The 115343-nt window shown below is 59.4% G+C and carries 97 protein-coding genes and 5 pseudogenes (1 of these 102 running past the window's edge); 58 read left to right on the forward strand and 44 right to left on the reverse strand.

Features of this window, described 5'->3' with window-relative positions; all coding sequences use genetic code 11:
- Both HP062_RS07820 and HP062_RS07825 read right to left on the reverse strand, forming a co-directional pair.
- Nucleotides 1–1300, reverse strand: a pseudogene (locus tag HP062_RS07820) (aldehyde dehydrogenase (NADP(+))); it reaches 283 nt to the left of the window's first position.
- A gap of 165 nt (nucleotides 1301–1465) precedes the next feature.
- Nucleotides 1466–2404 carry a cyclase family protein gene (locus HP062_RS07825; protein WP_102595064.1) on the reverse strand — a complete coding sequence of 313 codons (939 nt, stop codon included), beginning with the start codon at nucleotides 2402–2404 and terminating at the stop codon, nucleotides 1466–1468.
- Nucleotides 2405–2988: 584 nt separating this feature from the next.
- Between HP062_RS07825 and HP062_RS07830 the strand changes: the two genes are divergently transcribed.
- The 6 genes from HP062_RS07830 to HP062_RS07855 all read left to right on the forward strand — a co-directional run bounded on the left by HP062_RS07830 (nucleotide 2989) and on the right by HP062_RS07855 (nucleotide 9683).
- Nucleotides 2989–3264: a hypothetical protein gene (locus HP062_RS07830; RefSeq protein WP_145308363.1), complete on the forward strand. Its 276-nt coding sequence runs from the start codon at nucleotides 2989–2991 to the stop codon at nucleotides 3262–3264.
- Nucleotides 3265–3550: 286 nt separating this feature from the next.
- On the forward strand, nucleotides 3551–6271 hold the full coding sequence (mgtA, locus tag HP062_RS07835; protein ID WP_172791196.1) for a magnesium-translocating P-type ATPase: 2721 nt from the start codon (nucleotides 3551–3553) through the stop codon (nucleotides 6269–6271).
- A 186-nt stretch (nucleotides 6272–6457) separates the two neighbouring features.
- Entirely contained in the window at nucleotides 6458–8113 is a 1656-nt protein-coding gene (locus tag HP062_RS07840; protein WP_172791197.1) for a Na/Pi cotransporter family protein, read from the forward strand.
- Complete coding sequence (locus HP062_RS07845; RefSeq protein WP_010455279.1) at nucleotides 8101–8475, forward strand: DUF2493 domain-containing protein; 375 nt, start codon at nucleotides 8101–8103, stop codon at nucleotides 8473–8475. Before HP062_RS07840 ends, HP062_RS07845 begins: the two co-directional genes overlap by 13 nt.
- A gap of 16 nt (nucleotides 8476–8491) precedes the next feature.
- The gene (locus HP062_RS07850; protein WP_154913512.1) at nucleotides 8492–9259 is read left to right on the forward strand and encodes a hypothetical protein; all 768 of its coding nucleotides are present in this window, start codon (nucleotides 8492–8494) and stop codon (nucleotides 9257–9259) included.
- Nucleotides 9260–9365: 106 nt separating this feature from the next.
- Nucleotides 9366–9683: a DUF2388 domain-containing protein gene (locus HP062_RS07855; RefSeq protein ID WP_010455283.1), complete on the forward strand. Its 318-nt coding sequence runs from the start codon at nucleotides 9366–9368 to the stop codon at nucleotides 9681–9683.
- 63 nt (nucleotides 9684–9746) lie between these two features.
- On the opposite strand, the gene HP062_RS07860 is transcribed toward HP062_RS07855, so the two are convergent.
- Entirely contained in the window at nucleotides 9747–10667 is a 921-nt protein-coding gene (locus tag HP062_RS07860; RefSeq protein WP_172791198.1) for a pyridoxal-phosphate dependent enzyme, read from the reverse strand.
- A 100-nt stretch (nucleotides 10668–10767) separates the two neighbouring features.
- Nucleotides 10768–11559 (reverse strand): SDR family oxidoreductase, encoded by a 792-nt coding sequence (locus HP062_RS07865; RefSeq protein ID WP_154501150.1) that lies wholly within the window; start codon nucleotides 11557–11559, stop codon nucleotides 10768–10770.
- Between the two features lie 124 nt (nucleotides 11560–11683).
- On the opposite strand from HP062_RS07865, the gene HP062_RS07870 reads away from it, so the two are divergent.
- Entirely contained in the window at nucleotides 11684–12631 is a 948-nt protein-coding gene (locus HP062_RS07870; protein WP_010455289.1) for a GlxA family transcriptional regulator, read from the forward strand.
- Between the two features lie 3 nt (nucleotides 12632–12634).
- On the opposite strand, the gene HP062_RS31010 is transcribed toward HP062_RS07870, so the two are convergent.
- The gene (locus HP062_RS31010; protein ID WP_256666123.1) at nucleotides 12635–12769 is read right to left on the reverse strand and encodes a hypothetical protein; all 135 of its coding nucleotides are present in this window, start codon (nucleotides 12767–12769) and stop codon (nucleotides 12635–12637) included.
- A gap of 211 nt (nucleotides 12770–12980) precedes the next feature.
- On the opposite strand from HP062_RS31010, the pseudogene HP062_RS07875 reads away from it, so the two are divergent.
- Nucleotides 12981–13639, forward strand: a pseudogene (locus HP062_RS07875) (isoprenylcysteine carboxylmethyltransferase family protein).
- Between the two features lie 104 nt (nucleotides 13640–13743).
- Here HP062_RS07875 and HP062_RS07880 read toward each other — a convergent pair.
- The 7 genes from HP062_RS07880 to HP062_RS07910 all read right to left on the reverse strand — a co-directional run bounded on the left by HP062_RS07880 (nucleotide 13744) and on the right by HP062_RS07910 (nucleotide 21763).
- Nucleotides 13744–14412 (reverse strand): HAD-IA family hydrolase, encoded by a 669-nt coding sequence (locus tag HP062_RS07880; RefSeq protein ID WP_172791199.1) that lies wholly within the window; start codon nucleotides 14410–14412, stop codon nucleotides 13744–13746.
- 53 nt (nucleotides 14413–14465) lie between these two features.
- Entirely contained in the window at nucleotides 14466–14867 is a 402-nt protein-coding gene (locus HP062_RS07885) for a response regulator (protein WP_010455297.1), read from the reverse strand.
- A gap of 111 nt (nucleotides 14868–14978) precedes the next feature.
- Entirely contained in the window at nucleotides 14979–16586 is a 1608-nt protein-coding gene (locus HP062_RS07890; protein ID WP_172791200.1) for a GMC family oxidoreductase, read from the reverse strand.
- A 59-nt stretch (nucleotides 16587–16645) separates the two neighbouring features.
- Nucleotides 16646–17863, reverse strand: coding sequence for a mandelate racemase/muconate lactonizing enzyme family protein (locus tag HP062_RS07895; RefSeq protein WP_083376477.1), 1218 nt, complete (start codon nucleotides 17861–17863; stop codon nucleotides 16646–16648).
- A 1-nt stretch (nucleotide 17864) separates the two neighbouring features.
- Nucleotides 17865–19184 (reverse strand): nitrate/nitrite transporter, encoded by a 1320-nt coding sequence (locus HP062_RS07900; protein WP_010455304.1) that lies wholly within the window; start codon nucleotides 19182–19184, stop codon nucleotides 17865–17867.
- A gap of 84 nt (nucleotides 19185–19268) precedes the next feature.
- Nucleotides 19269–20693: an aldehyde dehydrogenase gene (aldA, locus tag HP062_RS07905; RefSeq protein WP_083377296.1), complete on the reverse strand. Its 1425-nt coding sequence runs from the start codon at nucleotides 20691–20693 to the stop codon at nucleotides 19269–19271.
- 137 nt (nucleotides 20694–20830) lie between these two features.
- Nucleotides 20831–21763 (reverse strand): LysR substrate-binding domain-containing protein, encoded by a 933-nt coding sequence (locus HP062_RS07910; protein ID WP_010455308.1) that lies wholly within the window; start codon nucleotides 21761–21763, stop codon nucleotides 20831–20833.
- Nucleotides 21764–21948: 185 nt separating this feature from the next.
- Here HP062_RS07910 and HP062_RS07915 point away from each other — a divergent pair, with 185 nt between their 5' ends.
- Nucleotides 21949–23127 (forward strand): hypothetical protein, encoded by a 1179-nt coding sequence (locus HP062_RS07915; protein ID WP_172791201.1) that lies wholly within the window; start codon nucleotides 21949–21951, stop codon nucleotides 23125–23127.
- A gap of 213 nt (nucleotides 23128–23340) precedes the next feature.
- Nucleotides 23341–24216, forward strand: a complete 876-nt coding sequence (locus tag HP062_RS07920) for a LysR substrate-binding domain-containing protein (RefSeq protein ID WP_010455311.1) — start codon at nucleotides 23341–23343, stop codon at nucleotides 24214–24216.
- Nucleotides 24217–24279: 63 nt separating this feature from the next.
- On the opposite strand, the gene HP062_RS07925 is transcribed toward HP062_RS07920, so the two are convergent.
- The 4 genes from HP062_RS07925 to fae form a co-directional block, all read right to left on the reverse strand.
- Nucleotides 24280–25644, reverse strand: coding sequence for an MFS transporter (locus HP062_RS07925; RefSeq protein WP_010455313.1), 1365 nt, complete (start codon nucleotides 25642–25644; stop codon nucleotides 24280–24282).
- Nucleotides 25645–25734: 90 nt separating this feature from the next.
- Nucleotides 25735–27168: an NAD-dependent succinate-semialdehyde dehydrogenase gene (locus tag HP062_RS07930; RefSeq protein ID WP_010455316.1), complete on the reverse strand. Its 1434-nt coding sequence runs from the start codon at nucleotides 27166–27168 to the stop codon at nucleotides 25735–25737.
- The gene (locus HP062_RS07935; RefSeq protein ID WP_083376475.1) at nucleotides 27165–28199 is read right to left on the reverse strand and encodes an aldo/keto reductase; all 1035 of its coding nucleotides are present in this window, start codon (nucleotides 28197–28199) and stop codon (nucleotides 27165–27167) included. The genes HP062_RS07930 and HP062_RS07935 overlap by 4 nt, the downstream gene beginning before the upstream one ends.
- Before the next feature lie 10 nt (nucleotides 28200–28209).
- Complete coding sequence (gene fae / locus HP062_RS07940; RefSeq protein ID WP_010455319.1) at nucleotides 28210–28722, reverse strand: formaldehyde-activating enzyme; 513 nt, start codon at nucleotides 28720–28722, stop codon at nucleotides 28210–28212.
- Between the two features lie 291 nt (nucleotides 28723–29013).
- Here fae and HP062_RS07945 point away from each other — a divergent pair.
- Nucleotides 29014–29954 (forward strand): annotated as a pseudogene (locus HP062_RS07945) (class I SAM-dependent methyltransferase).
- Between the two features lie 136 nt (nucleotides 29955–30090).
- On the opposite strand, the gene HP062_RS07950 reads toward HP062_RS07945, so the two are convergent.
- Nucleotides 30091–30864 (reverse strand): helix-turn-helix transcriptional regulator, encoded by a 774-nt coding sequence (locus HP062_RS07950; protein ID WP_172791202.1) that lies wholly within the window; start codon nucleotides 30862–30864, stop codon nucleotides 30091–30093.
- 111 nt (nucleotides 30865–30975) lie between these two features.
- On the opposite strand from HP062_RS07950, the gene HP062_RS07955 reads away from it, so the two are divergent.
- Together HP062_RS07955 and HP062_RS07960 are read left to right on the forward strand one after the other, a co-directional pair.
- Nucleotides 30976–32079, forward strand: coding sequence for an extracellular solute-binding protein (locus HP062_RS07955; RefSeq protein WP_172791203.1), 1104 nt, complete (start codon nucleotides 30976–30978; stop codon nucleotides 32077–32079).
- 65 nt (nucleotides 32080–32144) lie between these two features.
- A pseudogene (locus HP062_RS07960) lies at nucleotides 32145–33271 on the forward strand (P1 family peptidase).
- A gap of 48 nt (nucleotides 33272–33319) precedes the next feature.
- Here the strand turns inward: HP062_RS07960 and HP062_RS07965 are convergent.
- Nucleotides 33320–33772 carry a cupin domain-containing protein gene (locus HP062_RS07965; RefSeq protein ID WP_010455330.1) on the reverse strand — a complete coding sequence of 151 codons (453 nt, stop codon included), beginning with the start codon at nucleotides 33770–33772 and terminating at the stop codon, nucleotides 33320–33322.
- A 145-nt stretch (nucleotides 33773–33917) separates the two neighbouring features.
- Nucleotides 33918–34367 (reverse strand): helix-turn-helix domain-containing protein, encoded by a 450-nt coding sequence (locus tag HP062_RS07970; protein ID WP_010455332.1) that lies wholly within the window; start codon nucleotides 34365–34367, stop codon nucleotides 33918–33920.
- A 207-nt stretch (nucleotides 34368–34574) separates the two neighbouring features.
- Between HP062_RS07970 and HP062_RS07975 the strand changes: the two genes are divergently transcribed.
- From HP062_RS07975 to msrA, 5 genes are all read left to right on the forward strand, one after another.
- Entirely contained in the window at nucleotides 34575–35357 is a 783-nt protein-coding gene (locus HP062_RS07975) for an SDR family NAD(P)-dependent oxidoreductase (protein WP_145308343.1), read from the forward strand.
- 171 nt (nucleotides 35358–35528) lie between these two features.
- Nucleotides 35529–35948: an organic hydroperoxide resistance protein gene (locus HP062_RS07980; protein WP_010455335.1), complete on the forward strand. Its 420-nt coding sequence runs from the start codon at nucleotides 35529–35531 to the stop codon at nucleotides 35946–35948.
- A 548-nt stretch (nucleotides 35949–36496) separates the two neighbouring features.
- A complete protein-coding gene (locus tag HP062_RS07985) occupies nucleotides 36497–36949 on the forward strand; it encodes an Ohr family peroxiredoxin (protein ID WP_172791204.1) in 453 nt (150 codons plus the stop codon).
- A 109-nt stretch (nucleotides 36950–37058) separates the two neighbouring features.
- A complete protein-coding gene (locus tag HP062_RS07990) occupies nucleotides 37059–37511 on the forward strand; it encodes an Ohr family peroxiredoxin (protein ID WP_010455338.1) in 453 nt (150 codons plus the stop codon).
- A 170-nt stretch (nucleotides 37512–37681) separates the two neighbouring features.
- A complete protein-coding gene (gene msrA / locus HP062_RS07995) occupies nucleotides 37682–38188 on the forward strand; it encodes a peptide-methionine (S)-S-oxide reductase MsrA (RefSeq protein WP_010455339.1) in 507 nt (168 codons plus the stop codon).
- A 152-nt stretch (nucleotides 38189–38340) separates the two neighbouring features.
- Here msrA and HP062_RS08000 read toward each other — a convergent pair whose 3' ends face one another.
- The gene (locus HP062_RS08000) at nucleotides 38341–39219 is read right to left on the reverse strand and encodes a LysR family transcriptional regulator (RefSeq protein WP_010455340.1); all 879 of its coding nucleotides are present in this window, start codon (nucleotides 39217–39219) and stop codon (nucleotides 38341–38343) included.
- 101 nt (nucleotides 39220–39320) lie between these two features.
- On the opposite strand from HP062_RS08000, the gene HP062_RS08005 reads away from it, so the two are divergent.
- Nucleotides 39321–40712 (forward strand): aldehyde dehydrogenase family protein, encoded by a 1392-nt coding sequence (locus tag HP062_RS08005; protein ID WP_172791205.1) that lies wholly within the window; start codon nucleotides 39321–39323, stop codon nucleotides 40710–40712.
- A 75-nt stretch (nucleotides 40713–40787) separates the two neighbouring features.
- Here HP062_RS08005 and HP062_RS08010 read toward each other — a convergent pair whose 3' ends face one another.
- Entirely contained in the window at nucleotides 40788–41732 is a 945-nt protein-coding gene (locus HP062_RS08010) for an aldo/keto reductase (protein WP_083376467.1), read from the reverse strand.
- Entirely contained in the window at nucleotides 41719–43005 is a 1287-nt protein-coding gene (locus HP062_RS08015) for an NTP/NDP exchange transporter (protein ID WP_077749458.1), read from the reverse strand. Before HP062_RS08015 ends, HP062_RS08010 begins: the two co-directional genes overlap by 14 nt.
- Nucleotides 43006–43105: 100 nt before the next feature.
- Between HP062_RS08015 and HP062_RS08020 the strand changes: the two genes are divergently transcribed.
- Nucleotides 43106–43894, forward strand: a complete 789-nt coding sequence (locus HP062_RS08020; RefSeq protein ID WP_172791206.1) for an alpha/beta hydrolase — start codon at nucleotides 43106–43108, stop codon at nucleotides 43892–43894.
- A gap of 82 nt (nucleotides 43895–43976) precedes the next feature.
- Here HP062_RS08020 and HP062_RS08025 read toward each other — a convergent pair whose 3' ends face one another.
- Nucleotides 43977–44954: an NAD-dependent epimerase gene (locus HP062_RS08025; protein WP_172791207.1), complete on the reverse strand. Its 978-nt coding sequence runs from the start codon at nucleotides 44952–44954 to the stop codon at nucleotides 43977–43979.
- 611 nt (nucleotides 44955–45565) lie between these two features.
- On the opposite strand from HP062_RS08025, the gene rfaH reads away from it, so the two are divergent.
- The 15 genes from rfaH to HP062_RS08100 all read left to right on the forward strand — a co-directional run bounded on the left by rfaH (nucleotide 45566) and on the right by HP062_RS08100 (nucleotide 63856).
- Nucleotides 45566–46102 (forward strand): transcription/translation regulatory transformer protein RfaH, encoded by a 537-nt coding sequence (gene rfaH, locus HP062_RS08030; protein WP_077749461.1) that lies wholly within the window; start codon nucleotides 45566–45568, stop codon nucleotides 46100–46102.
- Nucleotides 46103–46129: 27 nt separating this feature from the next.
- The gene (locus HP062_RS08035) at nucleotides 46130–47290 is read left to right on the forward strand and encodes an outer membrane beta-barrel protein (RefSeq protein WP_172791208.1); all 1161 of its coding nucleotides are present in this window, start codon (nucleotides 46130–46132) and stop codon (nucleotides 47288–47290) included.
- 12 nt (nucleotides 47291–47302) lie between these two features.
- Nucleotides 47303–47836, forward strand: coding sequence for a polysaccharide biosynthesis/export family protein (locus HP062_RS08040; protein WP_172791209.1), 534 nt, complete (start codon nucleotides 47303–47305; stop codon nucleotides 47834–47836).
- A 2-nt stretch (nucleotides 47837–47838) separates the two neighbouring features.
- Nucleotides 47839–50154, forward strand: coding sequence for a Wzz/FepE/Etk N-terminal domain-containing protein (locus HP062_RS08045; RefSeq protein ID WP_172791210.1), 2316 nt, complete (start codon nucleotides 47839–47841; stop codon nucleotides 50152–50154).
- Between the two features lie 168 nt (nucleotides 50155–50322).
- A complete protein-coding gene (locus HP062_RS08050; protein ID WP_256666129.1) occupies nucleotides 50323–51714 on the forward strand; it encodes an undecaprenyl-phosphate glucose phosphotransferase in 1392 nt (463 codons plus the stop codon).
- A gap of 47 nt (nucleotides 51715–51761) precedes the next feature.
- The gene (locus HP062_RS08055; protein ID WP_172791211.1) at nucleotides 51762–53102 is read left to right on the forward strand and encodes a UDP-glucose/GDP-mannose dehydrogenase family protein; all 1341 of its coding nucleotides are present in this window, start codon (nucleotides 51762–51764) and stop codon (nucleotides 53100–53102) included.
- A 13-nt stretch (nucleotides 53103–53115) separates the two neighbouring features.
- Nucleotides 53116–53820 (forward strand): WecB/TagA/CpsF family glycosyltransferase, encoded by a 705-nt coding sequence (locus HP062_RS08060; RefSeq protein ID WP_077749467.1) that lies wholly within the window; start codon nucleotides 53116–53118, stop codon nucleotides 53818–53820.
- 2 nt (nucleotides 53821–53822) lie between these two features.
- Nucleotides 53823–54905: a glycosyltransferase gene (locus HP062_RS08065; RefSeq protein ID WP_172791212.1), complete on the forward strand. Its 1083-nt coding sequence runs from the start codon at nucleotides 53823–53825 to the stop codon at nucleotides 54903–54905.
- Nucleotides 54902–56014 (forward strand): glycosyltransferase, encoded by a 1113-nt coding sequence (locus HP062_RS08070; protein ID WP_172791213.1) that lies wholly within the window; start codon nucleotides 54902–54904, stop codon nucleotides 56012–56014. Before HP062_RS08065 ends, HP062_RS08070 begins: the two co-directional genes overlap by 4 nt.
- Nucleotides 56011–57324, forward strand: a complete 1314-nt coding sequence (locus HP062_RS08075) for an O-antigen ligase (RefSeq protein ID WP_172791214.1) — start codon at nucleotides 56011–56013, stop codon at nucleotides 57322–57324. Before HP062_RS08070 ends, HP062_RS08075 begins: the two co-directional genes overlap by 4 nt.
- Nucleotides 57325–57341: 17 nt before the next feature.
- Entirely contained in the window at nucleotides 57342–58295 is a 954-nt protein-coding gene (locus HP062_RS08080; RefSeq protein ID WP_077749471.1) for a glycosyltransferase family 2 protein, read from the forward strand.
- A gap of 15 nt (nucleotides 58296–58310) precedes the next feature.
- Entirely contained in the window at nucleotides 58311–59729 is a 1419-nt protein-coding gene (locus HP062_RS08085) for an oligosaccharide flippase family protein (RefSeq protein WP_077749472.1), read from the forward strand.
- 30 nt (nucleotides 59730–59759) lie between these two features.
- Complete coding sequence (galE, locus tag HP062_RS08090; RefSeq protein ID WP_077749473.1) at nucleotides 59760–60815, forward strand: UDP-glucose 4-epimerase GalE; 1056 nt, start codon at nucleotides 59760–59762, stop codon at nucleotides 60813–60815.
- A 5-nt stretch (nucleotides 60816–60820) separates the two neighbouring features.
- A complete protein-coding gene (locus HP062_RS08095; protein WP_172791215.1) occupies nucleotides 60821–62293 on the forward strand; it encodes a family 16 glycosylhydrolase in 1473 nt (490 codons plus the stop codon).
- Between the two features lie 513 nt (nucleotides 62294–62806).
- Nucleotides 62807–63856, forward strand: a complete 1050-nt coding sequence (locus tag HP062_RS08100; protein WP_172791216.1) for an acyltransferase — start codon at nucleotides 62807–62809, stop codon at nucleotides 63854–63856.
- Between the two features lie 27 nt (nucleotides 63857–63883).
- On the opposite strand, the gene treS is transcribed toward HP062_RS08100, so the two are convergent.
- From treS to HP062_RS08115, 3 genes are all read right to left on the reverse strand, one after another.
- Nucleotides 63884–65950: a maltose alpha-D-glucosyltransferase gene (gene treS, locus HP062_RS08105; RefSeq protein WP_172791217.1), complete on the reverse strand. Its 2067-nt coding sequence runs from the start codon at nucleotides 65948–65950 to the stop codon at nucleotides 63884–63886.
- Between the two features lie 287 nt (nucleotides 65951–66237).
- Nucleotides 66238–66600: a hypothetical protein gene (locus HP062_RS08110; protein ID WP_172791218.1), complete on the reverse strand. Its 363-nt coding sequence runs from the start codon at nucleotides 66598–66600 to the stop codon at nucleotides 66238–66240.
- 148 nt (nucleotides 66601–66748) lie between these two features.
- Entirely contained in the window at nucleotides 66749–68152 is a 1404-nt protein-coding gene (locus tag HP062_RS08115) for an MFS transporter (protein ID WP_172791219.1), read from the reverse strand.
- Nucleotides 68153–68281: 129 nt separating this feature from the next.
- Here HP062_RS08115 and HP062_RS08120 point away from each other — a divergent pair, with 129 nt between their 5' ends.
- The gene (locus HP062_RS08120) at nucleotides 68282–69181 is read left to right on the forward strand and encodes a LysR family transcriptional regulator (RefSeq protein WP_172791220.1); all 900 of its coding nucleotides are present in this window, start codon (nucleotides 68282–68284) and stop codon (nucleotides 69179–69181) included.
- 91 nt (nucleotides 69182–69272) lie between these two features.
- Nucleotides 69273–70955, forward strand: coding sequence for a dihydroxy-acid dehydratase (ilvD, locus tag HP062_RS08125; RefSeq protein ID WP_010455353.1), 1683 nt, complete (start codon nucleotides 69273–69275; stop codon nucleotides 70953–70955).
- Nucleotides 70956–71125: 170 nt separating this feature from the next.
- Here the strand turns inward: ilvD and HP062_RS08130 are convergent, their stop codons facing one another.
- The gene (locus HP062_RS08130) at nucleotides 71126–72739 is read right to left on the reverse strand and encodes a methyl-accepting chemotaxis protein (protein ID WP_077749481.1); all 1614 of its coding nucleotides are present in this window, start codon (nucleotides 72737–72739) and stop codon (nucleotides 71126–71128) included.
- Between the two features lie 227 nt (nucleotides 72740–72966).
- Here HP062_RS08130 and HP062_RS08135 point away from each other — a divergent pair, with 227 nt between their 5' ends.
- Nucleotides 72967–73827, forward strand: coding sequence for a CAP domain-containing protein (locus tag HP062_RS08135; RefSeq protein WP_172791221.1), 861 nt, complete (start codon nucleotides 72967–72969; stop codon nucleotides 73825–73827).
- Between the two features lie 99 nt (nucleotides 73828–73926).
- Nucleotides 73927–74319 (forward strand): GFA family protein, encoded by a 393-nt coding sequence (locus tag HP062_RS08140; RefSeq protein ID WP_172791222.1) that lies wholly within the window; start codon nucleotides 73927–73929, stop codon nucleotides 74317–74319.
- On the opposite strand, the gene HP062_RS08145 is transcribed toward HP062_RS08140, so the two are convergent.
- From HP062_RS08145 to HP062_RS08160, 4 genes are all read right to left on the reverse strand, one after another.
- Complete coding sequence (locus HP062_RS08145; protein WP_145308337.1) at nucleotides 74316–74675, reverse strand: hypothetical protein; 360 nt, start codon at nucleotides 74673–74675, stop codon at nucleotides 74316–74318. The two genes, HP062_RS08140 and HP062_RS08145, sit on opposite strands and share 4 nt — an antisense overlap.
- A gap of 390 nt (nucleotides 74676–75065) precedes the next feature.
- Complete coding sequence (locus tag HP062_RS08150) at nucleotides 75066–75566, reverse strand: CinA family protein (protein ID WP_077749509.1); 501 nt, start codon at nucleotides 75564–75566, stop codon at nucleotides 75066–75068.
- A 71-nt stretch (nucleotides 75567–75637) separates the two neighbouring features.
- Nucleotides 75638–75910, reverse strand: coding sequence for a hypothetical protein (locus tag HP062_RS08155; protein WP_010455365.1), 273 nt, complete (start codon nucleotides 75908–75910; stop codon nucleotides 75638–75640).
- A 125-nt stretch (nucleotides 75911–76035) separates the two neighbouring features.
- Nucleotides 76036–76758: a cysteine hydrolase family protein gene (locus tag HP062_RS08160; RefSeq protein WP_010455367.1), complete on the reverse strand. Its 723-nt coding sequence runs from the start codon at nucleotides 76756–76758 to the stop codon at nucleotides 76036–76038.
- Nucleotides 76759–76910: 152 nt separating this feature from the next.
- Between HP062_RS08160 and HP062_RS08165 the strand changes: the two genes are divergently transcribed.
- The 6 genes and pseudogenes from HP062_RS08165 (at nucleotide 76911) to katG (ending at nucleotide 85524) form a co-directional block, all read left to right on the forward strand.
- Nucleotides 76911–77804 carry an AraC family transcriptional regulator gene (locus tag HP062_RS08165; RefSeq protein ID WP_172791223.1) on the forward strand — a complete coding sequence of 298 codons (894 nt, stop codon included), beginning with the start codon at nucleotides 76911–76913 and terminating at the stop codon, nucleotides 77802–77804.
- A gap of 135 nt (nucleotides 77805–77939) precedes the next feature.
- Nucleotides 77940–78512, forward strand: coding sequence for a hypothetical protein (locus tag HP062_RS08170; protein ID WP_172791224.1), 573 nt, complete (start codon nucleotides 77940–77942; stop codon nucleotides 78510–78512).
- Nucleotides 78513–78901: 389 nt separating this feature from the next.
- Nucleotides 78902–80200, forward strand: a complete 1299-nt coding sequence (locus tag HP062_RS08175) for an exo-alpha-sialidase (protein ID WP_154501160.1) — start codon at nucleotides 78902–78904, stop codon at nucleotides 80198–80200.
- Nucleotides 80197–80811: a hypothetical protein gene (locus tag HP062_RS08180; protein WP_172791225.1), complete on the forward strand. Its 615-nt coding sequence runs from the start codon at nucleotides 80197–80199 to the stop codon at nucleotides 80809–80811. The genes HP062_RS08175 and HP062_RS08180 overlap by 4 nt, the downstream gene beginning before the upstream one ends.
- 28 nt (nucleotides 80812–80839) lie before the next feature.
- Nucleotides 80840–82875, forward strand: a pseudogene (locus tag HP062_RS08185) (LTA synthase family protein).
- Between the two features lie 390 nt (nucleotides 82876–83265).
- Nucleotides 83266–85524, forward strand: a complete 2259-nt coding sequence (gene katG, locus HP062_RS08190; protein WP_172791226.1) for a catalase/peroxidase HPI — start codon at nucleotides 83266–83268, stop codon at nucleotides 85522–85524.
- A 121-nt stretch (nucleotides 85525–85645) separates the two neighbouring features.
- Here katG and HP062_RS08195 read toward each other — a convergent pair whose 3' ends face one another.
- A complete protein-coding gene (locus HP062_RS08195) occupies nucleotides 85646–86395 on the reverse strand; it encodes a glucose 1-dehydrogenase (RefSeq protein ID WP_077749510.1) in 750 nt (249 codons plus the stop codon).
- Between the two features lie 197 nt (nucleotides 86396–86592).
- Between HP062_RS08195 and HP062_RS08200 the strand changes: the two genes are divergently transcribed.
- The 3 genes from HP062_RS08200 to HP062_RS08210 all read left to right on the forward strand — a co-directional run bounded on the left by HP062_RS08200 (nucleotide 86593) and on the right by HP062_RS08210 (nucleotide 88936).
- Entirely contained in the window at nucleotides 86593–87516 is a 924-nt protein-coding gene (locus HP062_RS08200) for an AraC family transcriptional regulator (RefSeq protein ID WP_172792554.1), read from the forward strand.
- A 97-nt stretch (nucleotides 87517–87613) separates the two neighbouring features.
- The gene (locus HP062_RS08205; RefSeq protein ID WP_077749492.1) at nucleotides 87614–88429 is read left to right on the forward strand and encodes a DUF1206 domain-containing protein; all 816 of its coding nucleotides are present in this window, start codon (nucleotides 87614–87616) and stop codon (nucleotides 88427–88429) included.
- A gap of 63 nt (nucleotides 88430–88492) precedes the next feature.
- Nucleotides 88493–88936, forward strand: coding sequence for a TspO/MBR family protein (locus HP062_RS08210; protein WP_083377295.1), 444 nt, complete (start codon nucleotides 88493–88495; stop codon nucleotides 88934–88936).
- A gap of 34 nt (nucleotides 88937–88970) precedes the next feature.
- On the opposite strand, the gene HP062_RS08215 is transcribed toward HP062_RS08210, so the two are convergent.
- Nucleotides 88971–89429 carry a helix-turn-helix domain-containing protein gene (locus HP062_RS08215; protein ID WP_172792555.1) on the reverse strand — a complete coding sequence of 153 codons (459 nt, stop codon included), beginning with the start codon at nucleotides 89427–89429 and terminating at the stop codon, nucleotides 88971–88973.
- A 125-nt stretch (nucleotides 89430–89554) separates the two neighbouring features.
- Between HP062_RS08215 and HP062_RS08220 the strand changes: the two genes are divergently transcribed.
- From HP062_RS08220 to ycaC, 4 genes are all read left to right on the forward strand, one after another.
- Nucleotides 89555–90838, forward strand: coding sequence for an MFS transporter (locus HP062_RS08220; protein ID WP_172791227.1), 1284 nt, complete (start codon nucleotides 89555–89557; stop codon nucleotides 90836–90838).
- Entirely contained in the window at nucleotides 90835–91794 is a 960-nt protein-coding gene (locus HP062_RS08225) for an EamA family transporter (RefSeq protein WP_077749495.1), read from the forward strand. The genes HP062_RS08220 and HP062_RS08225 overlap by 4 nt, the downstream gene beginning before the upstream one ends.
- Before the next feature lie 51 nt (nucleotides 91795–91845).
- The gene (locus HP062_RS08230; RefSeq protein WP_010455390.1) at nucleotides 91846–92301 is read left to right on the forward strand and encodes a VOC family protein; all 456 of its coding nucleotides are present in this window, start codon (nucleotides 91846–91848) and stop codon (nucleotides 92299–92301) included.
- A gap of 162 nt (nucleotides 92302–92463) precedes the next feature.
- Nucleotides 92464–93096: an isochorismate family cysteine hydrolase YcaC gene (gene ycaC / locus HP062_RS08235; protein ID WP_077749496.1), complete on the forward strand. Its 633-nt coding sequence runs from the start codon at nucleotides 92464–92466 to the stop codon at nucleotides 93094–93096.
- Between the two features lie 200 nt (nucleotides 93097–93296).
- Here the strand turns inward: ycaC and HP062_RS08240 are convergent, their stop codons facing one another.
- Complete coding sequence (locus HP062_RS08240) at nucleotides 93297–94205, reverse strand: glycine betaine ABC transporter substrate-binding protein (RefSeq protein WP_010455394.1); 909 nt, start codon at nucleotides 94203–94205, stop codon at nucleotides 93297–93299.
- 318 nt (nucleotides 94206–94523) lie between these two features.
- Here HP062_RS08240 and HP062_RS08245 point away from each other — a divergent pair, with 318 nt between their 5' ends.
- Entirely contained in the window at nucleotides 94524–96560 is a 2037-nt protein-coding gene (locus HP062_RS08245) for an NADH:flavin oxidoreductase (RefSeq protein ID WP_172791228.1), read from the forward strand.
- Between the two features lie 68 nt (nucleotides 96561–96628).
- Here the strand turns inward: HP062_RS08245 and HP062_RS08250 are convergent, their stop codons facing one another.
- Nucleotides 96629–97405 (reverse strand): pyrroline-5-carboxylate reductase, encoded by a 777-nt coding sequence (locus tag HP062_RS08250; protein ID WP_172791229.1) that lies wholly within the window; start codon nucleotides 97403–97405, stop codon nucleotides 96629–96631.
- The gene (locus HP062_RS08255; RefSeq protein WP_010455399.1) at nucleotides 97395–98102 is read right to left on the reverse strand and encodes a TetR/AcrR family transcriptional regulator; all 708 of its coding nucleotides are present in this window, start codon (nucleotides 98100–98102) and stop codon (nucleotides 97395–97397) included. Before HP062_RS08255 ends, HP062_RS08250 begins: the two co-directional genes overlap by 11 nt.
- Nucleotides 98103–98828: 726 nt before the next feature.
- Here HP062_RS08255 and HP062_RS08260 point away from each other — a divergent pair.
- Nucleotides 98829–99122: a fructose-bisphosphate aldolase gene (locus HP062_RS08260; RefSeq protein ID WP_172791230.1), complete on the forward strand. Its 294-nt coding sequence runs from the start codon at nucleotides 98829–98831 to the stop codon at nucleotides 99120–99122.
- Between the two features lie 53 nt (nucleotides 99123–99175).
- On the opposite strand, the gene HP062_RS08265 is transcribed toward HP062_RS08260, so the two are convergent.
- Nucleotides 99176–99598 carry a hypothetical protein gene (locus tag HP062_RS08265; RefSeq protein WP_172791231.1) on the reverse strand — a complete coding sequence of 141 codons (423 nt, stop codon included), beginning with the start codon at nucleotides 99596–99598 and terminating at the stop codon, nucleotides 99176–99178.
- 129 nt (nucleotides 99599–99727) lie between these two features.
- Here HP062_RS08265 and HP062_RS08270 point away from each other — a divergent pair, with 129 nt between their 5' ends.
- Nucleotides 99728–101200, forward strand: coding sequence for a hypothetical protein (locus HP062_RS08270; protein WP_172791232.1), 1473 nt, complete (start codon nucleotides 99728–99730; stop codon nucleotides 101198–101200).
- Nucleotides 101201–101714: 514 nt separating this feature from the next.
- Here HP062_RS08270 and HP062_RS08275 read toward each other — a convergent pair.
- From HP062_RS08275 to HP062_RS08295, 5 genes are all read right to left on the reverse strand, one after another.
- The gene (locus HP062_RS08275) at nucleotides 101715–103034 is read right to left on the reverse strand and encodes an outer membrane protein transport protein (RefSeq protein WP_172791233.1); all 1320 of its coding nucleotides are present in this window, start codon (nucleotides 103032–103034) and stop codon (nucleotides 101715–101717) included.
- A 166-nt stretch (nucleotides 103035–103200) separates the two neighbouring features.
- Nucleotides 103201–105099, reverse strand: a complete 1899-nt coding sequence (locus HP062_RS08280) for an acyl-CoA synthetase (protein WP_172791234.1) — start codon at nucleotides 105097–105099, stop codon at nucleotides 103201–103203.
- A complete protein-coding gene (locus HP062_RS08285) occupies nucleotides 105099–106055 on the reverse strand; it encodes a fumarylacetoacetate hydrolase family protein (protein ID WP_172791235.1) in 957 nt (318 codons plus the stop codon). Before HP062_RS08285 ends, HP062_RS08280 begins: the two co-directional genes overlap by 1 nt.
- Nucleotides 106056–106230: 175 nt before the next feature.
- Complete coding sequence (locus HP062_RS08290) at nucleotides 106231–107322, reverse strand: VOC family protein (RefSeq protein WP_172791236.1); 1092 nt, start codon at nucleotides 107320–107322, stop codon at nucleotides 106231–106233.
- Nucleotides 107323–107404: 82 nt separating this feature from the next.
- On the reverse strand, nucleotides 107405–108019 hold the full coding sequence (locus tag HP062_RS08295; protein ID WP_172791237.1) for a TetR/AcrR family transcriptional regulator: 615 nt from the start codon (nucleotides 108017–108019) through the stop codon (nucleotides 107405–107407).
- 226 nt (nucleotides 108020–108245) lie between these two features.
- On the opposite strand from HP062_RS08295, the gene HP062_RS08300 reads away from it, so the two are divergent.
- Entirely contained in the window at nucleotides 108246–109484 is a 1239-nt protein-coding gene (locus HP062_RS08300; RefSeq protein WP_172791238.1) for an NADH:flavin oxidoreductase/NADH oxidase family protein, read from the forward strand.
- A 4-nt stretch (nucleotides 109485–109488) separates the two neighbouring features.
- Here HP062_RS08300 and HP062_RS08305 read toward each other — a convergent pair whose 3' ends face one another.
- Both HP062_RS08305 and HP062_RS08310 read right to left on the reverse strand, forming a co-directional pair.
- Nucleotides 109489–110136 (reverse strand): TetR/AcrR family transcriptional regulator, encoded by a 648-nt coding sequence (locus HP062_RS08305; protein WP_172791239.1) that lies wholly within the window; start codon nucleotides 110134–110136, stop codon nucleotides 109489–109491.
- 2 nt (nucleotides 110137–110138) lie between these two features.
- Nucleotides 110139–111797: a bifunctional 3-(3-hydroxy-phenyl)propionate/3-hydroxycinnamic acid hydroxylase gene (locus tag HP062_RS08310; protein ID WP_172791240.1), complete on the reverse strand. Its 1659-nt coding sequence runs from the start codon at nucleotides 111795–111797 to the stop codon at nucleotides 110139–110141.
- Nucleotides 111798–112104: 307 nt separating this feature from the next.
- Here HP062_RS08310 and HP062_RS08315 point away from each other — a divergent pair, with 307 nt between their 5' ends.
- Nucleotides 112105–115002, forward strand: coding sequence for an AAA family ATPase (locus HP062_RS08315; RefSeq protein WP_172791241.1), 2898 nt, complete (start codon nucleotides 112105–112107; stop codon nucleotides 115000–115002).
- Between the two features lie 121 nt (nucleotides 115003–115123).
- The gene (locus HP062_RS08320; protein WP_172792556.1) at nucleotides 115124–115339 is read left to right on the forward strand and encodes a hypothetical protein; all 216 of its coding nucleotides are present in this window, start codon (nucleotides 115124–115126) and stop codon (nucleotides 115337–115339) included.
- The last annotated feature ends 4 nt before the right edge of the window (nucleotides 115340–115343 follow it).

The raw sequence follows: 115343 nt of genomic DNA on the forward strand, positions 1-115343 counted from the left end.
CCGAAGCGATCCAGGTCCGCCGGATCGGCAATCAGCGTGGCGGTCAGTTGACCGTGCAAACTGCCGAGCACGGCGCGCAGTTGGTGCCGGTCTGCGACCTCCACCACCACCGTGGCCGGGCCGAAGATCTCTTCCTGCAGCAACGGATCGCCGTCGAGCAACAACTGTACGTCGGCCTTGAACAGCTGCGGTTGCGCCTTGGATTTGCCCTGCGGCTGACCGGCGAGGTGATCGACCCGTTCGTGGGCCACGATGTGTTGAAGACCTGCGCGATAGCTGTTCAGGGCGCCAGCGTTGAGCATGGTCTGGGCCGGTTGGCTGCCCATGTTTTGCGCGAATACGTCCAGGAACTCGCTGAACTGCGGCGAGTGCAGGCCGATGATCAGTCCGGGGCTGGTACAGAACTGGCCGCAGCCCAGGTTGATCGACGCGGTCAGTTCCTCGGCGACTTGGCTGCCACGGGTGTTCAGCGCCTCAGGCAGCAGGATCACCGGGTTGATGCTCGACATCTCGGCGAACACCGGGATCGGTTGCGGGCGCGCGGCGGCCAGGTCGGACAAGGCTCGACCGCCCTTCAATGAACCGGTGAAACCGACGGCCTTGATGCCATCGGCCTTGACCAACCCCTGGCCGACACCCGCGCCGTAAATCATGTTGAACACGCCCGAAGGCATGCCGGTGCGCTGTGCCGCGCGCACGATGGCGCTGGCCACGCGGTCCGCGGTCGCCATGTGCCCGCTGTGGGCCTTGAACACCACCGGGCAACCGGCGGCCAGCGCAGAAGCGGTATCGCCACCGGCGGTGGAAAACGCCAGTGGGAAATTGCTCGCTCCAAACACGGCGACCGGGCCGACGCCGATGCGGTACTGACGGATGTCCTGTCGCGGCAACGGTGTGCGTTCGGGTTGAGCCTGATCGATCCGCGCACCGAGAAAATCCCCCGGAGCAACACCTGCGCAAACAAGCGTAACTGGCCCGTGGTGCGATTGCGCTCACCGCGAATCCGCCCTTCGGGCAAGGCGGTTTCCTGGCACACCAAGGCGATAAAATCGTCACCCAGCGCATCGATTTCATCAGCTATTGCGCCAAGAAACTCCGCACGTCGTAACGGCAACAGCTGACGAAACGGGGCAAAAGCTCGCGAGGCGGCCGTCACTGCCAGCGCGACTTCCTGATCATTGGCCTGATGAAAAACATAGGGCAGTGCTTGCCCGGTGCTGGCGTCGAAACTCTGCAACGCTTCGCCGCCCAGAGCGCTGCGCTGCCCGTCGATAAACTGCTGGCCCAAAATAGCGGACATCAAAAACTCCCTCGCCGGCGTTCGGCAGGCGATCATTCGAATTGAAGGGGTACGCCTATGGCGCACGCTTCACTCTATTGGCCGGGCTGATGGGCAACAAATGACAACAACGGGCCAGGGGATGAGTATTCGTCATCCCCCGCCCGTCATCGGTGGTACCAGGTGTCAGTGAATCGCGACCGGGTTGATGTTGACCTGGGTCGAGCCCTTGTACAGCGGCTGTCCGAGGACAAACATGAACTCCCAGGCCTTGTCCTTCACCAGCGCGCGGCTGTCGATCAATTCAAGGTTGTAGATGCCGTTCTTGGCCAGCATGAACTGGTTGACCGGGAACTCCTGGCCGTCTTTCGCCGGGTAGATCTCCGAGGCCCAGGTGTCGCCGCCGAACGCGACGATCTGCTTGTCCGCCAGCCATTTGGCCGCCGCCATGCCGATGCCCGGCTCCACGGCGAGGAATTTCTCGTTGTCCTTGCCCAGCAGTTCCAGCCAACCGGTGTTGAACAGCACCACATCGCCCTTCTGGATGCTGATGCCTTGCAGGTCCAGTGCCTTCTGGATGTCGGCAACGCTGAACTCGGTTTTCTCCGGCACGATGGCGCTGCCGTACACGGCGGTCATGTCCAGCACCACGCCACGGGTGACGATGGGCGGGACTTTTTCGATGCCGAGTTTTTTCACGCCTTCGACGGTGACGAAGTCCGCCGCACGGTTGCCGTTGTAGTAGACATTGTCGATGCCGATATGGCCGATGCCGTTGAGTTGGGTGCCGACACCGGTCCAGCCGACCACCAGTTCATCGTTGAAGGTGAACTTGTTAGGCCCCATGGTGGTGCCACCCGCCTCGCCCGGCTGGATGTTGGTCAGGTGAAAACTGCGGTGACGGAAGGCTGGCAGAGTCTTGTCGATGGGCACGGCCAGCGGATAGGTTTTGCCGCTCTTGATCAATTTGGAGGCGTTGATCACCGACTCCGCGTTTAGCAGATTCAGCGCGCCGATTTCATCGTTGGCGCCGTATTTCGAGGGGTACCATTTTTCGGCATCCGCCGCGTGAGCTGCATGGAGGGTGAACAACAGGGCAAACGGCAGTACCAATCGGGTCAGCATGAGCGGGTCCTTGTGAGGTTGCAGTGGACCCAAGGTACGCAGCCCGTCTGTGGGGAAACAGACAGGGATGGGCAATACAATTGTTCTGGATTATCACGAGTGACATCAGTTGGGGGTGAGCCTGCTCGCGACAGCGGCGGGTCAGCCAGCATCGACGTCGGCTGACAGACCGCTGTCGCGAGCAGGTCCACTCCTACAGGGAATGTTGTAAGCCGGAGGGCCATTAGGGGGCTGGCAGCCATTTCGTATGCAACTAACTGTCAATTAGCTGAACCAGTTCTAACTTCAATATCAAGTTTCGATGTTTTCCCCATTCATCTTGGTATTTGGCGGGTATTGGCAGTTGACTTCACCCACCTCCCTGAGTAAATTGCCCGGGCCTTCGACGAAGGCCTTTTTTCAACTCACAAAAGAATCCAATGGACACAGTATCTAGTCGCTGTCGGGTCGCTGCGAATTCGCGGAACCTGGCACATAACCCAGTAAATGACGGGACTCGACTTTTCGGTCGGGTGAGCTGCGCTAGAGCTTGATGCTCCACCGTAACTTGCCTCACCGGCGTCCGTCCGGTCCAGAGGCATGTTATGAACTTCAAAACCACCGTAATGCCGGGCGTGCGCGCCTTTGCATCGACCATGCGGGTCAAGCTGTGCCGTGAGCGTCTGTTGACGACTCGGGTCAGCGCCCCGTTTTCCAGCCCTTCCGCCCCTGCCAAGGCACACCCTCGTGCCAACTGGCGCGTCTGCCCGATGACGGGTCGGCTTCAGCAACGCTGGAGCTTCGACGACAGCCAGGAACCACCGAGTCGGCGCATCGCGCGGATGCTCGGTCTTACCTTCGAGACCCGCGCATTCAGTTGACCTGAAGGCACTTTAACGTTCTTCCCCCAGCGTTTTCCTTGATAGGGAATTCGGCAACTTCTTATTGCCTGTTAAAACACAAAGTTATCGGAGTTAATTATGGACGAAGCCAGTAGACGGTTCGCTGCGCATCAACTTTTCATTGATACGCAGCGAACGTTAAAACACAAGAAAACAACACTTTCGAAATTGATCGCCTGTTTGCGACTCGACATACATTCGCTCGCCTATGAATAGTTGAGCGAGCCGTGTGTCGTGCCGCAAGACGGCGGCAGGAGCACACACAATGACGACTGTAAAAACGTCGAATACTCGCGCCAAAGGCGCCAGCAGCGATAACGCCAAACTGTCGATGCGCGCCGCCCGGGAAGCGCAAAACGGCCTGGCCGTGACCCTCGCCAATCTCAACGCCACCCCTGACGGTTTGACTGAACTCGAGGCCGAAGGCCGGCTGGCCCGCGCAGGCTATAACGAGGTCGCCCACGACAAGCCGCCTCACGCCATCGTCCAACTGCTCAAGGCCCTGAACAATCCCTTCATCTATGTCCTGCTGACCCTGGCAGGCATCAGTTTCTTCACCGATTACTGGCTGCCGATCAGCCAGGGCGAAGGCGACGAGGCGGACCTGACCAAAGTCATCATTATCATGACCATGGTTGCCCTGAGCAGCCTGCTGCGGTTCTGGCAGGAATACCGCTCGGCCAAATCCGCCGAAGCCCTCAAAGCCATGGTGCGCAGCACCGCAACCGTGCTGCGACGCGGACAAAACGGCAACACCCCGGTGCTGCGCGAAGTGCCGATGCGCGAACTGGTGGCCGGCGACATCGTTCAGCTCAGCGCCGGGGACATGATCCCGGCGGACATCCGCCTGATCGAATCCCGCGACCTGTTCATCAGCCAGGCGGTGCTGACCGGCGAAGCCTTGCCCGTCGAGAAGTACGACACCCTGGGCGACGTCGCACAGAAGTCGGCGACCCGCAGCGCTGCCGATCAATCCAACCTGCTGGACCTGCCGAACATTTGCTTCATGGGCACCAACGTGGTCAGCGGCACGGCCAAAGCGGTGGTGGTCGCAACCGGCCCGCGTACCTACTTCGGCTCGCTGGCCAAAGCGATTGTCGGTTCGCGGGTGCAAACGGCCTTCGACCGCGGTGTGAACAGCGTCAGTTGGTTGTTGATCCGCTTCATGCTGGTCATGGTGCCGATCGTGTTCCTGCTCAACGGCTTCTCCAAGGGCGACTGGAGTGACGCGTTCCTGTTTGCGCTGGCAGTCGCGGTCGGCCTGACCCCGGAAATGCTGCCGATGATTGTCAGCGCCAACCTGGCCAAAGGCGCGATGGCCATGGCCAAGCGCAAAGTGGTGGTCAAGCGCCTCAATGCGATCCAGAACTTCGGCTCGATGGACGTGCTGTGCACCGACAAGACCGGCACCCTGACCCAGGACAAGATCATCCTTGAGCACCACGTCGACAGCAACGGCCGGCGCGACGACACGCTCCTCGAACTGGCGTGGCTCAACAGCCATCACCAGAGCGGTCTGAAAAACCTGATGGACCAGGCGGTGGTGCAGTTCGCCAACGCCAATCCAAAATTCAGGGTGCCGTTTGCCTACAGCAAGGTCGATGAGTTGCCGTTCGACTTCGTCCGTCGGCGCCTGTCGATCATCGTCAAGGACAGCCGCGACGATCACCTGATGGTGTGCAAAGGCGCGGTCGAGGAAATGCTGAGCATCGCCAGCCACATTCACGAAAACGGCACGGTCGTGGCGCTCGATGCACAGCGCCGCAAAGACCTGCTGGCCCTGGCCAACGAGTACAACGAGGACGGTTTCCGGGTGCTGCTGGTCGCCACCCGCGAGATCCCGAAAGCGCAAAGCAAAAACCAGTACAACACCGCGGATGAGCGCGAGCTGGTGATTCGCGGCTTCCTGACCTTTCTCGATCCACCGAAGGAAACCGCGGGCCCGGCGATTGCCGCGCTGCGCGACATGGGCGTGACCGTCAAGGTGCTGACCGGCGACAACGCCGTGGTGACTTGCAAGATCTGCCGCGAAGTCGGGCTGGAACCCGGTACGCCGCTGCTCGGGCCAGACATCGAGAACATGGACGACACCACCCTCAAGCTGCGGGTCGATGAACGCACGGTGTTCGCCAAGCTGACGCCGCTGCAAAAGTCCCGGGTGCTCAAGGCGTTGCAGGCCAACGGTCACACCGTGGGTTTCCTCGGCGACGGCATCAACGACGCCCCTGCCCTGCGCGATGCCGATGTCGGCATTTCGGTGGACAGCGGCACCGACATCGCCAAGGAATCGGCCGACATCATTCTGCTGGAGAAGAGCCTGATGGTGCTGGAGGAAGGCGTGCTCAAGGGCCGCGAGACCTTCGGCAATATCATGAAGTACCTGAACATGACCGCCAGCTCCAACTTCGGCAACGTGTTCTCGGTGCTGGTGGCCAGTGCGTTCATTCCGTTCCTGCCGATGCTGTCGATCCATCTGCTGCTGCAAAACCTCATGTACGACATCTCTCAGTTGTCGCTGCCGTGGGACAAGATGGACAAGGAGTTCCTGCGCAAACCACGCAAGTGGGACGCGAAAAACATTGGCCGTTTCATGCTGTGGATCGGGCCGACCTCATCGGTCTTCGACATCACCACTTTCGCCCTGATGTGGTACGTGTTCGCCGCCAACAGCGTGGAAATGCAGGGCCTTTTCCAGTCCGGCTGGTTCATCGAGGGGCTGCTGTCGCAGACGCTGGTAGTGCATATGTTGCGCACGCAGAAGATTCCGTTCTTCCAGAGCACGGCGGCGTTGCCGGTGATCCTGATGACCGGGTTGGTGATGGCGCTGGGTATTTACATTCCGTTCTCGCCACTGGGTACTTTGGTCGGCCTGCAACCGCTGCCGTGGGCGTACTTCCCTTGGCTGGTGGGCACCCTGCTCAGCTACTGCGTGTTCGCGCAGATCATGAAGACGATCTATATCCGCCGCTTCAAGCAGTGGTTCTGATGGCCTGAGCCCCCGGAGTACGGGGGCAAACCCAAATCACCTGAACACCACACTCCCCTGTAGGAGCGAGCCGGCTCGCGAGGCGGTGGATCACTCAACATTGATGTTGGCTGACAGTCCGCTATCGCGAGCAGGCTCACTCCTACAGGGGAATGCGCTTAACCCTATCGAAAAGGGAGAGTCCTGATGTCGGGAACGACTCTACTGATCAACCTCGCAGGCTCCATCGCACTCTTGCTGTGGGGCACTCACATGATTTCTTCAGCGTTGTTGCGCGGCTTCGGCACGCCGCTGCGCCAGTGGCTGGGCCACAACTTGAACAACCGCTGGATGGCGCTGCTGTCGGGTATCGGCATCACCGGCATCCTGCAAAGCAGCACCGCCGTCAGCCTGATGGCGACGTCGTTCACGGCCGCCGGGACCCTGGGCCTGGCGCCGGCGCTGGCGGTAATGCTCGGCGCCAATATCGGTTCGACCCTGGTGGTGCAACTGCTCAGCGTCGACGTTTCAATCCTCACCCCCATCGTGTTGCTCGCGGGTTTGATGGTGTTCCGGCTGCGCGATGACTCACGCTACGAAAGCGTCGGCTGTGCGCTGATCGGCCTGGGGCTGATGTTCTTGGCCCTGCGCATGCTCGGCTCAACCCTGGCGGACGTCGAAGGCACGCCGGTCTTCCAGCTGATCATGCAGAGCCTGGACGGCGATCTGCTGATTGCGTTGCTGGTGGCGCTGATCCTCACCTGGCTGTGCCATTCCAGCGTGGCGGTGGTGTTGCTGATCGTCTCGCTGGCCGCCACCGGCCTGCTGTCGGGAACCACCCTCGTCGCGCTGGTGCTCGGGGTGAACATTGGCGGTGCGCTGCCTTCGGTGATCAATGCCGGTTCGAGCGTCGGCCGGCGCTTGCCGCTGGGTAATCTGCTGGTGCGTGCGGTCGGTGCCCTGGTGGTGTTGCCGTTTGCCGGGCTGCTGGCCGAGCTGAAGCTGGAGCCGTCGGTGTTGGTGGTGTCGCTGCACAGCGGTTTCAATCTGCTGCTGGCGCTGGTGTTTATCGGCCTGACCGATGTGCTCGCCAAAGGGCTGACCCATCTGCTGCCGGCCCCCGAGCGGGATGTCGACCCGGGCATGCCGCACTACCTCGACGAAGCGGGTCTGGAAGTGGCCAACATCGGCCTGTCCAACGCCGCCCGGGAAGCGTTGCGCATGGCCGACATGCTCTCGGCAATGCTCGGCCGCCTGGTGCAGCTGTTCCACACCTCGGTGCCCGCCTGTGCCGATGAAGTGCGACGCGTCGATCAGTCTCTGGACCTGCTGGGCGCGGCCATTCGGGCTTACCTGGCGGACATCGGCAAGGAAGGCATCAGTGACAGCGATGCCGATCGTTCCCAGGAAATCCTGCTGTTCGTGATCAACCTCGAACATGCCGCGGACATTCTTTCCAGCAGCCTGACGCAGCTGGCCATGCGCCGCTTGCGCCGTGGCGAACAGTTCTCGGCGTTCGAGCTGGGCAACATCGCGCCGCTGCACGACGCACTGCTGGAAAGCCTGAGCCTGGCGATCACCGTGTTTCTGCGTGAAGACATTCCCACCGCGCACCACTTGATCCATCGCAAGGAGACGGTCAGAAGGCTCGAAGCGCACGCCAGCCGCGAGCACTTTCGCAAGTTGCAGGAAGACAAGAACACCTGGGCGGAGTCCGGCGACATCTTCCAGCGGGTCCTGCGCGATTACCGCCGCGTGCATCACCACATCGCCGCTCTGGGCTATCCGCTGCTGGAGCGTGCCGGCGAGCAACCGGTCGAGAGCACCGACCTGACCAAGGAGAATTCCTCATGCGCCTCTTGATCTGTGCGGGCCGCTATTACGCCGACAGCCGTCTGTGCCGACGGGTCCTCGACGCCTTCCAGCGCCTGCACCCCGTGCGTGTGCTGATCCATGGTGGCAATCAATACCTGGGCGGTGACATCGAAGAGTGGGCCCGGGAACACGGCGCCGACATCGTGCGCTACCCGCCCAACTGGCAGCGCCACGGCAAGTTGGCTGAACGCCTGCGCAACCATTTCATGTTGCTCGACAGCCGACCTGACGTGGTGATCGCCCTGCCCGGCGGCGAAGACACCGAAGAGTTGGTCGCCCGGGCCCGGACGGCCGGCTTGCAAACCCTATCGGTAGAGGATCGGGGGCTGACCGCCGCCGCCATCAAATAACTTCGAGATAAACTTCATGCAAAACCCCACTCGTCTATTCGCGTCCTTCGTGCGCAGCCTGCCAGCCGCTCAAGGCCGGCGCCTGCGCCGCAATCTGTTGTTCGTCAGCCTCACTCTGAGCCTGATTGCGGTGCTCAGCATCATCTCCAAAGCCAACGCTGCCGGCGGTGCATATACGGTGGATGACGCCGGAATCAATGCGCCCGGCGAATGCAACATCGACGCCTGGTATCAAAACGGTCGGCACGGCTCATCCAGCAGCGTGGTGTCACAGGACTGCACGCTCAAAGGCCTGCCCAACGTGCAACTCGGTGCCGCCGTGCAGCACGACCGCGACGACGGGGACTCGGAAACCCGGTTGAGCCCGCAATTCAAGGCGCAGATTTTCTCCCGGGAAGACCTTGGCCTTGAGTTGGCGCTGGCGGGGTCGACTCACTTTGCCTTCAATCGGGCCCACGCCTTCGATGGCGTCGACCTGAACCTGCCCTTCACCTACCAACCTTTCGAAACCCTGCGCCTGAACCTCAATGCCGGCTGGACCCATGCCTATGACGATGGCGAGCAAAACCATCGCTGGACCTGGGGCACCGGCGTCGAATACGACCTGGCCCGTTCCCTGACGCTGATTGCTGAACGCTACGGCCAGCAAGGCGGCGAACAGGCATGGCAGGCCGGGCCAAGGTTGCATGTCGGTGAGCGCATCGACGTCGATCTGGTGGTGGGCCGCAACCTGACGGGGGAACGGGATCAGTGGCTGACCACCGGGGCAACGCTGCGGTTTTGAACGATTAGGTGCGGATAACGCATCCACAGGGAACTCCTGACGTTCGCCAGGCATCCTAAATGATGAAGTACTCCTTTTTTTGCTTCACGCTTCAGAGGACATTGCTATGCGCCGTCTGATTATCATCTCCTCATTCATGTTGTGTTTGCCCTTCGGTTCGGCCTTCGCCAAAGTGGACGCCGGCGATGTCGCCACCTCTGCGGGGGTTTCCGCATCACTGTACTCGACGTTCAAGGACCACAAACTGGCGATTCCCGCCCGTGATGACGCCTCCAGCTTCGTTGCCAGTGGCGGTACGATTCGCGGTGTGTACCTGGAGTCGGTGTTGAATCAGATTCGCCAGGAAAATCCCGGACTCAAAGCCAGCGACGAAGAGCTGGCAAGAGCCATCCTCATCCACGAAGGCGTTGCTGCTGGCCAATGAAGGATGAAAAGGTAACGGTGGGGCTCGCGACAGCCGGATAGTCTCCAGCCCTGCCCCTTTGCTTCACCCCGCGGACAAGCGCGCCCACCCGGCCACCAGCTGCGCGCTGATGCTGACGCCGCCACACACCACAATCACCACGTCATGGGCTTCGGCGATCGCCGGATGGTCCAGGTATGCCACCGCCAATGAAACGCCGCACGCCGGTTCGACCAACTGGCGCAGGTCGTTGGCGTAACGCACCACGCCCATTATTGCCTCGTCATCACTGAGCACCACGCATTCGTGAGGAAAGTCGAGGATGTGCTGCACCGGCCACGCGGCCACTTTCGCAGCGCCCAACGATGTCGCGACGGTGTCGATACGCGGCAGCCTGACGGGATGTCCGGCCTCGATGGCGGCGGCAAAGGAGGCCGCGCCTCGGGTTTCGCAGGTGATGATCCGGCAGTCCATGCGATGGTGCCGGATCAAACCTGTCAGCAACCCCGCCAGTAATCCGCCGCCCCCGACCGACGTCACCAGCGCATCGACTTGAGGGCAATCCTCGAGGACTTCATCAATCAGGGTGCTGTGCCCTTCCCACAGCACGGGATGATCGAAGGCGGGCACGTACTCGGTATCCGCATCCTGTGAAAGCGCTTTGGCCCGTTGGTTGGCCTCGTCCCAGACCTTACCGTGAACGATGACCTCGGCGCCGGTTTTCCTGATCCTGGCACGGGTGGTTTCCGGGGTGGTGTGCGGCACAATAATGCAGGCTTTCAGCCCGAGGGCAGCGGCGGCCATGGCGGTGGCAAAACCGGCGTTGCCGCCGGAAGGACAGACGACTTTGCTTTTGCCTTGGTCCTTTGCCTGACTGCACAGAAGGCCCATGCCGCGTAATTTGAACGAGCCGCTGGGTTGCAGGTTTTCCAGCTTGAGCCAGATGCGCCGGGTCGGCGTTGACAAGCCAGGGTGCAGAATCAAAGGCGTTCTGATGTGAAGCATTGTGTGCTCCCTTGGCAGCACCGGCCTGTCGAGGTTTCGGCGAGCCGGTGATGAACGATCCTTCTCCAAGCTTAGTTCACCCTGCCCCAGGGCTATCGGTTTACCGGTAGCGCGGTGCCGCCGATGAGTGGCCGAACGAGCCTGACAGCACTTGGCGCTGGGCTTCGTAAGCGTCCCATTTATCAGCCTCGTGCAGGCCCGGGATGGTCACCACTTCACCCTTCGCCAGGCCGACCAGCGCCGCATCGACCATGTCCTCGGCGGACATCACGATCTCTTGTGGCAGGTTTTCCACCGGGTTGCCGGCCTCGCTCCAGAAATCGGTGGCAGTTGCGCCGGGCAACACCGCCTGAACGCGTATGCCCTTGTCGGCCAGTTCGTGGTGCATCGATTGGCTCAAGCCCAGCACGAAAGCCTTGGTCCCGCCGTAAACGCCGTTGAGGATTTCTGGAGCGATTGCGACGATGGAGGAAATGTTGATCACGGTGCCGGTGCCCCGTGCGACGAAGCCGGGCACCACGGCATAGGACAGACGCATCAGCGCGGTGACGTTGAGGCTGATCATGGCGTCCATGTCGTCCACCGGGCTGCCCAGCAACGGCATCACGCCACCAACACCGGCATTGTTGACCAGCAAGGTGATGCTCGCGTCGTTGCGCAGAATGCTTTCAACCCGCAGCAGACCGGCCTTGTCTTTGAGGTCGGCAGCAACCACTTCCACGGCGCGGCCGGTTTCGTTGCTCAGATGATTGGCCAAAGCGTTGAGTTTGCCCTGGCTGCGGGCGACCAGAATCAGGTCGTAACCCTGCCGGGCGAGACGGTCGGCGTAGACCGCGCCAATGCCCGAAGAAGCGCCAGTGATCAGTGCAGTGCCTTTGGATGAAAGAGCCATGTTCAATTTCCTTCACAGTGAGGCGATAAGGTCGCCGGGTGTGAACTGTTATAAATTGACTGACGCTCGTCTCAAATGACGTTTAAAGTACGTTTTTCGGACATTGGCTTTTGAGGGCACCATCATGACTTCCGTGGCGTTCGTGGTTTTCGAGGGGTTCCAGTCCATGGCGTTGGCGGCGATGCCGGTGTTCGAATACGCCAACTTCAGCGCTGGCGAAGCGCTTTACGAAGTCAGCGTGATCTCTGAGGAGGGTCGCTCCCTGCGGGCTTCCGGCGGCTTGAGTGTCGGCACCCAGGCGTTTGATGAGCGGGTGTTCGACACGGTCATCGTGGTCGGCGGCGATTCGATTCTCGAGCAGGCGCCCGAGGGTGTGTTGGCGTACCTGCGCGACAGCGTGAAAACCGCCCGGCGCACGGCGTCGATCTGCTCGGGGGCATTCGTGCTGGCCCAGGCCGGCCTGCTCGACGGACGGCGGGCCACCACGCATTGGGCCTATGCGCGGGACCTGCAAGCGCGGTTTCCCTCGATCAAAGTGGAAGATGACCGTATTTACGTGGTCGACGGTTCCATCTGGACTTCCGCCGGCATGACCGCGGGCATCGACCTGGCGCTGGCGATGGTTGAAAAGGATCATGGCGCTGACCTGGCCCGTTCGGTGGCGCAGAAACTGGTGATGTACCAGCGCCGCGCGGGTGGTCAGTCGCAGCATTCGGCCTTGCTGGAACTGGAGCCCAAATCCGACCGCATTCAGACCGTCCTCGGCTACGCCCGGGAACACCTGACATCGGCGTTATCGGTGGAGCAACTGGCGGAAGTGGCACGCCTCAGCCCACGGCAATTCAGCCGCACCTTCCGCGCCGAGACCGGGCAGTCCCCGGCCAAGGCCATCGAAAATCTGCGCCTGGAGGCGGCGCGGCAAATGCTCGAACGCGGACGGCTGACCCTCGACCAGATCGCCGCCGAGGCCGGCTTCACCGACCGCCGCCGCATGCGCGAAGCCTTCCTCCGGGCGTTCGGCCAACCGCCGCAGGTCATTCGGCGTAATGCCAGGTTGCAGATGACGGCGTGAGCGTCAGCGCGGGGAAAGCGCTGCTCGCAGGTCGACCGTTTTATACAGCGGCATTAATCGCAGGGCCACGCCATCGGCCTGGGCCAGCGGCATCAACCTTTGCATCGCCACCTCGAAGGGGTCCATCCACGCAGGCATCGGGGGCGACCCCTCGTCGAGCGGCTCGAAAAATCATCCCAGTGAATCGGAATCACCAGCCCCTTCCAGGGTTTTCTCGCAGACCCGATTCAAACGGTCCATGCACCTCTGCTTTTGCCTGACCGAAACGTTTCCTGACGCCAGCCCAAACCGGCGAATCGGCATGAACATCTACACTGAAGACATCGGTGCAAAGCGGGAATGGGTGCCCATGAAAATCTCGGCCAGGCTGGCGTTTTTCGCCATCGTCTCCACCCTCGCCTACCTCGGTCTCGCGGTGTGGGGGTTGGGCGGGTTCGCGGCGTTCTTCAACCATGCGCCGCTGGTGGTCGTTGTTATCGCCACCTTGGTAATGGTCGTTGCCTCGTTGTTCACCGAGGTTAATCTGAGCTCAGGGGAACGTGAGGACCGGGCCAACCGCTGGGTGCTGCCGGCATTCGGCGTCATAGGACTGTTGAGCGGGTACCTGCCGGCCTACACCGACCGCATCGACTTCTGGACCTTCGGCGGTGAAGGCGTGCGCTGGGTGGGGGCATTACTGTTCATTCTCGGCGGCGCGCTACGGCTGTGGCCGGTGTTTGTGCTGGGCAAGCGGTTTAGCGGGTTGGTGGCGATTCAGCCGGGGCACAGTCTGGTGACCGAAGGGATTTACCGCCGCTTGCGCAACCCCAGTTACCTGGGGATGTTGGTCATCGCCGTGGGCTGGGCGCTGGCGTTTCGCTCGGGGTCGGGCTGTTGCTTGCGGCGCTGACGGTAATTCCGCTGATTGCGCGGATTCATTCGGAAGAGGCGTTATTGAAGGCGCAGTTCGGGAATGAATATGAGGCTTATTGCGCCCGGAGTTGGCGGTTGATCCCCGGGATTTATTGACCCTGCACAGCCCAATGTGGGAGCGAGCCTGCTCGCGATAGCGTCGGCACATCCAGCATCTGTTTGACTGAAAGACCGCTATCGCGAGCAGGCTCACTCCCACATTAGAGTGGGTGCAGGCGGATATGGTTGTCGGGAGCCACTTGCGCCGCAACGGAGTCATAGCCGGCCAATGTCGCATGCACCGTCTGAATCGGATGATCATGAGTCGAGGTAATGATCACAAGGTCCGCCCCTGCCGCCTCCGCCGCAAGTATCCCCACGGCGGCATCTTCAAAGATCAGGCAGTCAGTCACCTCGACTTCCAGCCGTTGAGCCGCCAGTCGGTAGCCCGCAGGATCCGGTTTTCCGGCACTGACATCTTCGGCCGTGATCATGACACCAGGCTCAGGAATCCCGGCTGCCGCCATCCGCCGCAACGCCAGCGCCTTCGGTGCAGAGGTGACGATCGCCCATTGCCTGGCTGGCAAAGACCTGAGGAAGTTCGCCGCGCCGGACACCTCGACAATTCCTTCCACGTCTTCGATTTCCGCTTGGGTAATCCAGTTGGCTTCTGCCTCGGCATCCACCCCAGGCAACGCCAGACGGTTGATGGTGTCGATGGCGCGAGCGCCGTGAATGGTCGGCAGGAAGGACTCGACATCCACGCCGTGGCGCAGGGCCCAGGTGGTCCAGATCCGCTCGGCGGCGGCGATGGAGTTGAGGACAGTGCCGTCCATATCGAACAGGAGCGCGCGATACGGGGTATTGAAAACGGAGTTGTGGGCAGACAAGGATAAGCTTCCTTCGTGTGTCAGGCAGGTCCGTTAATGTACACGAGCGACACTTACTGTCGCGACTTGAAGGCCGCCTCGACACAATCCAGCAGTTGTCCCAACGCCCAGGGTTTCTTGATGAACGACACCTTATGCCGGACCCCGGAGGATTTGGGGGTTTCAAAACCGGACATGATCATGATCGGCTTGCCGGGCCAGCGATCGCCGAACTCATTGGCCAGATCCGCGCCGTTCCGCTTTCCGGGCATGGTGATGTCCGTCAACAACAGACCGACCTCGTTGGCATGTTTTTTCAGGTATTCCGATGCGGCATCCGCGCTGACTTGCGGTTCAACCATGAAACCTTCTTCCTGAAGAATTTCGCAGAGAAACTCAAGAATAAGCGGGTCATCTTCAACCACCAGAATCAACCTGCCAGGAAGCTGCTCGCCCGCCGTCGGTGTTGGACACATGACTTTGCCACTCCCTGATTACCTAATGAATTCGCAGGCTCAAAACCGCTGCCTACAGGTATGAGCAGCGGATCTGCAGGAAATTCATTTTTGATACACCGAGGCGATAAATCAGGCGTCCTGCAGAATCAGATCGGCCCCCTTCTCTGCCACCATCAACACGGCCGCATGGGTATTGCCGGACGTCACGTTAGGAAAAATGGACGCATCGACAATGCGCAAGTTGTCTAATCCATGAACTTTAAGGCGTTTGTCGACCACCGACCGCTGCTCGTCCGTGCCCATCGCACAGGAGCCGCACAGGTGATAAATCGAACCGCTGTTTTCTCGAAAATACTGCAGCATCTGTTCGTCACTTTCGATGGCGGGCCCCGGCAATACTTCCTCGACCGTGATGCCTTTGAGTGCGGGGGCCTGCATGATTTTGCGCATCAAGCGGCTGCCCTGAATCACTTCATCGATGTCCTTTTGCGTGCTCAGGTAATTCGGATCGATCAGCGCCGCGTCCCGAGGATTTTTTGAAGCAATCTCGATGTGGCCCCGACTGGTCGGACGGCAGGGGTTAAAGCACAACAGGAAGCCGGAGTAGGGTTCGGGCTTGAGGCTGGCTTTGTTGTTTTTCGGAATCTGGTACGAAAGCGGGTTGAAGTACAGCTGCAAGTTCGGGTTGGCCTGCTGTTCATTGCCACGAAAGAACCCACCCGCCTGATTGACGCTCATTGCCAATGCGCCCTTACGGGTGAACAGGTATTTCAAACCCAGCTTGAACTGGCCGAACAACGAACTCAGTTGATCATTGAGCGTTGGGATATTGGCTTTGTAGTAATAACTGGCGCACAGGTGGTCTTGCAGGTTTTGTCCTACCGCTGGCAAGTGCTTGATCAACGGAATGTTGTGCCTGGCCAGCAGCGCCTGATCGGCAACACCGGACAATTGCAGAATCTTCGGAGTGTCCACGGCGCCGGCACAGAGGATGACTTCCTTGTTCGCGGTAAAGGTCCGCACCACGCCATGCTGGCTAATGGAAATCCCTGTCGCACGGGCGTTATCGAACAGCACTCGATCGACCAACGCATAATGCTCGACCGTCAAGTTCGGTCGACTCAATGCCGGATGCAGGTGCGCAAAACTGCTGGAGCAACGCTGGCCGTTGCGGGTATTGACGTCGTAGATCCCCGAGCCTTCGAACCTCGGCCCGTTGAAATCATCGCTGTGCGGGTAGCCGAGTTCGTCGCAACCTTTGAGGAACACATCGCAAATGGGATGAGTCTGGCCCTTCATCGGCGTAATGCTGATCGGACCGCTGCCGCCGTGATACTCCGTGTCGCCCAGCGGATGGTTTTCCAGTTTGCGGAAGTACGGCAACACGTCCTTGAAGCCCCAGCCTTCATTGCCGTTGGCCGCCCAGTCGTCGAAGTCATGGGCCTGGCCACGGACATAGATCATCGCGTTGATCGAGCCCGAGCCGCCCTGGACTTTTCCGCGAGGCGCATAGATTTCACGGTTGTTCAGCTGTTTTTGCGGCTGGCTGTAGTACATCCAGTTGAAGGTCGGGTTGTAATACATTTTGGCGAAGCCAACCGGGATCTTGAACCACAGGGAACTGTCCTTGCCGCCGGCCTCCAGCAACAGTACCGAGTGTTTGCCCGAAGCCGAGAGCCGATTGGCGAGGATGCAGCCTGCGGCGCCAGCGCCAGCGATGATGTAGTCGTAAGTCATGCACGGTTACCGCGTAAGTCGTTTTACAAAAAGCCGCCCGTCATGGGCGGCAAATCCCGTCAGCCGCGGGCTGGCGATATGTCTTTGACGTCAGCCGGCATCGGCGCCATTTGCAGGTGCAGGCGCTCACCGGTGTAGGGCGAATGCTTGCGCACCACGTCCATGTTCAACTCCACGCCCAGGCCTGGTTCGGTGGACGGAATGATGTAGCCGTCCTCCCATTGCAGCGGCTTGGTCAAGACCTCGGCGTGGAAACCGCCCCAGGTCATGATGCTTTCCTGAATCAGGAAATTCGGCGTACAGGTCGCCAACTGGAAACTGGCGGCGGCACCGATCGGTCCGTTGTAGAGGTGTGGAGCGATTTGGGCGTAATAAGCCTCGGCCATGCTGGCGATTTTTTTTGCTTCCAGCAGACCGCCGCAACGGGCGACGTTCATCTGCAGGATCGAGGCGCCCCCGGCCTGCAGCAGCTTGAAGAATTCGTACTTGGTGGTCAGGCGTTCGCCAGTGGCAATCGGGATGCTGGTCTTGGCCGCGACTTGTGCCATGGCGGCTTCCTGACCTGGCGGCACCGGTTCTTCGAACCACAGCGGATCGTATTTTTCCAGACGTTTGGCCAGGCGAATCGCCGAGGACGGCACCATTTGTCCGTGGGTGCCAAACAGCAGGTCGCACTTGTCGCCCACCGCTTCGCGGATCTTGCGGCAGAAGGTTTCGCAGCGTTCCAGCACTTCCAGGGAAATCTGGTGCCCGGAGTACGCGGTGTAGGGCCCGGCGGGGTCAAACTTCACGGCGGTGAAGCCTTTGTTCATGTTCTCGATGGCGCACTCGGCGGCCAGGTCCGGGTCGTCGTAGTCGTACTCACCTTGGCTGTTGACCGGGTACAAGTAGGTGTAGGAACGCAGGCGTTCGTTGACCTTGCCGCCGAGCAATTCATACACCGGCTTGTTGGCGGCTTTACCGATGATGTCCCAGCACGCCATCTCCAGGCCGCTGACCACGCCCATCATGGTCAGGTCCGGTCGCTGGGTGAAACCACTCGAGTACGCCTGGCGGAAAAAGCGTTCGATGTGATGCGGGTCGTGGTTGAGCAGGTAGCGTTCGAACACGTCTTCGATGATCGGCAGCATGGCTTTGGGGCCGAAGGTCGCGGCGTAGATTTCACCGACGCCTTCGATGCCGCAATCAGTCTTGAGCTTGACGAACAACCAGTACATGCCGCCGACGTGCGGTGGTGGTACGGCAACGATATGAGTTTCAAGGGCGACGATTTTCATCTCAGGCACCTGTCTTGATTGAAGATTTACGGTTAATACGAGCGCGCAAGGTCAGGGCCGCCAGGGTCCCGAGCAGGCCGACGAAAGCGATGTAGCCGAAATACAGCTTGTAACCAAAGGCGCCGGGGTAATGCTCGGTGAGGTAGCCGTTGATCAAGGGAATGAAGGCGTCGGGCAAGTACCCGACCACCGAGACAATGCCAATGGCCAGGCCGGTGATACGCAGCGGAACGTTGCAGGTGTCGAGAATCGCCCAGTACAGACCACGAATGGCGTAGGTCATCAGGCCGATGAAGATCACAGTGCCGACCAGCAGCCCCATGCTGTTGAGCGCCGGGAATACGATCAGACCGACCATCGCCAGCGTCGCGAGAAACAGCGCCACGATCAGTACCGAAATGTTCGAGAACCTGTCACCCAGCCAGCCTCCGCCGATGCCGCCGATAGGCCGCATCCACAGTTTGATGGTGGTGATGGTGCCGGCCATCACCGCGGTCATGCCGCCGCCTTGCAGGTAATCGGAGAAGCTGTAGGTCGCCCAGAAGATGTGATAGCCGCAGAACACGATGGCGGTGACCAGCCACAGCTCAGGAATTTTCACCAGGGTGGTCAGGTCGCTGAGCAGGTTGTACTTGCCCTTCTCCACCGCCGCCGTGTCTTCCATGGACTTTGGGTCCTTGATCAGTACCAGCACACAGCCGATGGCAATACAGGTGAAGGCATACAGATAAACCACGTGCTTGAAGCCCTCGGCAGCTGACTCGCCACGGGTTTCGGTGGCGAAGGCAAACAGCCCGAGTGCGATGGTTGCCAGCAAGGCTTCGACCAGCCCGCGACCGCCATCGAGGATGCCGAAGAACCGGCCCTGTTCAGTGTGATGAGCGATCATCTTCACGCGCTTGAGCACCGAGGCCCAGAAGGTCAGGCCGGTGGTCAGGCCCCAGCATCCGAAAATGATCATCAAGCCTGTCATCGACGGCGCAGTGGAATACCAAAGGCCTAATACACCGGTGGCGACCAACGAGAAGAAAATCAGAAAACGTGGTGCGATTCGGTCGGCCAGCCAACCACTGGGCAAATAACTGAGGAGAAAGATCGTGCCCAGCATCGAATACAGATAACCCAGCTCGCTGTGGTTGATCTGGAACACGTCGAGCATGGTGGTCTGGTAGACCTGGCGCAGATACAGAATGGGATAGATCGCGCCGGCGGCCAGCACCAGGAGCATCAGTTGGACGTAACGACTTGCCTTGTCGCTGTGACTTTTTGAACCCGCGTTCGAACCCTGAACAGCGGCAGCAGTGGATGCATGCTTGGACATCTGGAAGACCTCGGGCAGCCCGGTGGTCCGGACGCCCCTGATAATTGTTTTTATAGGTGATGCGTGAGGCGTGTTGCAGGTGGATCAGTACTTCATGACCACAAGACGGGTCTGAGTGAATTCGAGCATGCCGTGCTTGCCGTCATCGCCGCCCAGACCGGAGCATTTCCAGCCGGCGTGGAAGCCCTGGTAAGGATCGGCCGGCGTGCGATTGACGTACAACTCGCCGGCTTCAATGGCGTTGGCGACTTTCATCGTGGTGCGGTAATTCTCGGTGTACAGCACCGAAGACAGGCCGAACTGATGGTCGTTGGCCATGGCCAGCGCTTCGTCGATGTCGCGGTACTTGAGGACCGGCAACACCGGGCCGAAGATTTCCTCTTGAACGATTTCCATGTCCTGGCGGCAGCCGCTGAGCAGCGTCGCCGGATAAAAATGACCGCTGCCTTGCGGGATAAAACCGCCTGTTTCCAGTACAGCACCGTCGGCGATGGCACGTTCGACCATCTGGTGGATGTTCTGCTGCGCACTGGCGCTGACCAATGGCCCCATCAAGCTGGCATCGGTCGCGCGATTGCCGGATTTCACCGCGCCCATTTTGGCTTTGAGCAGTACGAGGAATTCGTCATAAACGCTTTCCTGTACGTAAACTCGCTCTACGGCCGTGCATAACTGGCCACAGTGGGTGGTCTTGGAGGCGACGATTGCAGAAGCGGCGGCTTCCAGGTCGGCGTCGGCCTCAATGATCGCCGGCGTCTTGCCGCCCAGTTCCAGCGACGGCTTGGCAATGTTGGCCTTGCAGTAATCGAGCACGATGCGCCCGGCGTTGACGCTACCGGTCAGGGTGATCAGACCGACAACCTTGTGGGTGCATAAGACAGCGGCCGTGGCGTGATCCATGGTCAGGATATTCACCACACCGTCCGGCAGGCCGGATTGCTGCACCGCCTTGGCGATCTCGAATGCCGAGGTCGGGGTGTTGTTGCTCGGGCGCACGACCACGGTGTTGCCGGCAATCAGCGCCGGGGCGATTTTGCGCAGCAAGGTGTAGACCGGGTAGTTGAACGGAATCAGGCACGCGACCACGCCAATCGGTTCACGGTGCAGGAACAGGTTTTCGTTCGGGCTGTCGCTGGGAATGATCTCGCCTTCGATCCGGCGCGCCCACTCAGCGTGGTAACGGGTGATCTGTGCGGCATAACGGGCTTCATTACTGGCGTCGGCGACACTCTTGCCGGATTCGGCAGCCAGGGCTTCACCGATGTGGTCGGCGCAGGCGTCAAGGGCGTCGGCCAACGAACGCAAGTGTTCGGCGCGCTCAATGCTGGTGAGTTTCCCCCAGGATTTCTGCGCGGCGGCGGCCGCGTTGACCGCAGCCGTGGTTTCATCGGCCGTGGCCGCCGAGACGTGCCCCACCAAGGCTTCGGTCGCCGGGTTGTACACCGCGATCAGCGCCTCGCTGGCAGGTTCGACAAAGTGACCGTTAACAAAATTTCGCTCGATTCGCATGTGCATCGCCCATCGTTGTTTTTATCCAGTGCTTGCAGTCTTGGCATCTGAATGGCGTTGAACAAACGATTTATTGAGCGATGTAACATGCTAAAAATGCAGGTTACTCCATAGACGAGTGAGTTTCCCTGCGGGAATCAGCTGGCGGCGGTCGACGGCTCGAGCTGCCTGTGCGCCAACCAGATCTCTTCCTGGAGCCACTGACTGAACACTTGTAATTGCGGCATCAGTGTTTGCTCCGGCCGAGTGACGAGCCAGTAGGATTGATGGCCGTCGACATGCACGTTGAGTACCTGGGTCAACTGCCCGCTGGCCAATTCCGAAGCAACCATGTGCCAGTCGGCGATGGTGATTCCCAGGCCGTCGATCGCCGCGCGGATCGCCAGGTCCAGCAGGTCGAATTCGTACCCGCCCTGGGTGTCGACACCGGTGATACGCGCGGCGTCCAGCCAATGTTTCCAGGTCAGGTAGCGTTGGTCTTCCCGGGCCAGTACATGCAGCAAGGTCAGGCGATTGAGGTCGATGCCCTGCCCGCTCCACTCCCGCGCATACAAGGACGGAGCACACACCGCGATATGGCGCTCCTGGATCAGCAGCGAACTGTCCAGGCCATCCCATTCGCCATCGCCGAACCGGATCGCGCAGTCCAGTGTGCTGGTCTCGGCCAGGCTGTCCTGCAAACGCGTGGTGATGCTTAATTCCAGTTCCGGATGCTTCTCGCGCAGACGCCCCAGACGCGGCATCAGCCAGCGATTGGTGAAGGTGGGAGGCGCGTTGATGTGCAGGCGATTGGAATGGGTTTTCTGCTGGATGCTGCGCACCGTCAGTTCGATTTTGTCGAAGGATTGATGCAGCGCCCGCAGCAAGATCCGACCGGCACTGGTCAGTTCGAGGTGATGGTGTCGCCGCTCCAGCAAACTCTCGTCGAGCTGTTCCTCCAGCTGACGCACCTGGCGGCTGACAGCGCTCTGGGTCACGTTCAACAGCTCGGCGGCGCGGGTGAAGCTGCCCGTGCTGCCGGCCACTTCAAAGGCTTTAAGCGCGTTGAGGCCGGGCATTTTGCGTTTCATGGAAAGGCACTCAATTAGGGTGACAAGACGCAAAGCATCCCATGCCCGCCGCGCATTGTCCTACAGGATTTTCTCAGTAACATGCATTTGGCGAAGGTTCTCTCACATTTTTTATCGTTTGTTCAACGCATCGCTCATCGCAAGACTGGCCGGCATCTCTAATAAAAATAACCGAGAGTGGCCCCATGCATTTCCCTGCTTCCCTGCGCCTTAGTCCGTCTTTCCTTGCTTTGCTCTGCTCCTTTGCCGCCCCTGCCATGGCGGTACAGGTCACTGACAACCTCGACCTGGGCGGCGCGATTCGCGCCCGGTGGGATTACGACCCGGATCGCGACATTCAGAAGTTCGGCCTGGACACCGTGTTCCTCAGCGCCAAGTACAACTCCGACACCTGGATCGGCGAGGCTCAATACCGTTTCTACGGGCGCTCCTATCCCTATCAGTACACTAAAGACTATGGCGATATCCAATTCGCCAAACTTGCGTGGGTCGGCTACAAGTTCAACCCCGAGCAGCAAGTGCACGTGGGGCTGGACACCGTGCCATTCGGCTTGCAGCCGTACTTCGGCAGTACCTTCTACGAAACCCTGGGCAACGTTATCGGCCTGGAAGATGTGCAACAGATCGGCGCCAGGTACATTCAGCAAAGCGGTGACTGGAACCTGCAGGCTGGCTACTACTTGCGCCCGGCATGGCAAGGCAAAGGCACCAGCAAAGGCGTGACATTCTCCAGCGTAGTGTCCGAGGCAGACAGCTACGTCGCCGACGGCAGCGATAACCAGGAACGCAACACCGTCGTGCTGCGAGTCGCCAAGGCACTGGACCTGGGGCCATGGAAATCCGAAGTCGGGCTCTCCGGTCTGACCTCGTCCCTGGAGAACAAGGACACTCACAATGACGGGCGCCGCAACGCAGTGGCCGTGCATTACCTGGGCAAGAACGGCCCCTGGGGCGTGCAGCTGCAAGCAGCGCGACAGCAGATGTCACCGCGCAATCCGGGGACCGATGAAGTGGTGACGCTGGGTGGTTATGACGGCACCTACAACGTTGCCAGTCGCGGCAATCTGTACGTGGCAGATGTGAGTTATGACGTGGCCGGCAAATACCTGTTCGATCAGGTCAGCGGCGTGAAGCTGTACGTCAACTACAGTGCCTTCGATAAATCCGCCGACGATTTCAAGACCTCGCAACGGGTGATCCTCGGAACTTCGTTCTCACTGAGCAAACTGTGGGTCGCGACGGAGTGGATCTACGGCAAGAACGACCCCTACATCGGAGGCAGCAGCTACACCCAGAGCCTGGGGGCGGGTGGTAGCGACCAGTGGGAAAACCAGCTGTATATGAACATCGGCTATTACTTCTGATCAGGCGTTTTCGGGCGTCTGAGGGCACCCTCGCCAGCCAGCTCGCGCCCACAAGGATCACCGAACCTGTGGGTGCGGGCTCGCCCGCGAAGACGCCCGTCCAGACAACACTTGCATCAGCCCCCTCCTGATAGTCAGATAGGCCGCTCAAACAATCCAAAAATAATAAACCGGCCCGACGTGACACCCGAGGCAGGTGCGGAGCCATCTCCCATGCGACAACTGCCCTCGCTCAACATGCTGCGCGTCTTCGAAGAGGTTGCGCGGCATCGCAGCTTCAGCCAGGCCGCGCTGGGGCTGAACGTCACCCAGGGTGCCGTCAGCCGCCAAATCAAACAACTCGAAGACTACCTCGGCGTAGCGCTCTTTATCCGCACGCCCCAGGGTTTGTCATTGACCGAAGCCGGCATCGCCCTCTCCCCCCACCTGACGGAAGCCTTCGATCATATCGAACGGGCCTTGCAAGCCGTGCGTGTACCCAACCTGCGCCAGCGTCTGCGCATTCTTGCCCCACCCACCTGGGCGACACGCTGGTTGTCGGCGCATCTGCGCGAATTCTGCCAGCGTTATCCGGACATCAGCCTGAGCGTGACCAATCAGACCGGCCACGACAACCTCGCGGACATCGATTGCCACATCCGCTTCGGCCTCGACACCGCCAGTCATTGCAGCAGTCAGTTACTGGTGATGGAACGGCACATCGCGGTGGCCAGCCCGGAGCTCTTCAGCGACGGGCAACCGCCGGACCTGCGCCAATTTCCATTGCTGCACATTTTGCACGATGGCAAGCGATTGAAGGTCTGGGAGAACTGGTTGGCGGCGATGGGACGGGACGATGTGGATGCCGCTCAGGGGCTGGAATTCAGCACCTTGGACCAGGTGATTCACACGGCATTGGCTGGCGGCGGGTTGGCGGTGATTGACCGGCAAATGATCGAGAAGGAACTGGCCCATGGCAGTTTGTTGCCGATCACCCCGGTGGAAGTGGTCGGGCCGTATGGGTATTGGCTGGATGTGGCGAACGACAAGCAAGGATTGTCGAAAGTACGGTTGTTCAGGCAGTGGCTGGAACGGGTCAGTAATCCCTGAGGCCATCGACGTTCCTTGTGGGAGCGAGCTTGCTCGTTCCCACATTGGGACTTTGACCGTCTGTTAAACCGGGGCAACTGCCTTCACTGCCACCGTTGCCCCACCCTCTACCGGACTCTGCGCCTTGCACGCCTGGCTCAGCGTCAACGATTTAGTCTCCGGCGCCCAAGCCCAGGACAGCAACGCACCCAGCGCCAGAATCGCCGCCAGAATGCCCATCGTCGGGCTTAGGCCAATCCCCGCTACGCTCACCGGCAACAGGAACGTACTCACTGCCGAGCCCAAACGGCTGACCGCGGTCGCCAGGCCAATCCCGCTGGCCCGCACTTCGGTGGGAAAGCTCTCGGCCGGGAACACGCCCACCAGGTTGCTGACCGCCGACAACACCAGGGTAAACAAGCCAAACACCAACACCATCAAGAACGCAGCGCTACTCGGCAACACCGCCAACCCGAACAACGCAACGGCCAGGATAATGAACGAGTTGATCAGGAACCCCCGGCGGGAGAATTTGATCGTGCACCAGATCCCGATCAGCGCACCGAGGATCAGCAGCATGTTCAGCATCAGTTCGGTGCCAAAACCTTCGGCCAGGCCCATTTTCTGCAGAATCGACGGCAGAAAGGTGTAAATGGCGAAGTACGGCATCACGATGCAGACGAAGAACAGGCAATTGAACGCGGTGCGTTTGCGGTATTCACGGCTGAACAGCACGGCGTAGCCGGAACGGGTTTCGGTGGATCGTGTTTCGTCGAGTTCAATGTTGTCGCCCAAGTGCTTCTTGACGATCGCTCGTGCCTCGGCGATTCGGCCCTGATTCACCAACCAGCGCGGCGACTCTGGCGTGCCAATGCGGGCAATCAGGATTAACGCTGCCGGAATGGCCGACGAAGCCAGCATCCAGCGCCAGGCATCGTCGCCCAGGCTGAGCATGGCGGTGCCGACGAATGTCGCAGCGACGTATCCGAAGGTCCAGATCACGCTGAATGATCCCAGCAGCACACCGCGATGTTTCTTCGGTGCAAACTCGGCCAACATGGCGTGACCGACGCTGAAATCACCGCCCAACCCGATGCCGATCAACACTCGGCAGAGAAATAACCCCATCGCCGTTTCCGCATAGAACTGCATCAAAGAAGCGAGGGTGATCAGCACGAAGCTGACCAGGAAGATTTTCTGCCGCCCCACTTTGTCGGAAATCCAGCCGAAAAACAGACTGCCGAGAAACAGCCCGATCAAGGCCGAAGCACCGATCAACCCTTGCCAGAACGCATCAAGCTGCATCTGTGGACTGAGCAATGTGAATGCAATACCGATCAGGCCAAGGATGTAGCCATCGGTAAAGTGCGCGCCGAAGGTCAGGCCGGCGATTTTCAGGTGAAAGCGCCCGATGGGCAGGTCGTCGATTTTTGTTGGTTGAACGGACATGTGCGTCTCCCATTGTTGTTATTGACGGAGAAATGAAACCGTTAACTTGTGTGGGCGCGAGCCCGCTCGCGCCCACAGGAGTTTGAGAACTTAAAGGCCACCCATCAGCAGGTATTTGATTTCCAGGTAGTCATCCAGACCGTACTTCGAACCCTCACGCCCCAGGCCCGATTCCTTGATGCCACCGAACGGCGCCACTTCCGTGGAAATGATCCCTTCGTTGATTCCGACCATGCCGGCTTCCAGGCCTTCGGCCATGCGCCAGACGCGGCCGATATCGCGGCTGTAGAAATAAGCCGACAAGCCGTAGGGCGTGTCGTTGGCCTTTTGCAGCACTTCGGCTTCGTCCTTGAAGCGGAAGCACGCCGCCACCGGCCCGAAGGTCTCGTCCTGGGCGATGAGCATGTCGCTGTTGGCTTCGGCGAGGATGGTCGGCTCATAAAATGTGCCGCCGAGCGCGTGGCGACGGCCACCGCACAACAGCTGGGCGCCCTTCTCCAAGGCATCGCCGACATGCAGTTCGACCTTCGCCAGCGCCGCAGCGTTGATCAACGGACCTTGTTCGGTTTCACCATCCAGTGCGCTGCCAACGCGCATGGCCGCCACGGCTTCGGCGAGTTTGCCGGTGAAGGCTTCGTACACGCCGTCCTGAATGAAGAAGCGGTTCACGCAGACGCAGGTTTGCCCGGTGTTGCGAAATTTCGAGGCCATGGCGCCTTTCACGGCCGCGTCCAGGTCGGCGTCGTCGAAGACAATGAACGGCGCGTTGCCACCCAGTTCCAGAGAGACTTTTTTCAGGGTGTCGGCGGCCTGGCGCATCAGCAGTTTGCCGGTGCGGGTGGAGCCGGTGAAGGACAGCTTGCGCACAATGCCGGAGGCTTGCAGTGCCCCGCCAATCGCGACCGCGTCACCAGAAACAACGTTAAACACACCGGCCGGTATGCCCGCTTGCTCGGCCAATACGGCCAGGGCAAACGCCGACAAAGGCGTTTCTTCCGAGGGCTTGAGAATCATCGTGCAACCCGCCGCCAATGCCGGGCCGACTTTGCGGGTGACCATGGCCAGCGGGAAATTCCACGGGGTGATTGCCGCGACCACGCCAATGGCTTCCTTGACCACGATGATCCGCGCGTCTGCCTTGTGGCTCGGTATAACGTCGCCATAGGCGCGCTTGGCTTCTTCAGCGAACCACTCCAGAAAGCTTGCGGCGTAGACGACTTCGCCCATGGCTTCAGCCAGCGGTTTGCCCTGTTCGCGACTGAGCAACGTGGCCAGGTCCTTCTGGTTGCTCAACATCAACTCGCTCCAGCGCTTGAGCTTCTGGCTGCGCTCCTTGGCGGTCAATTTGCGCCAGGCTGGCAAGGCACGATTGGCGGCGTCGATGGCCAGGCAGGTTTCCTCTGCTCCGGCTTTTTGTACGTCGGTGATTAACTCCCCGTTCGCCGGGTTGAAAACCGGGTAAGTCGGACCATCGCTGGACCACTGGCCGTCGATGTAATTGCCGTTACGGATCAGTGCGCTCATGCCACAGCCTCGGTCAGATTGAAGCGTTCCAGACCTGGACGGGCCGAACGCAAGATGCGCTTGCCGGCGGTGTAATCGTTGATCACGTCGCACGGGGTGTAGTTGCGTTCCAGTTCCTGCAGTTCTTCGGCGTCAAGCCTGGTCTCCAACGCCGCCAGGGCACTGTCGAACTGTTCAGTGGTGTCGGCGCCCACGAGCATGCAATCCACGCCCGGATGGTTGGCGACCCAGGCCTGCGCGATCTGGGCGTTGGATACACCACGAGCACGGGCCACACGTTGTACCGAATGCGCGATCTGGAACGAGGCTTCGTCGCTGTACATCTGTTGGGTAAAGAAGTCGGTCTGGTTGCGGGTCGATTGCACATCACCGGTCAACAACCCGCGAGCCAAAGGACTGAACACCGAGACGCCCAGGCCCTGATCGCGGCAGAACGGAATCATCTCGCGCTCTTCTTCGCGGTAAGCGCAATTGAGCTGCAGCTGCATGTTGATCGGCTTGACCCAACCATTGCGTTCGCAAGCCATGAGGATCTTTGCCAGTTGCCCGGTAAGCATGGTCGACACGCCGATGTAGCGGGCCTTGCCGGAACGCACGATGTCGTTCATGGCGCTCATGGTTTCTTCGACCGGGGTGTTCACATCGAAGTAATGCAGCATGAACACATCGACGTAATCCATGTTCAGACGCTTCAACGAGGCATCGATACTGTCCATGATGTGCTTGCGCGAATGACCGCTGGCGTTGATCCCGGTGCGGGTGCCGTAACCGACTTTGGTGGTGATCACCAGGTCTTCGCGACGGGCCAGACGCTTGACGATACGCCCGACCACTTCCTCGCCGACACCGGCGGAATAGAAGTCGGCGAGGTCAATGAAATTCACGCCGTTGTCCAGCGCGTGCGCAACGATCGGCTCGCTTTTCTTCTCATCGAAGATCCACGGTTTCCAATCCGGGGTGCCCATGTTCATGGTGCCCAGGCACAGGCGGGAGACTTGCAGGCCAGAGTGGCCCAGACGAATGTATTGCATGGCGCGGACCTCAGGCTTTTGGCGTGTAGAAAGGGTTGCTGATGTGATTGACCACGTCCGCCAGTTGCGCGGTTTCCGGCTTGCCGGTCAGCGCGGCACGGATCGCCGTGCGGCAGGCGTTATAGTTGTTCAGGTAGACCGCATCCAGGTCATCACAGGCCGGGTTGACCCAGTTCGCGGTGACGATCGCCCACTCGTTTTCGGCCTCCGGTGGCAAGGTGCCGTCGAGCAGTGCTTCCAATACGGCCTTGGCAATCCCGGCCTGCGATGCACCCCATGTGGCGTTACCGTGCAAGTCGCTGTTGATCGCGGCTTTGTTGACGTAGAGGGTCATCGGTTTGACCGGAATATTGGGCTGCGCGATGACCATGAAGGGGCAATGTCCCTGGCTTGGCGACGCCAGGCTGTTGGCAAACGCCTGCCCCGCCGGCCCGTTGCGCGGACCGATCAGAATGTTGATGTGCGCGGCGTTGACGCCCGGACCTTCGAAACCTTCACCGATGTACAGATCGAGTTCTTTCATGGGGTTATTTACTCTTCAGAGATAGAGGTTGAGCACAGATGCACGCCGACCGTCGTGGCCGCGTGACAACAGGCGGGAATTGAAGAGCGCAGGACGTGACAATGAGGATGAGTCATGGGGCAAACGCTCTTTTTGTTGTTGATGAGCTGTGTTTGCGATTTTTTAACACTGGCAGGTTGAGCGGCCGTAACCATTAAAAGTCATGAGGGCATGAGGTTTGGTAATACCCGGCAGAACTGCGGCGCAATTGTGTTTAAAATGCCGCCCCCACCCATTGCTGGCCCCTGCCCGATGAACGCTGACGCTCTCTCCACCCTTCACGACCATTTGCTGACCGCCCTGGCCGATGCCCCGCGGAAACCCGCCGGCTGTTCCATGGCCGGGGCCGGTGCTGGCCCGGGCTGGAGCAATTGACCGTCGACTGGCTGCAGGGGGTGGTGCTGGTGTCGCTGTTCAAGGAGCCTGAAGCGGCGCAGCTGGAAGCATTGAAGCGGTTGCTGATGACGATCACTGAATCGGCGCAGTGGCAACAATCAGGGGCGCACACCCTGTTGCTGCAACACCGCTACCTGCTGCAAAGCACCACCGAATGGCTGCTTGGGGAAGCGATCGAGGAATTGATCAACACCGAGGGTGGCCTGCGTTATCGGGTGGACCTGGGCCGCAAGCAGAACACCGGTTTGTTCCTCGACATGCGCTACGGCCGCGACTGGGTACGGGCCAATGCCGCAGGCAAGCGCGTGTTGAATCTGTTCGCCTACACCTGCGGCTTTTCGGTCGCCGCCATCGAGGGAGGCGCCGAACACGTGGTCAACCTGGACATGTCGAGCCCGGCCCTGAACCGTGGTCGCGACAACCATCGGCTCAATGGCCATGACATGAGCAAGGTGAGTTTTCTCGGCCACGACTTGTTCAAGTCCTGGGGCAAGGTGATCGGCAAGGGCCCTTACGACCTGGTCATCATCGATCCACCGTCCTTTCAGAAAGGCAGTTTCCTGCTGACCAAGGATTACCAGCGCGTGCTGCGTCGGCTGCCGGAGTTACTCAGCCCCGAAGGGACGGTGCTGGCGTGCATGAACGATCCGGCGTTCGGCGCGGACTTCCTGATCGATGGCGTGATGCGTGAAGCGCCGGGTTTGCGGTTCGAGCGGCGGCTGGAGAATCCGCCGGAGTTTCCGGATGCTGATGTTGAATGCGGGTTGAAGGCGCTGGTGTTCACACTGAAGGACTGAGTGCTGCTGACTGTGGGAGCGACGATTCGACTTGCTCGCGATGGCGGTGGGTCAGTCGATATCTGTGTTGAATAATAAATCGCTATCGCGAGCAGGCTCGCTCCACAGGGGGGCTGGTGTGAGGCTACTGCTTGGGTCAACGCGGCTGCAACACCAGCGCAAACAGCTCGCCGTGACCGTTCACTTTGAGCTTGTGATAGAGGTTGCGTCGATGCACTTTCACCGTCTCCGGCGAGATGCCCATTTGCTGGGCAATGGCTTTGCTGGAGAAGCCTTGGAGAATCAGTCGAGCCGTTTCGACTTCGCGTACTGACAATCGCGCATCGAAGCGATCCAGCAAGGTGGCCAGATCGCCGGCCACGGCCTCGGCAGTCGTACCTTGCGGCGGCATCAATTGCTGGTGCCGGCGCATGGCGGACAGCACCCAATCGCGCACGCACAGCAACCGCCCTTGCTCTTCAAGCGTGAACCGCGTCGAGCGACCCAGCGATAAGCCGAGCACGGCGCCGTCGATGTTGACCATGAACTGCAACTCGTCACCGCCGACCACCGAGCGGAAGTAGCTCAGGTAATACTCGCTCTGCTGAAACTGGTCGGGAGCCACCGAGTCGAGGCTGTGCAGGCCATCGGCAATGCCCGCGCAAGCCGCTTGGTAAAACGGATCGAGCAGGTACATGCCGGCGCTGTAGTCCGCCAGTTCTTCGTGTTCGGTGGCACCACCTTTTGAGTCGAAGTCGATCAGCAAGCGGGGCACTCGCCCCTCCCGCATCACCGCCACCAGTGCGTTGTCCAGCGGCACCAGCAGCCGCAGCGTGTCGACCAGCGCGCGCCAGAAACCGTCCTGACCCAACGCGTCAAATACCCGCGCCAGCCCTTGGTGCACCGGCAACTCTTTCAACAACGCGTCCACGCACTACCCCTTTCGAGTAACCCATGATGGGAATGGGTGTGTACCCCGCCTGCCGATACGCTGCAAGCACCTGTTCATCACCGGCCTGCAGCAGGCCAGGAGTGCCGCATCATGAGTCGTCGCCGTCAACAGATCAATCTTGGACTGAGCGCCTGTATGTGCGTTTCGCTGTCGGCGGTCGCTGCCGAGGCACCCACGGTTCATGTCTACAACTGGTATGACTACATCGGCCCCACCACCCTGCACGACTTCAAGCGCGACACCGGAATCGAGCCGGTTTACGACACCTTTGACAGTGCCGAAGTGCTGGAAGGCAAACTGCTCACCAGCCGCAGCGGGTACGACGTGGTGGTGGCGAGTAACTTCAGCCTGCCGACCCTGATCAAGGCCGGCGCCCTGGCACCACTGCCTCGCGCACAGATGCCGGATTTCAAGAACATGGACACCGAGCTGCTGGCGAAACTGGCCAACAACGATCCGGGCAACCAGTACGCCGTGCCGTACCTGTGGGGCACCAACGGCATCGGCTACAACATCGACAAGGTCCGTGCCGCACTGGGTGACAAGGCGTCGGTGGATTCCTGGGACCTGGTGTTCAACGAAGAGAACCTGGCCAAGCTCGGCCAGTGCGGGGTGGCGATGCTCGACTCGCCGTCGGAGATGTTGCCGGTCGCCCTGCACTACCTGGGCTTGCCGCCGAACAGCACCAGCCCCGAGGACTACAAAAAGGCCGAAGCACTGCTGCTCAAGTTGCGTCCGCACATCGCCTACTTCAACTCGTCGAAGTTCATCAGCGACCTGGCCAACGGCAACATTTGTGTGGCGGTGGGCTGGTCCGGCGCGATGCTCGAAGCCAAGACCAACGCCGAGCAGGCCAAGAATGGCGTGAAGATCGCTTATAGCCTGCCGAAGGAAGGTGCGCCGGTCTGGTTCGACACGCTGGTGTTGCTCAAGGACGCACCGCATCCAGAGCAAGGCCTGGCCTTCATCGACTACCTCATGCGCCCCGAAATCATCGCCCCGGTCAGCGATCACCTGTCCTACCCCAACGGCAACCGCAGCGCGACACCGCTGGTGGCTGAATCGACCCGCAACAACCCCGCTGTTTATCCGTCGGCCGAAGCACTGGCGACGTTATTCACCCTTCAACCGTTGCCGCCGGCCATCGAGCGGGTGCGCACACGGATCTGGAGCAAGGTGAAGAACGGGCAGTAATTCAGGCTGCTACAGGGATCGCATCAGCCACGCATTTTTTGAATAAATTGAAGATGAGAGAACCGATGAAACCACGTGCCCGCGACTTGAACATCCAGTTCGGCCAACTGCAACCCGGCCCCCTCAATGCCATCACCGATGTGCCCGGCGTGCGCGTCGGCCACAGCGATGTCCGCGGACGGACCGCCAATGGCCGCGACATCTGCACCGGCGTGACCCTGATCGAACCGCGTGCCGGGTCCACCAATCAGCAACCGTGTTTTGCCGGCGTCCATGTGCTCAACGGCAACGGTGACGCCACGGGTCTTGAGTGGATTCGTGAAGCCGGCTTGCTGACCAGCCCGATCGCCTTCACCAACACCCACAGCCTGGGCGTGGTGCGCGATGCGCTGATTGCCCTGGATCGTCAGGCTCAGCCCGATGACGGACGACTTTACTGGAACATGCCGGTGGTGCTGGAGACCTTCGACGGCCTGCTCAGCGACATCAACGGTTTTCATGTGAAGCCTGAACATGTGGCCGAGGCCCAGCGCAATGCCGTCGGCGGGCCGGTGACGGAAGGCGCGGTGGGCGGTGGCAGCGGGATGATCTGTCACGAATTCAAGGGGGCATCGGCACGTCTTCGCGCCAATTGAGCAAGGCGCAGGGAGGCTGGACCGTCGGTGCGATCGTCCAGGCCAACCATGGCATTCGCAATGAACTGCGCGTCGACGGTTACCCGGTCGGTCGCTATATGGAACAGGCTGACTCACCGTTCCTCAGGGCATCGCTGCCTTATCCGGGCATGGGCTCGATCGTCGTTTGCCTGGCCACCGATGCACCGCTGCTGCCGCATCAATGCACGCGCCTCGCACAGCGCGCCAGCCTCGGGCTTGCCCGTACTGGCGGCGGCAACGAAGACCACAGCGGCGACATATTCATCGCCTTTGCCACCGGCAACCAACACGTACCACCGGCCGCTTATGAAGGCAAAGGTGCACCCACCTGCAACAACCTGAGCATGGTCAACAACGACCACATCAGTGAGTTGTTTTTGGCCGCGACTGAAGCGGTGGAGGAAGCGATCATCAACGCCGTGCTGGCGGCTGAAACGACGGAAGGTAACGGCCACACCGTACCGGGGCTGGACGCGAAAACACTGCTCAAGGCCTTGCGTCAGGCGGGTTGGCCGGGGGAAACAGTCGGGATCTGAATACGCTTTAACGAAGACGCCCGATGCAGTGCATCGGGCGGCTATCGCTTATTTTTCCAGGATCAACAGCGGCGTGTCTTTTTTCACCAGGTACGTCGCCAGCTCCGAAGCTTTGCCGTCACCGACGTTCTTCGCGACATGCGCAGTGCCTGCGGGGATGTACAAGGAGTCACCGGCCTTGAGCGTGACGGGCGCCCGCCCTTCGAGTTGATACTCAAACGTGCCCGAGATGACGTAGGCGACCTCCACCCCAGGATGAGAATGCTTGGGGGAAGTGACGCCCGGGTCGAAATCGACACGCACCTGAATCACCTCACCCTTGGAAATATCGAGGTCCTGGCGCACCAGGTCCGTGCGGTGCAGGCCTGTCTGCCAGCTTTTTGCCGGAGTGGCTTGCGCCGGCGCTTTGGCTTCTTCAGCCGCGAAAGCGTTGAGTGATACGGCGGCAGCCAGGGCGATGCCGAGCAGGCCTGCGGTGTGACGGGAGTTGATACGGGACATCGCAATTCTCCAATGAATGCCGCGGTTGCGGTGGCTTCATTACGAGGTCGCGGTGTATCGCACAAGTGTCGAGAACAGCATGGTTTTGTATGCCCAGGTAACTACCGGCGCCGGGGATACGTTCGGATACAACCGCAGATGCGCATCAGTGCGCAACGCCGAATCTGGTCACGATGTCTTCTGGCTTGAGCTGTCGCCCGTCCATTGAAACCAACTGCAATTTCTGGATTGGCTGACGATCCTGTGCGTCGACCATGACGGATCCCGCTTCGCCGGGTTCGTACAAAAACTCGTTGCCCCACTGCGACAAGGCAATCAGGACGGTTTGCAAAGCCCTGCCCTTTTCAGTCAGCACGTACTCCTTGTAGATGCTTCCATCAGCCGCCGGCTCCATCCGCATCACACCTTCTGCCACCAGGCCTTTGAGGCGGGTGCTCAGAATGTTTTTCGCGACATTCAGGCTTTTCTGAAAATCGCTGAAGCGTTTTGTGCCTGAGAGCGCATCACGAATGATCAGCAAGGACCACCAATCGCCGATAAGGTCCAGGGATCGAGCGACCGGACACGGACTGCCCTGCAAGCTTTTGCGCTTCACGTAAACGAACCTCCACCAAAAGGGTGCCAACGCTGACGATAATTCGGTCAGATGGCAGGTGGTTGCATAATACAACCCATGCTGGTAAAAATCACTTCCATTGGTTTCATAATGAAACCGACAACCCGATTTCGAGTGATTCCCTGTGCCAGACGCACAGTGATTTCGCCCTCAATGGTTGCATGATAAAACCGTAGGAGATTCCCAATGAAACTGGCTGGAAAAATTGCATTTATCACCGGCGGCAACAGCGGCCTGGGCCTGGCCACCGCCAGACTGTTTATCGCTGAAGGCGCAAAAGTGGCGATCACCGGTCGCAGTCAAAAAACCCTGGATGAAGCCCGGGAGGCGTTGGGGCCAAACCTGCTGGCGATCCAGGCGGACCTGACCGACGTGAAAGAGATCGAGCGCGCCGTATCAGAAGCCGTCGCAGCATTCGGCAAGCTGGACATCGTGTTCGCCAATGCCGGTATCGCCGGACAGACCCCGGTTGGCGGCACTTCGCTGGAAACCTTCCAGACCATCATCCAGACCAACCTCACCGGCACGTTTTTCACCGTGCAGGCAGCCGAACCGCACCTCAATCCGGGGGCTTCGATCATTTTGAACGGGTCGGTGCACGCTGTGATGGGATGGCCGGGTTACAGCGCCTACGCAGCAAGCAAGGGCGCCGTTCGTTCCATGACACGGGTGATGGCCGCAGAATTTGCGCCGCGCGGCATTCGCGTCAACCAGATTACCCCCGGAGCTGCACGCACACCGGTCTGGAACCCCCACACGGTGAAAGTGGGAATGGATGCGCTGGAGGAGAAACTGAACACCACAATCCCGCTCGGTCGCATTGGCGAAGCGGAAGAAGTGGCCACCGTCGCCTTGTTCCTCGCCTCCAGCGACTCTTCGAATGTCGTCGGTGCGGAGATTGTTGTCGACGGCGGTGCAACCAGTTCGCCATTGGGCGCACCGGCTCACCGAAAAAACTGGCAGGCGTAACGGGTTTGTATCGGCGTGTATGTTCGCTGACGATCTTACACAGCGATACACAACCAGCGGATCAGGACACATAGGCACTACATAAAGGTGGAAAAGTGGGGGCTTCTCCCGTTCGTCCGTAACGCGGCGACATAAACGGTGAGGCCCCCAACCCTTTAGCAGGAACCCGTCATGATCAATGAAATCGACACCGTGCTGTATACCGGAAAGACCCACACCACTGGCGGCCGCGACGGCGAATCGAAGAGTTCGGATGGACGTCTGGACATCAAGCTTTCCCCGCCAGGCTCTTCAGGGGCTGGGACCAATCCCGAACAGCTATTGGCTGCAGGCTGGTCGGCCTGTTTCATCGGCGCGATCGGTAAAGCGGCTGCCGCGCTGAAGGTGACCTTGCCGAGCGGCGTCGCCGTTGATGCCGAAGTGGATCTGGGCAAGACCGACAACGCCTTTTTCCTCCAGGCACGCCTCAATGTCAGCCTTCCTGGTCTCGATCCTGTTGTCGCACGGGCGTTAGTCGATGCCGCCCATCAAACCTGCCCGTACTCCAAAGCGACCCGTGGCAACATCGACGTCACGCTTAATCTGGTTTAAACCGGGCCCATAATGCGGCCTGCCATCCCGGCAGGCTGTACCGAGTTTTTCCCCATAGCATTTATCCATCCTGCCGCCGTTGATCAAGGACGAAATCGGTCTAAAAAGTCCGGTTTGCGTTTCGCAGCCTTTGCTATTCTAAAACCTGTAGGTGAAGACGCAGACTGATGCGCAAGAGGATAGCGAGGAAGCGTGGGGCGCGCTCCTAAGGGTACACGGTTAGAAAGATTCTCCGAGTTGAGATCCAGCCCTTATGCCGTGTGAAGCAGGACAGCACAAAACTGTTCTGTCAGAAGCCTGATAAACCTTGTAAGCCAGAGACCAGCGCTGGCCACCTACTCTATTTCGAAGCCCGCCTTGTGCGGGCTTTTTCGTTGTGTGCAGGACCGGCAGCCAATGCCACCCCCCTCAATCCAACCGTTCGTCGCCAAGCAGGCCTTTCCCCTATTGACTTAAATTGGCGACTGCGCGAATATTATTTACATCGCATACGATACAAACGTATACGCCATACAAACAAACCTAGTACACCTTTGAGGATTCATCCCATGAGCAAGATCGAAAAAGTCCTGGCCTCCGGCAAAACCCACACCACCATGAGCAGCACCGGTACCACTTCGCGCGGCCATAACGGCAGCCTCGACATCGTGCTTTCGTCACCTGGCAGCGACAAGCCCGCTCATGAATTCAAAGGCACCCAGCCACACCCGAAAGCCGAGCAACTGTTTGCCGGTGCCTGGTCGGCCTGCTACATCGCCGCCGTCGGTCTGGCTGCCAAACAGCGCAACGTCGAGCTTCCCTCCGATGTGTCCGTCGATATCGAAGTCGACCTTGGCCAGACCGGCGACGCTTACTTCCTCCAGGCACGCCTGACGCTGCGCGCTCCAGGTCTGGATCAGGCCGTCGCGACAGAAATCGCCCACGCCGCAGACCAGATCTGCCCGTACTCCAAAGCAACACGCGGCAACATTGACGTGGCCCTGAACGTAGTCACGGCTTGATACACAGCGACGCTTTGACATCATTTGGCTTTCAAGAAATCTCATATATATCGCATGCGATCAAAGCGCACACGAAAACAAACTCATTAAAACATTCAGGTAATCATCCATGAGCAAGATCGAAAAAGTACTGGCCACCGGCAAAACCCACACCACCGCCAGCAGCACCGGTAACACCTCGCGCGGCCATAACGGCAGCCTCGACATCGCCCTCTCGTCGCCCGGCAGCACCCAGCCTGCGCACGTGTTCGCCGCCACCCAGCCGCACCCGGCCGCCGAGCAATTGTTCGCCGGCGCATGGTCGGCCTGCTACACCGCCGCTGTCGGGCTGGTGGCCAATGACCTGAACGTTGTGCTGCCGGCGGACATGTCTGTCGACATCGAAGTCGACGTCGGCCAGACCGGTGCGGATTACTTCCTTCAAGCTCGATTGACCCTGCGCGTGCCCGGCCTGGCGGACGACGTTGCAAAGACCCTGGCACACACCGCCGACCAGATCTGCCCGTACTCGAAGGCGACCCGTGGCAACATCGACGTGGACTTGAAAGTCCTCACGGCGTGATGCACCGCACGGCGGGTTCGACGTTACCCTGCACGTCGACCCGCCGGGAGGCAGCAACGAATTTCTCGGACGCGACCTGTCTGATGCAGAATGAGTTCACGCCACTGCAGACCTCCATCGAGCGCCTGCGCAACAACCTGATCACATCAATGAACACTGAGGAGTAAGCGATGACCACGCACACTGAAACCGCAATCCTGGCCGGCGGCTGCTTCTGGGGCATGCAGGATCTGATAAGGAAACAGAAAGGCGTGCTGTCGACTCGAGTCGGCTACTCCGGCGGCGACGTGCCCAATGCAACGTATCGCAACCACGGCACCCATGCCGAAGCAATCGAGATCGAGTTTGACCCGGCCATTACCAGCTACCGCCAGATCCTTGAGTTTTTCTTCCAGATTCACGATCCGTCGACCGCCAATCGTCAGGGTAACGACATCGGTCTCAGCTACCGTTCGGCGATTTTCTATTTGAATGAAGAACAGAAGGCAGTGGCCGAGGACACCGTGGCCGATGTGAATGCATCTGGTCTCTGGCCCGGCAAGGCGGTCACCGAAATCGCCCCCGCCGGCCCGTTCTGGGAGGCAGAGCCGGAGCATCAGGACTACCTCGAACGGCTGCCGACCGGTTACACCTGCCATTTCATTCGGCCGAACTGGAAACTGCCCAAGCGCGCATGACGCGGTACACCCTGGGTTCCGGCAGCGGCGTCCAGGCACCGTGGCATCAGGTATTGGCCTCGCAGGGCAGGCTAAACAGCACGCCGACCGACGTCAGTCTCAATACCCTTGTGGGAGCGAGCTTGCTCCCGCAGGGTTTGCGTTTAAAGGATTCAGGCGTCTTGCTGCACCACGCCGCGTTCTTCCAGCAAGCGCACAAACATGGTCAGGCTTTGCGACACCGTCCCTCTGCGCCACACCAGCCAGGTGCGCAAAAACCGGAAGGCTGGCGACAACGGCCAGACACTCACCGTGGTGCAGCCCGGCATGCTTTCGAGCATGCTGCGCGGCATCAGCGCCAGGCCGGCTCCGGCGCTGACGCAGGCCAGCATGCCGTGATAGGACTCCATTTCGAAGATTTTCCCGGGCACTGCCGAGTCCTTGGCGAACCAGCTTTCGAAGTGGTGACGGTAGGAGCAATTGGAGCGAAACGCATAGATGTTTTCGCCGTTGACCTCCCGCGCGCGGTGGATCGGGGCATGGTTGAGCGGCGCGATCAGCACCATTTCTTCCTCGAATGCCGGCACGCCTTCCAGTGCCGGGTGCAGCACCGGGCCGTCGACAAACGCAGCGGCCAGTCGGCCCGACAGCACACCGTCGATCATGGTCCCGGACGGTCCGGTGGACAGATCCAGCTCGACCTTGGCGTGCTTCTGGTTATACGCGGCCAACAGCTCGGGGATGCGCACCGCCGCCGTGCTTTCCAGCGACCCTAGCGCAAAGGTGCCTTGGGGTTCTTCACCGGCCACCGTCGCCCGGGCCTCCTGCACCAAGTCGAGAATGCGCCGGGCGTAATCGAGAAAACTCCAGCCGGCGGGCGACAGGCGCAGACGGCTTTTCTCGCGGATAAACAGGTCCACGCCCAAGTCCTGCTCCAGTTGCTTGATCCGTGTCGTCAGGTTCGACGGCACGCGATGGATGTGTTGGGCAGCCACGCTGATGCTGCCGTGCTCGGCCACTGCTTTGAAAATTTCCAGCTGAACCAGATCCACAGTCATTCTCCAAACGTGAACGATATGCTCAGCATTATTCAGTTTCCAGAAAACTAACGCCACCGTAACCTGAGCGTATTCCCACCTAGCAGGACGGTGCCATGACCAACGTTTCCAGCCTCACCCACGCCATTTCGATCAACCCCGCCACCGGCGAGCAGATCGGCCACTACCCATTTGAATCCGCTTCGGCGCTGCAAGCCGCACTGTCCCGAGCCGCTGCCGGATTCCGTGTCTGGCGCAGCACAGCGGTGGCGCAACGCTCACAGCTTTTGATCGCCCTGGCGCAAGCGTTACGCGGTAACGCCGCAGCGATGGCGAACATGATTACTCTGGAGATGGGCAAGCCGATTACCCAGGCCCGCGGTGAAATCGAAAAATGTGCCCAGCTCTGCGAGTGGTACGCCGAACACGGCCCGGCCATGCTGACCGCCGAGCCGACCCTGGTTGAAGGCGGCAAAGCACGCATCGAATATCGCCCGCTCGGCCCGATTCTCGCGGTGATGCCGTGGAATTTCCCGATCTGGCAGGTCCTGCGTGGCGCCGTACCCGCGCTGATCGCCGGCAACACCTACGTGCTCAAACATGCGCCAAACGTGATGGGCAGCGCTTACCTGCTGCAGGAAGCCTTCAAGCAAGCCGACTTCCCTGAAGGTGTGTTCGAGGTCATCAACGTCACGCCAGAGGGCGTCTCCACGGCGATCGCTGATCCTCGCATCGCAGCGGTGACCCTCACCGGCAGCGTGCGCGCCGGCATGGCCATCGGTGCGCAGGCCGGTGCAGCGTTGAAGAAATGCGTACTGGAACTGGGCGGTTCTGATCCTTTCATCGTGCTCGACGACGCCGACCTCGACGAAGCCGTCAAAGCCGCGGTGATTGGCCGTTATCAGAACACCGGGCAAGTCTGCGCGGCAGCCAAACGCTTGATCGTCGAACAAGGCATCGTCGAGGAATTCACGCGCAAGTTCGTCGAGGCCACGGGCAAACTGGTGGTCGGCGATCCACTGGCCGCCGACACTTACATCGGCCCGATGGCTCGCTTCGATCTGCGTGATGAACTGGATCAACAGGTGCGCGACACCCTGGAAGAAGGCGCGACATTGTTGCTGGGCGGCAAAAAGGCTGAAGGCCCGGGCAACTTCTACGAGCCTACGGTCTTCAAGGATGTCACCGACCAAATGACTTCGTTCAAGCAGGAACTGTTCGGCCCGGTCGCCTCGATCATCGCCGCACGCGATGCCACCCATGCGCTGGAACTGGCCAATGACAGCGAATTCGGACTCGCCGCGACGATCTACACCGGCAACGTCGAACGTGCCCAGCAGATGGCCGGCGAACTGGAAACCGGTGGCGTGTTCATCAATGGCTACTGCGCAAGCGACCCGCGCGTCACCTTCGGCGGCGTGAAGAAAAGCGGTTTTGGCCGCGAGCTGTCGCACTTCGGCGTGCGCGAGTTTTGCAATGCGCAGACGGTTTGGCTGGATCGCCGCTGATCGTCTCCAGTGGCCCGGGAGTCTTTTCACGCCCGGGCCTCTGCGCTTTATTCGTTCAGAAAATAGACCTTGTCGTTAACCGACGATATCGATCAACTGCTCGCGCTGCGCACCGGTCAGCATCGGCCCGAAACCGGCGCCGGCGTTGTCCGCCATGTAGCGCGGGTTGCCGGTACCGGGAATCACGCAGGTCACCGCCGGATGCGACAGCAAGAACTTCAGCGCCATCTGCGGCCAACTGTTGACCCTCACGTCCGCCGCCCAGCGCGGCAAGGGTTTGTCCTTCAAGCGGCTGAGCAGGTTGCCGCCGCCGAACGGCCGATTGCAGATCACCGCCACGCCACGTTCGCGGCACAGCGGCAGGATGCGTTTCTCGACGCCGCGGTCATCCAGCGCATAGTTGATCTGCAAGAAATCCAACGGCTCGGCCTTGAGCACCGCTTCCACCTCGTCATACGCCGACGCCGTGTAATGGGTGATGCCGATGTAGCGGATGCGCCCTTCTTCCTTCCATTTGCGCAAGGTCGGCAAATGGGTTTGCCAGTCCAGCAGGTTATGGATCTGCATCAGATCGATGCGATCGGTTTGCAGCAGTTTGAAGGACTGCTCCATCTGCGCGATGCCTTCTTCGCGGCCACGGGTCCAGACCTTGGTGGCCAGGAAAGCGGGCGAACGTGGCTCATGAATCGACAGCAACTCACCGGTCGTCTCTTCCGCGCGGCCGTACATCGGCGAGCTGTCGATTACCTTTCCGCCCTTCTCGAACAATGCGCGCAGAACGGCGGGCAACTGCTTGTAGGCGGGGCTCGAAGGCCCGACATCAAACCCGCGATAGGTGCCCAACCCGACAAGGGGTAATGGCTCGGAGCTGGAAGGAATGGCGCGGGTCAGCATGTTCTTGCCTCCTGTGTCCTTCGACGGCGTGGTTGCAGCGAAGGCCGGGCCGAAGGTGAAAACCGCCGAAGCACCGGCAGCCAGCGTGAGTATTTGGCGACGTGTGTATTCATCAGTGTGGCTCATGGAATGACCCTTCCACCTTTTTGCTTTCAACCTGTTTTTCCTGATGCCTGGCCAGCCACAGGCATAACCAGCCCCACAGCCCGGCAAACGGCACGATCACCAGCGCCACCAGACCAAAACCGGCGCCCAATGCCGTCAGACCGACCGACAACCAGCCACTGGCGGCGTCTCCGCCGCGATACACCAGGGTTTCGATCACATTCTTGGCCTTGTACTTTTCCTCGCGGCTGACCACGGTCCACAACACTTCACGCGCCGGCCGCACGATGGCGAACTCGACCGCACGACGCAGCCCCTGCGCCAGGGCGACGGTAGCGGGCACGGGCGCCAGCGCCATGGCGCTAAACGCCACGATGGTCGCCAGCGGCAATGCCACCAGCGCCCCGCCGACACCGACCAGCCGAATCAACGGCGCCGTCAGCAGCAGTTGAAAGATCAAGGTCAGCGCCGACACGATCAGATCGACCACGGCGAAGAATTGCGTCCGGCTGGCCACATCAGCATAGCTACCCGCCACAATCCGTCCCTGCTCGAAATACAACAAGGTCGCGGCGCTGGTGTGCAGCAACATGAACAACACCAGCCCCAGCAGATAAGGCGAACGCGTAATCAACGTGATCCCGGCCAGCATGCTGCCGCCCATGCGCCGATCCTCCATCAAGCGGCTGCCGGACTGCGATTGGGTGCGCGAGAGCAGCGCCCGATAGCAGCGCACCGCGACTTCCAGCAGCAACGCCGCCGCGACGGTCAATGCCACCGGGCCCAAGCGCGTGGCCATGGTCGCGGCCAGCAACGGCCCGATGAACGTGCCCAGGGTGCCACCCGCGGCGATGAACCCGAATAACCGTCGCCCTTGTTCACTGGAAAACCGGTCGACCAGCACGCTCCAGAAAATGCTGACGATGAACAGGTTGTAGATGCTGATCCAGACGAAAAACACCCGCCCGACGGCCACCGGCGCAATGCGATTGGCGATCAACACACCAAACACCAGCATCGACGCGGCGATCACGCGATAGATCAACGGCACGAACCGCGTGGCCGGCAGCCGCGACGCCAGCGCTCCGAACACCGGCACCATCAGCACCATCACCACGAACGTCGCCGTGAACAGCCACTGCAATTTGTCGGCACCGCCCTCAAGGCCCAGGGCATCGCGCAACGGTCGCACCAGGTAATAACTGGCCAGCACGCAGAAATGGAACGCGAACCCCAGCATCAGGGCGGTTCTTTCGCCGGGCTGCACGTCGAGCCATTTTGCCGCGATGGGCATGGGTGCCCTCCTCTGTAGCCGGGCTCGGTGTGCCTCGCTACCGATGAACTAAACTCTGGCTCCGATCCAGTGGATTGGGTTTCTCAGCCCAGAGCCGTCAATGTCGCCCACTAAAGTTAGCCGAATGCCACGAACCCTGGTGTTAATCGTCGTCATCCTGGTCGCGTTGTACCTGGCGCTCTGTGCAGCGCTGTTCGTGTTTCAGCGCGCGCTCATCTACTTCCCGCAGCCCAGCGCCATCGAGACGTCCGAAACGCTGCTCAAGCTGACGGTGGACGATGTGGACGTGGCGGTGTCGATCAGGCCCCACGACGGGCCGAAGGCGTTGATCTATTTCGGCGGCAATGCCGAGGATGTTTCTCGCAACCTGCCAGGGTTCGCCCAAGCATTCCCGGAGCATGCGATCTATTTGCTGCACTATCGAGGTTTCGGGGGAAGCTCCGGCTCGCCTTCGGAGGAGTCAATTCAGCGCGATGCCATGACCTTGTTTGACAAGGTCTACGATACTCATCCGCACATCGCCGTGGTCGGACGCAGCCTCGGTTCGGGGGTCGCCGTGCGCCTCGCCAGCCAGCGGCCGGCCTCGAGCCTGATCCTGATTACGCCCTACAACAGCCTGGAAGACCTCGCCGTGCGCCAGTTCCCGTGGTTTCCGGTGAAGTGGTTGCTGCAGGAGCGCTTTGAATCTTGGAAGTACGCGGCGCACATCACGATACCGACGTTGCTGATCGCGGCGGAGCACGATGAAGTCATACCGCGTTCAAGCACCGAGCTGCTCTACACGCATTTCGCCAAAGGCGTGGCCACGCTGCGAGTCGTACCGGGGGTGGGCCACAATTCCATTTCCGAAAGTCCCGAATACCTGAAATTACTTGGCGACGCGCTGTGAACAACGCCTGTCTATGACCTGTAGCAGCTGCCCTGCTGGCTTCTCGAACCGGTGGATTTCGTGTCGGATTGAAGCGCCAGACTCAGACCTGGTAGAAGTCGCGATACCACGTCACAAACTGCTTCACGCCTGCATCAACCTCAACCTGGGGCGAGAAACCGACCCAGTCTGCCAGCGCCGACACATCGGCCCATGTCTTGACGACATCGCCCGGCTGCATCGGCAAATAATTGCGCTGCGCTGTTATGCCCAGCGCCGCTTCCAGGCATTCGACAAAATCGAGCAACGCGACCGGTTTTCCACGCCCGATGTTGAAAATCCGGTTGACGCCATTTGCCTCCTTGTCCGGGACCGGCGGCTTCGCAAGCAACCGGGCGATGCTTTCGACAATATCGTCGACATAGGTGAAATCACGCGCCATCTGGCCATGGTTGTAGATATCAATCGGCCGGCCCTTGAGCATCGCTTCGGTGAACGTGAACAGCGCCATGTCTGGACGTCCCCAAGGACCGTACACGGTAAAAAAACGCAGGCCGCTGGCACCAATCCCATAGAGATGGCAGTAGCTGTGGGCAAGCAATTCATTGGCGCGCTTGCTGGCAGCGTACAGCGACACCGGTTGATCGACCGGGTCGTCGACGCTGAACGGGAGTTTGCTGTTGGCGCCATACACCGAACTGCTCGACGCATAGATCAAGTGCACAGGCCGGTAGTGCCGGCAGGCTTCGAGCACGTTCAGAAATCCCACCAGATTCGATTGCGCATACACATCCGGGTTATCCAGCGAATAACGAACCCCCGCTTGCGCCGCCAGATGCACGACCTCGGTGAACTTATTGTCTTCGAATAACGCCATCAAGGACGGCTTATCGACAATGTCCATTCTCTGAAAACGGAAACCTTGCAATTCGCTCAGTTGCTTGAGCCGGGCGTGTTTCAATTCCACGCTGTAATACGCGTTGAGGTTGTCGATACCAACAACATCACGCCCTTCCAAGCACAATCGTTTGACCGTGTGATACCCGATGAAACCTGCCGCGCCAGTCACGAGAATAGTCATAATACCGCCCCGTTCGCCTAATCACAGGCGGTTAGTTATAGCGTTGCAATGACCGTGGATCCAAGTTTCACAACTGGCCCCATCAGGGAGGCATCCTTCCGGTTTGCCCGCCCTCCACGACGACTATTTATAGCTAAAAAAGTTTAATCCGTTCGACGGAAACTAAATTGACTTTAAAAACAATCGCTTGATCATTGCCGAATACACTTTTGGATGAAAGGCATGTTTTTTGACAAGGAACGTTTGACAGCTTGTCGCGAGTGGTCAATAACTACACGGGTCTGATGAAACAGAATCCGAGTGCAGTTTGTTCGTTTATCGCTGCTTCTCAGACAACTTCTGAAGTCTTTGTTTTTTGCGGCCCCTTCGTATGGACCGTGCGGTAGCTTTGTCTCCGAATAATGACTCAAGCTATATATCCAACAGGCTGTCAGATATAGCGGACATTCATTATCACGCTGTTACGCTTATGTAACACCACCTGATTCATTATTGACACACGTCTTCGCCCCCTCACATAAAAACAACAACTCTGCCTGGCTTAATTACTTCTCGGGCCTCTATAGAGCCACTGTCTGCCTAAACTTTCGATATATACGGAGTTTACCAGCATGCCAGCAATCCGTTCCGAACGCTCTAACTGGTACCTTCTGCAGTGCAAGCCTCACCAGGATGAACGAGCCCACCTAAACCTGCTTCAACAAAACTATGTCGTATTTCACCCCCAACTGTTGAGTGAACGCCTGATTCGCGGCAAATATCAGAGGGTGCGCGAGTCCCTTTTTCCCGGGTATCTGTTTATCCATCTTGGCGGTAATGACAACTGGGCGCCCATACGCTCCACTCGGGGCGTCAGTCGTTTCGTCGAATTCAATCATGGTCCTGCGACGGTGGCTGAGAACGTCATCGAGCACCTGCGTGCGCGCTGTTTCGAATCATCGGTATCCCCAGATACCCCGCCCCTTACGCCCGGCGACCACCTGCAAATTATCCGTGGACCACTGTCGACACTCGAGGGGATTTTCATCACCTCACATGGGGCTGAGCGCGTCATGATCCTGATGCAGTTTCTGAATCGGGACCAGGCGATCTGCATGCCCTTGAGTGACCTCGAACTTCAGCACCCCTCGTTTCAATCCAATATCTGACTGATCGCTTATTCCAGGAGCCAGGACATGGCCTTGAATTCACGCTGCCCTTTTGCACTGATCATGGCCTCCCTCTACCCTGGAATGGCCTGGAGTATTGATCCGGCACCTATTGATGTTTACGGGTTCGATTTCACACCTACCTTTCTGTTTTCAGAAAGCTATGACGATAACTTTCGAGAACTGGAGAACAACAAACAGTCCTCGATGGTCACGAAGCTGGCGCCCTCTTTCGAACTCAAGGCCGAAGATCGCAACAGCGCTACCCGACTGACCTGGCAGCCCATCCGCTACATTTATCACGACGAGTCGGATGCCTCGAACACCGCACAACGGGTGCGGGCGGACAGCATCATGGAGTTCACCGACCGGCACCGTCTGAAGCTCGACGCCGAATACCGCAAGTGGGAGCGCACCGAGGACACGGCGGTCGACGGCATCAACGACAAGCTCAATAACAAAAAAGTCGGCGGCCTCTATACCTATGGCGCCAGGAGCGCTGACAACCAGATCGATTTTGGCGCCAGTTACGCTGAACTTCGCTACGACAACGCCGACGGCATCAATGACGACAAAGAGCGCAATACCGCCGCCCTGACCAGTACCTGGTATCACCGCATCGGTAGCAATACCCGTGGCCTGCTCGAGTACGACCACACCAATTTTGACTATCAGGAACCCAACAGCCCGCGCAGCAGCAAATCCAACGCGGTACTCGCCGGTGCCGTCTGGGACATTACCGCAAAGACCACCGGTAAAGTCCGTGTCGGTTATGAGAAAAAGGACTTCGACAGCAGCGAATCCAAAGACCTCGACAACCCCACCTGGCAAGTGGACCTGCAATGGAAACCACGCACTTATTCGACATTCACCCTTGTGGCCCGCCAGGCTCTCGCCGAGGGCGACGATGGTGCCGATGCCGTCAAGTCCACCTTCACCCAGGTCGGTTGGCGCCATGGCTGGACCGAACGGATCACCACGATTGCACAGGCCGGGTACGGTCGTTATGTCTACGAAGGCGAAAGCCGAACCGACAACTATCAGGACTACAACCTGGCCGTGGTGTACGCGATGCGCCGCTGGCTGGACATCGAGCTCGGCTATCGATTCCGCGACAACGACTCTGATGCCGACGACCAAAGCTACACCCGCAACGTTGTTCAGATCAGCTTCAACGTCAGCCTTTAAGAGGGTTTCGACATGAACTCACGCACCCTGGGCTTATTGCTCGCACTGGTTGTGCTACCCGATACCTACGCCGCAGACCCTGATACCCAGTACAAACTGGCCGCTGGCGATGTCTTGCGCATCATCGTGTTCGGCGAGCCGGAGCTGAGCATTAAAAAAATCCGCCTCAGCGATGCCGGCACATTTTCCTATCCGTTCCTGGGTGAGATTTCCGCCAAGGGACTCACACCCGGCCAGGTCGAAAAGATCATCGTCGACGGACTCAAACAAGGCTATCTGAACGACCCGAAAGTCAGCTTGAGCCAGATCGAATACCGCTCGTTCTACATCAACGGCGAAGTGAAAAAACCCGGCAGCTATCCCTTCATACCCGGACTGACCCTGGAAAAAGCCATCGCTCTGGGCGGTGGACTGACCGAGCGAGCTTCCATCAAACGCGTGACCATCTTGCGCGGTGATGGCGGCCCGACCCTCACCGATGAGGTCACGCGAAACACCACGATTGCCCCCGGCGACACCATTTCCATTGCACAAGGCTTTTTCTAATCATGGACAACAGCCCTAGCACCTACGTCGAACGTCCTCTGCAAACGCATCTGCATCAGCAGTACAGCGACGACAAGGACACCATTGATCTTCTCAAACTGTGGAGGGTGATCTGGCGCGCCAAATGGAGCATCGGATGGTTTGTCCTGCTGTGCGGTTTGCTGGCGGTCGTTGTGGTCTCGAACATCACCCCGCAATACGTCGGCAGCACCACCTTGCTGTTCAACGATAAAACCCCGCCGCTGATGTCCTTCCAGCAAGTCAAGGACTCAGGCAGCAACGCCACTGATTACTTGCAGACACAACAGGCGCTCCTGCAATCACGGGACCTTGCCGAACGAGCGGTGAAAAAACTCGAGCTGACGACCAACCCGGTCACCGATCCGCGCCAGCAATCGAAGCCATGGTTCACGCCACGCCAATGGCTGGCCGACCTGAACCTTGATCAATGGATCCCGGGGCTGGGCGGCCTGTTGAAGCCGATGAAAGCTGAGCCAAGTGAAGATGATGTCTTCAATCAGGTCACGCAGAACCTCATGCTGCACACCAGCGTCAAGTTCGTCGGCAAGAGCCAACTGCTCGAAATCGAGGTCGAGCTGCCAGACCCTGTCCTGGCGGCAGCGGCGGCCAACGCGTTGGCCCATGGCTTTACCGACAGTCAGCTCGACACCAGCGAAAAGTCCTCGCAGACCACCACTGCGTGGATGAACACACGATTGGTCAAACTGCGCGACAACCTGCGTGTTGCCGAGAAAAAGCTTCAGGGCTACCGGGAGGAACAAGGCCTGGTCGATGTCGGCGGGGTTGCCACCATCAGCGCCAACGAACTGGAAATGACCGGCAATCGCATGGTCGACGCCCGCCGCAACCGCGCTGAAGCCGAGAGTGAATACCGCCAGGCGAAAGCCCTGAGCAACGGCGACCTGAGCCGACTCTCCAGCGTGCCGGCAGTCTTGAGTAACCCGCTGGTCCAGCAATTCCAGGCGGACCGAGCCAAGGCGCAAGCCAAGGTCGACGAGCTGTCAGGACGCTATGGCCCGAAACACCCGAGCCTGATTTCCGCGCAATCGGAATTGCGCGCCGCTACCACCAGTCTGCAATTGCAGGTGCAGCAAGTGGTCGCCGGGATCGAACGGCAATACCAGCTGGCCTCAGCCAGTGAAGCTTCGCTGCGCCAATCCTTCAACAGCAACAAGGCGCAGATCCAGGACATCGCCCGCAAGGAATTTCAGTTGCGCGAATTCCAGCGGGAAGTCGACAGCACCCGTGCACTGTATGAAACCTTTGTCACCCGCTTGAAAGAAACCGCGGCCACTGCCGACATGGACTCCACCAAAGTGCGCATCGTCGACCCGGCGATTGTGCCAGTGGAAGCGAGCAAGCCACGTAAAACATTGATTGTCGGCATCGTCGGGTTGGTGGCTGCAGTAATCGGCATCGCGTTGGCGCTGCTCTTCGACAGCCTGAGTAACACCTTTAAAACCGACGAGACGATTGAAAGCACGCTTAACATTCCGCTGCTCAGCGTGGTGCCGCTGGTGATGAAGAAAAGTCGCCGGCAATTGGCGCGCTTGTTCGAAGACAACGACAACCCGCGCTTTTCCGAGACCATCCGCAATCTGCGCACCTGGCTGATGTTGCAAAGCAGTGAAATGCCGTCGCAGGTGGTACTCGTGACGTCGACCGTTGCCGGTGAGGGTAAAAGTACCATTGCCACCAACCTGGCCAGTTCCCTCACTTCGCTGGAGCGAGTGTTGCTGATCGATGCCGACATGCGCCAACCGACCCTTTCACTGAACTTCGATTTTCCGCCTGACAGCCCGGGACTGGCCAATGTCATTGCGGGCACCGCCAGGCTTGAAGACTGCATCGTTTCGGTGGGCAATCTGGACATGCTGCCGGCTGGCATGGTCATGCCGCCTTCGCGGGATCTGTTCACCGCGCCGCGCCTGCCTTCCCCCGCCGAATCGCTTAACCCGTCACGCCAGCCTCCACCGCAGGATCTGCTCAGTTCGCCGCGCATGGCGCGCATGCTTGAGGCGCTGAAGTCGCGTTACCGCCACATCATTATCGACTCACCGCCTGCGGAAATGATCAGCGATGCACTGTTGCTGGCCAAGCATTCGGATGCGGTGATCTATGTGGTCAAGGCCGACAGCACGCCGATCAGTCAGGTGCAGAAGGGCATTGCCATGTTGCAACAAAGCCATGTGCCGGTATTTGGTACCGTGCTCAACCAGGTAGACCTGCGCAAGGCGCGCAAGTACGGCTACCACCATTCCAAGACGTTTTATAACTACGACTTCGCCCCCCGCTGACACCATAAAATCTACGGCGAGGCCGAACGGGGCAAGCCCCCTCACCACAGTCTTTCTGCCATCACCACACATTGCTTCACCTCTGCCGAGCTACGGAAAAGCCTGCGGGAGCCACGCCGTGCGCGCCCATCAGCGCTGATGCATTAATTCTGCCTTGAGGTTAAGCCCATGACTCCTCTCTATACCGCTCACATGACACACCGCCGAGGCCTGACGTTCTGGGGGCAGTGGTTGTGTGCACTGACGCTGGCGACTTCGCTGCTGATGCTGCTCGTGTATTGGCGCGTTGGCAGCCTCACCAGCGAATACCGCATCCTGATAGTTCTGACGGTGCTCGGCTCGGTGCCGATCTACAGCGTGATGCAGGTTTACCACAAGCGTCACGGCCTGGTGGTCGGGCTCGGCCGGTTGCTGGCCGGCTGGCTGATCCTGCTGGCCGTGCTGGCGGCCATTGCCTTCATCACCCAGACCAGCGCGATTTACTCGCGCCAGGTCATCATGGTCTGGGCGGTGCTGGGCTTTGTCGCCCAGGCTGCGATGTTTCTGCCCCTGCATTACTTCGCCCGGTTGCACTCGCGGATGGTCTGCAACGAGCGTCGTGCGGTGATCATCGGCACCTGCCCGACCGCCCATGAACTGGCGAAAAAACTCTCCAGACCGAACCGTGCGCTGGTCATGGGTTTCATCGCCGCAGCCGACAACAGCGGCCCGGCCCCCAGCATCCTGCCGTTGCTCGGCCACGTCGATTCGATCCGCGAAATCATCACGCGCCTGGATGTGCGCCGCGTTTACATTGTCCTGCCGATGACGCATGCCGCCACCATCGAAGCGCTGTACATCGACCTGCTGGACATGAATGTCGACGTGGTCTGGATCCCGGATTTCGGCAGCATGGTATTGCTCAACCATTCGATCTCGGAAATCGAGCGGATGCCCGCCATTTACCTCAACGAAAGCCTGATCAGCTCCCATCCGGCCAACCTGTTTTGCAAAGACCTGTTCGAACGCAGCCTGGCCGCCGTGGCCATTATTGTCCTCAGTCCGATGCTCTTGACGGTGGCGATCGCCGTCAAGCTGACTTCCGCCGGTCCCGTGCTGTTCAAGCAAAATCGCCATGGCTGCAACGGCGAAGTGATCAAGGTCTGGAAATTTCGTTCGATGCGCCTCCACGACGATAGCGAAGTGCACCAGGCCACCCGTGACGATGAACGCGTCACGCTGATCGGACGCTTTCTGCGCCGCAGTTCCATTGACGAGTTACCGCAGCTGTTCAACGTGTTGTTCGGGCAAATGGCCCTGGTCGGTCCTCGCCCGCATGCGGTCACCCACAACATTTACTACACCGGCAAAGTGCGCGCCTACATGGCCCGTCACCGCCTCAAACCGGGGATTACCGGATTGGCCCAGATCACCGGGCATCGAGGCGAAACCGAGACGGTGGAAAAGATGCAGCTGCGCGTCGCCCAGGACCTCAACTACATCAACCAATGGTCGCTGTGGCTGGACATCAAGATCCTCATCAAGACCCCCTTCACGCTGTTCTCGAAAAACATCTACTGACCCCTGCCCCCTCGTTGATCACTGTCACGCCGACCTGAGGTTTGATCATGAATGTGAGCGTATTTGGTATTGGTTACGTGGGCCTTGTCCAAGGCGCCGCGCTGGCGGAAGTGGGCCATAACGTCCTCTGTGTGGATGTTGACGCCGACAAGGTACAGGCGCTGAAGGACGGCACGCTGCCGCTCTACGAGCCGGGGCTGAAAAGCCTGGTCCACAGCAATTACCAAAGTGGCCGGCTGCAGTTCGGCACTGATCTCGCCAGCGCTGTCCACCATGGTGATGTGCTGTTGATTGCCGTGGGGACACCGCCAGATGAAGACGGGTCGGCAGACCTCAAACATGTCTTGAGCGTTGCGCAAACCATCGCGCTGAACATGGACCGGCATCACATCATCGTCGATAAATCCACCGTCCCCGTCGGGACCGGTGACCGGGTTCGCGCGCACATCGAGCAGGTGCTGGCCGACACCGGTCGCTGCAATCTGACCTTCGACGTGGTCTCCAACCCCGAGTTTCTCAAGGAAGGCTGCGCGGTCGAGGACTGCATGCGCCCGGACCGGATCATCATCGGCACCGACAGCCAACACGCCGAGGAGGTCATGCGCGAACTGTACGAACCGTTCAATCGCAACCGCGAAAAGATCATCGTCATGGACCTGCGTAGCGCCGAACTGACCAAGTACGCCGCCAACAGCATGTTGGCAACCAAGATCAGTTTCATGAACGAAATGGCCTGCCTCGCCGAAAAACTGGGTGCCGATATCGAGATGGTCAGACACGGCATCGGCTCTGATCCGCGCATCGGTTATCAATTCATCTATCCGGGTGTGGGCTACGGCGGGTCGTGCTTTCCCAAGGACGTGAAGGCGCTGATACAGGCCGCCGCCAGCGTCGACATCGATGCTCGGGTACTCAAGGCCGTCGAGTCGCGCAACCACGAACAGAAGGCCAGCCTGTACACGAAGATTTTCAATCACTTCGACGGCGCCCTTCGCGGCAAGACTTTTGCCCTGTGGGGGTTGAGTTTCAAACCCAATACCGACGACATGCGCGAGGCCCCCAGCCGGGTACTGATGGAAGCCTTGTGGCACGCCGGCGCCAGCGTCCAGGCGTTCGACCCCAAAGCCATGGAGGAGGCCCAGCGCATTTACGGTTCGCGCGACGACCTGACCCTGGCCGGCACCAAGGAGGCGGCCCTGAAAAATGCCGACGCCTTGATCATCGTCACCGAGTGGCAATCGTTTCGAGCCCCGGACTTCGACTTGCTCGGCCGGCAGCTCAAGCACCCGCTGATTTTTGACGGACGCAATCTGTTCGAGCCGCAGCGGTTGAGCAAAAGGGGTTTTACCTACGTCTCCGTGGGCCGACAGACCCGCTCAGTCATCTGAAAGGAGCGGCGCCATGATCAGGCTGGAATTAGTCGGGCAATACTCAACGAAGTTACTGGAGGCCAACCAGGCCTATTCCTTCATCAACTTCGCGTCCATTGGCAGTGTTTTCGAGCAGCCCCCGAACACCGTCACCTATTTTTGCGACGGCATGCTGATGTCGACTTTCATGTCGCGTGTGACCGGCAGGAGGATCGGACGGGTCAGCTTTGACTTCACGTCCATCGCCGACCTTGTACTGCGCAGCGCCGAGCAACAGGGCAAGCGCGTGTATTTCGTCGGGGCCCGGCAAGCGGAACTGGAACTGTTCGTCAGCAAGATCAAGGCCCTTTACCCACGGCTGACCCTCGCCGGTTACCACAACGGTTACTTCAATGCGTCCCAGGCCGAGGGCATTCAGGCCGACATCTGCCGCAGCGAAGCGCACATCCTGATCGTGGGCCTGGGTGCCGGACTGCAAGAGCAGTTCGAGCAGGACGCGTTGCGCGCGGGGTTTCGCGGGGTCGCCTTCACCTGTGGCGGGTTCATTCGTCAGGAAGCCCTGGCCACGCGCAACTATTACCCGGCGCTGATCAATCGCCTGCATATGCGCGCGTTTTATCGCATGTATCGCGAGCCCCATACGATCAAGCGCTACCTCATCGACTACCCGAACAACTTTGTGCACCTGTTGGCGCTCATTGCGTCACGAAAAGTCGCCATCAGCGTTGAGGAATGACCATGCACATCCTGTTTATTCTCAAGGATTTCAAGGTGGGCGGCGGCGTCGAGCGCGTCCAGCAACGGCTGTCCGAGCAGTTTCTCAAGGATGGCCAGCGCGTGAGTTTTTTCGTCATGAACGGCGACACGCCGGACACGGAAGGTGTTCAAACGCTCGGCAGCGCCAGCGGCAGCGGCATCGTCGGCCTGCTCAAGTCCATTGTGCAGTTGCGCCGGCTCATTCGCCGTGAAGGCGTCACCCACGTGATTTCCGCCAAGGAGCAAGCCAACCTCTGCGCCTGGTTCGCCACCTTGGGCAGTCCTTGCAAAGTCATTTACAGCCGCCACGCGGCACTGGATTGCACTGAACAGAAAACCGGCCCTTCAAGCCTGCGCCTGCTCTATACGTTGTACCTCTGCGGTAGCGGCAAAGTGGTCACGGTCTCCACCGCCTTGCGCCAGTCCCTGATCGACGTGATGCCCTGGGGTCGGCAACGGATCCGCTATTGCCCCAACGCTGTCGTCACCGAACAACTGCTTCAAGCCGCAGAAGCGCCGTTGTCCGCTGATTTGCCCCGCGACTATTGGTTGAGCCTGGGCCGCCTGGTGGAACCTAAAGGGTTTCATCTGTTGCTGGATGCCTACGCCCTGGCGCTGCGCAGCGAAACACTGCCGGATCTGGTGATTGTCGGTGACGGTCCGTTGCTCGACGCACTGACCACTCAGGCAGCCCGACTGGGCATCACGCACCGGGTGCATTTCACCGGATTCCTGAGCAACCCCTATCCGCTACTGAGGCACGCACGGCTGTTCATTCTGAGCTCCGTGCAGGAAGGCATGCCGACCGTCCTGATCGAGGCGCTGGCACTGGGCACGCCCGTGCTGGCATGCGACTGCGAGACCGGCCCGAGGGAACTGCTGGACAACGGTCGACTGGGTCAACTGGTCGCCGTCAACGACGTACCGGCGCTGGCGCGGGGAATGCTTCAAAGCCTGACCGCACAAAGCGGCGTTGCACCTAGCGCAAAAATGCTCAGTGACGCCATCCATCCGTACACCAGCCAGCACGCCGCGCAAGCGTACTACCAGGTATGGAGCCAATGAAAAAGCTACTGATTATCCTGCATGACCTCGGCGCAGGCGGGGCTGAAAAAATGATGGCGCGCCTCGCCAGTGCCCTGGTGGACGCTGGTAATGACGTGACCTTGCTGTTGCTCACCGGCGGCGGGCTCCATGCGGCGAACCTCGACCCGCGTGTCAAGAAAGTTGAACTGCAAAGCCAACGCACCGCACGTGCGGTGCCGGCACTCGCACGATTTCTGCGCGCCAATCGCTTTGACGCGCAACTGGCGGCCCTCACGCACGTCAACGTGGTGGCGATCGCCGCAGCCGTGCTGTCCGGCACGCTGGCACGCCTGCACGTCAGCGAACGCAATGCGTTTTCCCATGACAAACACGTCAACCCCGACTTCATGGTGCGGGTCGCGTACCTGGTGGCGCCACTGCTGTATCGGCTCATTCCCAACCCGGTGATCTGCGTCTCGCGCGGTGTCGCCCAGGACCTGGTCGATACCACCCTTGCGCGTCGCCAGGACGTGACCATTGCCGACAACCCGGTGCTCGATAACGACTTCCGCGACAAGTCGCCTGGGCCGCCAAGCCACCGCTGGCTGCTGGAAAAAACCGGTTCGGTGATTGTCGCCGTGGGTCGCCTGGTGCCGCAAAAAGGCTTCGACACCTTGATTACAGCGTTCGCCGCGTTGCCGGATTCCGACGCCCGCTTGATCATTTTTGGCGAAGGCCCGCTCAGGGCGCAGTTGCTTGACCAGGCCCGGACGCTGGGCGTGGCGGATCGCTTCGACCTGCCGGGTTACACCTGTGAGCCTCTGGCAGAAGTGGCCGCGGCGGATTGCTTTGTGTTGTCGTCACGCTTCGAGGGCAGTCCCAATGCGCTGGTAGAGGCCTTGTCCACGGGTACACCGGTGGTGGCGACGCGATGCCCCCATGGTCCTCAGGACATCCTCATCGGCGGCCTCGTCGCACCGCTCGTCCCCGTCGACGACCCGATCGCGCTGTCGCAGGCGGTTGCCCTGCAACTCTCCACACCACGGGACCTGCAACGTCATTCCCGCCTGGATGCGGCCACCCGGTTCATGAATGCCAGCGCGGTGCAGACCTACCTCGCCGCGTTGCTCGGGAGTCCATCATCATGAGCACACTGCAGATCAGGTATTCGACGTTGCGCGATGGCTTCACCTTGTTTGGCGTGCTGTTCTACATCCAGGTGATCACGTTTGCCCTCAGTCTGGGGGGCGCCTCCAGCTTCGGCGACATCGATAAAGACCTCGAAGGCAACGTCGCCAACCAGATCTGCGGCCTGATCACACTGTTGGTGCCCTTGTTCTTCTTCATCCGCAACAAGGTGTTCCTCAGCAAAACCTTTTACCGCAGCAACTTCTTTCTGCTGGTGTTCATGCTCTGCGTCATCGCATCGATCGGCTGGTCCCACGACCCGATGCTGAGCCTCAAGCGGTTCATCGCGATGCTCAGCGTGGTGTTTTTTGCCGGTTTCATAGCCTACAACTACCCCCTTGAAAAAATCACCTTCATGCTCGGCTGTGCCATCGGCGTGGCGGCGTTGATCGGATTGATACTCGCCGTGGTCATGCCGGGCGTCGCGTTCTTGTCCGGTGGTATTCGCGACGGCGCATTCAAGGGTATTTTTGCCGAAAAGAACGCCGGCGCCCGGCTCAACGCGATCGCCATCCTGCTGTTGCTGCCGATGATCCGCCAACGCAACCGCTGGGCCCTCTTCTGCTCGTTTTTTTCGCTGATTGCCATCCTGCTTGCCCAGTCGGCGACAGGCGTGGCATTGATTCTTTCCGGCACGTTGAGCTACTGGTATTTCCTCACCCTGATCCGCCTGCGTATCAACCGCTCGCAGTGGCTGTTCTTCGGTTGCACGCTGGTGTTCCTGCTGGTTTGCCTGCTGCTGTACAACCACCTTGCGTGGCTGCTGGAGATCGCCGGCCGCGATCCGTCGCTCACGGACCGCACGCTGATCTGGGAGCTGCTCGCGCCCTTTGTCGACCAACAATGGCTCAAGGGTTACGGCTTTGGCGCCTTCTGGGCCAGTCCCGACGCCAATGCGTTCATCCTTCGCTGGGGCTACATCGGCAACGCCCACAGCGGCTACATGGAGACCCTGCTCAACGGCGGCGTCATCCAGTTGACTGCACTGGCGTTGCTGCTGGGCGAAGCGCTGTTCAAACAATACCGCGCCGTGACGGCGAACCAGGCGGCGCAGTTTCGCGCCAGTGCCCTGGTGATCATCGGCTTGTTCGTCGTCACCAATTATGTGGCGTACGTGATTCCCAACTACCGCTCCGCCGAGTTCCTGGTGTTCTGCACCCTGGCCCTGTCCTTTCGGCGTCACCACGCGACCTACCCCGAATTATCACCGACACCCCTGCGCCAGCGTCCGTCTGGCGGGGGATTCCCGCGCGATTCAGCCCAGGCGTAATCAAAGGAGAAACACCCGTGTCAGACCAAACCTCCCCTCTAGCGCATTCAGTGTGCGTCGTAATCCCGATGTACAACGGCGCCGGCAGCATCGAGCAAACGCTGACGTCCCTGGTCGAGCAAACCCGGCTGCCCGATCACGTGATCGTCGTCGACGATGGCTCCACCGATGACGGCCCCCAACGGGTCAAAGACTTCGTGGCGCCGTTTCGCCTGACGCTGTTGCAGCAAGCCAACGAAGGCCAGGCCAGCGCCCGCAACCACGGATTGCGGCACTCGGAAGAGACGTTTGTGGCGATGCTCGATGCCGATGACCAATTTCGTCCACAAAAGCTGGAGCTGCAACTGGCCCTGTATGACGAACTCACTCGTCAGGGACGGTCGGTGGGGCTGATCGACTGCTACACGCAGGTCAATTACAGCGACGGCCGGCGGCAACTGGACAACCGGCGCAAGAACGGCCGGCATTTCTACGATTTCATCCACGCCAACGTCGTCAATGGCGTCTCCACCGCGCTGGTCAAGCGCGAGGTGATCATGCAACTCGGCGGCTTCGATGCCAGCCTGCGTTACTCCGAAGACCGCTACATGTGGACCCGGATTGCCGAACACTGGGAGATCCACACGGTGCCGCAGGTGCTGCTGGAGCGCACGGTCAACGGCGGCAACATGACCGCGCAGCCGAAGAAGTACTACCAGAACAAGATCCGGTTCATCGAGGTGTACCTGGCGCGCTATGGCGCGCAGCTCAGCAAGCAGCAACGGATCGATTTCGTGCTGGGCAACCACACAGATTTTCTCAATGCCTTTTCCCGACGCGACGAGCATGCCGAGGTGCTCGACGTGTACCGGCGAATGCTTGAGTGCTCCTGGCAAGCACTGATCTTCGCCAACGGCAAACCGACCTTGCGCTACCTCTATGCCCGCGCCAGAACCTTGCGCAAGGCGACGGCGTCAACCACCGCTCATTGAACCGGTCCCACACCCATGGCCAATCATCGCCTCATTACCCTAGGGTGGATCTTCACCGAGAAATTCGGCCTGATCTTCCTGTCCATGATTACGTTTGTTGTGTATGCCAGGCTGCTGTCGCCGGCAGAACTGGGTGTGGGCACGGTCATCATTGCCATCGTCGAGTTGATCGGCCTGGTGTACTCATCGGTTCTGGAAGACCCGCTGGTACGACTCGAACGGCTGGAGGACAAACACATCACCACGGCCTTCTGGGCGGCGGTGCTCGTCAGCCTGGTGTCCATCGTCGTCATCTCGGGCGCAGTGATGCTGTACACGCCCGACCCGGTGCTGCAATGGATGACGGCGGTGGCCTCGGTGAAAATCCTGTTCACCATGATGGCGCGCGTCTACGTGGCGCAGATGCGCCGCAACGGCAACTTCAAGATGCTGGCGTCACGCACGTTACTGGGCAAGGTGTTTGGCGGTGTTGCCGGCATTGCTGTCGCACTCTGGGGGCTGGGGGCATGGGCGGTAATTGCCCAAGCGGTGATCATGGAACTGGTATCCATCATCGTGTTGATGCTAGGAGACCGGCGCCGCATTGCCTTCCATATCGATGGTCCGGTCTTGCGCGAACTGTTGAAGTCCGGCGCACCGGTTGCCATCAACGCACTGAGCTCACAAACACTTCAGCGCGGGGTCAACGTGGTGCTCGGGATGACGGCCGGCGTCAACGCGGTCGGAATGTTCAACATGGCCATGCGTATCATCGAGCTGCCGCGCACTGCGATTTACAACGGTCTGTTGAGCTATGCGCTGCCGGCATTCGCCCGGCGTAGCGCGGAGCCGTCGCGGCTCCTGGGGATCATTGGCGATTCCACCGCCGTCAGCGGCTTTCTGTTGACGCCCCTGTTCATTGGCATCGCGCTCACGGCAAACGACCTCATCCCGTTGATATTCGGCGCCAAGTGGACCGACGCCATTCCCCTGCTGCAAGTGCTGGCCTGCACGGCGGCCATTGGCAACACCGCCATGTACGCCACGACGGCACTTGTGGCAGTCAACCGCAGCCACCTCACGATCAAGGCTGAAGTGGCAACCACCGTTCTCGCGCTGGCGCTGGTCTACACCCTCGGCAACCTGTATGGCGGCATGGCCGCTGCCCTTGCTCTGCTGGCGCGGATGCTGATCATCACGCCGCTGCAAATCCGTGGGCTCATCGCAGCCATCGGTTACGGCTGGCAGCGGTTCTTCGACTCCAATTACCGCAGCGTGATTGCTTCGGTCGTCATGGCCGCAACCGTCCTGTCTGTTTCACCGCAGCTGGGTTTGCACGGCTATCTGCACCTGTTCTGCAACATCGTGGTTGGCGCGCTGAGCTATGCCGTGGCGTATAGCGTCATGCACCCGCGCTGGCCGCAAGAATTCAAATCGGTTTTCACCGCCCGCTGAATTCAATCCCTGAGACAGGAAGACCTCACCATGCGCAAAACTACGTTGATTACTGGCGGGGCCGGCTACATCGGTTCCCATACCGCGTTGGCGCTCATCAACGCCGGGCACAATGTGCTGGTGCTCGACAACCTGTGTAACAGCTGTCGAGAGTGCATCGGGCGTCTTGAGTTGCTGACCCACACCCGTGTCGATTTCGTCAATGGCGATATTCGCGACCCCATCCTGCTCGACGATATCTTCAGCCGCTACGACATTGATGCCGTGGTGCACTTTGCCAGCCTCAAATCCGTAGAAGAAAGCGTGCGCAAACCACTGGACTACTACGCCAACAATGTCGCCGGCACGCTCAACCTGTGCCGGGCGATGGCGCGCAATAACGTGTTCCAGCTAGTGTTCAGCTCATCGGCCACGGTGTACGGCGAGCCCACACGCACGCCGATTGCCGAAGATTTCGGCACTGGCAAGCCGGTCAATCCCTATGGACGCACCAAGCTCATGATCGAGGAGTTGCTCACCGATCTGTGCCACTCCGATCCGCGCTGGAGCATCGGGTTATTGCGCTACTTCAACCCGATTGGCGCGCACGAAAGCGGGATGATCGGCGAAGATCCCAGAGGCCGACCCAACAATCTGTTGCCCTGCCTGACGCAGGTGGCGATCGGACGAATGCCCGAACTCACGGTGTACGGGTGCGACTACCCAACCGTGGACGGGACGTGCGTGCGCGACTACATCCACGTGGTCGACCTTGCCATCGGCCACCTCAAGGCGCTTGAGGTGTTGCACCACCACAGCGGCATCAATTTCTGGAACCTGGGCACTGGCATTGGCTACAGCGTGCTGCAGATCATCCAGAGTTTCGAGGACATCACTGGCATCACCATTCCCTACCGTTTCGCACCGCGACGCGAAGGTGACATCGCCAAATGCTGGGCCGATCCCAGCAAGGCCGGGCGGGAACTGGGCTGGACCGCGCAGCGCGATCTTCAACAGATGATTATCGATACCTGGCGGTGGCAGTCGTGTAATCCGCAGGGGTATCAGTCTTCATTCGAAACGCCAGTGCTGAGTGCCGTGAAGTGAAGCCGATGTTTAATGCCTCTGTGCTGGCCCTGCTGCTGTCGGTGTCGATGGTTTGCAACGCCGCACAAGCGCCCCCCGGTCTACCCACCACCGGGCTCGTGCTGTGGCTGGATGCGGCCGATGCATCATCAATGACCCTGGATGCGCAGAACCGTGTCCAGCACTGGAGCGACAAATCCGGCGAGTCCCATCACGCCACAGTGGACGATGCCGCCTCGCAGCCACAGCGGATGGCAAACGCCCTGAATGGTCATTCGGTCGTGCGCTTCAGTGGCGTGTCAGCGTTTGTGGGTAAAACCATTCGCAGCGCCAAAGGCCCTGTGACGGTATTGATTGTGTCCCGTCGATTGCCCGAGCAAGCCGAGGCCGATCCCTGGCAACGGTTGTTCAGCTCACGCCCACAAACCGCCCACAACGATAACGTGTTGCCGAACTTCGCCATCAGCCTGCAACAGACCACCGCGTATGTGCCGACCGTCTCCGTCCTGGAGCTTTACGATGTGCCGATTGGTCCGTATGCCGTCGGGCGCAATGTGGTCGGCAATGCCGACAACTTTCGCGGCGACATCGCGGAAGTGTTGGTGTACGACCGTGCGTTTGCCTCCCTCGCAGAACGCCAGCGCGCATTTCAGTACCTGGCGGATAAATGGTCAGTTGCCATTCCCAAACAGGCCGATACCTGGACCCGTGTCGGACCGCTGGGCCGATTGCCGGCCCAGACCAACGCCAACCTGCCGCTGTCCGATCAGGTCAATGCCGGCCAGTGGGTGCTCGACACGAAACTGTCCGACGACTTCAATGGCACCACCCTCGATCTCGAACGCTGGCACGTCAACAACGCCATAGGGAACGAGTCGCTCGGACGCAAACCGGCACTTTTCACCCCGGCCAATGCCAGCGTCCACAATGGCAACCTGAACATTGTTTTTCGCAAGGAAACCCTGCCGCAGAAATACGTACAACTCGGTTTCAAGGACTACACCTCAGCGATGGTCCGGACCAACGAGCGCGGGTTCTACGGGTATTACGAGGCACGCGCCAAACCCATGAACTCGGCCGGTTCCAGCGCCTTCTGGCTCGCGTGGACGGGCATGGCGGACAACGCCACCGAGATCGACATCTTCGAAATCGGCGGTAAGACGAAAAACGCAGCGTTAGACCGTTCGTACAACATGAACGCCCACCTGTGGGCCACGCCGCGTAGCACCGAGCATATCGCCGACGGCAGCGTCTGGATCAGTCCCTGGCGCCTGGCGGATACCTTCCATGTCTACGGCTTCGACTGGCAGCCCGACACCCTGCGTTGGTACGTCGATGGCGTGCTGGTCAGGGAATCGAAAAACAACCATTTCTTCTTCCCGATGCAGGTTGTGTTTGACAGTGAGGCCATGTGGCAGTGGTTCGGCGTGGTCGACGATGCTGACCTGCCCTCTACCTTCCGCGTCGACTACGTCAAGGTGTGGCAACGGCGTCGATAGCCATTCAACCGTCGCCTGGCTGACGTCGGCTCAAGTGATAGATACGACCTGTTTATCCTGACAGCGCCACCGCCCTGAACTTTCTTTCGACCGCAGGGGTCGACCGCGTTCCAGCCTCCTCCGTGCCACCGACGATTCCCGTACCGGGCGTCTCAACCGGCTCACGGCGACGGTTAAATAACAAAAATGGATGATCACGATGAATTGCCTTATCTGTGTCGGCGTGGCGGAACGCATTCAGTGTCAGGGCCCGTGGGAGGAAAGGGATTGCCCGGACTGCGGGCGCTATCGGGTGTCCGATGAGCTCCTTTTGAACTTGATGGATCAGGGCCAGATCTTCGATATAGACAAAACCAGACGTTGGCTCGACAGCCGACGCAAAGAAGAAGGCATGACACCTTCAATAGAACTCCACGAAGCGCTACTGCTGCTATAGCGTTCAGCCCGGGTCAAATTTCAATCGGCAACGTGGTCAGTTTCCATTCAGCGCTAACACGTCTGGAGCGCATAGACATGATCAAAGGCCGGCTGAAAGAACTGGACTTGCTGCGTTTTCTCGCGGCAATCGCAGTCGTGTTTTTTCACTATGCTTTTCGGGGGTATGCAAAAGGCGACATGTCAGTAATGCCCTACCCGTTGTTGGCCGAGCCTGCCAAATACGGTTATCTGGGCGTCGAACTGTTTTTCATGATCAGCGGATTCGTCATCCTGATGACCGCTTCGGGCAATAACCTCAGGGCATTTTTTATATCCCGTGTCGTTCGTCTCTGCCCTGCTTTCTGGGTGTGCTGCACCCTGACTTTCCTGATCACGCTTGCCATCGGCCGGCCAAGATTCACGGCTGATATTTACCAATACATGATTAACATGACATTCCTTGGCGACTTGATGGGTGTGCCACCGATTGACGGGGTCTACTGGTCGCTGTTTGTCGAAATAAAGTTCTACCTGATGATCTCCATTCTGTTGGGCTTCAAGAAAATAGAAAAAATAGAGACCTTCCTCGTACTGTGGCTGTTGGTCTCCGCCACCGCAGAAGTCCTGGCTTTTGAAAAGCTGCGCTCGATATTAATTACCGATTACGCGGCCTATTTCATCGCGGGCTCGACGTTCTACATTATCTGGGCCAAGGGATTCACAACGACACGGGTGCTCCTGTTGGCAGGGTCATTGGCATTGGCCAACTACACCGCCATTGCCTGGGCCCAACTGCTCGAATCAAAATATTTAACCGAATTCGATCTTCTGATCGTATGCGGCATGGTTACCCTGTTCTTCATGACCTTTCTTTTGATCGCAACGAATAAAACGGCAGCCATCGGTGCATTGAACTGGACGGCATTAGGCGCGCTCACTTATCCCCTTTACCTGCTCCATCAAATGATCGGCTTTATGATCTTTAACCTTGCCTATCCGGCGATGAACCCGCACGTACTACTGTGGGGCACCATCGCCTTGATGATCAGTGCGTCTTACATCATCCACAAAAAGATAGAAACGCCCATGGCCAGGCAGATCAAGAAAATCCTTTCATTGTCCTTCAAGCGTGTCGAAGCTGATTAGCGCCCACCTGGGCGCCAACCGACGCCCTCAAATCATCGGCGAAGTGCTCACGACGCGCAGTGCCAACCCTTCGTAGGCATCCAGCGTAATGGTGAAATCACCCTCAGGCGTGAGATCACCTTCGACTCGCTCGTTGATGATGTCGACCACCGGGCCCGGCGCAATATTGGGCAGGTGCAAGGTTTCGGTGATCGGCGTCGAGCCGAAGTTCAGCGCAGTGATTTGCGTGCCTTTACCGGCCGGCAATTCGTGGACCATGACCAGCAGGCCCGGGTGCTGGACATCGGGAATCAGGATCTGCCGACTGGCGGCGATATCGTAAGCGCGGCGCGCGGCGAGGATCCTCTTGAGTTGCGAGACGAACGAATCCGAGTCCTTCAACTGGCTGGGCAGGCTGCCGTACAAAGTTATCGGCCGTGGCATTTGCCCTGCGGACAGCGGTGCGTCCGGATTGAGGTCCACCAGGTCGTAGGCGCCACGATGAATCCAGCGCGTGTCGCCGTCACCCATCAAATGCTCAACCTGTTCCGCGGGCAACGGCAGCGCGCCGACCAGGTCCCAGCCGGACAGCGCAAACACGCCCGGTTGCATGGCGTTGTACATCACCAACAGCAAATGCACCTGGCGAATCTGTTGGATGTCCGCCTCGGTGATCGCGTCGAGATCACGAATCCCCAGCGCTGCCGTGATGATGCTGGCGGTGGTGCAAGACACGCCGTTGGTGACAAATTTCAGGTTGTAGGGCGCGTGCTCGCCCGCCAGACGTTCGTACATCTGCTCGCGAATGTGTTCACGCAGGATGTTGCCCGGGAAGCTCTGGCCCTGATAGAGGTAGGTGTCATGGGCGTGCAGCGTCCAGAAATGCACCAGCTCCAGGGTCAGCTCGTCGTGGTTTTGCAAGGCATGGATCAGCGACCCCGGGTCGATGCCGAGGGTGTGCATCTGCCGCAGCATCAAGCGCAGGAACTCGGTGTCGCCCATCAGCAACGCGTGCTGGTAGGCCGGTCGGGTGATGAAGTCATAGGAAAGGTCGGCGCCGCCGTGGGACATGTTGGCGATGTCGTCGACGGTCAGGTTGAGCTCCTGGAAACTGAAACCGCCGGCCTTGCGGATCGCCCCGGCCAGCAGCTGGTTACCGGTGATCGATAACGGGTGGCTTTCAGACCAGGCCGTACCGTCGAGCTTGCGCTCCACGCCGAGGAATCCGTTGGCGTCCAGGCGCAGGATTTTCGCGCCCATGACGTCAATGGCGTGCAGCGCATCGCCGATGATCATCTGCTGCGCGGCGAAGGTCGGGTCCAGCCAGTTCAGCGACGGCTGCCCTTCCTTGAAGTAATGCAGATAGACCCAGCGTCGCGGCTTGCCATCGACGCCGATCACGATTGGCGTCGCGCTCCAGTCGGTCTCCTTGACCCCGGGTTCGAAGAAAATCACCCGTTGCAACTGGCCGACGATGTAGTGCTTGTCCCGGAGCACGTCGACCTGCAGCGGACTGAGATTTTGTGCATCACGGCCATCGGCGATGTCCGGCAGCAACGGCCAGTCCTCTTCGCGGATTTCGACCATGTGGTAGAGGCCCGGATAGTCTTCATAGGCCATCTCGGCCAGGCGGAAGTCTGCGCCTTTGCCGGTGTGCGAAGGGATCACGTCATCGATGATCACCGCATTGTGCGCGGCGGCCATGCGCACCAGCGCCTGGAGCTGCGCCTCGGTGCCCAGTTCCGGGTCGATCTCGAAACTGACGCGGTCAAAATTGCCGTCAATGGTCGGCGTGCGTTGGGTGCCTGTCAGGCCGCCCGACATTTTCAGCGGCCCGTTGTGAATGCCCTGGATGCCGATTTTCGACAGGGCATGCCATAAGGTTTCATCGCCCAGGGCTTCCAGCACGCTGCCGTCTTCGCGGGTGATGATGGACGCCGGGTAGGCGGTGAACCACACCGAGGCCAAGGCGGAAGCATCACGAGGCCGGGTATGGGCGTAAGGCTGTTGCCACAGTCGACCTTGCCCCGAATAGAGCTTGGCCCGCTGCCTGGCGGCATGCAGCATCGATTGTTCAACCAGCCAGGTCACATGGTTTTTGTCAGCCGCGGTCATAAAAGCAATCACCTGTTGTCGGGGAAAAAGTGCGCGTGGCCATCCCATGCGTACCTGCACCGATGGACCCGTCCTTTTCATATGAGGCCCTGGGTCGGCATTCGTTGCATCACGCGGTGACGATTCAGAATCCGCTTGCTGTTGCAAGTCATACCTGTGGGTGAATCCTTAACACCTATATATCCCTTCGAAGCAACCTAGGCATAAGTGACGTAATTTCGCCTCTGTTTAAGATACAGACGTCAAATGCCAAGGCTTGACCGGACCCAAAAACGTCCAGGCTCAAGTCAATTCGACGCTGACGTCGGATCGCCGAACCACACGCTAGCGCTGCCGGCGGCAGCCGGGCAGGCGGAGATCGGGATGCAACGGCCCCTTTGGTCCAACACGCCGCTGATAAACCCGCTGACCAACACCTTGCCGAGGGCGGTGCTGATCGCTTGAGAGAACGGCAGCTGGCATCGGATGGCTCCGATCATCTGAAGCAGAACAGCCTTGCCTACGGTGCCAACAGCAATATGCGCGGTACGCGTGTAGCGGAAGGCGGGTCTGATCGTTTGATGCAGAAACGTGTTGCCGACGGTGGCTTTGACTTCGGTTCCGACACGAACTCGGACTTCTGCTACGCCTGCCGCTGATCGAGCACCCATTCAATGCTCGACAACAAAGCCCCTCACCACAAAAGCTCCACGCTCAGGTGAACAGCAAGACGTCTACAAGGGGCTTTTTCAGTTCCTGAATAACGCTTCCCAAACGCCCGCCAACCCGTTTTTTTGGCGGGCGTTTTTTTCTTCTGCGTTACGCCACCACGGGTTCTCTTTTCAGCGCGGGCAACGCAATGGCGAACGCCAGGCCAATCAGCCCCGCCGCGACCGCAAAGGTGATCGCCATACCGTGGGCGACCGCTTCCGGGGCTGCATGGGTGATGTCGGGCGTCGAGGACGCCAGCGCAAACACCGCGCCCATGACCGAGGCGCCGGTGATGAGGCCGAGATTGCGTGACAGGCTCAACAGTCCGGCAATGACACCGCGCTGATCCTGGCTCACATCGGTCATGATCAACGTGTTGTTGGCCGCCTGGAACAGCGCATAACTGGCAGTCATCACTGCAATCGGCGCGAGGTAGCCGATGATGCCGACACGCGCCGGGATCAGTGACAACACGCACGCGCCGAGCGCCATCGCGACGAGCCCCGCCACCGTCATGCGCCGGGCGCCTAAACGATCCACCAGGCGACCTGCAGGGACGCCAGCCAATGCAGCCACCAGCGGACCGACGGACAACGCGAGCCCGACCAACGCGGCATTCAAACCGAGGGCGCCCGAGAGATAAAACGGCCCGACCACCAGCGTCGCCATCATCACCGTCGAGACCAGCATGCTCATGGCCAGGCTCGCGCTCAATCCCCGATCACGCAACAACGCCAGTTTGATCAGAGGCGATGCAACTGTCGCCTCGACGAACAGGAAAACGCCTGCCCCGGCAACAGCGATGAGCAATAACGCAAGGTTCAGCGAACCCCAATCGCCTTCGCCCCATGTCATGGCCAGCGCATACGCACCGAGCGTCAGGGCCAGCACCAGCGTGCCGAGCAGATCGAATGCGCCGCGCTGAACCTTCGGCGCTTGGCGATCGGCGGGCAAATAGCGATAGGCGAGCACAGCGTTCAAAACACCCAGCGGCAGGTTGACCAGGAAAATCGCCTGCCAGCCGAAGCCGGAAATCAACACGCCGCCGAGCGACGGCCCCAGCGTGGTGCCGATCGCCGACACCGTGCCGAGCAATCCCATGGCGCTGCCGGTCTGCGCCTTGGGCACCGTCTCACCGACCAACGCCACGGTGAGCGCCAACATGATCGCGGCGCCCAGACCTTGCACGGCCCGGGCGGCGACCAGCCACCCCAGCGACGGCGCCAGGCCGCACGCCAGCGAAGCCAACGTAAAAATGGCAATGCCGGCCAGCATCAAGCGGCGACGCCCGACGATGTCGCCCAAACGCCCAACACTGACGATCAAGGTGGTTATCGCGAGCAGATAGGCCAGGACGATCCACTGCACTTGCTGGAATGAAGCGTCCAGTGCCTGGGACAAGGTGGGCAAGCCTGCATTGGCGATGCTGGTGTCGAGCGAAGGCATCAGCATCGACAGCGAGAGGCTGGCCAACGCCCAGCGGACCGAACCGGTAGATGCGATAAGTTTCATGGTAGGGCTCACTTGTGAACTGTTGACCTTCAGCGTATGCCGGCGCCTGACAAGGCGGAAGACGCACCGTTTGCACTTGATACCTGCATACAACGCCATGTCACCATCCGGCCGTGCTAACGTTAAAGCATGACGACTCCCGACCTGAACCTGCTGATTACCCTCGACGCGCTGCTCACAGAAGGCAGTGTGGCGCGTGCCGCCCAACGACTGCGGCTGAGCCCGTCGGCGATGAGCCGGGCGCTGGCGCGACTGCGTGAAACCACCGGCGATCCCCTGCTGGTCCGCGCCGGTCGCGGCCTGGTGCCGACACCCCGGGCACTGGAACTGCGCGAACACGTCAGCCAACTGGTGCAGCACGCCGAAGCGGTACTGCGCCCCGCCGAGCAGCTCGACCTCAAGTACTTGGTACGCACCTTCACCCTGCGCACCAGCGACGGCTTTGTAGAAAACTTCGGGCCGGAGTTGATTGCTCGCCTCAGCGAAGAAGCACCGGGGGTACGGCTGCACTTTTTGCAGAAACTCAACCAGGACAGCACCCTGCTGCGGGACGGCACGGTCGATCTGGAAACCGGCGTTGTGGCGGACACCACCAGCCCGGAAGTGCGTACCCGCGCGTTGTACCAGGACCGTTTCATCGGCGTGGTACGGCCGGGGCATCCACTGAGCAAGGGCAAGATCACGCCCGCCCGGTATGCGGCCGGCCGGCATGTCCTGGTCTCGCGGCGCGGACGGGACCAAGGGCCAATGGATGATGCGTTGGACACGCTTGGACTGACCCGTGAGATCGTCACCATCGTAGGCGGTTTTTCCGCAGCCCTGGCGTTGGCCCGGGCCTCGGACCTGATCGCGACGGTGCCCGAACGCCACACCCACACGCTGCGCGCCGGCCTCCACTGTTTTCCCCTTCCGGTCGCCACGCCAGTGATCACCGTTTCAATGCTCTGGCACCCGCGAATGGACGCCGATGCCGCGCACCAGTGGTTGCGCGGATGTCTTCGGGCGGTGTGTGCGGGATCGCTGGATTAGCAAACTGATTTTTGTCGCCGCCGGGTCTAGACTCTATGCGTTGCTTCGGGCCACACCGGTCGGGCCAGCGATCTGGATAGAAGGGAACGTCATGAGCGACAAAGACAATTTGCGTAAGTACTCCTCTCAAGTGGTCGACGGCGTGGAGCGCGCGCCCGGCCGTTCCATGCTGCGGGCCGTGGGCTTCACGGATGAAGACTTCAAGAAACCGCAGATCGGCATCGCCTCGACGTGGGCGATGGTCACGCCGTGCAACATGCACATCGACAAGCTGGCCATCGAGGCCGAAAAAGGCGCGAATGCCGCGGGCGCCAAGGGCGTCATTTTCAACACCATCACCATTTCCGACGGCATCGCCAACGGCACCGAAGGTATGAAGTATTCGCTGGTGTCGCGGGAAGTGATCGCCGATTCCATCGAGGTGGTGGCCGGTTGCGAAGGCTTCGACGGGTTGGTGACCGTGGGCGGTTGCGACAAGAACATGCCGGGGTGCCTGATCGGGATGGCGCGGCTGAATCGCCCGTCGATCTTCGTCTATGGTGGCACCATCCGCCCGGGCGCTGGCCACACCGACATCATTTCCGTGTTCGAGGCCGTGGGTCAGCACGCCCGGGGTGACATCAACGAGATTCAGGTCAAGCAGATCGAGGAAGTGGCGATCCCCGGCCCCGGCTCCTGCGGCGGCATGTACACGGCCAACACCATGGCCTCGGCCATTGAGGCTTTGGGCATGAGCCTGCCCGGTTCCAGCTCCCAGGACGCCGTCGGCAGCGATAAAGCCTCGGACAGTTTCCGCGCCGGCCAGCAGGTCATGGAGCTGCTCAAGCTGGACCTCAAACCGCGCGATATCATGACCCGCAAGGCATTCGAGAACGCCATCCGCGTGGTGATCGCCCTCGCCGGCTCGACCAATGCCGTGCTGCACCTTTTAGCCATGGCGCATGCTGTGGATGTCGAACTGACGCTGGATGATTTTGTCGAGCTGGGCAAGATCTCCCCGGTCGTGGCCGACCTGCGTCCCAGCGGCAAATACATGATGAGTGAACTGGTGGCCATCGGCGGCATCCAGCCGCTGATGAAACGCATGCTCGCGGCCGGCATGCTGCACGGCGATGTGTTGACGGTGACCGGCAAGACCCTGGCCGAGAACCTGGAAAACGTGCCCGACTACCCCGAAGGCCAGGACGTGATTCTGCCGTTCGATCAGCCGGTCAAAAAGGACTCTCATCTGGTGGTGCTGCGCGGCAACCTCTCGCCGACGGGCGCTGTGGCCAAGATCACTGGCAAGGAAGGTTTGCGCTTTGAAGGCACGGCGCGCGTGTATCACGGTGAAGAAGGCGCGTTGACCGGGATTCTCAATGGCGAAGTCCGGGCCGGCGACGTCATCGTCATTCGCTACGAAGGCCCCAAGGGCGGGCCGGGCATGCGCGAAATGCTCTCGCCGACGTCGGCAGTCATGGGCAAAGGGCTGGGCAAGGATGTCGCGCTGATCACCGACGGCCGCTTCTCCGGTGGTTCCCATGGTTTTGTGGTGGGGCATATCACGCCGGAAGCCTTTGACGGCGGGCCGATTGCGCTGATTGAAGATGGCGACAGGATCACCATCGATGCTGAGACCCGGCAGATTACGGTGGATGTTTCAGACGCGGAATTGGCCGAGCGCAAGACCCGTTGGGTGCGGCCGGAATCCAAATACAAACGCGGGGTGTTGGCCAAGTATGCGAAGACTGTGTCCAGTGCTTCGGAGGGTGCTGTGACGGATAAATATCTTTAAGGGATAGGTTCTGCGCTGTCTGATCTGGCGCATTCGCGAGCAGGCTCGCTCTTGCATGGGATCTTCATTGAACACAGGATCTGTGTTCGAAGCAGACCCCATGCAAGAGCGGGCCTGTTCGCGAAGAGGCCTTCAATATCACCAAGAATCAATGGATCAGCGCACAAGCCTCAAAGCCGAAACCGATCCACCGACTGCGACAGCTTGCCCGCCAAGGTCGACAGCTCATCAGTCGTCGAAGCCGTCTGGCCAATAATCTTGCTGTTGCCCTCCGACATCCCGGCAATCATGTCCACCTGTTGGGCAATTTCGTTACTGGCCAGGCTCTGCTCGCCGATCGTGCGAGTGATGTCATTCACCAGCTCAGTGGTATTGAGCGTCGCTTCGAGGATTTCGCGGATCGCGCGCTCGACGTCGGCCGTCACCGCCATGCCTTTGTCGACCTGCGCAACGCCCGCCTCCATGCTGGTCACCGCCTCGCGGGTGCTTTGCTGGATGCGCGCGACCATGCTGGCAATTTCCTGCGTGGAGGCACTGGTGCGTCCTGCGAGACTGCGGACTTCGTCGGCCACCACGGCAAATCCACGGCCCTGTTCACCGGCACGAGCAGCTTCGATGGCGGCGTTGAGGGCCAGCAGGTTGGTTTGATCGGCGATGCCCTTGATCACCTGAATGATGCTGAAAATCCCCTCGGACTCCTTGTCCAGCGTGCGGATCACCTGGGCTGACTGCTGCGCCGAACGCGCAATGCCATCCATGTCATTGACCACCTGATGAATCACCCGACCACCGTCCTTGGCCAATGCCTCGGCCTGGTTGGCCATGTTCAGCGCGCGTTCGGCGTGACGGGTGACTTCCTCGATGCTGGCGGTCATTTCACTGGCGGCAGCGGCCATGGTGCTGGCGGCGACGCTTTGCTGCTGGCTGCTGTCGGCGACCTGATGGCAGCCACTGCTTAACTGCACGCTCATGCCGCTGACGCCATGCGCATTGCTGCGAACCACCTCGATCATGCCGCGCAAGTCACGCTGCATGGTCGCCAGGCTGCGGATCAAGGCGCTCGCTTCGTCATTGTGGGTCGGTTCGACAATCGGCTCGCTGAGGTTGCCATGGGCGATGCTTTGGGCAATGCGGCTGGCGGTCTGCAACGGCCCCATGATGCTCGAAATCACCCAGCGTCCCTGGATCAGCAGTAACAACAGGCTGGCGATCAGCACGATACCCAGCGTGAAGTTGGCGCTGCTGATGGCCTGCTCGGTGTTTTTACTGGTCTGTTGGGTGCTGGTTTCGATCACCTCGCTGAGGGCTGCCATCTGGTCTTCCAGTTGGCTGAACGCGGTATTAAACGTGCCGAGTTCCTTTTGCGCGGAATCCGGATTTTCCAGCGCCAGACCGACAATGCGCTCGGCGGCGCTGATGTAGGTGTCGAGGCTCGGCTTGACCTTGTTCAAGCCCGCCTTGATGGTGTCGTTGACCGGCAACTGGAGGTTTTCACCCAGCACTTCACGAAAATGCGCCGCATGCTCCTCGATGGAACTGTGCACCTCGGCTTTGCTGCTGGTGCTTTTGCCCAGACCAACCACCATCGCGGACAGCACATCGGCGCGCAGTGCGTCGTGCATCATGTCGGCTTCGAGGTGATTGCGCAGCGCGGTCAAGCTGACCTCGTTATCCTTCACCGCTTCGGCCATCCGGGTGTTTCCCACGTAACTGACCAGGCTCACGATCAGCGCGGTGAGCAAGCTCGTACCAATCAGCAGCAACAAACGTAATTTTATAGACATGGGGTAGCCCTCTCGGTACGTCGCTTTTATGAACACGTTATCGGCGGCGCCCGCCACTCTTTGATGCCTGACGCCGGACTTTCAGTGTTTTGCGACATGCGGTAGTCATCGCCGGTTTCTCCAGCGCAAATTTCCCCTCTTCACGCCTGAACCTAGTGCCTGAACGCAAGTCTTAGCCGAGCCGTGAATTCCCATTGCCGCTGTCATCTCATCAGAGCTGCCGTCCCATGCGCCAACCTCGCCTTGCCTTGCGTTTTGTCTCGCTCTGTTTCATGCCTTTGCTTGCTCTGTTTGCCAGTCCTGCTTATGCCAGTGGTGAACGGCAACTGGTGGAAGCCATCAACGACTACCGTGCCCACCCGCAACGTTGCGACAGGCGCCCGGCCCAACGTTTGGCCCCGCTGTCATTGAAGTCGAACCTGGCGTTGCCGATTGGCTATGGCGGCGGTTTGCGCGATCGATTGAAGGCTTCAGGCTATGCAGCGGTGACGGTGCGCACCCTGCGTGTGGTAGGCGCGCAGGACGCCGACGAAGCGTTTGACCTGTTTCAGGACGAATACTGCGGGGCGCTGCGGGATAACCAGTACGCCGACATTGGCGTCAGTCGAGCCCGAAGCGAGTGGCAGATCGTGCTGGCGCAACCCGTTCTCGATAGCCGTGTGGGTGATTCCCGTGCGGCGAGCAAGGGGCTGTTGGCGCAGGTCAATGCCGCCCGGGCCAAATCACGGATGTGCGGTCGTCAGCGCTACCCCGCCGCACGACCGCTGAGCTGGAACCCCGCCCTCGGCGCGGCAGCGCAAGGGCACAGCAAGGCCATGGCCTATGGCAATTACTTTGCACACCGTGACCCCGACGGTGATGGCCCGGCGGTTCGAGCAAGGGCCGCCGGTTACCGAGGCCGGCAGATCGGCGAAAACATCGCTGCCGGGCAGAGCTCACCGGGCAAGGCAATGGCAGGCTGGCTGGCCAGCCCCGGGCATTGCGCCAACTTGATGAACCCGATGTTTACCCAGGTGGGCGCGGCGTATGCAGCGGACGCACGCAGTGATGAAGGGGTTTACTGGACGATGATGTTTGGTGCGCCGTGATCCTGATTCTGCGCTGTCGCTTTCTGAGCGGTGAAGTCATGGCCAAACCTTGCGCCGGGCGGCTAAAGTGGCGCGACGAAAATCATGGAACCGATGAACATGGACGAGCTTCACCAAGGCAGTTGCCTATGCGGCGCCGTTGAATATCACGTATCCACCGAACTGAAAGCCGTCACCCACTGCCATTGCAAAAAATGCCAAAAGAGTCATGGAGCGGCATTCGCGACGTATGCGAGCGCTCCCAGGTCGACGGTTTCAGTGGTTGCCGGTGCAAAGGTGCTCAAGGGCTACGAATCGTCCAAAGGCGTCACACGCCAATTCTGCTCCCACTGCGGGTCTTCGCTGTTCTGGTCTGATTCGAAGGGGGCGTTTTCGGACTGGGTTTCGATAGCGATCGGTACGCTGGATACGCCTTTCCTGGCCTTAAAGCAGAAACACACCTGTATTGAGTCCAAAGCGTGCTGGTACGAAGCCGATTCGCTACAGGGCTAGCGCTTACGCGCCAGGCGTTGCTGCCAATTGCCGCCATTGGCGCGCTGGCATTGTTCTTCAGAATCAAACTGCACATGGGCCGCGACCGATCTGACGTGTACATCCGCTTCGCTTAACGCTGTAGCCGTCAGTTCGACCATGCGTTCGCCCTGCCCGCTCGCCAGCGCCTGATCCTTGTTGGCCTGGGTGTCGAAAACCCAGACCACCCTCAGGCTGGAAGGAAACTCCTCGTAATCGACTTCGTGGGTCAGCCATTCAAAGCCGACGATGTGCGCTTTGGCCGTTTCACACGCCTCAGTCAGGGTGGCAATCAGGCGACGCTCGATGTGTGCCTGATCGCGTTTGCTTAAACCCATGGGGAATCCTTTGATGGTCGAAATATTAAACCGCTGTCAATCGTTCACTTCTTGGGGCAATCGATGCTCCCTGTCAATCAAACCGATTTCGCCGGACTCCAGGTTCCTGAGTCAGCCCACAAAAGGCCCCGCCAGCCACTGTCTGATGGAAGCGACAAGATCGGCAAAACCCGAAACCCGGTACATTTTCCCCTTGTTGAATAGTCTTCAACAGCTCCAGCCGCAACCCTTCCAGATCCTCTGATCGAGCGCCCATGCGCTTGGCGGTAGCGACCAGGACATCCGGAGGCATCCCGTCGTCCAACAGGGCCCAGATCGTTAGCGCTGATGGTTTTGTTCATGCTATCGAACCCCGACTCACTCGAACGGGATAACCGAAGTGTTCATCATCTAGCCCCGCTCGCCGTTGAGCATGGCCTGATGAAACGTCGGCAATTCTTTCAAAGCATACAACGACGCCTGCTGAAGCACGGACTCCCGACTGCCAGAAAATCGCTGCTTGCGGCTGAATACCGCCATTTCCTGCCCTGCCATGAAGGCCCATGCAAAGCAAACCGTGCCGGCTGGAATACCATCAACATCCTCCGGCCCCAGCAGCCCTGTCGTGGACACCGCCACGTTGGCCGGGCTGTCACGCAGCGCGCCGATGGCCATTTCCCGAGCCACTTCGCAGCTGGTGAGATTAAAGGTCTCGATAGTGATTGCACTGACTGCGAGCAAGCGTTGCTTGGCCTCGGGTGAGTAAACCACGTAGCCGCTTTCAATCAGCTCACCGCTGCCGGGCACCTGGGCCAGCAGCGTGATGATACTGCCCGCCGTGCAGGATTCTGCGGTGGTCAGCCGCAACGACTGTTGACGCAGATAATCGACGACTGTTTCAACGATCGACATCGCACTTAACCCGTTTTCCGTGTTTAACACCGAATCAAACTTCAGCCTCAGCTGTGCACCGGCGAAGCTCATCAACCGCCCCTCTTCCTTAGTGCTCGGTGATAATCCTCGCCCGCGATGGCGCGCAGGTACGCTTGATCGGCCTCAACCCTGAGGTCGCGCCATTCCTGCCAGCTCACGATTCCCAGGCGATCCATCTCGTCAGACTGACGAATCAGTTCCTCGTGATACGCATCGGGGCACTCCATGCGCAGCTTCAAGTCCTCAAGGACAAGATGCCAGGTGTTGAGCGCACGCAGCTTTTGCTCTTGCGCCGGAGTCAGCAGATTGGCAAACGAGTGCATGGCAGCGCCCCCCGAGAGTTCTTTCAGAATGGATCAATCCATCGTGAAAGCGGTTCAGGTGCACCGACCAAAGGCAGTTTTTCAAGGCTGCGCCCCAATGGTGAGACGCAGTCCATTGCCATGGCTTATTTCCCGTTAAGAAACTCGACCGTTTGCGCCGTACTCCACAACGCATTGGCGATGTAGCGATAGTTGATCAGCGCTGCCAGGTAGCCATCGCCCTCGGGAGTCGTCGGGCCGGCGGTGGCGTCCCGAACCACGGCCACTTCGAAGCCAAGCTCCAGCAGTTCACGCAAGTGCGACTCGACACAGAGGTTAGCCGCCATGCCCGCCAGAATGATTTGCGACACGCCGTGCTTGCGCAGCTGCAACGCCAGGTCATTGGTTTCCGGGCCGTACACCTTGTGTGGTGACGCGATGATGGTTTTGCCGTCGAGAATGTAGGGCTTGTACTCGGGCATGAAGTCGGCACCGGAGTTCTCGAAACCGTCGAGGGTCAGCGGCCCCTTGCGATCAAACATGCAGATACTGTGCATGACCTTCTCAAGCGGTCCGCCGAAATGCCAGTCGTGGTCACATGGATAGTAATAGTGCGGCGAAACGGCGACCGTGATGCCCGCGCCCTTGGCGGCCGCAAACAGCTGGCCGATGTGCTTGACGGTATCGTGCTCGACGATGCTTTTTCCAAACACGCCCCAGCTCACGCCTTCGGGGCTGAGGAAGTCGATTTGCGGATCGATCACCACCAGTGCGGCCCGCGAGAGGTCAAGCTTCATGCCGGGATCGGGCAGCGCAGGCTCTGCCGGGTCTGCATACTGGGGGGCGATGCGGTTCGAATCGTTGCTCATGACAGTGGACTCCGGTCGATAACAGGAAAATCGCTCTGCGCCATGGCGCCCGGGTGGGGCGTTGTCTACCATCGGCGAGAACTTCATCCTATTGCCCTGCCCTGCGCGGCTTTTGCCAGGACGTGCAGAGTCTTTACCCGGTCGTCTCTATCATGGATATCCTGTCCGAATTCTTCGAACGCACCAACCTTCAGGGCAGGCTGTTCTTCTCTGGCAGGGTCGATGGCACGCTGGTGCTCGACAAGCCTCCTGGCATGGCGTTCATCCATGTCATCAGTGAAGGCGGGATCGACATGGTGCAACCCGGCCTGCCGAAGATCTCCATCACCGAACCCAGCGTGTTGTTTTGCCCGAGCAGCTGCCGCTACCAGTTGCGCGCCAGTTCGGCACACGGCGCCGAGCTAATCTGCGCCTCGTTCCAGTTCGGGCGCAACGCCCTGCAACCCTTCCCTCTGGGCCTCAAGGAAACGCTGGTTTTCCCGTTCAGGGAACTGCAGAACATCACGCCCGTGATCGGCTCACTGCTTGCCGAATTCAAGGATCAGGCCCCCGGCAGAACCAAAGCGCTCAACCTGTTGCTTGAGTACATTTTCGTGGTGTTGGTGCGCCGTTCGGTCGTCGAGCAAAAGATTTCCAGCGGCCTGCTTTATGCGCTTCAGGATGGGCGTCTTGGGGCGGTTTTCCAACGTGTTCACCAGGAGCCGGAGGCGCTGTGGACTGTCGAGAAACTTGCTGGCCTGGCGAACATGTCCCGGTCGAAATTCTCTGCGTACTTCACGCAGATCATGGGTGCATCACCAATGGGCTACGTGACGGCCTGGCGGATGAAAGTGGCCCAGGACCTGCTACGCGACGGGGTTCAGATCAAGGTGGTTGCCGCATCGGTCGGGTACAGCTCGCAAGCTTCTTTCTCCCGTACTTTTCTCAACGTGATTGGCTGTCCACCGGCTGAATGGTTGAAACGTGATGCCGCTGGGGAGGCGCCGCGGGTGACCGCGCGCGTGCAGCGGGTTCGGTCGGATGACGCGGCAAATGAAACTGCGTGAGCTCGCGCTTTTGTGTCTTCTAGCGCCCTGAGTTTTATACTTCTGTCCCGGCGGCCAATACACCGGGGTGCGGTATCACCACCTCCCATGGAAGACGTCCGCGCACGACTAATCAATCGAATGGAATCCATCACAATGAGTTTCACTGCTATACAAAAAGTCTCCACTAAAGCCTGGTTCGCGCTTGTGGCCCTGGTGACAGTTCTAAGCGGCATTGCAACGATTTACGCCACGTTTCACGAAACCAACCCCAACAATCCCCGCTTCATAGGTCGCTGGACGACCGATTACACCTACCCGATCACCAACGGCACGTTCGAATTCAAGGGAATGACAGAGTACTTCCGCAACGGGCGGTACAACGTCAATGGCGTTGTCTTTGTGGACGGAACCGTTGAAGCCAAACCTTACCGGCTTGAGTACAGCGTAAACGGAGCCGGCAGCTGGACGGCCGATTCCAGCCTGCTTTCGTTCACATTGGCTGACATGAAATCAATTCCCAAGTCTTACGTAATCAACGGCACAGCCATTTCCCCCTTGCTGGTTGCCAAGTTTGCCGGGCCCTCCTTGCCAAACTTTAGCGACGGCTTAGCGTCCGGCGCTTCCAACGAACTCAAAATCCTGATGATCAAGGACAATGAGATAACGCTTGAGGGTAAAGACCCGGCAGGGAATGCCTTCACCCTACAGACGTACAGACAGCACTAGGTTTCAGCAGAAAAAGCGTTTGTGCCTGTGCTGCTGTCTTCGCGGGCAAACCACGCTTCCACAGAGATAGGGGTCGATCACGTCTTGTGTGAACGACGCAGGTCAACCGTAGGAGCGTGGCTTGCCCGCGAAGAGGCCGGAACAAACAGCACATATTCCGAAGACGTCCCTGTTACCGCCCCAGCCTTTGCGACCAACGGCGTAATCCACCTCAAGCCCGCCACAATCCCTCTGGCCCGACAGTCTCCGGCGCTCAATCAAACTGAACGCGACGACATGGCTGGCCGCTACAAATACCTGCTTACAATTTAGCCAGTCATAAAACCCGATTGTGTACTAACGAGTGTTACGTTGGCCGCCTTATCGGTCCATGAGATGCCAACGTAGTCATGCGCATCAAACTTCCCAGTTTTCCTGCCTTCTGTGCTTACCTTCTACTGTCCTGCCTGTTTGCGACCGCGTGGATCATCAATCCTGCCAATACGCACTCTTCCTTTGCCCTGATCAGCCCCGTGATGGCAGTGGCCGGCAAAGTGGCCAAGCCCATCTATACCAGCCGTTTCGCCTCCTCCGGGTTGGTGGATTTCGTGCATTCCTCGGCGGTCACCGCACTGCCCGACGGCAGTCTGATGACGGTCTGGTTTGCTGGCTCCCGCGAAGGCGCAGCCGATGTACAGGTGCGCTCCGCCCGGTTCGACTCGAAAACCGGCGAATGGGGTGCTGAACAGGTATTGGCCACTCGGGACTCGACCCAACAGGGCACTCGAAAATACATCCGCAAGCTGGGCAACCCGGTGGTGGCGCTCGCGCCGGATAATCGGGTGTGGTTGTTCTACGTGTCCGTGTCCATGGGTGGCTGGGCCGGTAGCGCGGTCAACGTGATGGTTTCCGATGACTTCGGTGAACATTGGTCCGCTCCGCGCCAACTGATCACCTCGCCCTTTCTGAACATCAGCACCCTGGTCCGGTCAGCACCGGTGTTTCATGCCGACGGTTCCATCGGCCTGCCGGTCTACCATGAGTTCCTGGGCAAGTTTGCCGAGTACCTCTACCTGAGCGCAGACGGCGATGTAATCGACAAATTCCGCATCAGCCACGGCATGAATTCGTTGCAACCCGCGGTGGTGCCGCTGGATGGCCAGCGCGGCATCGCCTTGCTGCGTTATGCCGGCAACACCCACCACCGTGTCCTGGCGACCCGCACTGAAGACGCCGGGCAAACCTGGAGCGAACCTTATCCGCTCGACCCCTCGAATCCGAATTCCTCGTTGGCTGCCGTCGCAACACCCGAACATGGGTTGCTGGTAGCGCTCAACGACCTGCAGGAGGGGCGCTTCAAGCTGAGCCTGTATGGGACCGATGCCAAAATGGACGATTGGCGCTCATTACGCGACCTGGACAAATCCCCGGATCCACTGGGCGCGCCATTTTCTCCCGAAGCCTACAAGGAGATCATCGGCAGAGAATTCCGCGGTTCCAGCGGCGCACGCCGCCATTCACTGGAAGCGGAGTTTTTGGATAACCTCGACAACCGTGTCTGTAAAAACCAGGGGTGTGAATTCGAATACGAATACCCGTATTTCATCCGCAGCCCTGACGGTATGTATCACTTGGTTTATTCCTGGAACAACACCTTCATCAAGCACGTCACCTTTAACGATGCATGGCTTAGCGAGCGCCTCAAATGATCAGCCTGTGGCAAGCCCATCTCAGCTTCGCGATGATCATCTTCCTGCTGCTGCCGTCGTTCGGCTTGTCCAGGAACTGGCGGATCGCACTGCTGGCCGCCTTGCTGGCCGTCAGCTTCTTCTCGCCGGACGGCTTGTCGTTGGCCGCGTATTTGCGCAGCTACATTGATGACCTTGCGATCACCACCCTGGTGTTCATGGCGTGGGGCTGCTTGCGTCGACTGGACATGCTGCCACCGGCACGGGGAAGGACCGGCGTATTGATCCTCTTCGCCGCGATGGCCCTGGTGTTGTACCCGGCCACTCTGGGCATGAGTGATGTGGACCCCTATCGGTTAGGCTACAGCCCGCGCCCCATGTTGATTTTCTTCGCAGTGCTGACGCTGGGCCTGTTTTACCTGCGCAATGGCCTGGCCGTCTTGATGCTGGCCAGCGCAACCCTGGCCTTCATCGCCGGGATCAAACCTTCGCAAAACTATTGGGATTACCTGGTTGATCCGCTGCTGGGTCTGTATTGCTGCGGGGCACTGCTGACGCTTGCCCTGCGCTGGACCTATCGCCGCTCAAGCAAGCGGCGCGGTGCAGTGAGCGACGAACTCAAATCCGTTTGAGATTTAACTTTTTAACAGGGGAACAAGGATGGGTTGGCTGCACTCGAGACGTTTACATTATTGGCTAGGCGCTACAGCGATTGCGTTTGTGCTGTTTGCACTGCTGAGGATGGCGTTCTTCTTCGGCTTTTCCGGGTTCGAACCCAAAGCCCTGATCGACACAAAGGGCGTCTGGGAAACCCTGAGCATCGGCTTCAGTTTCGATTTGCGCCTGGCCATCCTGACCATGTTGCCGTTGGCGCTGCTGGCCTGGATGCCTCGCTGGAACCTGCTCCGCAGCCACCTGCTGCGCCGTATCGCACGCGTCTACCTGGTCGCCGCCCTGAGCGTTTTGCTGCTGATCTACATCATCGACTTTGGCCATTACGCCTACCTGGGTGTGAGGATCAACGCCACCGTGCTGCGCTTCATCGAGGATGCGCAGATCTCCCGCGACATGGTTTGGCAGACTTACCCGGTGATCTGGATTTCACTGGGCTGGCTGGTAACGATCGCGCTGGTGACACTGGCCCTGGTGCGTCTGGAACGCGTCACGCTGGACCGCCCTCGCAAAGCCATTCGCAAGCTCTCCGCGACGTGGGGCGGTGCGTTGATGGTCGTCCTGGTGCTGCTGGGCATTTTGGGTCGTGTCGAAAACATGAACCTTGAAAACCCCGTTCCGTTGCGCTGGAGCGATGCGTTCTTCTCGGGTAATAACCAGATCGCCGCACTCGGCCTGAACCCGGTGCTGTTTCTCTACGATACGGGCAAAGTCGGCCAATCGCGTTATGACGAGGCGCAAGTGCGCGAACATTACGCGGTCATGGCCAACTACCTGGGCGTCGACAAACCCGACCCGCAGACCCTTGATTTTGTGCGGCACCAGGCCCCCAACCGTACAAAATCCCGGGCTCACGTCCCCCGAACGTGATGTTCATCATGCTTGAATCGCTGGGCACCAGTGCCGTCGGGGCCTACGGCAACCCGATCAATCCGACGCCCAATCTCGATCGGCTGGCCACTCAGAGCTGGTTCTTCGAGCACTTCTACGTACCCGTAACGGGGACCGCGAAAACCGTCTGGGCCAGCATCAGCGGGGTGCCTGATGTCACGCGGCAGGAAACCGCGACGCGTAATCCGCTGATCACCCAGCAAAACACGCTGATCAATGCGTTTACCGGTTACGAGAAGATCTACACCATCGGCGGCAACTCCGGCTGGGCCAACATGAATGCCCTGATCCGGCAGAGCATCGACGGCGTGCGTCTGTTCGAAGAGCGGGACTGGAAATCGCCGGTGGTGGACGTCTGGGGTATTTCCGATCTGGACCTGTTCAAGGAAACCGACCAGATCCTGCAAGCACTGCCCAAGGACAAACCGTTCTTTGCCTATGTGCAGACGGCCGGCAACCACCGTCCGTTCACGATCCCAAAAAGCAATGACGGCTTCGAGGTCAAGCACCCTACCCTGGCCGAAGTGCAGGCCGCCGGATCGCGCAGTGTCGAGCAGTACAACGCCGTGCGCCTGCTGGACTTCAACCTCGGCCGCTTGATGGAAATCGCCAAGGCCGGTGGCTGGTACGAAAACACCATCTTCGTGATGTTTGGCGACCACAACACCCGTATCGCGCAGATCCCGTTCCTGGCACCGGCCTACGAGCAACTGGGCCTGGAGAGCAACGCGGTGCCGATGATCATCCACGCACCAGGCTTGATCGGGACGCGCCAGGTCAAGGAAGCGGTCGGCCTGGTGGACCTGCTGCCCACCGTGGCGGGGATGGCCGGCCTTGAGTTTCGCAACAGCGGCATGGGCCGTGATATCCAGCAGCCCGCGCGCGAGGGTGAACGCGTGGTGCCTCTGGTATTGCGTGAGGGCACGTTCCCGCTGATTGCCGGCGTGACTCAACACTACATGGTGCAGATGGAGCACGACGGCAGTTCGCCGACCCTTCACGACCTGGCTTCGATGACGCCACGGGACAACGTTGCCGAGAAAAACCCTGAAGAGTTCAAACGCCTGTCGGCGCTGACCCGCGCCATGCATGAAACCTCACGGTTGATGCTGTACCAGAACGTTCGAAAGTAACCGTTCAAGCCCCGCAAACCCGCGTCTATGCTCCAGATAGACGCGGGCCCTCCCCGCGACACCCGTAAAAGACTCTGTCTATTACTCCCCAATACTCCACCTATTAGCTGACTTCCCAAGTGGGGTCTAACCTGTATCCAGCGCTGGCGGAACAAGCTGGCCGGTTTAGTGCTGATAAGGAGACAGGAATGAGTCCGAAGCTTGACTAGGCCACCCGTGGGCCACCGCGCAGGCAACTCGATTGCCGCAGTTCAGAATTCCCGTGTGGTCCAGACAATCAGTTGATCCAACTGTGGGTCCTGCAGCCTATGTCATTGAATTCGCTCGTTGCTATCTAACGCCCACCCCGGGCCGATAGCCGGATGAAACACGACCAAAGGTAGCTCACACATGGCAAATGAATCGAAATGCCCGTTCAATCACGCCGCTGGCGGTGGCACGACGAACCGCGATTGGTGGCCGAACCAACTGAATCTGAAGATCCTGCACCAGCACTCGTCCCTGTCCGACCCCATGGACGAGGGCTTCAACTACGCCGAAGAATTCAAGACCCTGGACTTTGAGGCGGTCAAGCGCGACTTGACGGCGCTGATGACCGATTCGCAAGACTGGTGGCCGGCGGACTTCGGTCACTATGGACCGCTGTTCGTTCGCATGGCCTGGCACGCCGCAGGCACGTACCGCACGGGCGACGGTCGGGGCGGCGCCGGCTCGGGTCAACAGCGTTTTGCACCGCTCAACAGCTGGCCGGACAACGTCAGCCTCGACAAGGCGCGCCGGCTGCTCTGGCCGATCAAGCAAAAGTACGGTCGAAAAATTTCCTGGGCCGACCTGATCGTCCTTACCGGCAACGTCGCGCTGGAGTCCATGGGCTTCAAGACCTTTGGTTTTTCCGGTGGCCGTGCGGACGTCTGGGAACCCGATGAAGACGTCTACTGGGGCTCGGAAAACAAATGGCTGGGCGGCGACACCCGCTACGGCAAAGACGACAATGCTCCCGTGGAAGCACCCGGTGACGGTCCACTCGTGGCCGAACCCGGCAAAAACGAGGAGAGCCGTACCGAACACGGCCGCAACCTCGAAAACCCGCTGGCCGCCGTGCAAATGGGCCTGATCTACGTCAACCCCGAAGGGCCGGAAGGCGAGCCAGACCCGGTCAGATCCGCCATAGACATCCGCGAAACCTTCGGCCGCATGGCAATGAATGACGAAGAAACCGTGGCGCTGATTGCCGGCGGCCACGCCTTTGGCAAAACCCACGGCGCCGGCCCCGCCGACAACGTAGGTGCCGAACCTGAGGCGGCGGGCCTCGAAGCACAAGGCCTTGGCTGGAAGAACAGCTTCGGCACCGGCAAAGGCCCGGACACCATCACCAGCGGCCTGGAAGTGACCTGGACCACCACACCCACCCAGTGGAGCAACAACTACCTGGAAAACCTGTTCGGCTTCGACTGGGAACTGAGCAAAAGCCCGGCCGGTGCGCACCAGTGGGTTGCGAAAAACGGCGCGGGCGCCGGCACCATCCCGGATGCTTTCGACCCGTCCAAACGGCGTAATCCCACCATGCTGACCTCAGACCTGGCCCTGCGATTCGACCCGATCTACGAACCGATCTCTCGGCGCTTCCTGGCCAATCCGGATCAGTTGGCCGACGCCTTCGCCCGTGCCTGGTTCAAACTGATCCACCGTGACATGGGCCCCCTCTCCCGCTACCTCGGCCCGGAAATGCCCGGCGAAGAACTGCTGTGGCAGGACCCGATCCCAGAGGTCGACCATGCTTTGGTCAACGACAGCGACGTCGCAGCGCTCAAGAGCAAAGTGCTTGCCTCGGGCCTGAGCGTCTCGCAATTGGTATCAACAGCTTGGGCAGCGGCTTCCACCTTCCGTGGCTCCGATAAACGTGGCGGCGCCAACGGCGGTCGTCTGCGTCTGGCGCCGCAGAAATCCTGGCAAGCCAACCAGCCTGAGCAACTGGCGAACGTGCTGGCGAAACTGGAGAGCATCCAGAGCGAGTTCAACAACAGCGGCAAGAAAATCTCGCTGGCGGATTTGATCGTTCTGGCGGGTAATGCAGGTGTCGAACAGGCCGCAAAAAATGCCGGCCACAGCGTCACCGTGCCGTTCACACCCGGGCGGATGGACGCCTCGCAAGAGCAGACGGATGTCGAGTCTTTCGGCTTCCTCGAACCCATCGCCGATGGCTTTCGCAACTACCTCAAATCCCGTTACAGCGTGTCGGCCGAGCATCTGTTGATCGACAAGGCGCAACAGCTGACGCTCACCGCGCCAGAAATGACCGCGCTCGTGGGTGGTCTTCGCGTGTTGAACACCAACGTCGGGCAAACAAAACACGGCGTGTTCACCCAGCAGCCAGAGGCATTGACCAATGACTTCTTCAAGAACCTGCTGGACATGGGCGTGGAATGGAAACCGACCTCAGAGGCCAACGAGGAGTTTGAAGCACGCGATCGCAAAACCGGTGAGTTGAAGTGGACCGGCACGCGGGTTGATCTGGTCTTCGGCTCTCATGCGCAATTGAGGGCGCTGGCTGAGGTGTACGCGAGCAGTGATGCGAAAGAGAAGTTTGTGAAGGACTTCGTAGCGGCGTGGACCAAGGTGATGAACCTGGATCGCTTTGATGTGAAGTGATGCCGTTGTTGAACCTGTGAGCCTGAAAGGGGCCACCTCGATCCAGTGATACGGAGAGGGGTGGCCCTTTTGTCATTTGCGGGTGCCTGTCACCCCGCACCGGTCGCAATCATCACAGGATTCAGTAACCCACCCCACGAACACCACCCGATGCCCGAATGGATTCGCCGGTGACCCAATGCGAGTCGTCGGATGCCAGGAAAACGGCCAGCGGCGCAATGTCTTCGGGCTCACCGAAACGGCCAAGCGGCGTACCGGCGATCAGCTGTTCACCAAACGCTCCGGCGAAGTTGCCCTCCGTCGCCGGCGTATTGGTGTGACCGGGCAAGATCGAGTTGACCCTGATCCCTCGCGGCCCGAGCTCTCTGGCCAAGGCAAACGTCAATGTATCAACCGCGCCCTTGGTGGCCGAATAAACGCTGGAGGCCAAGTAGGGATCGGTGCTGAGAATCGAGCTGATGTTGATGATGCTGCCCGAGGGGCCAAGCAGCTTGACGGCTTCTCGGACCGCCAGGAGATACCCGAGCACATTCAGATTGAATTGCTGGTGGAACGCGTCCTCGGTGAGGTCTTCGATCATTTGAAATACCGCGACGCCCGCATTGTTCACCAGAATATCCAGCGCCCCGAAGTCCGCCTTGACCGTGTCGAACAAGCGGACCACATCGGCTGATTGGCTGATATCCGCCTGAATGGCGACGGCTTTACCGCCCTGCCCCTGAATCTGCGCGACCACCGCATCGGCGTCGGCTTTGCTCGACGCGTAGTTCACAACGACCGTTGCTCCTGCCGCGCCCAATGCTTTGGCAATACCTGCGCCGATGCCTTTCGATGCGCCCGTGACAACAGCAATTTTTCCTTCAAGTTTCATGAGGCTGACCTTTACCTGAGTTGATTGATCCATCGCAGGTCTGCCTGCCATCAGGTTTTGAAGGCCTGAATGCAACCTGCCGCTTGCCCCCAGTATCCGGGCAGGCGAAGGACAAACGGTTGCCAGTTGTTATCGAATGCTTGCCTATTCTTCTCGCATGGCTTGCCCTGCTCGCGGCGATGGCTCATGTTCAGCGCATGAATCCTGCGATCGAAGAACTGCGCCGCCTCGTGATGCGCGCGGAAAACAAGTGGACGGACACCGGGCTGCCGCGTGTGACGATGGTCCAGGCGGAGGCGTGTGCGAGCCAGGTGTATCAGCCGATGCTGCACCTGGTGCTCCAGGGTGCAAAAACCTTGTCTATCGGCGATCAGGTTTATCAGTATCTGCCGATGACCTACTTCCTCGTGCCGGTGGACGTGCCCGCCACCGGTGAGATACACCCCGGCGGACCAGGCTTGCCCTATCTTGCGATCAGCCTGACCCTGGACCCGAGCGTCATCGCGACGCTGCTGACAACCGACATCAAGACGACCGCGCCGCCACCCGCAAGCCGCTTTGCGGCGGTGCCGGCACAGGCTGAAATGATCGACGCCTGGTTGCGCATGATGCGGCTGATGGACCGCCCAAACGAAGCCGCGGTACTGGCGCCGATGCTTGAGCGGGAGATTCTGTTTCGAGCCTTGCAAGGACCGCTAGGGCCGATGTTGCGTGAAATCGCTCGCCCGGATGGTCGTCTGGCGCAGATACGCCGCGCCACCCAATGGATCCGTGAGCACTACACCGAACCCTTTCGCGTTGAGCCACTGGCGACCATGACCGACATGAGCGTTGCGGCGTTTTATCGGCATTTCAAATCCATCACAGGCATGACGCCCATTCAATATCAAAAGCGCCTGCGCCTGCTCAGGGCTCGCTGGTTATTGCTGTTCGACCCTCGCGATGCCGCTTCAATTGCCTTCACCGTGGGGTATGAAAGCGCATCACAATTCAGCCGTGAATATGCACGCCTGTTCGGCATGCCACCGGCGCGTGATGCTGCAAGGTTCAGGGCGCCCGTTGTCCCGGGTGATACTGAGATGACAACACTTGATCTGCGGCCTGAGCTTAGTCCTGCCTGACAATATCGACCGAGGGGTTGGTCGAACCCTATCTTCAATCGAACCCCTCCACGCCTGAAAGGTCTGCTCCTGTAGTACTTCTCTGGAATGAGCTCTCATGTCTGCGCACCAAAGCCTTGTTGTACTCGCTCGGGGAGGCTATGCCGCTCGCGGCGTTCTTTACCTGATCATTGGCATCTTCGCGCTGCTGGCGGCTCAAGATTCGACAAAACCCAAAGACAGTCACAGGAGCCTGGAGGCCGTGTTAAGCCAGCCTTTCGGTTACGTTTTAGTCGGATTGGTGGTGGCAGGCCTGCTCGCCTTCGCCTGTTGGCGAGTGCTGCAAGCCCTGCGCGACGTCGATCATCACGGTCACGAAATGAAGGGGTTGGTCATTCGGGCAGGACTGTTGGCAGGAGGTTTGGTCAACGGCGCGCTGGCGTTTTTTGCGTTGGGCTTGCTCATCAGCGGCATCAGCAGCTCGGGCGATTCCGGCGGTGGGCAGACCAAGGATCTACTGGCGCATCTGTTGTCCTGGGAACACTCGAATGTCGTGGTCTACCTCGTCGCGATCATCCCTCTGGGTGTAGGCATTGCTCACATCATCAAGGGCTGGAAGTCGTCGTTCGAGAAATATTTCGAAGCGGACGAAGACGTCATGCGCTACGTCCGTCCGGTCTCTCGATTCGGTCTTATCGCCCGTGGCGTCGTGTTCATCGAGATCGCCCTGTTGCTGATCATCAGCGGCTCCCGCTATAAAGCCATGGACCCGCCCGGCATGAAGGAGGCCCTCGATGCGCTGCAGAACCTGCCGGCCGGCGGCGTCATCTTGATGGTGATGGCCCTGGGATTGATCGCCTTTTCGGTGTACAGCTTGTCCGAAGCCGCCTGGCGCAAGATCAACATGGATGTGCCTGGCGTACCGGGCGCCTAGCGGCATGAATGGCCGACCGGTTTTTACAACCCACACACAGCTGACTTCAACGAAGGACTGATGATGACCTTTCTGATTTTTCTTTTAGCCTGCGGCGCGGCGGCCAGTACTGGCCTTCTTTTCAAACCGGGCCAGTGGTACGAATCACTCGTCAAACCGAGCTTCACGCCACCCAACTGGCTGTTTCCCGTCGCCTGGTCGATTATCTATCTGTTGCTCGCCTGGGCCGGTTACCGGTTGTCCCTGATACCTGGAAGTCAGGTGGTGCTGGCGTTATGGGCGGCGCAGATTGCCCTGAATACCCTGTGGACACCGGTGTTTTTCGGCGCGCACCGCATTTTCGCCGCGATGGTGATCCTGACGCTGCTCTGGCTGGTGGTCGCAGCGATGGTGGTGATGGCGATGCGGCTAGATGTGATCACAGGCTTGATCCTGTTCCCCTACCTTGTGTGGCTTTGTGTGGCGGCAGCGTTGAATTTTTCCATCTTGCGCAATAACCGCGGATAGCGAACTTCGAGCAGCTAACTCGACTGCTGTTGTTTCACGACTCGCCGTCGACAAGTCTCACCCTGTGGCAGTCAGAAGGCCCCAGTTTTTGCCCGCTTGATGAACGAACATCCATCGGTATCAGAGCCTGGCCGGTCGCGTTGTCCAACAGTACAGAACGCGTTTCCTGCGGCTGGAACAGGAAACGTTCGCCCCACTGCCTCATGCTGACCACCACCGGAAAGATCTCACGTCCTTTGTCCGTCAGGACGTACTCCTTGTAGGCGCTTCCATCTGACGCCGGTCGAACGTCGAAGACCCCGACCTCAACCAATGCCTTCAGTCGCGAGGCCAGGATATTTTTGGCCACGCCCAGGCTCTTCTGAAATTCGCTGAATCGGCGAATATCGTCAAAGGCGTCGCGAAGGATCATGAGCGACCAGCGATCCCCAATCACCTCAAGTGTTCTTGCTACCGGGCATTCGCTGCTGTGCGGTGAAGTGCCTTCGACCATCGTATTTGCCTTTTGGATAACGGTTGCCAAGTCTGCCGACCAAGCTGGTTGCAAATTGAAACTTGATTCGGCAATAATCAAATCCGGTTTTTAATTGCAACCAGCTTAACGCCATGGAGGCGCTTATGACAGCAGATGCCGACGCAATAGCCAAACGTAGCATCGGACAGCCTGCGGGATTGCCGCCTGCGGAAACAGGAGAAAGCAGTAGGACTGGCCAATCCTCGGGGCTTTCTCCGTCACTCACGTTATTGTTTTCTGTCACCTGCGCGCTGGCCGTCGCCAATGTTTACTTCGCCCAACCCTTGCTCGCCTCGATGGCTGAAAGCCTGGGGGTCACTTCAGGTGTGATCGGGGTCGTGGTGACGGCCACTCAGGCCGGATACGCGCTGGGGTTGTTGTTCATCGTACCGCTGGGCGACAGGGTCAACCGTAAACGGCTGATTTTGACTCAAGTGATGCTGTCTGCCCTCGCGCTGGCGGCCGTCGGCGCTTCACAGCAGTGGCTGGCTCTCTTGGGCGCCATGATTGTGATGGGATTACTCGCCGTGGTGGTTCAGGTGCTTGTAGCCTATGCCGCCGCGCTCGCAACGCCCTCACAACGCGGGCAGGCCGTGGGGACCCTAACAAGCGGAGTTGTCCTGGGCATTCTTCTGGCGCGGTTTATCTCTGGGCTGATCGCCGATCTGGCGGGCTGGCGCGCCGTCTATTTCGTGTCCTCAGGATTGATGCTGACCCTCGCGGCGGTCCTGTGGAAAGTGGTGCCCGCCACGGCGTTGCCACGCAATCATGACACCTACCCCGCGCTGATCCGGTCGCTCTTCAAGCTGTTCATGACCGAACCGGTTTTGTGGGCCAGGGGCCTCTTGGCCTTGCTGATCTTTGCCGCTTTTTCAGTGCTGTGGACCTCTATGGTGCTGCCGTTAAGCGCTCCGCCGCTGTCGCTTTCACACACGGCCATCGGCCTGTTTGGCCTGGCGGGCGTTGCCGGTGCCCTGGCTGCAAGAAGAGCCGGCAAGTGGGCCGATAGAGGTTGGGGTCAACGCGTGACCGGCCTTTCGCTGGGGCTCCTGGCGCTTTCCTGGTTGCCCATCAGTTTTGCCCAGACGTCCCTGATCGCGCTGGTTTTCGGCGTGGTCGTGCTCGACTTCGCGGTGCAAGCCGTGCACGTCACCAATCAGAGCTTCATTTTTGCGGCACGACCCGACGCGCAAAGTCGGATGGTCGGCGCCTACATGTGCTTCTACTCGGTCGGCAGTGCGCTGGGGGCGGTCGCCGCAACCCAGGTTTATGCGCGCTGGGGCTGGATGGCAACAAGCGCGCTCGGCGCCTTGATCAGCGCTGCAGCGTTGGCGCTGTGGATTTTTACGAGTCACCTATCACCGACCAATCAAGGAAGATCAGCATGAAAGCCAGGCACCTGCTACTCGCCATCTCGATTACGGCCATCTGGGGTGTGAATTTTTCAGTGATCAAACTGGGCCTCACCACCGTTGACCCGCTGATTCTTGCCGGCATTCGCTTTACGCTTTGCGCACTTCCAGCGATCTTTTTCATTCCGAAACCCGATGTACAGTGGCGCTACATCATTGGTTACGGTCTGGTCTTCGGCATAGGACTCTGGGGCGTCGTCAACCTTGGTATCAAGTCGGGCCTCTCCGCTGGCATCGCTTCGCTGGTGCTTCAGTTCAGCGCTTTTTTCACGATTCTGCTGGGCTCATGGGTATTCAAGGAGACCATTTCCCGCTACCAACTGGCGGGAATGGGCATCGCCTTCTGTGGCTTGTTGAGCATCATCTCGATTGTTGACGGGACAGTGACGACGGCAGGGCTGATGCTGGTGCTGCTGGGCGCGGTGGCCTGGAGTGCGGCCAACGTAATCAACAAAAAAGCCAGAACAACTCAGGTCTTTGCTTTCCTGGTGTGGTCCAGTGCTTTTTCGCCCATCCCTCTTTTCGCGCTTGATTACGCGGTCAACGGCTCGACGGGTTACAGCGCATTGGTGAATCAACTCGACTACCGTGCCGTCCTGTCGATCCTGTTCCAGGTCTACCCCAACACCCTGTTCGGCTACTGGGTGTGGAATTCACTCCTGAAACGATACCCAGTGTCTACCGTCGCGCCGTTATCGTTATTGGTGCCGGTATTCGGACTGCTGGGTTCAGTCATGATTTTCAATGAGCCCCTGTCATTCAACAAAATCGTTGCTGTCGTTCTCATCGTATCGGGGCTTGGAGTCGGTTTATACGGACAGCGTTTGCTCAGTGCCGTGCTCAGGCGAGCAGACCGACGCCATAGTGCAGCAGAAGCAAGTGCATCGCTGCCTCATGGACGGGCAACCAAGGCCACACGAAAATTCTTCTAATGCCGAGGCGGCGGTCGTTACCATGGACACGGGTTCAACCGGAGGAATGCAATGGAGCTGAAGTTCAGTCACGTCGATGTACTGGTCAAGAACCTCGAAGAAGCCTGTGCTTACTACGCACAGATACTGCAAGCCAGGATCTCTAAAACGCTTGTCTGGGAACGCGGTGGTCTGCACGTGCGCTACGCGATTGCGTTGATCGGTGCGGAGCGATTCATGCTGGTACAACCGCTGGCGGGGAACCTGAAGGCGCTCCTGGATTGCGCGGGCGAAGGCATGATTTACCGCCACTGCTACTCCACACCGGACATCGAGAAGGCCTATGACGAATTGATCGCCGCGGGTGTTCAGCCAGAAGACGAGAACGGAAAACCACTCGCCCGCGCGAACCTGCAATCTCCGTCCGGGACCCGCATCATCTGGCTGCCCAAGCGCTTCGGGCACTTCTCCATCGAGATATTGGAAGACAAGGCGTTGGAGGCCTTTATCGAGGATGCGTTTGCCTGAATGGGGCTGCGGTGAATGCCCGCTTTCGCCGGTTGGCGATCGATTGTCCCATCCGAGTTGACAGTCAAACCGTTTTCACCCTCTTTTTCCCTTTCCTGTAGATCATTAATCTGAGCCCATGTTGAACGAAGCCACTTACCCCTACAGAGAAAGGATTTCATCATGAGCAACGCCACATACAACCGCCTGAACAAAGACGACGCCGTAGTCCTGATGATCGACCACCAGACCGGTCTGATCTCCCTGGTGCAGGACTTCTCGCCGAACGAGTTCAAGAACAATGTGCTGGCTCTGGCTGACGTGGCCAAGTTCTTCGAACTGCCGACCATCCTGACCACCAGTTTCGAACAAGGCCCAAATGGTCCGCTGGTCCCGGAGCTCAAGGAAATGTTTCCGGACGCGCCCTACATTGCCCGTCCTGGCCAGATCAACGCCTGGGACAACGAAGACTTCGTCAAGGCAATCAAGGCGACCGGTCGCAAACAACTGATCATTGCCGGTGTCGTGACCGATGTGTGCGTGACCTTCCCGACGCTGTCGGCCCTGGCTGAAGGGTTTGAAGTGTTCGTGGTCACGGATTCTTCCGGCACCTTCAACACCACCGTGCAACAGGCAGCGTGGAACCGCATGACGCAAGCCGGTGCGCAAATGATGAACTGGTTCTCGGTCGCCTGCGAGTTGCAGGGCGACTGGCGCAACGACATCGAAGGCCTGGGCAACTTGCTGTCCCAGCGCATCCCGAACTACCGCAACCTGATGAACAGCTACTCGGCCATGGCAGCGCGCCAGGCATAAAGAAAACGGGCGATGATGACCTCATCGCCCGTTATCTTGTCAGCTTCATGGGACAATCAGACACGCTGCCTTCTATGAATTGGCAGGAGTGGAGCATGACCGTTGTCGAGATCGAAGAGCGGCATTGACGAGGTGGCGGTTGTGTAAGCAGTGAGAATGAAAACAAGGCCGCCTTCGCGGCCTTGTGTGTTTTCAGGTGTTCAAGGCTGTCGTGTGCTGACTCGCTGCCCGCCTTGCTCGAACATCGCTTCGAAACGCGGTTTGTTGGCCGCGTAATAAGCGGCCACGGCCTGGTCAGAGGAGGTTTGGCGTGCCTGCATCATCAGCGCTTCCAGGTCCGCCTGGGGGATCGAGTAATGAGCGAAGAAATACGCCACTTCCGGGTACTGCTGGCTAAAACCTTTGCGCGCCATGGCGTGAATCTGCTCGGCGCCACCAAAGATATGCTTGGGATCATCCAGGTAACGCAGTGACCACTTGGAGAACATCCAGTGTGGGCTCCAGGCATTGACCAGGGACCATTTGTCACGCTTGAGGTTGCGGTCCAGCTCATTGAGCATGCCGGTTTCCGAGGAGGCCACCAGCTTGTACCCGTCGAGCTTGTATTCTTCCATGGCCTTGACCGTGAGCTTGTATTGGCCATTGCCGACTTCAGAGGTGAGGATCTTGCCGTCAAGTTTTTCCCGGACCTGCGGTTTGTTCAGATCCTCGACACTCGCCACTTCACTGATGGGCACCGAGGTGGGCACGGCCATGCCGATCCGCCCTTCATACAGCACGCCGAGGTCTTCCAGCCGGTCCTTGTACTTGTCGTAAAACGCCTTGTGGGTACTCGGTAGCCACACCATCGGGATCAGGTCGATATTACCGTTGGCCAGCGCCTGGAATTGAATGCCAATGTCGGCCATCACCAGTTTGACCGGTTGCTTGAGATGTTCCTGCAACGCGGTGCTGGCCAGTTTGACGGTGATTTCGGTGTCGGACCAATTGACCCAGCCAATGCGCACGGGCTCGGGTTCAGCAGCCTGTGCCAGTGCTGCACTTGCTCCAAGCGCAAAGCCGAAAAGGCAGGCACAGGCTTTTTTTCGATACGGCGAACGAGCGTTCATCAGGCGTCTTCCTATTGATGTGGGATAGGCAGGTTGTCTTCATTTGAACGGCCTTACGGTCGTGAACAGTGCAGTCTTCGCTGCTTTAAGCCCGGGCAGCGCAGCCCTCTTCTTCTGCCCCTCGCAATCCCATGCATGTCATCCATCCAGAACACTGACGACGGGGTCTCTGCACCCTTTCGAGCTTGATCTTATCGACGAGTTTTGCGGCGCGCAAGAAAAATGTACACCTGTGTCAACGATGATTGACACAGGTGTACAGTTATCCTAATTTCAACTCGCCAAGCCCGATGAAGCCCCACTACGGAGCGCACCACGATGTCCAGCGATCCCTTGCTGCAACCCTACAAGATCAAGCACCTGACCCTGAAAAACCGGATCATGACCACCGCGCACGAACCGGCCTACCCGGTCGATGGCATGCCGCAGGCGTTGTATCGCGCTTACCATGTCGAACGCGCCAAAGCCGGCGTGGCCCTGACCATGACCGCCGGCTCCGCAGCCGTGTCCCGAGACAGCCCTCCGGTGTTCAACAACGTGCTCGCCTACAAGGACGAAGTGGTCAAATGGATGAAGGACCTGACCGACGAATGCCATGAACACGGCGCGGCCGTGATGATCCAGCTGACACACCTGGGCCGCCGTACCCGCTGGGACAAAGCCGACTGGTTGCCCGTGGTATCGCCCTCGCACCGACGCGAGGCTTCGCACCGGTCCTTCCCGAAGAAGATGGAAGACTGGGACATCGAGCGGATCATCAAGGACTACGTGGATGCCGCCGAGCGCATGAAGGCCGCCGGGCTTGATGGCCTGGAATTACAGGCTTACGGGCACCTGATGGATCAGTTCTGGTCACCGCTGACCAATGACCTCGAAGGCCCTTACGGCGGCTCGCTGGAAAACCGCATGCGCTTTACGTTCGACATCCTCAGGGGCATCCGCCAGCGGGTCGGCGAAGATTTCCTGCTGGGTGTGCGCTATACGGGTGACGAACAACTGCCGGGCGGCTTCAATGCCAGCGAGGGCATGCAGGTCTCACACATGCTCAAGGACAGCGGGCTGGTGGACTTCCTGAACGTCGTGCGCGGCCACATCGACACCGACGCGGGCCTGACCGACGTCATCCCGATCCAGGGCATGCGCAATTCCCCGCACCTGGACTTCGCCGGCGAGATTCGCTCCGCCACGGGTTTTCCGACCTTCCACGCCGCGAAGATTCCCGACGTTGCCACCGCGCGTTACGCCATTGCGTCAGGCAAGGTGGACATGGTGGGCATGACCCGCGCGCACATGACCGACCCGCACATCGTGCGCAAAATCATCGAGAAGCGTGAAGAAGATATCCGTCCGTGCGTGGGTGCGAATTACTGCCTGGACCGGATCTATCAGGGTGGCGCCGCCTATTGCATCCACAACCCGGCGACCGGCCGGGAAACCACGATGCCCCATGACATTCCCAAAGCGGCGGTGAGGCGCAAGGTCCTGGTCATCGGTAGCGGCCCCGCAGGTCTGGAGGCGGCGCGCGTGGCCGGCGAGCGCGGCCACGATGTCACCGTGCTGGAAGCGGCCGACCGCCCTGGCGGCCAAATCCGGCTGACGGCACTGAGCGAGCGCCGACGCGAAATGATCGGCATCATCGATTGGCGAATGAGCCAGTGCGAGCGCCTGGGCGTCAAATTCCACTTCAACACCTGGGCCGAGGCCGACACGGTATTGGCCCATGAACCGGACGTGGTAATCGTTGCCACCGGCGGCCTGCCCCATACCGAGGTGCTGTCGCAGGGCAATGAGCTGGTGGTCTCGACCTGGGACATCATCTCCGGCGATGTAAAGCCTGGCCGCAATGTCCTGATCTTCGATGATGCCGGCGACCACGCCGCCCTGCAGGCGGCCGAAGTCATCGCGCAAAGCGGTGCGACCGTCGAGATCGTCACCCCGGACCGGTCGTTTGCACCCGAAGTCATGGCGATGAACCTGGTGCCCTATATGCGCAGCCTGCAGGACCTGGCCGTCACCTTCACCGTCACCTATCGGGTCGAGTCAGTCGAGAAGCACGATGGCAGGCTCATTGCGACGTTCGGCAGCGATTACGGCAAGGTCCACAAGCAACGCGTGGTCGATCAGGTCGTCGTCAACCACGGCACGATCCCCCTGGATGACCTGTATTTCGACCTTCGTCCCCATTCGAGCAATGAAGGCGCAGTCGAACAGCACGACCTCATCACGGGCAACGCACAGCACATCGTCACCAACCCGCAAGGGCGTTTCCAGTTGTTCAGGATTGGTGACGCGGTGTCCGCTCGAAATACCCACGCGGCGATCTATGACGCGTTGCGACTGGTGAAAGATATTTGACTCGACAGCCTCCTTCCCTGAGCGGCAGGAGGCGCCTCGGGCGCAAAGTGTGGGCACGGACCGATCGACTACATGCCTCGCCGAGCCACTTGCGCGCCTTCCTGCACGGCACGCCCCACCATGGCTTCGATGCCCTGATCAGCCATCGACTGCAGCACGGCCGCCGTCACCCCGCGATAAGCCATCAAGTTTTCAATCATTTGCCGGGGATCGTGGCTGGCGAGTAATTGACCGCCGCCCACCACCACACCTTGTGCGGCTCGTTGTGCGATGGCGGCCGGGATGCCCGCCGCCACCGCCTGATTCATCAACGCCTGATGCAACATCGCCGCCAAGGCAGGCCCGGTGCCGGACAGCGCGCTGAGGTAATCGATACAGTCCTCATCCGGCACTTCATCCGCCGTGCCCACGCATTCGAACAACCGTTGCACCAGCGCTCGGTCCTGCTCGCACAGGCTGGCAGGACAGCACCAAGGCGTGAACGATTGCCTGATTTCCACCGCCGCATTCGGCATCGCACGTACCACCACTTCGGCGCCCGTTGCCGCGCGAATAGCCGTCGCTGGGACCCCGGCCATCAGGGAAATCACGAGCTTGCCCTTGGCGTTTATCCGCAGTTCGCGAAATTGCTCTGGCCGGATCGACAGCACAACGATATCGCTGAGATCCACCAGCAACTGGTTGTCAGCCAGCAGCCGCACCGGTGGTTCGAACGTGTGGGTGCCGGACCGGTTCGAGACCAGCAAACGATCAGGACGGATGAAGCCGGTATCGAGCAGCGCCTGCGCAATCGCGCGGCCCAGCCAGCCGGTGCCACCGATGATGCCCAGGGTTCTATTCTGCATCGGGGGTGGCCTCCTCAAAGCTGTCGACCCGTGACACGAAAACCCCCGGCTCTTTTTCTGCGTAGCCGAATTTCCCATAAAACCGGTCGAGCTCGCGCCGCTTCGGTGCTTTGCCGGTAAATACGGTGACGTACTCAGGGATTCGCCGGAAACGCACGACGATATCCTCAGTGGTTTTCATGGAAATGTAGCCGATCTGGGTGAGATAGATCGTTCTGGCCCGAGCGTCGGCGGCCGCAACCTCATAACCGAACCGTCGGAACATCGCGGCCAGGGCATTGATTCGCGCTTCATCAGCCAGCGCGATTTCGGCGGACACCTCAGCCGATTGCAGCGCCCAGCTGCGCACGGCAAATTCAAACTGCGAGTCAAACAAATCAGGGTTTAACCAGCATTCGAAAACGTTGAGGATCGCTTCGGAAATACTTTCTGAATAACTCTCGCACTGGCCAATCAGGCCGCCGGTGTTCTTGTCCCGCCACCGCGCCAGCAGCGCCGCGAGCAACTGCTCCCGGTCTTCATAAAACCAGTAGAAACTGGTGCGCGACAAATTCAGCCGCTTGGCCAACGGCATCACCCGCACGGCGTCCACACCGGATTCCTTCAGCGCATCGTAAGCCGCGTCCAGCCAGCCATTGACGGAGCCACGCCAACCCGCTTCCTGCGCCTTGATTCGCGTCTTTCCTGCCTGCGGCATTTTGGCTTCCTCTTTGATATCTGATGTCCCGGCAACTGTACGCGGCTGCGTGCAAGGCGTACATAAAATGTACATCAACGTACATTTTTTAGACGGCGGTGGACACTGGAATTATTTTCAAGAGGGGGCATCGGCCAGACTTCACTGCTCACCAGGACTTCACCCTGACAATCGTCGAATCTTGACGTCCGAATTTCACGTAGGAAACCGCCCCCTGTGGCGAGGGAGCTTGCTCCCGCTGGGCGGCGAAGCAGCCCAAAAATCCGACAACATTTTAAACATGCCCACATCCCGTAGCAGCTGGCGAAGCCTGCGTTCGGCTGCACAGCAGCCGCAAATCCGGCACGCACGATCCACCGGACACTAAACAACCTCTGGATTCATGTCAGTTACTCAACCGGATGCTGCTCCCGACATCTACCAAAAATCCGATTTTCCGTCCTACAACCCCGTTTGCAGGCACCAAAATCGCCGCCTATATTCGACCCGTCGCTGACTGTATTAGCGATAGGGTTTCGCAGCCCTCAAGATTGACACCAAAACACCGTCAGGCATGATGCAGCCGGCTCCGGCTGCAAAGTGTTTTATGGCGGTTGTGCGTGGGAGACCCTCGGGTCTGCCGGGTCTTGGTGTAAATCCTCCGGTCTGCGAACCCGCGCACAGCTGCCACCCAATTTGTTTCGCAGCAAACGGTGGTAATTCTTCTTTTTTATTAGGATTTACACCATGACAGCTCAACAACCGCCTCGCCGCTTCACCCCCATGTCCCAACTCGCCACCGACTACCCCGTCCTGCTCATCGACTACGACGCCCCGCTGCGCGAACTCCATAACTGCCTCAGCGAACGCCTCAACGCCGTCCTCAAATACCTCAACCTCATGGCCTGCACCAGCCTCCCCGACTATGCCGAACACGACATCAACACCGTCACCAACATCGCCCGGATCATGGTCCAGGATGTGAGCGATGTGTTTCGAGTGATTGAGCAGCGCGGGTTTGATGTACCCAAGAGTCAGTGATCAAAGTTGAGTCGTAAAAAAACCCGCACTGAGTTGCGGGTTTTTTGTGTTGTTCAGGCCTGTCGAGTTGACGAGTGAATTGTCTTCTCTATCAGCGCCGCGACATCCTTCGCACCAAAACACCGGAATTTAACGCTGCCAGCGCCGGTATCCAGACGGATGATCTTCGTCATGAACCCGCCTTCAATAGTGACCTTTCGGATGAATGCCAGTGGGAGCTCAATATCCAGCGTCCCGTCCTGAACAAGACGGTTCATGGCATTGGCACTCAAACGAACCATTTTTTGCGTCAGCTCCATCTTCCCGCCAACCCAAAGTCCTCCGTATGCTTCCTTGAAGGCCTCCAGCACATCGCCCAACGCGTCCACATTGCCAGCCTCAGCCACGGAATATAAATCGTCCACGTTGTCGTAATTCACCTCGGCATCGGCCACCAGAAAATTCACCAACTTCGACTTCAAAACCTGTCCAGTCAACTTTGTCTCTCCATAATTTGAGTCGCAGCCCTGAAATCCAGATGCCTGTTTGTCGGTAAAAGCGGCGTCCTATTGGGCGGCCAGCACTCATGCTAATATGCCACCATTCTTTCAATGAAGTACACCCGCATGGATGCCACGTCCCGCCCTTCCAGCTTTTTTTCACTGCTGACCGTTGCCCTGATCCTCTCTGGATGCCAAGCAACAAAACCCGCTCAAATCACAACACCTGAGGCCCAGCCGGGTTTTGCGGTTTTCAACAGTGTGCTGTTCGAAACACCCGAGCCGAACTCGATCGTGCGCGAGGGTGATCGGATCACCTATCTAGTGACTTCGTCCCCAAGTCCGGAACTCCATTATCTGGCCCGTTTCGACGCCCACTGCAGCCAGCCCGATGCGCAGATGGCTTACCGCAGCAAAGCGGGAATGTCGCTATTCGCCGCCAACCCGCGAGGGCGTTCGGAAGACTCCCGACAATTGCCTGCTGAACAAAAAAGCCGGTACCTGCAAAGTGCGCAGTTGAAGCAGGTGTGTGCCCAGACAGCACCTCCTCAATGGCGCGTGTTCTCCGCACCCGAGCATCAGGATTGGCAGATGATCGACCGCAGCAGCCTGAAAGTAACAGGTGATGAGGTGACTTTCTGGACGGCCCGCGTACTGCCCGGCGAGATGTTGATGCCCGGCAAAAACGCCTTGTATGAGCAGGTACGCCAGCGGTGGACGGCCAACTGCGCCCTGCAACAACTGACTGCGTTAAGCCATTTCTACCTTGATACTCACAGTCGTGTACTCGCTGGAAGCATGCAGACAGATCTTAAAGCCATCGGCTCGCAAAGCCTCAGCGCCGATGAGCGTCAGCTGGTTCAAGTGGCCTGCGGCAAACCGCAATCGCTAGACCAATACACTCAATTTGAAGGGCGTGAGCAGTCGCCTTTCGAATTACCGGCCCCCGTCGTTGCCGCCCCGGTGTTGAAAGCCATCGAGGCATTGAATATGCCCAAACCGGAGAAAAGCATTCAGCACCTACGCCGGGTGTTCAAGGATAACTCCCAGCCAAGGCAGTATTCAGATGAAGGCGTGCGGCTCAACGGGCGTGACTCGACATACCTTTCAGGCAAGACGGGTAATCAACTGACGGAGCGTTATGAAGACCGACGCGGTCAGTGGGCCAAAGCCACGTTCCGAGGCCTGATTGTCCTGGCTGAAAGTCAATTCAGCAGTCGTGCAGGTGAGATAACGATTGAGGATAAGGCGCTGACGAACCTCAACTTCGAGGGCGATTGGGCGCACATGCCGGTCGGCGCACTCCTGCGATACACGGCGCAAGAAATGCGGCTTCAATACACCAACGGCGGGAAAGGTCCCAGAGCCCTGGTGCCCGTCGACGACAGATACAGCTGTGAGGTGCAGTCGCAGAAACCTGCGAGCACGTATCACCCGAGTTTGACCGGGACTGCCAAGGTACTCAGCTGCATAAAAGATACTTACCAATACAGCACCGACATTTACGTCTACCTCGAGGCGTATGGAATGTTTGTGCCGTTCCAATACGTCACGAAGAACGTGCTGGGCGAATGGACAATTGAGGTGGTGGAATCTTGAGTGGCCCGGCCTTTTTGCATTTTTTGCAGCGCTACCCTTGCTCGTGCGAAATTGCGCTCCACTTGACCGCCCGCTTGCGTTCGACTTGACCAATCATTTGCATTGGTTCTGACCACCGATTGCATCGGATTTGACCAGCACGCTTTGTAACCATGATCGGCAGAGCACGGCCAAAAGTGGACGGTGGACACGGTGATGGCAAATGGATAGCTTCGTTCGAGGGCTGCAGTCCGGTGGCGCCGTCCCGAACCCGCGAAACACGAGTTCGGGGTCTTCCCAATCGCCACGGATAGCGGCGACCTTCAGACAGGCGCAGAGATAAAGCAGAGACCCTCTTGTGGAGAGTGCACCGACAGCAACGAGCTTGGTAAAGCGCCTCGATTGGGCATGGCTACTAACGCCGTGGAACGCGTAGCGTCCGCCCGCTGTAAAAAGCCCCCACAGCAGGTTCAATTATGGGCGCTGAAAAAACTACTCAATCAGTTCGTAGTGGAGATCCTCTGGAACAAATCGATTAGTACCGATAGGTTGCCTGCACAGAAAACCCATTCGCGCTATTGTTGTAATTGGCGCTGTATTGCGGTTGAAGACCGGAGTTGTCCGGTTGCTTTACCGAGACTTTGGAATCCCAGAGATAACCGTAAGCAAAGTCTATCGTCAGATCGGAACTCGGCGAATAAGCGCCACCCAAGGTCACGGCCTGGCGATTCCCAACCGGTATGCGCACGCTGCGATCGGCATTCCTGATGGGCGACGGATCATAGGCGTAGCCTGCGCGCAGCAGCCATTGCTGGTTCAATTGATAGGAGGCGCCAACGGCAGTGCTCCAGGTGTCACGCCAATTCATTTCTTCGATCACCGTTCCCATGCCAGCCGCCTGCCCCACGGGAGAAAGACCGCTGTTGACGGCCTCGACCTTCTTGATCCGGCTCCAACGTTTCCAGGTGGTTCCCAGGTATCCCGTCCAGCGACTATTGAAATGATGCGTGATAGACGTATCCACGGATTCTGGCATCGTGAGGTCTATCTTGTTGCCATACTTTCCGTCCAGCGGGATGACGCTCGGGGAGCCAGAAACTTCAGTATGCCCTTCGAGCTCATAGTCCACCTTCGAGTGATAGTTAATCCCCCAACTGGTTGCCTCAGTAAAGTCAACCAGGATGCCTACGTTGTAGCCAAGTGCCGTGTCATCGCCTTTGATGGTGACCAGTGTGTCCTCGCCGTTGTTCAGGGTGCCGGTGGCCAGGTAATTTTTAAGCTTTGCATTAAAACGGTTTATGGTCGGACCGCCACCAATGGACACGTAATCATTGATCCGATAGGCAATGGTGGGTTGAAGGGTTATTTCCTTGGTCGTGCTATAGGAGCCATGGTAGCGCCCCTGAAAAGAGCTCTCGTAATCATTGATCAGACCACTCGGAGCATAGAGACCCAGTCCAATCGAAAAACGATCATCAAGTGGCGTCGACATATAAGCAAAAGGCACAACTCCCAGCGGTACCGAGTCCCCTTTATTCGTTCCTGAGGCACTGCTCTGCGCATCACTGATGTCATCGCTCACTGAGACGACCGCGGCCCCACCTGAAATCTCACTGCGTTTTAACTTGGTCAAGCCTGCGGGATTTCCAAAGATGGTGCTGGCGTCTAGCGCGGAAGAAGACCTTCCCGCATAGGCAGTTCCCGCACTGCTTGCACTTTGTTCGTTTAGAGCAATGCCATTGGCGCTTGCAACGGTAGAGGCGCTGAGTAGTGCGATGGCACTGCTGAATTCAATCCAGACTGCACACTTACGCTGAGTAGAAACACTCGAGATCAGACGGTTACTCAGTTTCATTTTCCACCTCATGTTTATTGTTTTTGTTGATTGCACCAGGCAAGGCTTCGCCTTTCCGTGCACTTTTCAGTGCCGGTTGGAGTGGATCGATGTTGTGTAAAACACCCTGGCTGAATAGCGCCAGGGCATGCCTGCCGGACTTACAGATTGCGAATCAGGAACTCAATTAAATCCACTCGACTTGAAAGCTATAACGTCCCAAGAGTGGAGCCAGGACTTCCTGGCCCTTTCCGGCCCTGACGCAGGCAACCTGCCCACGACGATTGTCCTGCACGACTTCAACAGCAATATCCGAAAGCCCCAGACGTTCCACTTCCTGCTGGACTACTTTGGCAATTTCCCGCTGCTGCAAAGCGGGCTTGAATATCTTGCCCACGGCGGTCAGTGGCAGTGCTTCGAGGATTTCAATGCGCTTGGGAACGGCTGCCCGCTCGCTGATATTGAGATGAGCGAACGCCTCAAGTTCTTCGGCATTGCACGCCTGCCCGGGGCGTAGTTGAACGTAGGCGACCGGCACCTCGCCCGAGTAGGCATCGGGACTGCCGATAGCAGCGGCCAGAGCGACGGCGGGATGCGTTTGAAGTGCCTCCTCGATTTGCTTGGGATCGATGTTGTGGCCACCGCGGATGATCAACTCTTTCTTGCGCCCGGTCAGCCAGAAATAGCCCTGCGCATCCTGGCGACCCAAGTCGCCCGTATTCAGCCAGCGCTGACCGTCGATATCGATCCAGAGGCCCTGGTTATGACGCTCCTCCAGATAACCCTCAAAGAGGTTTGGACCGCTGATCGTGATGAGGCCGATTTCATCCACGTTGGCGTCGCGCCGGTACTCTCCGGAATCGTTGAGCAAGATCGCGCGCATATTCTGGTAGGCGATCCGTATTCCGATGGAGCCGATATGGCGCTCGCCATGGGGTGGATTGATTGATGAGACGCAGGCCCCCTCAGTGAGGCCGTAACCTTCAAGGATTTTCACCCCGGTACGGCTCTCGAACTCCCGGAAAAGCTCAGCCGGCATGGGGGCGGCGCCACACATGGCAAAGCGAAGACTGGACAGGTCGCGACCCTGCCATTCATTTTGCAGAAGTGCGGAATAGACAGTAGGCACGCCGGAAAAGAGGTTGATACCGAAGTGCTCGACCATCTCCCAGAATCGTGGGATCACCCCCTCGCCACGATACCCCTGGGGCGTCCCGAGGATCACATGGTCGCCTTGAGTCCAAGGCATCAGTCCAGTCACCAGCTGGCCATTGACGTGAAACAGCGGCAGGCCACAAAAGATAACCTGGCCACCACTGCGTGGCTGCAAGTGAGCGGCCACGGCCCATGCATTGAATACTTCAGAGCCATGGGTACGCGCGGCGATCTTGGGGAGTCCGGTGGTGCCGCCAGTACAGATATAAGAGGAGCATTCATCCTGACGAATTTGCCGACCACTCTTCAGGTGTGTATGCGGCTGAGTACTCATCAGCGATCGCCAATCGTGGATCGCGATACCGCTGTGTAAGTCTCGCTCCTTCAGTGCCGCGGCCTTCAGAGCCCCACGCACAGATTCGGAGACATAGGGTTCCATGCTGACCCAGACGACAGACCTGACCGTGGGTAACTGATCCAGCTGCGAAACCAGTTTGGGCCACAGATCGCTGCCTGGCGTCGGCGCGAGTGTCACCATCACGGATGCCTTCGCGGCACTCAGCAAGCCAGCCATCTGCTTGGCCTCAAGCAGAGGATTGATCGCCATGACGATCCCCGCCGCCTCCCCGCCCCATATAGTGAAGTGGGTTTCCGGCAGGTTTGGCAGGATGAAGGCAATCACCTCGCCCGGTTTTATGCCCAGGTCATCGAAGGCATTCGCCGCGCGGGTAATATCCCCAAAGAGCTGGGAGTAGTCCCACTCGCAGGTGCGTTTGAAATCGGCGGCATCGGCGAAGAAACTCAGCGCCGGTGCCTGGGGGTAGCACTCGGCCGCCACACGCAGCGCTTCATAAGTGCTGGAAGCCAGGCCACGCTCCGACAAGGGGACTCGTTCGAGACGTTCGATATCGTTCAGGGTCTGCACAACCATCAGGCTTCCCCCACGACTCGATTGCGTTGCACGCCGAGGTCGATCACGCCATCGGCGCTGCGAATTCGCGCCTCGACCACATCACCTGCCTTGAGGTACTGCGTCCGCCCCTCTTGCGCCTTGAGGAATAGCTTCCACTTGGTGGCTTCTGGCAAAAGGGCTGCAATGCGCATTTTGCCAGGCGAAGGAATCGTTAGAGCACAGCCCGCAGGAGTACCGGTGGCGATCAGGTCTCCAACGTCGAGATCTTGCAAGGCGGAGAGTTCGGTCAGGGTTTCAGCGGGACCGTAAACCAGGTTGGCCGTGCTGTCGTTCTGTCGCACCTGGTCGTTGACCGTCAGCTTCAGCTGCAGTGCCTTGAGGTAATGCATGTCCTTGGCATCCAGAAGGCAGAGATACGGGCCGACCGGGCCGAAAGTGCGGTAGCTCTTGCCCTTGTAGAACTGCATCTGGGGAATCTGAATGTCGCGCGCCGAGTAGTCATTGACGATGACGACGCCGGCGATGAACTCATGCAGATTGGCGTCGGTGACAGCAACAGCGCCAGTGATCGAGCGCTTCATCACAAGGCCCAGTTCGATCTCGTAGTCAAGGAAGCGCACGTGGCGCGGCTTGATCAAGTCGCTGTCAGCCGCCACCAGGCAACTCGTCGCCTTGGTGAAGATCATGTTGAATTTCTTCGCATCCGGGTCCATGCCCGACTCGATCATGTGCTGACGGTAATTGGCACCCTGGCAGACAAACTGCTGGTTGCGGGTCACCGGCGACAGCAGTTTTACTTCGCCCTCCGCAAGCTCTGTACCTTTCAGTTGAGCGAGGTCATCGATACTGTTCTGGCGAAGGAAGTCACCGGTGGTTTCAAACACACCGGGGATGACCGTGATACGGCCCTGGCGAAGCACGCCCCAGTGGATACCGTTCTCAAATTCAAAGCGGACTACGTGTACAGCAGACATTGAAGGTACTCCTGGAGCGGCGTTTGTCCCGCGTTCGGTGGCGTGGGAACTGTGGTGTTGTTTTGAAGATGGGCTGGCAACGGTGTAGACCCACGCACTGCCAGCAATCAAAGCGCCGGCTTTAAGCACGTCCCGCCGGCCAAACCGGGTTGAGTTGTCCGACATGGCGGCAGCTCTACCCGAACATCCGCATGAGTGTTATCAACTTGCGAATGGTCAGGTCCGGGCTGCGCCGCAGGTTGCGGATCAGCAGAAGCAGATTGGCCAGGCTCATCTTGGGTTTGGTAAAACTCTTGGGCATGCGCTGACCCCACTGGGCCATTGCCTCGGGGCTTACCGGATGAATGCCCGTCGGCCGAGCGGCCGTGAAAATATCCCCGTCGCAGTAATGCTCGTGCTTATCGTCCCATGGGTCTTGCCAGTAATCGAAGATCTGACTGCCCAGAATGTGTCGGCCGATTCCCCATGAGTGTTCCCAACCGCGCTCGCGCAGGACGCGCTGCCCCATTCCCACCGCGTCTGCATCGACGACTTCATAGGCGCTATGGCTATAGGTCGCCATGAACCCTTGCGCAATCGCGAGCGTATGGTGATCCGCGGGAATGTCACCAAGATCAAGGCGCATGAAAGTGACGATAGGCGTGCCGTCGGGGAGTACCTGCACATCGCTGGGAATAAACCCGAAATGCTGCGTATACCAGGCACAGGTCGCTTGATAGTCGGCCACTTCAATGACGATGTGACCGAGCTTGAGTACTTCAGGGGGAGCAATCGGCGGGCGCTGCGTGGCGTTGATTCGCGATTGCTGGTGCGCCAGATTCCAGTGCAGAGGGGCCCTATGTACCAGTGCCGTGCCTGGCGTTTGGTCGCAGACGGCTTCCACAATAAAACCGGAAGGATCCGTCAATTTGACGCAATACCCATTACCCGGATGTTCCGATTTCTCGACCGATGACGCGCCCGGGATTCGAGCGAGCTTTTCCAGATCTTCCAGGAACTGCACTGCCAGTCCGAAGCCGATAAAACGTGCATGCTCGGCCTGTTGGACACGGTAGCAATATGAAGTAGCTTCGGTGCCCCGCAGATAGAGCGTATCGGCCTCCTGACGACTGACCGTCAGGCCGAAGTCAGTCAGGAAACGCGCCGCCTCATTCAAGTCCGGCCGTTGGAAAATCAGGTGAGTCAGAGCCTGGGCCTTCACCGTCGGCTGCGGATGCTGCGCGGGGTGTGGTGTCGCCAACCGGTGCAATTCGTTTTTGTTGTTCATTGTTGTTTTCCGGGTTTTTAGGGCAAAGCGGTCCCGAACCCCTGAAAACTCAGGGGTTTATTCAGTCAAATCAGTTACGAGCTCAGTCGAGAGATGGAAGCGCCGGCAACTCTTGGGTCGACAACGCACGCGCCTCTTCTGGCGGCACACCCAATGCCCGCAATACCAGCTCGGCGGTATCAGACCCCGACTCGCGCCACGTCCGGTGACCTTCCAGTACCAGGAAAATCGAACCAAGCACGCTGCTCGATATCAACGTCAGTACCGAGAGCAATTGCTCCTGCGCAAACGTGTAGCGCCCAGTGGCAAGCCCGCTCAGAAGATCCTTGGTCGCCTGGCTGCTGAACATTTCGCGCAACGCAGAATTGCTCATGGCGAATTTATGGATGAACGCGCCCCACTGGGAGTCTTCGTGGGCTCGGCGAATGAAGAATCGAATGCCATTGGCCAGGCGCTGAGCTGGATCCGAGAGGGAATTGAAGCTCTTGTTGACGCGCTCATGCATCTCCCTCGCGAGATGGCTGGCGACCGCCTCGAACAGGTTTTCCATGCTGTCGATGTTGCTATAGACCGTTCCGCGCGCCACGCCTGCCTCTTGGGCGAGGTCAAGAATGTTCACTTGAGAGGTGCCTCTTTCAGCGAACAGGCGAAAGGCGGCTTGATGAATGCGGCGCTGTGTTGGATTCAGGGATTCCACGGTTCTCTCTCCAGGATTACCTTATGGACCGATTGAACACTCGTGTTCATTTCACGTCAACCATATTTTTTAGCATGTCGGTTTTTCTGTCTGAAACCGAAGCAAAACCAAATAATCCCAGTACTAGAATCGAGGAATCCGGATCAACAAAAGCCCTTCGCATCGACACAGTTGAACACGCATGTTCAATTATGTTGGCGACTTTTTATAAGCTGAAGGACAGAACATGACCGGCTCAAATCTCTTCAAACCGCTTCGATTGCCCAACGGCACGGTGATTCCAAACCGGATCGCCAAGGCTGCCATGGAGGAGAACCTTGCCAATGAGGATCACGCTCCAGGGGAAGCGCTGGTCAAGCTCTATCGGAGCTGGGCGGAGGGTGGTGCCGGTCTGATCATCACTGGCAACGTCATGGTTGACCGCCACGCCTTGACCGGACCCGCTGGCGTCGTGCTTGAGGACGATCGGAACCTGGGCAAATTCAAGCTATGGGCCGATGCTTGCCGCAGTCGCGGGGCTCAGGCCTGGATGCAAATCAATCATCCCGGACGGCAGCTATTGGCTTCAATGGGCCAACCGGCAAGGGGTCCCTCCGCAGTTGCGGTCGATATCCCCGGACTTTCAAAAGCGTTTGTGCTGCCCAGGGCTTTGGAGGAGCAGGAGATCGAAGAGCTGATTGAGCGCTATGCCCAAGCGGCGGTGTTGGCGGAGCGCGCCGGATTCACCGGCGTGGAGATTCATGCCGCGCATGGCTACCTGTTCAGCCAATTCCTTTCCCCCCTGACCAATCGGCGTGATGACCGCTGGGGCGGTAGCCTCGAAAATCGTGCGCAAATTCTATTGAAAACCATCGACGCAATTCGCCAGCGAGTGGCACCGATCTTTTGCGTCGCTGTGAAGCTCAACTCCGCGGACTTTCAGCGCGGCGGTTTCGATGCAGCGGATGCGGCTCGCGTGGTGGAAATGCTTAACACCAAGGCGGTCGATCTGGTCGAGTTGTCGGGTGGCAGCTACGAAAGCCCAGCTATGCAGGGGCAAACCCGCGATGGCAGCAGCCTCGCTCGAGAAGCCTACTTTCTCGAGTTCGCAGAAAAAATAGGAGAAATTGCGCGCATGCCGCTGATGGTCACCGGCGGCGTGCGCAGAAAGGAGGTTGCGGAGAGAGTGGTGAGCGGCTCGGTGTCGATGGTCGGACTTGCTACTGCGCTGGCAATCGAACCAGCCCTGCCGAGGCAATGGATGGCAGGTCGAGACGTCAGAGTGGAGCCCATCGTCGTCAGCTGGAAGAACAAGACGCTGGCATCGCTGGCAGTGGCATCGGTGATCAAGAAGCAGCTCGGCTTGCTGAGTCAAGGTAAACGGACAAACCCAGGGACTTCGCCACTCATGGCATTGATCGGCAATCAACTGAAGGCTCGTCGCCAGGCGAAGAGCTATCGGCAATGGATTGATCAAGCCAGGTAGAGGATCAGGCCGGTAGCGGCTTGCCGGCGATTTTCCTGGCTCTGGCAGGTGTGACGCCCAGAGCCTGGAGAATCATTTCGGCAACCCGCAAATCGTGCTCTGCCACTGCACGTCCCTCGACAACCGAGCGCATTGCTCCGGTTGTGCACGACAGGACAATGTCCAGGGCGATCCCTTCGTCCTCGTAAACAAAAGTCCCCGCACGCAGTCCCTCACGCAAGTCACCCAGCACATGGTCAGCCAGACGCGAGCGCATTGCCTGGTCGAAATGGATGATGCGCAGCAGCGCATTCGCCCATTGGTGGTCGGCTGCGGCCCGGCACACAAACATGCGCACACCGATCGAAAGACGCTGTGCGCCGCAGTGCACATCCCTGCTCATGGCGGAAATGGCATCGGAGAACTCTGCGGCCATGGCGATGCCCACCGCCTCCAGTACTTCGTCGCGAGTTCGAAAATAGTTGTAGATGGTGCCGTTGGATACCGCGGCTTCCGCAGCGACCTCGAGCAGTGCGATCTCCCCCACTTCCTTGCGTGCGATAAGGCGCAATGCCGCGTCCACCAGGCCGCGACGGGTGCGCTCACGCTTCTTGTGACCTCTCGTGAGAGGTTCTGGCGCATCAGCTTCTAAAGGAAGTGTGGGGGAATGCATGATCAAGCTCGTAATCTAATGGGCTCGTTGATGGTAACGGAAACGCTGTCAGGCGTGGCGTCTTCGCTGGCGAGCAGCCCCCTGCAGTCTCGAAGGAGATTGCCTGCTTCTGCGCCAGGAGCGTGGTGCATGATGATACGGTCGGGGCGAACCGCGACGAGCGTTCCCTTGGCAGCCAGCGGCAGGATCTCATGGTTCATGTCTTCGATGAAGTCACAACTGCCGCCGGAGCGTTGACCGCGTGCTCTGATCTCTAAAAAGTGGCCGCCCATTTTTTCCCAGGAAACGATCTGATCAGGGGTCAGCAATGACAACGGGTCCACACCGAATCCAACCAGAGTCAGGCTATCTCCCAGTGCATCGTCGCTCAGTTTGATCTGCTTTTGCAGGTTGCGAGTCCAGGCCTGGGGAAACAGGCTGCCGCGTACCAGTTTGTCGCCACGGCGATGCTGCACGAACAGGCCGTGTTTGAAGGTGTTCTTCGGCTTGATGTCCAACTGTTCGAAGTACCTCCTGGTAGTGGGCGTCAACGCCAGCGTGCGCATCAGGCCGTGGACAAAGAAAGCGGCGATCTTGTTCTTGGGCATCACCAGGCGGCCCATGAGTTTCGCCAGATTGATCATCGCCCGGGCATGGGGGCGGCGCTCTACGTCATAGGTTTCGAGTATTGCAGGCGCGGCATGGCCGCGAAGGACCCAAGCCAGTTTCCAGGCAAGGTTGGCGCCATCTCGAAGTCCTGCAACGAGGCCTTGCCCGACAAAAGGAGGCGTGATGTGCGCTGCGTCACCGGCGAGAAAGACGCGCCCCTTGCTGAATCTGTTGCAGCACCGCGCGTGGAATCGATACACCGCCTTGCGCTCGATTTCCAGCTCCTGCGGGTTGATCCATGGCGCGATCAGCCGGGCGATGCTTTCCGGGCTCTCAAGCTCTTCCCGGGACTCGCCGGATTGCAGCATGAACTCCCAACGTTCCCTGCCGCCGGGTGCGGGCATGTGCGGTGTCGGGCGCCGCGGATCACAGAGAAACTCGATGTGATCAATCGCTGACTTATGCCGGTTCTTGACATCGACAATCAGCCAATCTTCCACATAGGTCTGCCCTTCGAATTCCTGGCCAATCAGCGCTCTGACCCTGGAGCTGGCGCCATCCGCTCCGATCAGGTACTGGGCACGAATGGAATGCGACTGCCCATTTTCATCCCGTACGGAAGCGAAGACGCAATCTGACACTTCGACCAGGCTCTCAAGCTCGAAGCCACCAAGGCTGGTCACGGTTTTTAGCCGGGAAACCTGGCCGCGCATCGCACGTTCGAGGTCGGGTTGATAGAACGTCACGAGTTTCGGATGGCCGTCGACGCACCCCTCGGTATTGGCTCGACCAAACTGCCCGAGTACCGGGGAGTGCATCCTCACTTCAGGGATAACGATCTTCTCGAAAGCGTCTTCCGACAAACCGGCCAGTTGCAGGATGCGCAGCGCCTCGTTGTCCAGAGCAATGGCACGCGGCATCAGTACGACGTCATGGACCTTGTCCAGTACCAGGGTCGTGACCCCATAGCGGCCGAGCAGCGCAGCGATGGTCGCACCTACCGGACCATAACCGATAACCAGCACGTCGACGGCGGCGGGAGGCAATTCGCAAACTTTCTTGTTGTTGTTCATCTCGGGCCCTTGTTGTGATTGAAGTCGTGAGACGCGAGGTCTCATCGTCAGGCAAGGTCAAGGTATTCAATATTGAGAGATATTTCAATATTGATGTTTTTGTCATTAATCTTTGAGATCATGCTCAAGCCGCGCTGGGCCAATGGGCGAGCCGAATTGCGCGACGTGAACGGAGTTTGCGCGTGTGCCAGTTTCCGACCGGCGACGCTTGGCTTCAGCGCTGATCAGCGTTGTCATTGGAGGCATAGCTGAAGACGGCCTCGTGAAGATCGCGGCGCACACTCTGTCTAGTCTTTAGGAATCAACCGTGGCACGTCCGCAGCCCCATCCCAACCCAGTCTTGCTCTGCTTCGTCGAGTTCGAGCTCGATGAGTCCAACGCCTGTTTGTCGCGCAATGGGCAAGCGGTGGCATTGGCGCCGACGCCCTTCACGTTGTTATGCGCGCTGGCACGCCAGCCAGGATCGCTGGTGACCAAGGACGCCTTGCTTGATGCCGTGTGGGGGCATCGGTTCGTCAGCGATTCGGTCCTGAAGACGGCCATTAGCGATCTGCGCAAGGTACTGGGCGACGATCCCAGGCATCCTCGTTTCATCGAGACGGTGTCACGGCGCGGCTATCGCTTCATCGCCCCGCCCTCCTCCACACGTTCGATAGCGCCTGCACCCGCGACGGCTACAGCGGCCTTCACACCTCTGTCATCGTCATTCATCGGTCGCACCGACGAGGTCTCCAGGCTGCAACGGGCCTGGGAGCAGGCGAATGGCGGCCTGCGCGCGGTGGTCTGGCTCGCCGGCGAGCCGGGAATTGGCAAGACGACGTTGATCGAACATTTCCTTGCAGGCGTTGGCGATATCGCCTGCGCACGCGGCCATTGCGTGGAGCACTACGGTGTCGGCGAGCCATATCTGCCGGTGTTGGAGGCGTTAGCCGATTTGTGCCGCAGCGACCCAACCTTGCCGGCGCTGATGCGCGCCGTGGCACCGACCTGGCTGCTGCAACTCCCTTGGCTGAATACCCCGCAGGAGAAAGACGCGTTGCGGCGCGAGCTTGCCGGCGTCGGCCCGGATCGCATGCTGAGGGAAATGGGCGAATTGCTGGACCGCTACACAGAGCAGCGCCCGCTGATGCTGGTGACCGAAGACCTGCACTGGAGCGATCGGGCGACGGTCCAGCTCATCAACTATGTAGCACGGCGACGTGGCCGCACGCGGCTGATGTGGCTGTCGAGCTTCCGCCTCGCCGAGGTGGTTGCGCTCGATCATCCCCTCAGCTCGTTGCGCCACGAACTGCGCCTGCAACGTCTATGCGAAGAAGTGGTGCTCGACCCGTTTTCGGAAACCGAGGTCGCTGAGTATGTGGCGCTGCGCTCGACTTCGCTGGCACGCGATGAAGCCTTCGTGCGCGCCCTGCACGAACGGACCGACGGTGTGCCGTTGTTCGTTTCGTCGATCACCAGTGAAGTGATGGACCCAAAGGACGACAAAACCACCATCGAGGCTCGGCTTGCGGATCTGGCGGTGCCCGAAAACCTCGCGACCATCATCGATCACTACATCGCCAGGCTGGGTCCGGAGCAACGCACCCTTCTTTCGGCTGCAGCGGTGTGCGGGGTTGAATTCCGCATCGAGACGGTTTCGCTGGCCCTCGAGCGCGAGCTCGCTTCGGTGGCACACGCCTGTGAAGAGCTGATAAGCGAACAGGTATGGCTCATACAATCACGGTCCACTGAAGTTGAAGAGACGCTAGAGCCACCCCACTCTTTCCGACACGGGCTCTTCCGCCAGGTGCTGTACGACCGCACGCCGCGCTCATTGCGCACCCAACTCCATCGCCAGGTCGGCGCTGCCCTCGAACGCGAACGCACGACCGGCGTGCCGGTTGCTGCCTCGGAGCTGGCAATGCACTTCGACCGCGCCCGGCAGCCGATGATTGCGCTGCGTTACTACGCCGAGGCCGCGGAAGCCGCGCTGCTGCACTTCAGCCCGGACTTGTGCATTGGTCTCACTGAGCGTGCCTTGGTCCTGTTGATGCAGGCTCCCGAAGGGACGGAGCGCAATGCGCTCGAAATGACCCTGGCTACGCTGCAAGGGGTTTCGGCTTTCCACATGTTCGGTGTCGGCAGCGAAGCCAAGAGCAGCTTCGAACGTGCCTACAGGCTGCTGGCGGATGTCCCCGAGCACCCCATGCGTGGTCGCCTGCTGCACGGATTCGGTTATCTGCTGGGTCTGCGCGGCGACTATGCGTTGGCGCTCGAAGTGGCGGAGCGTGCCGAAGCCCTCTCCCGCGACGCAAATGATCAAGAGCTCATGCTGGCGGCGTGCATCGTCCAGGGCGAGGTGCATCACCTCCAGGGACGCACGAAAACGACTCGCCGCTGGCTGGAACGCGCCCTCGCAATCGCCGAGCCACTAGACATCGGGACGAACGAGGTTTTTGCGGCTGATCCTCAGGTCATGCTGCACGGCATGCTGGCTATAGAACTCGTGCGGTCAGGTCTGGTTGAGCAAGCCCGAGCCCACATGCAGCAGGCGCGGGCACGCGCGCAGGCGTTGCGTCAACCCATGACCTGGCTGGTCGCCGCCTGGCAGGAGGTGCTGATCGAGGTGCGGATGGGAAATCACGTACGTGTAGCCGCGCTGGCCGATGACATGCAGGCGCTGGTCGATAAATATTCGCTCGCACTCGGGCGTACGGCTTGCCGCTGGTGGCGCGGCTGGGCCGACGCGCGCAACGGTGCACCGCTTGATGGCTACCGTCGCATCCGCGAGGCCTATGAAGAACACACCGGGCTTGGAATGCGTTCCGGTGCCAGCGAGGTGCTCGGCTACGCCACCGAGGCGCTGCTGCTCGCAGGTGATTGCGACGCAGCGCAAGTTGAATTGCAGGAAGCATTTCGGGTGGGCGAGGAACTGGGCGAGCGCGTCTACCTGCCGCAGCTGTTGCTGCTGGAAGCAGCGATCTCGCGAGCACAGGGTCGGCCCGACGCCGGCATCGCTGCGGTGCGGCGCGCAGTTGAAGAAGCTCGCGCCCAGGAAGCACCGTGGCTGGAGCTGGAAGCGCTGGTCGAACTGTGCGAGCTCCCTGTCGCTACGGCCGACGATCAACAGGAATTGGCAACGCTGGTTGACCAGTCGCCGGAAACTGACGGAACCGAGCTGGCGAAACGTGCGCGCTCGCTGATTCACACTGCCAAGCCGGCGTGAAGCGACGCCATTTCTCTGCGGTAAGGGTTACTGTCCCGACCGAAGTCTGACCTTTCGCTTACGACTCGCCCCAGGGGGCCGCTTACGCTGTCGTCGAACTTTCTTGCCCCCCTGGTCTGCGATGATCCTGAACCCTGAATCCAAATACCCGAGCCGCCGCTCTTACGTCGTGAAGCTGCGTAGCGACGCCGCGCCGGGGGCCCTGGTGGGCCGCCTCGAAAACCTGGTCACCGGACGACAACGCGAGTTTTCCTCCGCCGAAGAACTGCTGGAGTCGATTGCCTCGGACCTCGCGCTGGCAGCCGGCGAGCACATGGCCGATGCCGGCAACGAGTGACGCC

The sequence above is a fragment of the Pseudomonas sp. B14-6 genome (genome assembly GCF_013260315.1).
In the GTDB taxonomy this organism is placed as follows: domain Bacteria; phylum Pseudomonadota; class Gammaproteobacteria; order Pseudomonadales; family Pseudomonadaceae; genus Aquipseudomonas; species Aquipseudomonas mandelii.

Bases quoted from the DNA above. Each gene is read 5' to 3' on its own strand.
- HP062_RS07825 (WP_102595064.1), bottom strand. From the start codon at position 2,404: ATGCTGACCCGATTGGTACTGCCGTTTGCCCTGTTGTTCACCCTCCAT.
- HP062_RS07830 (WP_145308363.1), top strand. From the start codon at position 2,989: ATGAACTTCAAAACCACCGTAATGCCGGGCGTGCGCGCCTTTGCATCG.
- mgtA (WP_172791196.1), top strand. From the start codon at position 3,551: ATGACGACTGTAAAAACGTCGAATACTCGCGCCAAAGGCGCCAGCAGC.
- HP062_RS07840 (WP_172791197.1), top strand. From the start codon at position 6,458: ATGTCGGGAACGACTCTACTGATCAACCTCGCAGGCTCCATCGCACTC.
- HP062_RS07845 (WP_010455279.1), top strand. From the start codon at position 8,101: ATGCGCCTCTTGATCTGTGCGGGCCGCTATTACGCCGACAGCCGTCTG.
- HP062_RS07850 (WP_154913512.1), top strand. From the start codon at position 8,492: ATGCAAAACCCCACTCGTCTATTCGCGTCCTTCGTGCGCAGCCTGCCA.
- HP062_RS07855 (WP_010455283.1), top strand. From the start codon at position 9,366: ATGCGCCGTCTGATTATCATCTCCTCATTCATGTTGTGTTTGCCCTTC.
- HP062_RS07860 (WP_172791198.1), bottom strand. From the start codon at position 10,667: ATGCTTCACATCAGAACGCCTTTGATTCTGCACCCTGGCTTGTCAACG.
- HP062_RS07865 (WP_154501150.1), bottom strand. From the start codon at position 11,559: ATGGCTCTTTCATCCAAAGGCACTGCACTGATCACTGGCGCTTCTTCG.
- HP062_RS07870 (WP_010455289.1), top strand. From the start codon at position 11,684: ATGACTTCCGTGGCGTTCGTGGTTTTCGAGGGGTTCCAGTCCATGGCG.
- HP062_RS31010 (WP_256666123.1), bottom strand. From the start codon at position 12,769: ATGCCTGCGTGGATGGACCCCTTCGAGGTGGCGATGCAAAGGTTGATG.
- HP062_RS07885 (WP_010455297.1), bottom strand. From the start codon at position 14,867: ATGTGTCCAACACCGACGGCGGGCGAGCAGCTTCCTGGCAGGTTGATT.
- HP062_RS07890 (WP_172791200.1), bottom strand. From the start codon at position 16,586: ATGACTTACGACTACATCATCGCTGGCGCTGGCGCCGCAGGCTGCATC.
- HP062_RS07895 (WP_083376477.1), bottom strand. From the start codon at position 17,863: ATGAAAATCGTCGCCCTTGAAACTCATATCGTTGCCGTACCACCACCG.
- HP062_RS07900 (WP_010455304.1), bottom strand. From the start codon at position 19,184: ATGTCCAAGCATGCATCCACTGCTGCCGCTGTTCAGGGTTCGAACGCG.
- aldA (WP_083377296.1), bottom strand. From the start codon at position 20,693: ATGCGAATCGAGCGAAATTTTGTTAACGGTCACTTTGTCGAACCTGCC.
- HP062_RS07910 (WP_010455308.1), bottom strand. From the start codon at position 21,763: ATGAAACGCAAAATGCCCGGCCTCAACGCGCTTAAAGCCTTTGAAGTG.
- HP062_RS07915 (WP_172791201.1), top strand. From the start codon at position 21,949: ATGCATTTCCCTGCTTCCCTGCGCCTTAGTCCGTCTTTCCTTGCTTTG.
- HP062_RS07920 (WP_010455311.1), top strand. From the start codon at position 23,341: ATGCGACAACTGCCCTCGCTCAACATGCTGCGCGTCTTCGAAGAGGTT.
- HP062_RS07925 (WP_010455313.1), bottom strand. From the start codon at position 25,644: ATGTCCGTTCAACCAACAAAAATCGACGACCTGCCCATCGGGCGCTTT.
- HP062_RS07930 (WP_010455316.1), bottom strand. From the start codon at position 27,168: ATGAGCGCACTGATCCGTAACGGCAATTACATCGACGGCCAGTGGTCC.
- HP062_RS07935 (WP_083376475.1), bottom strand. From the start codon at position 28,199: ATGCAATACATTCGTCTGGGCCACTCTGGCCTGCAAGTCTCCCGCCTG.
- fae (WP_010455319.1), bottom strand. From the start codon at position 28,722: ATGAAAGAACTCGATCTGTACATCGGTGAAGGTTTCGAAGGTCCGGGC.
- HP062_RS07955 (WP_172791203.1), top strand. From the start codon at position 30,976: ATGAGTCGTCGCCGTCAACAGATCAATCTTGGACTGAGCGCCTGTATG.
- HP062_RS07965 (WP_010455330.1), bottom strand. From the start codon at position 33,772: ATGTCCCGTATCAACTCCCGTCACACCGCAGGCCTGCTCGGCATCGCC.
- HP062_RS07975 (WP_145308343.1), top strand. From the start codon at position 34,575: ATGAAACTGGCTGGAAAAATTGCATTTATCACCGGCGGCAACAGCGGC.
- HP062_RS07980 (WP_010455335.1), top strand. From the start codon at position 35,529: ATGATCAATGAAATCGACACCGTGCTGTATACCGGAAAGACCCACACC.
- HP062_RS07985 (WP_172791204.1), top strand. From the start codon at position 36,497: ATGAGCAAGATCGAAAAAGTCCTGGCCTCCGGCAAAACCCACACCACC.
- HP062_RS07990 (WP_010455338.1), top strand. From the start codon at position 37,059: ATGAGCAAGATCGAAAAAGTACTGGCCACCGGCAAAACCCACACCACC.
- msrA (WP_010455339.1), top strand. From the start codon at position 37,682: ATGACCACGCACACTGAAACCGCAATCCTGGCCGGCGGCTGCTTCTGG.
- HP062_RS08005 (WP_172791205.1), top strand. From the start codon at position 39,321: ATGACCAACGTTTCCAGCCTCACCCACGCCATTTCGATCAACCCCGCC.
- HP062_RS08010 (WP_083376467.1), bottom strand. From the start codon at position 41,732: ATGAGCCACACTGATGAATACACACGTCGCCAAATACTCACGCTGGCT.
- HP062_RS08015 (WP_077749458.1), bottom strand. From the start codon at position 43,005: ATGCCCATCGCGGCAAAATGGCTCGACGTGCAGCCCGGCGAAAGAACC.
- HP062_RS08020 (WP_172791206.1), top strand. From the start codon at position 43,106: ATGTCGCCCACTAAAGTTAGCCGAATGCCACGAACCCTGGTGTTAATC.
- HP062_RS08025 (WP_172791207.1), bottom strand. From the start codon at position 44,954: ATGACTATTCTCGTGACTGGCGCGGCAGGTTTCATCGGGTATCACACG.
- rfaH (WP_077749461.1), top strand. From the start codon at position 45,566: ATGCCAGCAATCCGTTCCGAACGCTCTAACTGGTACCTTCTGCAGTGC.
- HP062_RS08035 (WP_172791208.1), top strand. From the start codon at position 46,130: ATGGCCTTGAATTCACGCTGCCCTTTTGCACTGATCATGGCCTCCCTC.
- HP062_RS08040 (WP_172791209.1), top strand. From the start codon at position 47,303: ATGAACTCACGCACCCTGGGCTTATTGCTCGCACTGGTTGTGCTACCC.
- HP062_RS08045 (WP_172791210.1), top strand. From the start codon at position 47,839: ATGGACAACAGCCCTAGCACCTACGTCGAACGTCCTCTGCAAACGCAT.
- HP062_RS08050 (WP_256666129.1), top strand. From the start codon at position 50,323: ATGACTCCTCTCTATACCGCTCACATGACACACCGCCGAGGCCTGACG.
- HP062_RS08055 (WP_172791211.1), top strand. From the start codon at position 51,762: ATGAATGTGAGCGTATTTGGTATTGGTTACGTGGGCCTTGTCCAAGGC.
- HP062_RS08060 (WP_077749467.1), top strand. From the start codon at position 53,116: ATGATCAGGCTGGAATTAGTCGGGCAATACTCAACGAAGTTACTGGAG.
- HP062_RS08065 (WP_172791212.1), top strand. From the start codon at position 53,823: ATGCACATCCTGTTTATTCTCAAGGATTTCAAGGTGGGCGGCGGCGTC.
- HP062_RS08070 (WP_172791213.1), top strand. From the start codon at position 54,902: ATGAAAAAGCTACTGATTATCCTGCATGACCTCGGCGCAGGCGGGGCT.
- HP062_RS08075 (WP_172791214.1), top strand. From the start codon at position 56,011: ATGAGCACACTGCAGATCAGGTATTCGACGTTGCGCGATGGCTTCACC.
- HP062_RS08085 (WP_077749472.1), top strand. From the start codon at position 58,311: ATGGCCAATCATCGCCTCATTACCCTAGGGTGGATCTTCACCGAGAAA.
- galE (WP_077749473.1), top strand. From the start codon at position 59,760: ATGCGCAAAACTACGTTGATTACTGGCGGGGCCGGCTACATCGGTTCC.
- HP062_RS08095 (WP_172791215.1), top strand. From the start codon at position 60,821: ATGTTTAATGCCTCTGTGCTGGCCCTGCTGCTGTCGGTGTCGATGGTT.
- HP062_RS08100 (WP_172791216.1), top strand. From the start codon at position 62,807: ATGATCAAAGGCCGGCTGAAAGAACTGGACTTGCTGCGTTTTCTCGCG.
- treS (WP_172791217.1), bottom strand. From the start codon at position 65,950: ATGACCGCGGCTGACAAAAACCATGTGACCTGGCTGGTTGAACAATCG.
- HP062_RS08110 (WP_172791218.1), bottom strand. From the start codon at position 66,600: ATGGGTGCTCGATCAGCGGCAGGCGTAGCAGAAGTCCGAGTTCGTGTC.
- HP062_RS08115 (WP_172791219.1), bottom strand. From the start codon at position 68,152: ATGAAACTTATCGCATCTACCGGTTCGGTCCGCTGGGCGTTGGCCAGC.
- HP062_RS08120 (WP_172791220.1), top strand. From the start codon at position 68,282: ATGACGACTCCCGACCTGAACCTGCTGATTACCCTCGACGCGCTGCTC.
- ilvD (WP_010455353.1), top strand. From the start codon at position 69,273: ATGAGCGACAAAGACAATTTGCGTAAGTACTCCTCTCAAGTGGTCGAC.
- HP062_RS08130 (WP_077749481.1), bottom strand. From the start codon at position 72,739: ATGTCTATAAAATTACGTTTGTTGCTGCTGATTGGTACGAGCTTGCTC.
- HP062_RS08135 (WP_172791221.1), top strand. From the start codon at position 72,967: ATGCGCCAACCTCGCCTTGCCTTGCGTTTTGTCTCGCTCTGTTTCATG.
- HP062_RS08140 (WP_172791222.1), top strand. From the start codon at position 73,927: ATGGACGAGCTTCACCAAGGCAGTTGCCTATGCGGCGCCGTTGAATAT.
- HP062_RS08145 (WP_145308337.1), bottom strand. From the start codon at position 74,675: ATGGGTTTAAGCAAACGCGATCAGGCACACATCGAGCGTCGCCTGATT.
- HP062_RS08150 (WP_077749509.1), bottom strand. From the start codon at position 75,566: ATGTCGATCGTTGAAACAGTCGTCGATTATCTGCGTCAACAGTCGTTG.
- HP062_RS08155 (WP_010455365.1), bottom strand. From the start codon at position 75,910: ATGCACTCGTTTGCCAATCTGCTGACTCCGGCGCAAGAGCAAAAGCTG.
- HP062_RS08160 (WP_010455367.1), bottom strand. From the start codon at position 76,758: ATGAGCAACGATTCGAACCGCATCGCCCCCCAGTATGCAGACCCGGCA.
- HP062_RS08165 (WP_172791223.1), top strand. From the start codon at position 76,911: ATGGATATCCTGTCCGAATTCTTCGAACGCACCAACCTTCAGGGCAGG.
- HP062_RS08170 (WP_172791224.1), top strand. From the start codon at position 77,940: ATGAGTTTCACTGCTATACAAAAAGTCTCCACTAAAGCCTGGTTCGCG.
- HP062_RS08175 (WP_154501160.1), top strand. From the start codon at position 78,902: ATGCGCATCAAACTTCCCAGTTTTCCTGCCTTCTGTGCTTACCTTCTA.
- HP062_RS08180 (WP_172791225.1), top strand. From the start codon at position 80,197: ATGATCAGCCTGTGGCAAGCCCATCTCAGCTTCGCGATGATCATCTTC.
- katG (WP_172791226.1), top strand. From the start codon at position 83,266: ATGGCAAATGAATCGAAATGCCCGTTCAATCACGCCGCTGGCGGTGGC.
- HP062_RS08195 (WP_077749510.1), bottom strand. From the start codon at position 86,395: ATGAAACTTGAAGGAAAAATTGCTGTTGTCACGGGCGCATCGAAAGGC.
- HP062_RS08200 (WP_172792554.1), top strand. From the start codon at position 86,593: ATGAATCCTGCGATCGAAGAACTGCGCCGCCTCGTGATGCGCGCGGAA.
- HP062_RS08205 (WP_077749492.1), top strand. From the start codon at position 87,614: ATGTCTGCGCACCAAAGCCTTGTTGTACTCGCTCGGGGAGGCTATGCC.
- HP062_RS08210 (WP_083377295.1), top strand. From the start codon at position 88,493: ATGACCTTTCTGATTTTTCTTTTAGCCTGCGGCGCGGCGGCCAGTACT.
- HP062_RS08215 (WP_172792555.1), bottom strand. From the start codon at position 89,429: ATGGTCGAAGGCACTTCACCGCACAGCAGCGAATGCCCGGTAGCAAGA.
- HP062_RS08220 (WP_172791227.1), top strand. From the start codon at position 89,555: ATGACAGCAGATGCCGACGCAATAGCCAAACGTAGCATCGGACAGCCT.
- HP062_RS08225 (WP_077749495.1), top strand. From the start codon at position 90,835: ATGAAAGCCAGGCACCTGCTACTCGCCATCTCGATTACGGCCATCTGG.
- HP062_RS08230 (WP_010455390.1), top strand. From the start codon at position 91,846: ATGGAGCTGAAGTTCAGTCACGTCGATGTACTGGTCAAGAACCTCGAA.
- ycaC (WP_077749496.1), top strand. From the start codon at position 92,464: ATGAGCAACGCCACATACAACCGCCTGAACAAAGACGACGCCGTAGTC.
- HP062_RS08240 (WP_010455394.1), bottom strand. From the start codon at position 94,205: ATGAACGCTCGTTCGCCGTATCGAAAAAAAGCCTGTGCCTGCCTTTTC.
- HP062_RS08245 (WP_172791228.1), top strand. From the start codon at position 94,524: ATGTCCAGCGATCCCTTGCTGCAACCCTACAAGATCAAGCACCTGACC.
- HP062_RS08250 (WP_172791229.1), bottom strand. From the start codon at position 97,405: ATGCAGAATAGAACCCTGGGCATCATCGGTGGCACCGGCTGGCTGGGC.
- HP062_RS08255 (WP_010455399.1), bottom strand. From the start codon at position 98,102: ATGCCGCAGGCAGGAAAGACGCGAATCAAGGCGCAGGAAGCGGGTTGG.
- HP062_RS08260 (WP_172791230.1), top strand. From the start codon at position 98,829: ATGACAGCTCAACAACCGCCTCGCCGCTTCACCCCCATGTCCCAACTC.
- HP062_RS08270 (WP_172791232.1), top strand. From the start codon at position 99,728: ATGGATGCCACGTCCCGCCCTTCCAGCTTTTTTTCACTGCTGACCGTT.
- HP062_RS08275 (WP_172791233.1), bottom strand. From the start codon at position 103,034: ATGAAACTGAGTAACCGTCTGATCTCGAGTGTTTCTACTCAGCGTAAG.
- HP062_RS08280 (WP_172791234.1), bottom strand. From the start codon at position 105,099: ATGGTTGTGCAGACCCTGAACGATATCGAACGTCTCGAACGAGTCCCC.
- HP062_RS08285 (WP_172791235.1), bottom strand. From the start codon at position 106,055: ATGTCTGCTGTACACGTAGTCCGCTTTGAATTTGAGAACGGTATCCAC.
- HP062_RS08290 (WP_172791236.1), bottom strand. From the start codon at position 107,322: ATGAACAACAAAAACGAATTGCACCGGTTGGCGACACCACACCCCGCG.
- HP062_RS08300 (WP_172791238.1), top strand. From the start codon at position 108,246: ATGACCGGCTCAAATCTCTTCAAACCGCTTCGATTGCCCAACGGCACG.
- HP062_RS08305 (WP_172791239.1), bottom strand. From the start codon at position 110,136: ATGCATTCCCCCACACTTCCTTTAGAAGCTGATGCGCCAGAACCTCTC.
- HP062_RS08310 (WP_172791240.1), bottom strand. From the start codon at position 111,797: ATGAACAACAACAAGAAAGTTTGCGAATTGCCTCCCGCCGCCGTCGAC.
- HP062_RS08320 (WP_172792556.1), top strand. From the start codon at position 115,124: ATGATCCTGAACCCTGAATCCAAATACCCGAGCCGCCGCTCTTACGTC.